The sequence below is a fragment of the Enterobacter pseudoroggenkampii genome, assembly GCF_026420145.1.
In the GTDB taxonomy this organism is placed as follows: Bacteria; Pseudomonadota; Gammaproteobacteria; order Enterobacterales; family Enterobacteriaceae; genus Enterobacter; species Enterobacter pseudoroggenkampii.
The window spans coordinates 2,457,763-2,571,959 of sequence record NZ_JAPMLV010000001.1; the positions used below are offsets into that span (position 1 = coordinate 2,457,763).

111 protein-coding genes and 7 tRNA genes (2 of these 118 only partly in view) are annotated in these 114,197 nt (G+C 55.9%); 38 read left to right on the plus strand and 80 right to left on the minus strand.

The genetic code is table 11. The features are described 5' to 3' along the window. On the plus strand, positions 1 to 508 hold the 3' portion of the coding sequence (locus tag OTG14_RS11970; RefSeq protein ID WP_032646624.1) for a TIGR01777 family oxidoreductase. Its footprint begins 386 nt before the window's first position; 508 of the gene's 894 nt are visible here — the last part of the coding sequence; its start codon lies off the left edge, out of view; it ends in the stop codon at positions 506 to 508. Positions 509 to 552: 44 nt separating this feature from the next. Next, on the plus strand, positions 553 to 1,071 hold the full coding sequence (locus tag OTG14_RS11975; protein WP_267215119.1) for a GNAT family N-acetyltransferase: 519 nt from the start codon (positions 553 to 555) through the stop codon (positions 1,069 to 1,071). 97 nt (positions 1,072 to 1,168) lie between these two features. On the opposite strand, the gene hisP is transcribed toward OTG14_RS11975, so the two are convergent. The 15 genes from hisP to pdxB all read right to left on the minus strand — a co-directional run bounded on the left by hisP (position 1,169) and on the right by pdxB (position 15,260). After that, entirely contained in the window at positions 1,169 to 1,942 is a 774-nt protein-coding gene (gene hisP / locus OTG14_RS11980; protein ID WP_010433274.1) for a histidine ABC transporter ATP-binding protein HisP, read from the minus strand. A gap of 8 nt (positions 1,943 to 1,950) precedes the next feature. Next, positions 1,951 to 2,667 carry an ABC transporter permease gene (locus OTG14_RS11985; RefSeq protein ID WP_008502590.1) on the minus strand — a complete coding sequence of 239 codons (717 nt, stop codon included), beginning with the start codon at positions 2,665 to 2,667 and terminating at the stop codon, positions 1,951 to 1,953. Continuing rightward, positions 2,664 to 3,350: a histidine ABC transporter permease HisQ gene (locus OTG14_RS11990; protein WP_024908951.1), complete on the minus strand. Its 687-nt coding sequence runs from the start codon at positions 3,348 to 3,350 to the stop codon at positions 2,664 to 2,666. Before OTG14_RS11990 ends, OTG14_RS11985 begins: the two co-directional genes overlap by 4 nt. 88 nt (positions 3,351 to 3,438) lie before the next feature. Further along, a complete protein-coding gene (gene hisJ, locus OTG14_RS11995; RefSeq protein ID WP_024908950.1) occupies positions 3,439 to 4,221 on the minus strand; it encodes a histidine ABC transporter substrate-binding protein HisJ in 783 nt (260 codons plus the stop codon). Between the two features lie 226 nt (positions 4,222 to 4,447). After that, the gene (gene argT / locus OTG14_RS12000) at positions 4,448 to 5,230 is read right to left on the minus strand and encodes a lysine/arginine/ornithine ABC transporter substrate-binding protein ArgT (protein WP_023312560.1); all 783 of its coding nucleotides are present in this window, start codon (positions 5,228 to 5,230) and stop codon (positions 4,448 to 4,450) included. Positions 5,231 to 5,521: 291 nt separating this feature from the next. Continuing rightward, positions 5,522 to 6,091 carry a UbiX family flavin prenyltransferase gene (locus OTG14_RS12005; RefSeq protein ID WP_029740194.1) on the minus strand — a complete coding sequence of 190 codons (570 nt, stop codon included), beginning with the start codon at positions 6,089 to 6,091 and terminating at the stop codon, positions 5,522 to 5,524. Between the two features lie 89 nt (positions 6,092 to 6,180). Further along, positions 6,181 to 7,698 (minus strand): amidophosphoribosyltransferase, encoded by a 1,518-nt coding sequence (gene purF, locus OTG14_RS12010; protein WP_024908947.1) that lies wholly within the window; start codon positions 7,696 to 7,698, stop codon positions 6,181 to 6,183. A gap of 33 nt (positions 7,699 to 7,731) precedes the next feature. After that, positions 7,732 to 8,220 (minus strand): colicin V production protein, encoded by a 489-nt coding sequence (gene cvpA, locus OTG14_RS12015; protein WP_000262116.1) that lies wholly within the window; start codon positions 8,218 to 8,220, stop codon positions 7,732 to 7,734. 229 nt (positions 8,221 to 8,449) lie between these two features. Then, on the minus strand, positions 8,450 to 9,154 hold the full coding sequence (gene dedD / locus OTG14_RS12020) for a cell division protein DedD (protein ID WP_024908946.1): 705 nt from the start codon (positions 9,152 to 9,154) through the stop codon (positions 8,450 to 8,452). Next, entirely contained in the window at positions 9,144 to 10,412 is a 1,269-nt protein-coding gene (folC, locus tag OTG14_RS12025) for a bifunctional tetrahydrofolate synthase/dihydrofolate synthase (RefSeq protein ID WP_032646627.1), read from the minus strand. The genes dedD and folC overlap by 11 nt, the downstream gene beginning before the upstream one ends. A gap of 70 nt (positions 10,413 to 10,482) precedes the next feature. Beyond that, entirely contained in the window at positions 10,483 to 11,388 is a 906-nt protein-coding gene (gene accD / locus OTG14_RS12030) for an acetyl-CoA carboxylase, carboxyltransferase subunit beta (RefSeq protein WP_003861408.1), read from the minus strand. Between the two features lie 154 nt (positions 11,389 to 11,542). Beyond that, positions 11,543 to 12,202 carry a DedA family protein gene (locus tag OTG14_RS12035; RefSeq protein WP_008502599.1) on the minus strand — a complete coding sequence of 220 codons (660 nt, stop codon included), beginning with the start codon at positions 12,200 to 12,202 and terminating at the stop codon, positions 11,543 to 11,545. Positions 12,203 to 12,230: 28 nt separating this feature from the next. Continuing rightward, positions 12,231 to 13,043 carry a tRNA pseudouridine(38-40) synthase TruA gene (gene truA, locus OTG14_RS12040; protein WP_193525428.1) on the minus strand — a complete coding sequence of 271 codons (813 nt, stop codon included), beginning with the start codon at positions 13,041 to 13,043 and terminating at the stop codon, positions 12,231 to 12,233. Next, positions 13,043 to 14,056 carry an aspartate-semialdehyde dehydrogenase gene (locus tag OTG14_RS12045; protein ID WP_032646629.1) on the minus strand — a complete coding sequence of 338 codons (1,014 nt, stop codon included), beginning with the start codon at positions 14,054 to 14,056 and terminating at the stop codon, positions 13,043 to 13,045. The genes truA and OTG14_RS12045 overlap by 1 nt, the downstream gene beginning before the upstream one ends. Before the next feature lie 67 nt (positions 14,057 to 14,123). Then, the gene (gene pdxB, locus OTG14_RS12050; protein WP_267215120.1) at positions 14,124 to 15,260 is read right to left on the minus strand and encodes a 4-phosphoerythronate dehydrogenase PdxB; all 1,137 of its coding nucleotides are present in this window, start codon (positions 15,258 to 15,260) and stop codon (positions 14,124 to 14,126) included. Positions 15,261 to 15,373: 113 nt separating this feature from the next. Here pdxB and flk point away from each other — a divergent pair, with 113 nt between their 5' ends. Beyond that, entirely contained in the window at positions 15,374 to 16,378 is a 1,005-nt protein-coding gene (gene flk / locus OTG14_RS12055; RefSeq protein WP_032646631.1) for a flagella biosynthesis regulator Flk, read from the plus strand. Positions 16,379 to 16,468: 90 nt separating this feature from the next. Here flk and OTG14_RS12060 read toward each other — a convergent pair whose 3' ends face one another. Together OTG14_RS12060 and fabB are read right to left on the minus strand one after the other, a co-directional pair. Continuing rightward, positions 16,469 to 17,647, minus strand: coding sequence for an MFS transporter (locus tag OTG14_RS12060; protein ID WP_267215121.1), 1,179 nt, complete (start codon positions 17,645 to 17,647; stop codon positions 16,469 to 16,471). Positions 17,648 to 17,854: 207 nt separating this feature from the next. Continuing rightward, complete coding sequence (gene fabB, locus OTG14_RS12065; RefSeq protein WP_014832795.1) at positions 17,855 to 19,072, minus strand: beta-ketoacyl-ACP synthase I; 1,218 nt, start codon at positions 19,070 to 19,072, stop codon at positions 17,855 to 17,857. A gap of 158 nt (positions 19,073 to 19,230) precedes the next feature. Between fabB and mnmC the strand changes: the two genes are divergently transcribed. Then, entirely contained in the window at positions 19,231 to 21,228 is a 1,998-nt protein-coding gene (mnmC, locus tag OTG14_RS12070; protein WP_267215122.1) for a bifunctional tRNA (5-methylaminomethyl-2-thiouridine)(34)-methyltransferase MnmC2/FAD-dependent 5-carboxymethylaminomethyl-2-thiouridine(34) oxidoreductase MnmC1, read from the plus strand. A gap of 57 nt (positions 21,229 to 21,285) precedes the next feature. Here mnmC and OTG14_RS12075 read toward each other — a convergent pair whose 3' ends face one another. Genes OTG14_RS12075 through prmB form a run of 6 tightly spaced genes read right to left on the minus strand, consistent with a single transcriptional unit; the run spans position 21,286 to position 25,837 of the window. Continuing rightward, positions 21,286 to 21,564, minus strand: a complete 279-nt coding sequence (locus OTG14_RS12075) for a YfcL family protein (protein ID WP_024908938.1) — start codon at positions 21,562 to 21,564, stop codon at positions 21,286 to 21,288. Between the two features lie 13 nt (positions 21,565 to 21,577). Beyond that, complete coding sequence (locus tag OTG14_RS12080) at positions 21,578 to 22,123, minus strand: elongation factor P hydroxylase (protein WP_048992652.1); 546 nt, start codon at positions 22,121 to 22,123, stop codon at positions 21,578 to 21,580. After that, positions 22,123 to 22,932, minus strand: coding sequence for a sulfite exporter TauE/SafE family protein (locus tag OTG14_RS12085; protein ID WP_024908936.1), 810 nt, complete (start codon positions 22,930 to 22,932; stop codon positions 22,123 to 22,125). The genes OTG14_RS12080 and OTG14_RS12085 overlap by 1 nt, the downstream gene beginning before the upstream one ends. After that, positions 22,932 to 23,756, minus strand: a complete 825-nt coding sequence (gene mepA / locus OTG14_RS12090; protein ID WP_024908935.1) for a penicillin-insensitive murein endopeptidase — start codon at positions 23,754 to 23,756, stop codon at positions 22,932 to 22,934. Before mepA ends, OTG14_RS12085 begins: the two co-directional genes overlap by 1 nt. 2 nt (positions 23,757 to 23,758) lie before the next feature. Beyond that, on the minus strand, positions 23,759 to 24,844 hold the full coding sequence (gene aroC / locus OTG14_RS12095; protein ID WP_024908934.1) for a chorismate synthase: 1,086 nt from the start codon (positions 24,842 to 24,844) through the stop codon (positions 23,759 to 23,761). Positions 24,845 to 24,904: 60 nt separating this feature from the next. Continuing rightward, positions 24,905 to 25,837, minus strand: coding sequence for a 50S ribosomal protein L3 N(5)-glutamine methyltransferase (gene prmB / locus OTG14_RS12100; protein WP_025757143.1), 933 nt, complete (start codon positions 25,835 to 25,837; stop codon positions 24,905 to 24,907). A gap of 145 nt (positions 25,838 to 25,982) precedes the next feature. Between prmB and smrB the strand changes: the two genes are divergently transcribed. Next, complete coding sequence (gene smrB, locus OTG14_RS12105) at positions 25,983 to 26,534, plus strand: endonuclease SmrB (protein WP_008502613.1); 552 nt, start codon at positions 25,983 to 25,985, stop codon at positions 26,532 to 26,534. Positions 26,535 to 26,580: 46 nt separating this feature from the next. Here smrB and sixA read toward each other — a convergent pair whose 3' ends face one another. The 4 genes from sixA to OTG14_RS12125 form a co-directional block, all read right to left on the minus strand. Beyond that, positions 26,581 to 27,066, minus strand: a complete 486-nt coding sequence (sixA, locus tag OTG14_RS12110; RefSeq protein WP_024907662.1) for a phosphohistidine phosphatase SixA — start codon at positions 27,064 to 27,066, stop codon at positions 26,581 to 26,583. A 209-nt stretch (positions 27,067 to 27,275) separates the two neighbouring features. Next, entirely contained in the window at positions 27,276 to 29,423 is a 2,148-nt protein-coding gene (gene fadJ / locus OTG14_RS12115; RefSeq protein WP_267215123.1) for a fatty acid oxidation complex subunit alpha FadJ, read from the minus strand. After that, complete coding sequence (gene fadI / locus OTG14_RS12120) at positions 29,423 to 30,733, minus strand: acetyl-CoA C-acyltransferase FadI (protein ID WP_021241580.1); 1,311 nt, start codon at positions 30,731 to 30,733, stop codon at positions 29,423 to 29,425. The genes fadJ and fadI overlap by 1 nt, the downstream gene beginning before the upstream one ends. Before the next feature lie 277 nt (positions 30,734 to 31,010). Next, positions 31,011 to 31,295, minus strand: coding sequence for a YfcZ/YiiS family protein (locus OTG14_RS12125; protein ID WP_024907659.1), 285 nt, complete (start codon positions 31,293 to 31,295; stop codon positions 31,011 to 31,013). Positions 31,296 to 31,667: 372 nt separating this feature from the next. Here OTG14_RS12125 and fadL point away from each other — a divergent pair, with 372 nt between their 5' ends. Beyond that, positions 31,668 to 32,951: a long-chain fatty acid transporter FadL gene (gene fadL / locus OTG14_RS12130; RefSeq protein WP_024907658.1), complete on the plus strand. Its 1,284-nt coding sequence runs from the start codon at positions 31,668 to 31,670 to the stop codon at positions 32,949 to 32,951. Positions 32,952 to 32,995: 44 nt separating this feature from the next. Here the strand turns inward: fadL and mlaA are convergent, their stop codons facing one another. Continuing rightward, on the minus strand, positions 32,996 to 33,748 hold the full coding sequence (gene mlaA / locus OTG14_RS12135) for a phospholipid-binding lipoprotein MlaA (protein WP_024907657.1): 753 nt from the start codon (positions 33,746 to 33,748) through the stop codon (positions 32,996 to 32,998). A 316-nt stretch (positions 33,749 to 34,064) separates the two neighbouring features. Here mlaA and OTG14_RS12140 point away from each other — a divergent pair, with 316 nt between their 5' ends. After that, a complete protein-coding gene (locus tag OTG14_RS12140; RefSeq protein ID WP_048992644.1) occupies positions 34,065 to 34,994 on the plus strand; it encodes a formate/nitrite transporter family protein in 930 nt (309 codons plus the stop codon). 75 nt (positions 34,995 to 35,069) lie between these two features. After that, a tRNA-Arg gene (locus OTG14_RS12145) sits at positions 35,070 to 35,141 on the plus strand. A gap of 50 nt (positions 35,142 to 35,191) precedes the next feature. Here OTG14_RS12145 and OTG14_RS12150 read toward each other — a convergent pair. The 8 genes from OTG14_RS12150 to OTG14_RS12185 form a co-directional block, all read right to left on the minus strand. After that, entirely contained in the window at positions 35,192 to 36,523 is a 1,332-nt protein-coding gene (locus OTG14_RS12150; protein ID WP_248165288.1) for a VasL domain-containing protein, read from the minus strand. Between the two features lie 91 nt (positions 36,524 to 36,614). Further along, on the minus strand, positions 36,615 to 37,085 hold the full coding sequence (locus OTG14_RS12155; protein ID WP_024907654.1) for a hypothetical protein: 471 nt from the start codon (positions 37,083 to 37,085) through the stop codon (positions 36,615 to 36,617). Positions 37,086 to 37,099: 14 nt separating this feature from the next. Beyond that, a complete protein-coding gene (gene tssE, locus OTG14_RS12160) occupies positions 37,100 to 37,552 on the minus strand; it encodes a type VI secretion system baseplate subunit TssE (protein ID WP_267215124.1) in 453 nt (150 codons plus the stop codon). Next, positions 37,545 to 38,081: a type VI secretion system lipoprotein TssJ gene (gene tssJ / locus OTG14_RS12165; protein WP_267215214.1), complete on the minus strand. Its 537-nt coding sequence runs from the start codon at positions 38,079 to 38,081 to the stop codon at positions 37,545 to 37,547. The genes tssE and tssJ overlap by 8 nt, the downstream gene beginning before the upstream one ends. A gap of 182 nt (positions 38,082 to 38,263) precedes the next feature. Then, positions 38,264 to 39,601 carry a type VI secretion system baseplate subunit TssK gene (tssK, locus tag OTG14_RS12170; protein ID WP_090420035.1) on the minus strand — a complete coding sequence of 446 codons (1,338 nt, stop codon included), beginning with the start codon at positions 39,599 to 39,601 and terminating at the stop codon, positions 38,264 to 38,266. Between the two features lie 18 nt (positions 39,602 to 39,619). After that, positions 39,620 to 41,164 (minus strand): type VI secretion system contractile sheath large subunit, encoded by a 1,545-nt coding sequence (gene tssC, locus OTG14_RS12175; protein ID WP_032646678.1) that lies wholly within the window; start codon positions 41,162 to 41,164, stop codon positions 39,620 to 39,622. Positions 41,165 to 41,196: 32 nt separating this feature from the next. Then, on the minus strand, positions 41,197 to 41,694 hold the full coding sequence (gene tssB / locus OTG14_RS12180; RefSeq protein WP_090420038.1) for a type VI secretion system contractile sheath small subunit: 498 nt from the start codon (positions 41,692 to 41,694) through the stop codon (positions 41,197 to 41,199). A 642-nt stretch (positions 41,695 to 42,336) separates the two neighbouring features. Continuing rightward, entirely contained in the window at positions 42,337 to 42,474 is a 138-nt protein-coding gene (locus tag OTG14_RS12185) for a hypothetical protein (RefSeq protein WP_159427010.1), read from the minus strand. A 12-nt stretch (positions 42,475 to 42,486) separates the two neighbouring features. Here OTG14_RS12185 and lpxP point away from each other — a divergent pair, with 12 nt between their 5' ends. Continuing rightward, complete coding sequence (lpxP, locus tag OTG14_RS12190) at positions 42,487 to 43,407, plus strand: kdo(2)-lipid IV(A) palmitoleoyltransferase (RefSeq protein ID WP_024907634.1); 921 nt, start codon at positions 42,487 to 42,489, stop codon at positions 43,405 to 43,407. Between the two features lie 358 nt (positions 43,408 to 43,765). Continuing rightward, positions 43,766 to 43,837, plus strand: a complete 72-nt coding sequence (gene ypdK, locus OTG14_RS23745; protein ID WP_099458937.1) for a membrane protein YpdK — start codon at positions 43,766 to 43,768, stop codon at positions 43,835 to 43,837. A gap of 52 nt (positions 43,838 to 43,889) precedes the next feature. Here the strand turns inward: ypdK and alaC are convergent, their stop codons facing one another. Further along, entirely contained in the window at positions 43,890 to 45,128 is a 1,239-nt protein-coding gene (alaC, locus tag OTG14_RS12200; RefSeq protein WP_045909388.1) for an alanine transaminase, read from the minus strand. A gap of 385 nt (positions 45,129 to 45,513) precedes the next feature. On the opposite strand from alaC, the gene OTG14_RS12205 reads away from it, so the two are divergent. Both OTG14_RS12205 and OTG14_RS12210 read left to right on the plus strand, forming a co-directional pair. After that, the gene (locus tag OTG14_RS12205) at positions 45,514 to 47,220 is read left to right on the plus strand and encodes a LytS/YhcK type 5TM receptor domain-containing protein (RefSeq protein ID WP_267215125.1); all 1,707 of its coding nucleotides are present in this window, start codon (positions 45,514 to 45,516) and stop codon (positions 47,218 to 47,220) included. Between the two features lie 3 nt (positions 47,221 to 47,223). Further along, positions 47,224 to 47,955, plus strand: coding sequence for a LytR/AlgR family response regulator transcription factor (locus OTG14_RS12210; protein WP_024907632.1), 732 nt, complete (start codon positions 47,224 to 47,226; stop codon positions 47,953 to 47,955). Positions 47,956 to 47,990: 35 nt separating this feature from the next. On the opposite strand, the gene glk is transcribed toward OTG14_RS12210, so the two are convergent. After that, the gene (gene glk / locus OTG14_RS12215) at positions 47,991 to 48,956 is read right to left on the minus strand and encodes a glucokinase (protein ID WP_048029635.1); all 966 of its coding nucleotides are present in this window, start codon (positions 48,954 to 48,956) and stop codon (positions 47,991 to 47,993) included. A gap of 205 nt (positions 48,957 to 49,161) precedes the next feature. On the opposite strand from glk, the gene OTG14_RS12220 reads away from it, so the two are divergent. Further along, the gene (locus OTG14_RS12220) at positions 49,162 to 50,397 is read left to right on the plus strand and encodes an ion channel protein (protein WP_024907630.1); all 1,236 of its coding nucleotides are present in this window, start codon (positions 49,162 to 49,164) and stop codon (positions 50,395 to 50,397) included. On the opposite strand, the gene ipdC is transcribed toward OTG14_RS12220, so the two are convergent. Beyond that, positions 50,398 to 52,056, minus strand: coding sequence for an indolepyruvate decarboxylase (gene ipdC, locus OTG14_RS12225; protein WP_267215126.1), 1,659 nt, complete (start codon positions 52,054 to 52,056; stop codon positions 50,398 to 50,400). It abuts the gene before it with no gap. Between the two features lie 187 nt (positions 52,057 to 52,243). Between ipdC and mgrA the strand changes: the two genes are divergently transcribed. Both mgrA and OTG14_RS12235 read left to right on the plus strand, forming a co-directional pair. Further along, the gene (gene mgrA, locus OTG14_RS12230; protein ID WP_267215127.1) at positions 52,244 to 53,242 is read left to right on the plus strand and encodes an L-glyceraldehyde 3-phosphate reductase; all 999 of its coding nucleotides are present in this window, start codon (positions 52,244 to 52,246) and stop codon (positions 53,240 to 53,242) included. 127 nt (positions 53,243 to 53,369) lie between these two features. Then, positions 53,370 to 53,720 carry a DUF2502 domain-containing protein gene (locus OTG14_RS12235; protein WP_024907627.1) on the plus strand — a complete coding sequence of 117 codons (351 nt, stop codon included), beginning with the start codon at positions 53,370 to 53,372 and terminating at the stop codon, positions 53,718 to 53,720. Between the two features lie 33 nt (positions 53,721 to 53,753). On the opposite strand, the gene OTG14_RS12240 is transcribed toward OTG14_RS12235, so the two are convergent. After that, the gene (locus OTG14_RS12240) at positions 53,754 to 54,992 is read right to left on the minus strand and encodes an Nramp family divalent metal transporter (protein ID WP_024907626.1); all 1,239 of its coding nucleotides are present in this window, start codon (positions 54,990 to 54,992) and stop codon (positions 53,754 to 53,756) included. Between the two features lie 348 nt (positions 54,993 to 55,340). On the opposite strand from OTG14_RS12240, the gene OTG14_RS12245 reads away from it, so the two are divergent. Next, a complete protein-coding gene (locus OTG14_RS12245; protein ID WP_024907625.1) occupies positions 55,341 to 56,528 on the plus strand; it encodes a NupC/NupG family nucleoside CNT transporter in 1,188 nt (395 codons plus the stop codon). Positions 56,529 to 56,573: 45 nt separating this feature from the next. Here the strand turns inward: OTG14_RS12245 and OTG14_RS12250 are convergent, their stop codons facing one another. The 3 genes from OTG14_RS12250 to OTG14_RS12260 all read right to left on the minus strand — a co-directional run bounded on the left by OTG14_RS12250 (position 56,574) and on the right by OTG14_RS12260 (position 59,171). Beyond that, positions 56,574 to 58,763: a sensor domain-containing phosphodiesterase gene (locus OTG14_RS12250; protein ID WP_267215128.1), complete on the minus strand. Its 2,190-nt coding sequence runs from the start codon at positions 58,761 to 58,763 to the stop codon at positions 56,574 to 56,576. Between the two features lie 215 nt (positions 58,764 to 58,978). Next, positions 58,979 to 59,054: transfer RNA gene (locus OTG14_RS12255), tRNA-Ala, on the minus strand. 41 nt (positions 59,055 to 59,095) lie between these two features. Next, positions 59,096 to 59,171 (minus strand) — tRNA-Ala (locus OTG14_RS12260). Between the two features lie 217 nt (positions 59,172 to 59,388). Here OTG14_RS12260 and OTG14_RS12265 point away from each other — a divergent pair. Together OTG14_RS12265 and OTG14_RS12270 are read left to right on the plus strand one after the other, a co-directional pair. Beyond that, complete coding sequence (locus tag OTG14_RS12265; RefSeq protein WP_048992413.1) at positions 59,389 to 59,751, plus strand: YfeC-like transcriptional regulator; 363 nt, start codon at positions 59,389 to 59,391, stop codon at positions 59,749 to 59,751. Between the two features lies 1 nt (position 59,752). Next, positions 59,753 to 60,145, plus strand: a complete 393-nt coding sequence (locus tag OTG14_RS12270) for a YfeC-like transcriptional regulator (protein ID WP_032645222.1) — start codon at positions 59,753 to 59,755, stop codon at positions 60,143 to 60,145. A 38-nt stretch (positions 60,146 to 60,183) separates the two neighbouring features. Here the strand turns inward: OTG14_RS12270 and gltX are convergent, their stop codons facing one another. Further along, positions 60,184 to 61,599 carry a glutamate--tRNA ligase gene (gltX, locus tag OTG14_RS12275; protein WP_024907621.1) on the minus strand — a complete coding sequence of 472 codons (1,416 nt, stop codon included), beginning with the start codon at positions 61,597 to 61,599 and terminating at the stop codon, positions 60,184 to 60,186. A gap of 258 nt (positions 61,600 to 61,857) precedes the next feature. Here gltX and OTG14_RS12280 point away from each other — a divergent pair. From OTG14_RS12280 to OTG14_RS12295, 4 genes are all read left to right on the plus strand, one after another. Continuing rightward, positions 61,858 to 61,933: transfer RNA gene (locus tag OTG14_RS12280), tRNA-Val, on the plus strand. Positions 61,934 to 61,974: 41 nt separating this feature from the next. Beyond that, positions 61,975 to 62,050: transfer RNA gene (locus OTG14_RS12285), tRNA-Val, on the plus strand. A 29-nt stretch (positions 62,051 to 62,079) separates the two neighbouring features. Continuing rightward, positions 62,080 to 62,155 (plus strand) — tRNA-Val (locus OTG14_RS12290). Between the two features lie 4 nt (positions 62,156 to 62,159). After that, positions 62,160 to 62,235 (plus strand) — tRNA-Lys (locus OTG14_RS12295). A gap of 47 nt (positions 62,236 to 62,282) precedes the next feature. Here the strand turns inward: OTG14_RS12295 and OTG14_RS12300 are convergent. From OTG14_RS12300 to xapA, 3 genes are all read right to left on the minus strand, one after another. Beyond that, positions 62,283 to 63,173 (minus strand): LysR family transcriptional regulator, encoded by an 891-nt coding sequence (locus OTG14_RS12300; RefSeq protein ID WP_061714688.1) that lies wholly within the window; start codon positions 63,171 to 63,173, stop codon positions 62,283 to 62,285. Between the two features lie 67 nt (positions 63,174 to 63,240). Continuing rightward, complete coding sequence (locus OTG14_RS12305) at positions 63,241 to 64,497, minus strand: nucleoside permease (RefSeq protein ID WP_267215129.1); 1,257 nt, start codon at positions 64,495 to 64,497, stop codon at positions 63,241 to 63,243. A gap of 51 nt (positions 64,498 to 64,548) precedes the next feature. After that, positions 64,549 to 65,373, minus strand: a complete 825-nt coding sequence (xapA, locus tag OTG14_RS12310) for a xanthosine phosphorylase (protein ID WP_248273300.1) — start codon at positions 65,371 to 65,373, stop codon at positions 64,549 to 64,551. A gap of 207 nt (positions 65,374 to 65,580) precedes the next feature. Here xapA and OTG14_RS12315 point away from each other — a divergent pair, with 207 nt between their 5' ends. Next, positions 65,581 to 65,919 carry a FlxA-like family protein gene (locus tag OTG14_RS12315; protein WP_024907617.1) on the plus strand — a complete coding sequence of 113 codons (339 nt, stop codon included), beginning with the start codon at positions 65,581 to 65,583 and terminating at the stop codon, positions 65,917 to 65,919. Here the strand turns inward: OTG14_RS12315 and OTG14_RS12320 are convergent. Further along, a complete protein-coding gene (locus OTG14_RS12320) occupies positions 65,916 to 66,851 on the minus strand; it encodes a LysR family transcriptional regulator (protein WP_024907616.1) in 936 nt (311 codons plus the stop codon). The genes OTG14_RS12315 and OTG14_RS12320 overlap by 4 nt on opposite strands. Before the next feature lie 89 nt (positions 66,852 to 66,940). Between OTG14_RS12320 and OTG14_RS12325 the strand changes: the two genes are divergently transcribed. Then, a complete protein-coding gene (locus tag OTG14_RS12325) occupies positions 66,941 to 67,936 on the plus strand; it encodes a bile acid:sodium symporter family protein (RefSeq protein WP_248273299.1) in 996 nt (331 codons plus the stop codon). On the opposite strand, the gene OTG14_RS12330 is transcribed toward OTG14_RS12325, so the two are convergent. The 3 genes from OTG14_RS12330 to zipA form a co-directional block, all read right to left on the minus strand. Continuing rightward, a complete protein-coding gene (locus OTG14_RS12330; RefSeq protein ID WP_003861328.1) occupies positions 67,933 to 68,148 on the minus strand; it encodes a DUF3820 family protein in 216 nt (71 codons plus the stop codon). The genes OTG14_RS12325 and OTG14_RS12330 overlap by 4 nt on opposite strands. A 1-nt stretch (position 68,149) precedes the next feature. Next, positions 68,150 to 70,165 (minus strand): NAD-dependent DNA ligase LigA, encoded by a 2,016-nt coding sequence (gene ligA, locus OTG14_RS12335; protein WP_248273297.1) that lies wholly within the window; start codon positions 70,163 to 70,165, stop codon positions 68,150 to 68,152. Between the two features lie 69 nt (positions 70,166 to 70,234). Next, a complete protein-coding gene (gene zipA / locus OTG14_RS12340; RefSeq protein WP_032646698.1) occupies positions 70,235 to 71,212 on the minus strand; it encodes a cell division protein ZipA in 978 nt (325 codons plus the stop codon). 230 nt (positions 71,213 to 71,442) lie between these two features. On the opposite strand from zipA, the gene cysZ reads away from it, so the two are divergent. The 5 genes from cysZ (at position 71,443) to crr (ending at position 76,236) form a co-directional block, all read left to right on the plus strand. Continuing rightward, positions 71,443 to 72,204 carry a sulfate transporter CysZ gene (gene cysZ / locus OTG14_RS12345; RefSeq protein WP_024907612.1) on the plus strand — a complete coding sequence of 254 codons (762 nt, stop codon included), beginning with the start codon at positions 71,443 to 71,445 and terminating at the stop codon, positions 72,202 to 72,204. A gap of 163 nt (positions 72,205 to 72,367) precedes the next feature. Continuing rightward, on the plus strand, positions 72,368 to 73,339 hold the full coding sequence (gene cysK / locus OTG14_RS12350; RefSeq protein ID WP_014884739.1) for a cysteine synthase A: 972 nt from the start codon (positions 72,368 to 72,370) through the stop codon (positions 73,337 to 73,339). A gap of 317 nt (positions 73,340 to 73,656) precedes the next feature. Then, positions 73,657 to 73,914: a phosphocarrier protein Hpr gene (gene ptsH / locus OTG14_RS12355; protein ID WP_000487600.1), complete on the plus strand. Its 258-nt coding sequence runs from the start codon at positions 73,657 to 73,659 to the stop codon at positions 73,912 to 73,914. A gap of 44 nt (positions 73,915 to 73,958) precedes the next feature. Then, the gene (gene ptsI / locus OTG14_RS12360; RefSeq protein ID WP_032646702.1) at positions 73,959 to 75,686 is read left to right on the plus strand and encodes a phosphoenolpyruvate-protein phosphotransferase PtsI; all 1,728 of its coding nucleotides are present in this window, start codon (positions 73,959 to 73,961) and stop codon (positions 75,684 to 75,686) included. Between the two features lie 40 nt (positions 75,687 to 75,726). Continuing rightward, positions 75,727 to 76,236, plus strand: coding sequence for a PTS glucose transporter subunit IIA (gene crr / locus OTG14_RS12365; protein ID WP_003861316.1), 510 nt, complete (start codon positions 75,727 to 75,729; stop codon positions 76,234 to 76,236). 44 nt (positions 76,237 to 76,280) lie between these two features. On the opposite strand, the gene pdxK is transcribed toward crr, so the two are convergent. The 10 genes from pdxK to OTG14_RS12415 all read right to left on the minus strand — a co-directional run bounded on the left by pdxK (position 76,281) and on the right by OTG14_RS12415 (position 84,623). After that, the gene (gene pdxK / locus OTG14_RS12370) at positions 76,281 to 77,117 is read right to left on the minus strand and encodes a pyridoxine/pyridoxal/pyridoxamine kinase (RefSeq protein WP_267215130.1); all 837 of its coding nucleotides are present in this window, start codon (positions 77,115 to 77,117) and stop codon (positions 76,281 to 76,283) included. 5 nt (positions 77,118 to 77,122) lie between these two features. Further along, positions 77,123 to 78,034 carry a cysteine synthase CysM gene (gene cysM, locus OTG14_RS12375; RefSeq protein ID WP_032646706.1) on the minus strand — a complete coding sequence of 304 codons (912 nt, stop codon included), beginning with the start codon at positions 78,032 to 78,034 and terminating at the stop codon, positions 77,123 to 77,125. A 117-nt stretch (positions 78,035 to 78,151) separates the two neighbouring features. After that, the gene (gene cysA, locus OTG14_RS12380; protein ID WP_008501607.1) at positions 78,152 to 79,246 is read right to left on the minus strand and encodes a sulfate/thiosulfate ABC transporter ATP-binding protein CysA; all 1,095 of its coding nucleotides are present in this window, start codon (positions 79,244 to 79,246) and stop codon (positions 78,152 to 78,154) included. Next, entirely contained in the window at positions 79,236 to 80,111 is an 876-nt protein-coding gene (gene cysW, locus OTG14_RS12385; RefSeq protein WP_032646707.1) for a sulfate/thiosulfate ABC transporter permease CysW, read from the minus strand. The genes cysA and cysW overlap by 11 nt, the downstream gene beginning before the upstream one ends. Beyond that, entirely contained in the window at positions 80,111 to 80,944 is an 834-nt protein-coding gene (gene cysT / locus OTG14_RS12390; protein ID WP_004123378.1) for a sulfate/thiosulfate ABC transporter permease CysT, read from the minus strand. The genes cysW and cysT overlap by 1 nt, the downstream gene beginning before the upstream one ends. After that, a complete protein-coding gene (locus tag OTG14_RS12395; protein ID WP_032646709.1) occupies positions 80,944 to 81,957 on the minus strand; it encodes a sulfate ABC transporter substrate-binding protein in 1,014 nt (337 codons plus the stop codon). Before OTG14_RS12395 ends, cysT begins: the two co-directional genes overlap by 1 nt. A 173-nt stretch (positions 81,958 to 82,130) precedes the next feature. Next, a complete protein-coding gene (locus OTG14_RS12400) occupies positions 82,131 to 83,030 on the minus strand; it encodes a Dyp-type peroxidase (RefSeq protein ID WP_267215131.1) in 900 nt (299 codons plus the stop codon). Positions 83,031 to 83,122: 92 nt separating this feature from the next. Further along, positions 83,123 to 83,698 carry an RpoE-regulated lipoprotein gene (locus tag OTG14_RS12405; protein WP_267215132.1) on the minus strand — a complete coding sequence of 192 codons (576 nt, stop codon included), beginning with the start codon at positions 83,696 to 83,698 and terminating at the stop codon, positions 83,123 to 83,125. 63 nt (positions 83,699 to 83,761) lie between these two features. Further along, entirely contained in the window at positions 83,762 to 84,211 is a 450-nt protein-coding gene (locus OTG14_RS12410; RefSeq protein ID WP_267215133.1) for a DUF2919 domain-containing protein, read from the minus strand. Then, a complete protein-coding gene (locus tag OTG14_RS12415) occupies positions 84,198 to 84,623 on the minus strand; it encodes a GNAT family acetyltransferase (protein ID WP_024907604.1) in 426 nt (141 codons plus the stop codon). Before OTG14_RS12415 ends, OTG14_RS12410 begins: the two co-directional genes overlap by 14 nt. 212 nt (positions 84,624 to 84,835) lie before the next feature. Here OTG14_RS12415 and amiA point away from each other — a divergent pair, with 212 nt between their 5' ends. Both amiA and hemF read left to right on the plus strand, forming a co-directional pair. Further along, complete coding sequence (gene amiA / locus OTG14_RS12420; protein WP_024907603.1) at positions 84,836 to 85,711, plus strand: N-acetylmuramoyl-L-alanine amidase AmiA; 876 nt, start codon at positions 84,836 to 84,838, stop codon at positions 85,709 to 85,711. Then, the gene (hemF, locus tag OTG14_RS12425) at positions 85,711 to 86,610 is read left to right on the plus strand and encodes an oxygen-dependent coproporphyrinogen oxidase (RefSeq protein ID WP_032646715.1); all 900 of its coding nucleotides are present in this window, start codon (positions 85,711 to 85,713) and stop codon (positions 86,608 to 86,610) included. The genes amiA and hemF overlap by 1 nt, the downstream gene beginning before the upstream one ends. A 108-nt stretch (positions 86,611 to 86,718) precedes the next feature. Here hemF and eutR read toward each other — a convergent pair whose 3' ends face one another. The 18 genes from eutR to maeB form a co-directional block, all read right to left on the minus strand. Further along, positions 86,719 to 87,771, minus strand: coding sequence for an HTH-type transcriptional regulator EutR (eutR, locus tag OTG14_RS12430; protein WP_090420076.1), 1,053 nt, complete (start codon positions 87,769 to 87,771; stop codon positions 86,719 to 86,721). 48 nt (positions 87,772 to 87,819) lie between these two features. Next, positions 87,820 to 88,350: an ethanolamine utilization microcompartment protein EutK gene (gene eutK, locus OTG14_RS12435; RefSeq protein ID WP_090420079.1), complete on the minus strand. Its 531-nt coding sequence runs from the start codon at positions 88,348 to 88,350 to the stop codon at positions 87,820 to 87,822. A gap of 11 nt (positions 88,351 to 88,361) precedes the next feature. Next, the gene (gene eutL, locus OTG14_RS12440) at positions 88,362 to 89,021 is read right to left on the minus strand and encodes an ethanolamine utilization microcompartment protein EutL (protein ID WP_024907599.1); all 660 of its coding nucleotides are present in this window, start codon (positions 89,019 to 89,021) and stop codon (positions 88,362 to 88,364) included. Positions 89,022 to 89,030: 9 nt separating this feature from the next. Next, a complete protein-coding gene (eutC, locus tag OTG14_RS12445) occupies positions 89,031 to 89,927 on the minus strand; it encodes an ethanolamine ammonia-lyase subunit EutC (RefSeq protein WP_267215134.1) in 897 nt (298 codons plus the stop codon). 20 nt (positions 89,928 to 89,947) lie between these two features. Further along, positions 89,948 to 91,309, minus strand: a complete 1,362-nt coding sequence (eutB, locus tag OTG14_RS12450; RefSeq protein ID WP_267215135.1) for an ethanolamine ammonia-lyase subunit alpha — start codon at positions 91,307 to 91,309, stop codon at positions 89,948 to 89,950. An 11-nt stretch (positions 91,310 to 91,320) separates the two neighbouring features. Continuing rightward, positions 91,321 to 92,724 (minus strand): ethanolamine ammonia-lyase reactivating factor EutA, encoded by a 1,404-nt coding sequence (gene eutA, locus OTG14_RS12455; RefSeq protein WP_267215136.1) that lies wholly within the window; start codon positions 92,722 to 92,724, stop codon positions 91,321 to 91,323. Then, a complete protein-coding gene (gene eutH / locus OTG14_RS12460; protein WP_248165326.1) occupies positions 92,721 to 93,953 on the minus strand; it encodes an ethanolamine utilization protein EutH in 1,233 nt (410 codons plus the stop codon). The genes eutA and eutH overlap by 4 nt, the downstream gene beginning before the upstream one ends. Positions 93,954 to 93,980: 27 nt before the next feature. Continuing rightward, positions 93,981 to 95,168: an ethanolamine utilization ethanol dehydrogenase EutG gene (eutG, locus tag OTG14_RS12465; RefSeq protein ID WP_267215137.1), complete on the minus strand. Its 1,188-nt coding sequence runs from the start codon at positions 95,166 to 95,168 to the stop codon at positions 93,981 to 93,983. After that, the gene (gene eutJ, locus OTG14_RS12470; protein WP_267215138.1) at positions 95,158 to 95,997 is read right to left on the minus strand and encodes an ethanolamine utilization protein EutJ; all 840 of its coding nucleotides are present in this window, start codon (positions 95,995 to 95,997) and stop codon (positions 95,158 to 95,160) included. Before eutJ ends, eutG begins: the two co-directional genes overlap by 11 nt. A gap of 12 nt (positions 95,998 to 96,009) precedes the next feature. Beyond that, positions 96,010 to 97,413: an aldehyde dehydrogenase family protein gene (locus tag OTG14_RS12475; protein WP_267215139.1), complete on the minus strand. Its 1,404-nt coding sequence runs from the start codon at positions 97,411 to 97,413 to the stop codon at positions 96,010 to 96,012. A gap of 11 nt (positions 97,414 to 97,424) precedes the next feature. Next, positions 97,425 to 97,712 carry an ethanolamine utilization microcompartment protein EutN gene (gene eutN, locus OTG14_RS12480; protein WP_024907592.1) on the minus strand — a complete coding sequence of 96 codons (288 nt, stop codon included), beginning with the start codon at positions 97,710 to 97,712 and terminating at the stop codon, positions 97,425 to 97,427. A 114-nt stretch (positions 97,713 to 97,826) separates the two neighbouring features. Beyond that, entirely contained in the window at positions 97,827 to 98,120 is a 294-nt protein-coding gene (eutM, locus tag OTG14_RS12485; protein WP_003835054.1) for an ethanolamine utilization microcompartment protein EutM, read from the minus strand. 40 nt (positions 98,121 to 98,160) lie between these two features. Continuing rightward, positions 98,161 to 99,177 carry a phosphate acetyltransferase gene (gene pta, locus OTG14_RS12490; protein WP_024907591.1) on the minus strand — a complete coding sequence of 339 codons (1,017 nt, stop codon included), beginning with the start codon at positions 99,175 to 99,177 and terminating at the stop codon, positions 98,161 to 98,163. Next, positions 99,174 to 99,977, minus strand: a complete 804-nt coding sequence (gene eutT, locus OTG14_RS12495; RefSeq protein ID WP_267215140.1) for an ethanolamine utilization cob(I)yrinic acid a,c-diamide adenosyltransferase EutT — start codon at positions 99,975 to 99,977, stop codon at positions 99,174 to 99,176. Before eutT ends, pta begins: the two co-directional genes overlap by 4 nt. 9 nt (positions 99,978 to 99,986) lie before the next feature. Next, positions 99,987 to 100,691, minus strand: coding sequence for an ethanolamine utilization acetate kinase EutQ (gene eutQ, locus OTG14_RS12500; protein ID WP_024907589.1), 705 nt, complete (start codon positions 100,689 to 100,691; stop codon positions 99,987 to 99,989). After that, positions 100,669 to 101,148, minus strand: coding sequence for an ethanolamine utilization acetate kinase EutP (gene eutP / locus OTG14_RS12505; RefSeq protein ID WP_032646741.1), 480 nt, complete (start codon positions 101,146 to 101,148; stop codon positions 100,669 to 100,671). Before eutP ends, eutQ begins: the two co-directional genes overlap by 23 nt. 12 nt (positions 101,149 to 101,160) lie before the next feature. Beyond that, the gene (gene eutS / locus OTG14_RS12510) at positions 101,161 to 101,496 is read right to left on the minus strand and encodes an ethanolamine utilization microcompartment protein EutS (RefSeq protein ID WP_024907587.1); all 336 of its coding nucleotides are present in this window, start codon (positions 101,494 to 101,496) and stop codon (positions 101,161 to 101,163) included. A gap of 160 nt (positions 101,497 to 101,656) precedes the next feature. After that, on the minus strand, positions 101,657 to 103,936 hold the full coding sequence (gene maeB, locus OTG14_RS12515; protein ID WP_267215141.1) for an NADP-dependent oxaloacetate-decarboxylating malate dehydrogenase: 2,280 nt from the start codon (positions 103,934 to 103,936) through the stop codon (positions 101,657 to 101,659). Positions 103,937 to 104,182: 246 nt separating this feature from the next. Between maeB and tal the strand changes: the two genes are divergently transcribed. Further along, complete coding sequence (gene tal / locus OTG14_RS12520; protein WP_024907585.1) at positions 104,183 to 105,133, plus strand: transaldolase; 951 nt, start codon at positions 104,183 to 104,185, stop codon at positions 105,131 to 105,133. 19 nt (positions 105,134 to 105,152) lie between these two features. Beyond that, positions 105,153 to 107,141, plus strand: a complete 1,989-nt coding sequence (tkt, locus tag OTG14_RS12525; RefSeq protein WP_032646746.1) for a transketolase — start codon at positions 105,153 to 105,155, stop codon at positions 107,139 to 107,141. Between the two features lie 72 nt (positions 107,142 to 107,213). On the opposite strand, the gene OTG14_RS12530 is transcribed toward tkt, so the two are convergent. Beyond that, a complete protein-coding gene (locus OTG14_RS12530; RefSeq protein ID WP_024907583.1) occupies positions 107,214 to 107,546 on the minus strand; it encodes a tRNA-binding protein in 333 nt (110 codons plus the stop codon). 138 nt (positions 107,547 to 107,684) lie between these two features. Between OTG14_RS12530 and ebgR the strand changes: the two genes are divergently transcribed. The 5 genes from ebgR to ygjJ form a co-directional block, all read left to right on the plus strand. Further along, a complete protein-coding gene (gene ebgR, locus OTG14_RS12535; protein ID WP_267215142.1) occupies positions 107,685 to 108,668 on the plus strand; it encodes a transcriptional regulator EbgR in 984 nt (327 codons plus the stop codon). Between the two features lie 146 nt (positions 108,669 to 108,814). Next, entirely contained in the window at positions 108,815 to 111,898 is a 3,084-nt protein-coding gene (gene ebgA, locus OTG14_RS12540; protein ID WP_267215143.1) for a beta-galactosidase subunit alpha, read from the plus strand. Then, positions 111,895 to 112,344 (plus strand): beta-galactosidase subunit beta, encoded by a 450-nt coding sequence (locus OTG14_RS12545; protein ID WP_024907580.1) that lies wholly within the window; start codon positions 111,895 to 111,897, stop codon positions 112,342 to 112,344. Before ebgA ends, OTG14_RS12545 begins: the two co-directional genes overlap by 4 nt. A gap of 56 nt (positions 112,345 to 112,400) precedes the next feature. Beyond that, positions 112,401 to 113,837 carry an amino acid permease gene (locus OTG14_RS12550; protein ID WP_024907579.1) on the plus strand — a complete coding sequence of 479 codons (1,437 nt, stop codon included), beginning with the start codon at positions 112,401 to 112,403 and terminating at the stop codon, positions 113,835 to 113,837. Between the two features lie 38 nt (positions 113,838 to 113,875). Then, positions 113,876 to 114,197 carry the beginning of a protein YgjJ gene (gene ygjJ / locus OTG14_RS12555; RefSeq protein ID WP_048989336.1) on the plus strand. 737 nt of this gene lie beyond the right edge of the window, so the window shows 322 of its 1,059 coding nt (coding positions 1–322); it begins with the start codon at positions 113,876 to 113,878; its stop codon lies beyond the right edge, outside the window.

Sequence of the window (114,197 nt, forward strand, 5' to 3'; positions counted from 1 at the left end):
AGAGCCGCCCCATAACGAGTTTACCCATAAACTTTGCGCCCAGTGGGAGCGTATCGCCTGTGCGGCGCAAAGCGATCGTACCCGCGTCTGCCTGCTGCGGACCGGGGTCGTCCTCGCGCCGAAAGGCGGCATCCTGGCGAAGATGCTTCCCCCTTTCAGGCTCGGACTCGGCGGTCCCATCGGTAATGGCCGTCAATATATGGCGTGGATCCATATCGACGATATGGTCAACGGTATTCTCTGGCTGCTGGATAACGATCTGCGCGGACCGTTTAACATGGTTGCGCCGTATCCAGTGCGTAATGAACAGTTTGCCCACGCGCTGGGGCATGCCCTGCACCGTCCGGCGATACTGCGCGTGCCTGCCACGGTCATTCGTCTGCTGATGGGAGAAGCGTCTGTACTGGTATTAGGCGGGCAGCGGGCGCTGCCAAAACGGCTGGAAGCGGCCGGCTTTGCGTTCCGCTGGTATGAATTAGAAGAGGCGCTGGGGGATGTGGTGCGGTGAATATGTTACAGTGACAGGCCATGTTCCGAAAATATGGCGTCACAATGGCAACGATCACCACTCCCCGGCTTTACCTCACCCCTTTCGAACCCACTGACTGGGCCTTCTTCCGCTCGCTGCGTGAAGATCGCCGCATCATGCGCTACATGGCCGCCATCGCGCCAGAAAAAGAGACCCGACGCGTGTTTGCCGCGCGACTCGCTGCTGCTCATGTGTTTGTCATTCGCGCCCGGGATGATGATACGCCGCTTGGCGATATTGGCCTGCAAATCAGCCCTGAGAATCGTGAGGAGGCCGATATCGGCTATACGGTTGTACCTGCCGCGCAAGGGAAAGGTATCGCCAGCGAGGCGCTGCGCGCGGTGTGTGATTATGCGTTCAACCAGACCAGCGTGAAGGCGATTAACGCGTACGTGCTGGCGGACAACGGCGGATCGGTGCGCGTGCTGGAGAAAGCCGGGTTTGTGCGTACGCAGGTGCTGGAAAAGGCGTATGAAATTGACGGCGTGCGCTATGACGATTGGGTCTATCGGCTGGAGTATGCCGGCCAGCAACAGAATTAGTAGGCCCGGTAAGCGAAGCGCCACCGGGCGATTGGGCTGTACTGCGGCCTGATGCCCTCACCTCGCCCCTCTCCCACAGGGAGAGGGAGAAGCAAACCTACTTCAACGACCCCTTCAGGAACTGCTGCAAACGTGGGCTTTGCGGGTTCGCCAGCACCTCGTCCGGATGCCCCTGCTCTTCAATTTTCCCCTGGTGCAGGAAGATAACGTGGTTGGAGACGTTACGGGCGAAGCCCATCTCGTGCGTCACCACCACCATCGTTTTGCCCTCTTCGGCCAGCTTCTGCATGATGCGCAGCACTTCGCCAACGAGTTCCGGGTCGAGCGCGGAGGTTGGTTCGTCGAACAGCAGCACCTCCGGTTCCATCGCCAGCGCGCGCGCGATGGAGACACGCTGCTGCTGACCGCCGGAGAGATGCACGGGGTATTTCATCTGCTGGCGCTCGTCGATACCCACTTTCGCCAGGTATTTCACCGCACGCTCGCGGGCTTCCTGCTTGCTCAGCCCCAGTACCTGAACCGGCGCTTCCATCACGTTCTCCAGCACCGTCATGTGGCTCCAGAGGTTAAAATGCTGGAACACCATCGTCAGGCGCGTACGCAGCAGGCGCAGCTGGTGTTTATCCGCCACCTTCAGCTGGCCGTCTTTGTCACGCACCAGGTTGATGTTCTGCCCGCTCACCACGATCGAGCCTTCGCTCGGCTTTTCGAGGAAGTTAATGCAGCGCAGGAAAGTACTTTTACCCGAGCCGGATGAACCGATGATACTGATTACATCGCCTGCGTTAGCCTGCAGCGACACCCCTTTCAGCACTTCATGTTCGCCGTAGCGTTTGTGCAAATCAATAACGTTTAATTTGTTCTCAGCCATCATCTTTCTCAGTGCGTCGAAGAAGGTTTTATATGCTGCAACCAGCGTTTTTCAGCCTTACGGAACAGGCTAATCAAAACATAAGAGATAATTAAATAGAGCACCGCCGCAATGCCAAACGCGGTAAACGGCTGATAGGTCGCGGAGTTAATATCGCGCGCGATTTTGAGCAGATCCGGCACCGTCGCGGTAAAGGCAAGCGCGGTGGAGTGCAGCATCAAAATCACTTCGTTACTGTACGCCGGTAACGCGATACGCAATGCCGACGGCAGAATAATGCAGCGATAAAGTTTCACTGAGGAAAAGCCGTACGCGCGCGCCGCCTCAATTTCACCGTACGGAACCGAACGAATGGCTCCCGCGAAAATCTCGGTGGTATAGGCGCAGGTGTTGAGCGTCAACGCCAGCACCGTACAGTTCAGACCGCTGCGGAAGAACGCATTCAGCATCTCAGTGCCTTTTACGATCTCAAGCGTATACATCCCCGAATAGAACACCAGCAGCTGTACGTACAGCGGCGTACCGCGAAACACGTAGGTAAACAGCCAGATCGGGAACTGGATAAATTTATTGTTCGACACGCGGCCAATGGCAAGAAACACCGCCAGAATGCCACCCATCACCACGGAGGAGATCAGCAGCCAGAGCGTAATCGCCACGCCGGTAAAGCGGTAGCCATCTGTCCACAGCAGCGATTTCCAGTATTCCTGAATAATCTCAATCACAGGTCAGCCCTCTTCACACCCACGGAGTAGCGACGCTCGAGCAGAAGCAGCACACCATTGGAGACGGTCGTAAAGACCAGATAAATCACGCCGCAGACCACCGCAAAGTAAAACGGCTCCCAGGTGCTCTTGCCCGCCAGCTGAGTCGCTTTCACGACGTCTTCCAGACCGAGCAGCGAGACCAGCGCTGTCGCTTTGAGGATAACCTGCCAGTTGTTGCCGATGCCCGGCAGCGCGTAACGCATCATGGCCGGGAACATAATCCGACGAAACGTTTGTGAAGAGGTAAAACCAAATGCGGTTGCCGCCTCAATGTGCCCCTTCGGCACGGCCATGTAAGCACCACGGAAGGTTTCGGTGAAGTAGGCACCGTAGATAAAACCGAGGGTAATAATACCGGCCACCATCGGGTCGATATCAATTTGTCCCATGCCCATCGCGTCCGTTACGCTGTTCAGCGCAATCTGCAGACCGTAAAAGATAAGCAGCATCAGCACCAGATCGGGAACGCCGCGAATAAGCGTGGTGTAGCCTTCAAAAATTAGCGCCAGCGGTTTGTTAGCCGAAAGCTTCGCCCCTGCGCCTGCCAGACCTATCAGCACCGCCAGCACCACGGAGCTGATAGCCAGCTCTAGGGTGACAAGCGCGCCATGTAAAATAACGCCAGAAAATCCGTACAGCATACCGCGAGCCCTGTCGTATCGTGAGTGGTGGAACCGTGTCTTTCCCCCTCCCACGGAGGGAGGGGCCGCACGTTATTTGACGGGGCGATTAGCCGCCGTAAACATTAAAATCAAAGTACTTTTTCGCCAGCTTGTCGTAGGTGCCGTCAGCGCGCATTTCAGCAAACGCTTTGTTCAGCGCCTCACGCAGCTCGTTGTCTTCTTTGCGCAGGCCCATACCGGTGCCCACACCAAACAGCTTCACGTCCTTAATGGACGGGCCGCCAAACTTGTAATCTTTACCGACCGGCGTTTTCAGGAAGCCTTCGCTTGCCGCGACTTCATCCTGGAATGCCGCATCAATTCGGCCTGCCGTCAGGTCAGCGTAGATATTTTCCTGGCCCTGATAGGAGACGATTTCAATCCCCTTCGGCGCCCAGTGTTCGTTACCGTAGGTTTCCTGGGTAGTGCCCTGCAGCACGCCGACACGTTTACCTTTCAGGGACTCCAGCGTTGGCTGAACGTCAGACGATTTAGCCACCACCAGACGAGAATCGGCCGCGTAAAGTTTGTCTGTGAAGGCAATCTCCTGCTGGCGTTTTTCAGTGATGGAGAGCGAGGACATGATCACGTCGATTTTTTTCGCTTTCAGGGACGGGATCAGCGCATCCAGCGGGTTCTCAACGTAGGTACACTGTGCTTTGATGCGTTTGCACAGCTCATTGGCCAGATCGATGTCAAAACCAACCAGTTCACCCTTTGAATTCTTCGATTCGAACGGCGCATAGGTGGGATCGGTACCGATCCGAATTTTCTGCGGAATGGCTGCGAATGCCGCGGTAGCGCTGGAAAAGGCCAGCACCAGAGATAGTGACAACACGAGTTTTTTCATATTTGTCCTCAACAAACTGTCTTCATACGGGATTTTTACGACGACGGGGTGGTGCTAATGTGCCATTAATTCCCTCTGACAGGCAAAGACTAATGCCCTTCAGGCGGGAATTTTTGCATTATAAATGCGTAAGTATGCACAAAGCGATCCAATACGGTGCAACGAGCGCACCGTATTGGGTCAACCGTTCCCGTAACGCACCTTTCCGGTGCGTTAGCGCCAGGTATTATTCACCGTATACGTTGAAGTCGAAGTATTTCTTCGCCAGTTTGTCGTAAGTACCGTCTTTACGCAGCTCTGCAAAGGCTTTGTCGAAGGCGGCTTTCAGCTCGGTATCATCCTTACGCAGGCCAATACCGGTGCCGTCACCAAAGTATTTTTTGTCTTTCACCGACGGGCCCGCAAACGCATAGTCTTTACCCGCAGGCTGTTTCAGGAAGCCTTCGCTCGCGGCGACTTCATCCTGGAATGCGGCATCCAGACGGCCTGCGGCCAGGTCAGAGTAAATCAGATCCTGGTTCTGATAGGCCACCACGTCTACACCCTTCTCACGCCAGGTAGCATTGGCATAACCTTCCTGGGTCGATCCCTGAAGCACGCCAACATGCTTGCCTTTCAGCGAGTCGATGGTTGGCTTAATCGGGGAGCCTTTTGGCGCAATCAGGCGAGAATCCGCGGCGTAGAGCTTGTCAGAGAAGGCAATCTCCTGCTGGCGTTTTTCGGTGATGGAGAGAGAAGAGATAATGGCGTCGATTTTCTTGGCTTTCAGCGACGGGATTAACGCGTCAAAGTCGCTGCCCACCCATGTGCATTTCACCGCAATGCGCTTGCACATTTCATTTCCCAGATCGATATCAAACCCCACGAAATCGCCTTTCGCATCCTTGGAAGAGAATGGCGCGTAGGTTGCGTCTGTACCGATACGAACCGTCTGTGGAAGCGCTGCGTAGCTACCTGCTGCCGCACTTAACCCCACGAGCAAAGACAGAGCCAGAACCGTCTTCTTCATACATTTACCCTCAAGTACCGTGATTTTATTATGTATTGTGTTGTGTGTTGTGTTGCAGGCTTCATCTTGCAGGTCTTATGCCACATTGCCGTCTGGTCAAAACTTCGACGTTAAATATGTTAATAAAACGTTGCGATACTGCCTTAATGGTGAAAGATAGCAGGTCTGCCGAACGAACCGGAGAGAGAAAAAGGGAAAAAACGAATTAAATGTCGAGGATATGATCGCCGTTGCATAATTGCCCTGAAACAGGGCAACTTGTCTTTTCATGCACCTGGTTTGTGCACAGATTCAGGCACCCTGCCAGCGGGTGAAGAGATCTTCAGGCAGGTCGATGTCAAACTGATCCAGCACGCGGTTAACGGTCTGATTAATCACGTCATCCAGCGAGGTCGGGCGATGATAAAATGCCGGTACCGGCGGCATGATGATGGCTCCCAGCTCCGCGGCCTGGGTCATCAAACGCAGGTGGCCAAGGTGCAGCGGCGTTTCCCGCACGCAGAGCACCAGAGGACGACGCTCCTTCAGCACCACATCCGCCGCGCGCGTTACCAGGGTATCGGTATAGCTGTTCACAATGCCGGAGAGGGTTTTAATGGAACAGGGCAGGATAACCATGCCAGCCGTTTTAAACGAGCCTGAGGAGATGCTGGCGGCGATATCACGGGCATCGTGAACCACGTCCGCCAGTGCCTGAACATCGCGCAGGGAGAGATCGGTTTCCAGAGAGAGGGTCTGCCGCGCCGCCTGGCTCATCACCAGATGGGTCTCGACTTCCGCCACGTTACGCAGAACCTGTAACAGACGTACGCCGTAAATCGCGCCGCTGGCGCCGCTGAGCCCAACAATGAGTCGTTTCATGATTTTCGCCCTTACTGATTTCAGGGCAGACTGTGCAGGATTTTGCGGGGAGTTGCAAGTGAGGGCATTCGCCCTCACCTGCCGGAGCATCAACCTTCGTTGTGCATCTCTAAACTTTCGAGATCGTTCTGCATCTGGACGGCTTTCGCATCGTCGTTGCGCAGCGAATCAAGATAGTCGAGGTACTGCTGGTCAACGTCTTTGGTCACGTAAATACCGTTGAACACGGAGCATTCAAACTGCTGAATTTCCGGGTTCTCGGCACGCACCGCGTCGATGAGATCGTTCAGATCCTGGAAAATCAGGCCGTCGGCACCGATAATCTGACGAATTTCATCCACTTCACGGCCGTGAGCGATCAGCTCGTTGGCGGTTGGCATATCGATGCCGTACACGTTCGGGAAGCGAATCTCCGGCGCAGCAGAGGCCAGATAGACTTTCTTCGCACCCGCTTCGCGCGCCATCTCGATAATCTGCTCAGAGGTGGTGCCGCGAACAATGGAGTCATCCACCAGCAGAACGTTCTTGTCGCGGAATTCCGCGCGGTTGGCGTTCAGCTTGCGGCGCACGGACTTACGACGCAGGTGCTGCCCCGGCATGATAAAGGTGCGGCCAACGTAGCGGTTCTTCACGAAGCCCTGACGGTATGGCTTGTCCAGAATGCGGGCGATCTCCAGCGCGATATCGCAGGAGGTCTCCGGGATAGGAATCACCACGTCGATGTCGAGATCGTCCCACTCGCGGGCAATCTTCTCGCCCAGCTTGGTGCCCATGTTGACGCGCGCGCTGTAGACGGAAATCTTGTCGATGAAGGAATCCGGACGGGCAAAGTAAACGTATTCAAACAGGCACGGGTTGCTGACCGGGTTGTCGGCACACTGGCGGGTAAACAGCTGGCCCTTCTCGGTGATGTAGACCGCTTCGCCCGGCGCAACGTCGCGCAGGAATTCGAAGCCCAGGGTATCCAGCGCCACGCTCTCAGAGGCAACCATATATTCAGTACGGCCATCGCCGAGGTCGCGCTTACCGAGCACCAGCGGACGAATGCCGTTAGGATCGCGGAAGGCGACCATACCGTGACCGATGATCATCGCAACGCAGGCGTACGCGCCGCGGATCTGACGGTTTGTCGCGGCAATCGCGGCAAAAATGTTGTCTGCTTCCAGCGGATAGTGACGGAAGTTATCCAGCTCGCTGGCGAACACATTGAGCAGGATTTCAGAATCAGAGGTGGTGTTAATGTGGCGACGTTTCTCTTCGAACAGCTTTTTACGCAGCTCATGCGCGTTGGTCAGGTTTCCGTTATGAGCAAGGGTAATGCCATACGGTGAGTTGACGTAGAAAGGCTGTGCCTCAGAGGCGCTGGAACTGCCAGCAGTAGGATAACGAACGTGACCGATCCCCATATTACCTTGCAGACGCTGCATATGGCGGGCTTCAAACACATCGTTTACCAGGCCATTCGCCTTGCGTAAACGGAAGCAGTTGTTTGCATCAATGGTGATGATACCCGCAGCATCCTGCCCACGGTGCTGAAGCACCGTTAACGCGTCATAAATCGACTGGTTTACCGGCATGAAACCGGCGATACCGACAATACCGCACATTCGTCTTTTCCTCGTTAAGCCACATCTCAGGGTTTATGCCCTGGGCAAAAAACTTGACGAGCTTTGCAGATAGTCAAAGAACCATCTGATGATGAAGCTGAACTCTGGAATGAGCTGCGATTTTTGCCAGTCTTCGCTTTTGGAGAACCCGGTGAAGGTATCCAGGAAGAACAGGATCGCGGCCACAATCAGCACGCCTCGTAATGCCCCGAAACAGATCCCGAGCACCCTGTCCGTTCCTGACAGACCGGTTTTCTCGACCAGCTGACCTATCACGTAATTCACGATAGCGCCGACAATCAGCGTTGCGATAAACAGCACCGCGATAGCGATTCCATTTCGGACCAGTTCATCTTCAAAGCCCGTGAACCAGACAGACAGGTAAGTGTAGTAATGACTGGCAACAAAGAAAGCACAACCCCATGTCACCAGCGATAACGCTTCACGAACAAAGCCACGGATCAGGCTAACCAGACAGGAAAAACCAATCACCGCAATGATGGCGTAATCAATCCAGACCATATGTGTCCCACGATTTAACGCCCTGTCATCCAGTTCGGGGCGAATTCTAACAGAAAAAGAAAACGTTTGCGTAGGGATTTCCTTCCCGCGCGTAAATAAAAAAGGCGCTGAAAAAATGTTCAACGCCACGGTCCATTTGACGTCTCTGTGGACGTCTGCTCCCCCCTCACCCCAACCCTCTCCCTCAAGGGAGAGGGAGCAAACCATTCCGGGAATGGGTAAGATCTTATCAGTTCGCGCTGTAGCCCATCACCACACCGCTCAGGCCGGAGATCTGCTTCAGCTCACCGAGCGAACCTTTAAGCTTATCTTTGGACGCTTCTGGCCCCACGAGGATACGGGTAATTTTACCCTGCACCGGCGTGGAAGGTGAAGTGTAAACACGATATCCCGCACTGCGCAGTTTGCTCACGACCTCGTTGACCTTATCGGCGTTTTTCAGCGCACCAAGCTGCACCACGTAGGCTTTACCCGTTGGGGCAGCGGCATCCTGCTGCGCCGGTTTTGCTGGCGGAGGTGTCTCTGACGCCGCGGCTAGCTGTTCTGCGGCTTTATCCCGCTGCGGTTTCGGCTGCGGCTGCGGCTTCTCAACCGGCTTCGGTTTTTCAACCGGTTTAGGCTGCTCGACCGGCACCGGATCGATATCGCTGTTGCTCGCTGCCGCCAGGCGAGACGGATCGAGCGATGGTGCGGCGGCATCGCCTGCACGCACCTCTTCCGCCGCCCCTTCCGGCGGCTGAGCAGGCAGCGCCTGCGTCGCCGCAGGCAGCATATCCGGCTCATCGCGGTCACCCGGCTTCGGCACCAGCGGAATAGCGGCAAACTCATCCTGATAATGCTTTTTCTGCCCGTCGAGCAGACCCGGGAGAATAATCACCCCGAGCGCGACCAGCACAATGGTTCCTGTTAAACGGTTCTGAAACTTACTCGCCACCGGTTCTCCCCGCGTCCATCACTTCCATGACATGTGCCACCGTGTGGAATGACCCACACACCAGCACGGTATCTTCTGGTTTAGCATCCGCCATCGCGGCATGCCAGGCCTGAGCCACGCTACTGTAGATTGCGCCTTTACCGAGATGTTCCATCAACTGCTCAGCCGTCGCGCCGCGCGGCCCCTCCAGAGGAGCACAATACCAGCTATCGACCACACTCTCCATGCAGGCCAGCGTCCCGCCGATATCTTTATCATGAAGCATACCGATAACCGCCAGCACGCGCCCGGTTTTTGGTAACGAATTGAGACGTCCCGCGAGATACGCCGCCGCATGGGGGTTATGCGCCACATCCAGAATCAGGCGCGGTGACTCGCTGACGATCTGGAAACGCCCGGGCAACAGCGCATTCTTAATGCCGTCGCGGATCGCCTGCTCGCTGACCGTGAGGCCACTGGCGCGCAGTGCCGCCAGCGCGGTTGCCGCGTTCGGCTGCGGTACCTGCGGCAGCGGCAGGTTGTCGAGCGCGCCCTGCGCGTCGCTAAAGCGCCAGCCGTTATCCTGGACCTCGTACTGCCAGTCAACGTCGCGGCGCAGCAGACGCGCGCCCTTCTCGTTCGCCACGTCAGCAATGGTATGCGGCATATCCGGCTCGCCAACCACCGCGGGCTTATTTGCGCGGAAAATACCGGCCTTCTCGCGGCCAATGCTTTCACGATCCGGTCCCAGCCAGTCGATATGGTCCAGCGCGATGCTGGTGACCACCGCCACGTCCGCATCCACCATATTGGTCGCATCAAGCCGTCCGCCGAGGCCAACCTCAAGAATCACCACATCCAGCTGCGCCTGTTTGAACAGCCACAGCGCCGACAGGGTACCGTATTCAAAATAGGTTAATGAGATCTCACCGCGTGCGGCTTCAATTTCCGCGAACGACGCCGTATGCGCCGATTCCGGCAGTTCGCGGTTCTGCACACGAACGCGCTCGGTGTAGCGGACCAGGTGTGGCGAGCTGTACACGCCAACTTTGTAACCTGCGGCCATCAGGACAGATTCCAGCGTGCGGCAGGTCGTACCTTTACCGTTGGTCCCCGCGACGGTGAACACGAAAGGTGCCGGTTTGAGCACATCAAGACGCGCGGCGACCTGGCTTACGCGCTCAAGCCCCATATCGATGGTTTTACTGTGCAGGTTTTCCAGATAAGAAAGCCACGCGGCCAGGGGCGACGTGGCTTGGGGAATGCTTTTATTTTCCATAATGCCCGGTTGTCATTAACAGATTAGAAAGCAAAAGGGCAGCGCCAACCGGCCCTGCCCTTTTCAGTTATCAGGCCTCGGGTTCCTGATCCGGTACCACCACGCCTTCGCGCGGCTCATCCGGGTTCGGCGCTGGCAGATTCATCAGCTTCGCCAGGATGCTCGCCAGCTTCAGGCGCATTTCCGGACGGCGGACGATCATGTCGATGGCGCCTTTCTCGATGAGGAACTCACTGCGCTGGAAGCCCGGCGGCAGTTTTTCACGAACGGTCTGCTCGATAACGCGAGGACCCGCAAAGCCGATCAGCGCTTTTGGCTCAGCGATGTTCAGATCGCCCAGCATTGCGAAGCTCGCGGAGACGCCGCCCATGGTTGGGTCGGTCAGCACGGAGATATACGGCAGACCGCGCTCCTGCATCTTCGCCAGCGCAGCAGAGGTTTTCGCCATCTGCATCAGTGACATCAGCGCTTCCTGCATACGCGCACCGCCGGAGGCAGAGAAGCAGATCAGCGGACAGTTGTCTTCCAGCGCCTGCTCAACGGCACGCACGAAGCGCGCACCGACCACAGAGCCCATTGAGCCGCCCATAAAGGAGAACTCAAACGCAGCGGCAACAACCGGCATCTCATGCAGGGTGCCTTTCATGACGATCAGCGCGTCTTTCTCGCCAGTCTCTTTTTGTGCAGAGGCCAGACGATCTTTGTATTTTTTGGAATCGCGGAACTTCAGCACGTCTTTTGGCTCGAGTTCGCTACCCAGCTCTACCAGAGAGCCTTCGTCCAGCAGGCTATGCAGGCGGTTGCGCGCCGACATACGCATATGGTGGTCACACTTCGGACACACCTCAAGGTTGCGCTCCAGCTCTGCGCGATACAGAACCTGACCGCAGCTATCACACTTCGTCCATACCCCTTCAGGAATGCTCGCTTTACGCGTTGGGGTAATGTTACTTTTAATTCGTTCAATCCAGCTCATTGATAACCTTTCTGCCTGAACCTGGTCGTTTGCCAGTTTTGCTATAAGAGGCGAATAATGCCATTTTTGCCTCCAACAGACCATGAATGTTGCACATTAAAACATAACAGCCCGAAACTTTGGATAAAAAAGTGGTCGAACCGCCAGCGTGCATTTACTTCGCTTGTTTTGCCGCCGCACGTTTATGACGAATAATTTCGATAACGCCCGGCAGTACGGAAAGCACAATAATCGCTACAATCAGTAACTTAAGATTTTCCTGAACCACCGGGAGATCGCCAAACAGGTAGCCTGCATAGGTAAACAGCAGTACCCACAGCAGCGCCCCCACGACGTTATACATGGCAAAATGACGATAGGACATATGTCCCATTCCCGCCACAAACGGTGCAAATGTGCGCACAATAGGCACAAAGCGCGCAAGGATAATGGTTTTTCCGCCATGGCGTTCATAAAACGCATGGGTTTTGTCTAAATAGCTGCGACGGAAAATTTTCGAATCCGGATTGCTGAACAGCCGCTCACCGAATACGCGTCCAATCGTGTAGTTGACCGCATCACCGACAATAGCGGCAATCACCATCAGCACCACCATAAGATGCACGTTCAGATCGTTAGTGGGTAACGCCGATAGCGCGCCGGCAACGAACAGCAGGGAATCCCCTGGCAGGAATGGGGTAACGACCAGACCGGTTTCACAAAACAGAATGAGGAACAGAATAGCGTAAACCCAGACGCCATACTGCGCGACCAGCTCCGCCAGGTGAACATCAATATGCAGGATGAAATCAATCAAAAAACGAATTACGTCCATATTGTCTAAGCCCTAATTGCACCTTTGTTTAGTCCGCTAAAAAAAGCGGGCCCATTGGCGGTTTCGGCAGGTCAAACCGATCCGGATAGTCTACCGAGACCAGATACAACCCTTCCGCTTTCGCCGTAGCTGCCGCAAGCGTTCTGTCCTTCGCTGCCAGCAGATCTGCAATCCAGCTCTCCGGCTGGTGTCCGGCGCCCACTTCCATCAGGCTGCCCACAATATTCCGAACCATATGATGTACAAAGGCATTGGCTTTGATATCCACCACCACATACGCGCCAAAACGGCTGACGTTTATGTGCATGACGTTTCGCCACGGCGTGCGGGACTGACACTGCACCGCACGAAACGACGTAAAGTCATTTTCACCAATCAGACACTGCGCCGCGCGATGCATACGTTCAGCATCAAGCGGTTCATAAAAATGCGTCACGCCCTGGCTTAACACCGCCGGACGCAGGCGCTGGTTGTAGATGACATAACGGTAGCGACGCGCCGTGGCGCTAAAGCGCGCGTGAAAATCATCCGGCACAGCTTTTACCCAACGCACCGCAATGTCACCAGGCAAATTCGCATTTACACCCAGGGTCCAGGCGGCATCCTTACGCACGGCGGTGGTTTCAAAGTGCACGACCTGACCCGTACCGTGAACACCCGCATCCGTACGTCCTGCGCACAGGACGTTAATCGGCTCGTTTGCCACCTGAGAGAGCGCTTTTTCCAGCTTCTCCTGGACGCTGCGCACCTCGTTCTGACGCTGCCAGCCATAATACTTACTGCCGTCGTACTCAATGCCGAGGGCAATTCTATGGACCGACTTTTGTTCCACGTCTGACATCAGTACAGGTACTCCTGCACCAGTTTTTCAGCGATTTTGACCGCCATCAGCGCGCCGCCAAAGCGAACGTTGTCCGCAACGGACCAGAACTGAACCTGTTCCGGCATGCCGTAATCGTTACGCACGCAGCCAACGGAAAGATGCGCGCTGCCGGTGGCATCGCCCACCTGGGTCGGGAACTCGCTCTCTTCAGAGAGCACGATGTCTTCACCGCGGCCAAACGCATCGCGCGCCTCTTCTGCCGCCAGCGGACGCAGCGCTTCAAAGCCGACCATCTGCGCGTGGCCGTAAAAGACCGGGGACTGCACGACACTTGCGGAGATCATCAGGCCATCGTCCTGCAGAATTTTACGCACCTCATCGACGATACGACGCTCTTCGCGCACGGAACCCTCGCGGTCCGGCAGCAGCGGCAGCATGTTGAACGCCAGCTGGCGGCCAAAGAAATCATCTTCATCAATCGGGATACCGTTCAGCAGCTTCGCGCTCTGCCCGGCCAGCGCGTCAACGGCCTTTTTACCGTTCGCGGACGCGGAGAGCAGGCTGGTGACGGTAATGCGCGACAGGCCGCCGTCGTCGATCAGCGGTTTCAGGGCAGTCAGCAGCTGGCTGGTCAGGCTGTTCGGCACCGCAATGACGTTACGGTTGCGGTAGTCAGCCAGCACAAACGGGTTCACGTCCGGCACCACCAGCGGCACATCCGGCTCCATCGAGAACAGGCCGCTCAGGTCGATCACCAGGCAGCCTGCGTTGGTCGCCTCTTCAACGTACGCAGCAGTGGCTTCAGCGCCCGCAGCGAAAAACGCCAGCTGCGCCTGGGTCCAGTCGAATGCTGCCGCGTCCTGGACCATCACGGATTTACTGTTAAAACGCAGATGCTCACCTGCACTGTCGGTACGCGCCAGCGCATAGATATCGCCCACCGGGAACTGACGCTCAGCAAGGGTTTCGAGCAGGGCTTCGCCCACGGCACCCGTGGCACCTAAAATGGCAATGTTCCAGCCTTCAGACATGGTGGTTTACTCCAGAAATAAAAAAGCGTCCCTGTCAGAGTATCCGACAGGGAGCATTAAGAAGACATTAACGTGCCGGATGATGAACGGCGTTAAACCCCAACTTATGCAGCAGCGTCGCCGCCGACGCGTCGTCGCACATCACATACAGGGAAGACCACTCGCGGCGCTCAACATAGTTCTTGCGCAGCTTATCAAACTCACCCGGGATCTCCGCCACTTTACGCAGCAGCGCATCATCGCGGCGCACATCATACACCAAATGCACCAGCCTTTTCAGTGTTGCCTGATCGAGCGGACCGTGCAGGGTAATGCGGCCAAATTCAGGCGCGGGGAGTAAGGTATCCAGCGCCACCTGCTGCGGATGGCCGATAAAAGCGCTGTAGGCCTCGAAGACCTGCGTCGTGCCGCGCGCTTTCCCCTCGAGGGTATAACCGGCGATATGCGCTGTGCCCACGTCCACCTTGTTAAGCAACTCAACGTTGAGATCCGGCTCCGGCTCCCAGACGTCCAGCACCACGCTGAGGTCTTGTCCTTCATTCAGACATGTCAGCAGCGCAGCGTTATCTACAACCGGACCACGGCAGGCATTTATCAGAATAGTGCCAGCCTTCAGACGACGGATCAGCGCCTCGTCAGCAAGATGCAGCGACTTATACGGCCCCTCTTTAAACAGCGGCGTGTGGAAAGTCAGCACGTCGCATAGTTCGACCAGCTCGTCCAGCGAGCGGAAATCCCCGTCATCTCCGTTGTCTTTGCGCGGCGGATCGCACAGCAGCGTGCGGATCCCTAACGCTTCAAGACGCTTTTGCAGGCGTCCGCCGACGTTACCCACGCCAACAATCCCCACGGTGCGGTCCTTCAGCGCAAACCCGTCGCGCTCGGCCAGCATCAGCAGCGAGGAGAAAACGTATTCCACAACGGCAATGGCGTTACAGCCCGGCGCGGCGGAAAAACCGATTCCAGCCTGCTTCAGCCACTTATCATCCACATGATCGGTCCCTGCCGTTGCGGTTCCGACAAACTTAATCGCTTTACCGGCGAGCAACGCCTCATTTACTTTGGTCACCGAGCGCACCATCAGCGCGTCTGCGTCATCCAGTTCGTTGACCGGGATCGGGCGACCAGGGACAGCCTTAACGTTACCCAGGCGGCTAAACAGCTCACGGGCATAAGGCATATTTTCATCAACGAGGATTTTCACGTCTGAGTACCTGTTTGAGAGGAAGAAAACCTGCCAAGTGTGCCATAATCTGGCCGCCAGGCATATACGTATACCTGGTTTACGCTGAGTTTTGACTTTAAGGATTTTTGACGATGCAGCCCATTTCAGGTACGCCACCACGCCCTCCGGGTGAAGGCCCCGTCACGCCAAACGTTGCCGGTGAACAACCGCTATCCACGCAACAGCGCACCGTGCTGGAGCGACTGATCACGCGCCTGATTGCGCTGACTTCACAGCAAAATGCGGAAGTCTGGGCCGGGGTAAAGCATGATTTAGGCGTGAGGAACGACGCACCGCTGCAGTCGCGTCATTTCCCTGCTGCCGAGCAAAATCTGAACCAGCGTATTACGACCGCGCAGCAGAACCACACCACGCGCCAGATTGTTGCTCAGCTGACGGAGCTGCTGGGCCAGGGTAATAACCGCCAGGCGGTGAGTGATTTTATTCGCCAGCAGTATGGTCAGACCGCGCTGGGGCAGCTGACGCCGGACCAGCTTAAAACCGTGCTGACCCTGCTGCAGAACAACGAGCTGTCTATTCCGCAGCCTCAGGTGCGCCCGTCGACCGAGCGTCCGCTGCTGCCCGCCGAGCACAACACGCTCAAGCAGATGGTGACAAAGCTGGCTGCGGCCACTGGCGAACCGACGAAGCTTATCTGGCAATCCATGCTGGAGCTGTCCGGCGTGAAGGCGGGTGAACTGATCCCGGCCAAACAGTTTACTCATCTGGTGACCTGGCTACAGGCGCGCCAGACGCTCAGCACCCAGAATGCCCCTACCCTGCATACTGTCCAGGCCGCGCTGAAACAGCCGCTTGAGCCGCACGAGTTCGACGTGATTCGGGATTACGCCCAGCAAAACTGGCAGGCCACGCCGCAGACGGTGCTGACCACCGCGCAGGTGCAGGATCTGCTCAATCAAATCTTCGTTCGTCGCGCCGAACGTGAAGGCGGCGTGCCGGAGGTGAGAAACGTTCAGCCGATCTACAGCCCGCTGTTTGCGCCGGTCGTCGAGACATTCAGAACGCTCTCTGCACGTCCGGGGCTGATGTTTATTGCACTGCTGATTGCCCTGGCGATTTTCTGGCTGGTTGCCTGAGGTTTTTCCCGGTGGCGCTGCGCTTACCGGGCCTACAACGGCTCGAATCGTAGGCCGGGTAAGGCACAGCCGTCACCCGGCAACAACGGCTCAACGCCTGCGAAACGCCACCAGCGTCACCACGATCCCCACCACCGCAGAAACCGCACCGGCCAGAAAGACGGACGGATAGCCAAACGAGGTCGCTAACACCCCGGCCAGCGGTCTGGTAACGCCGTATGAGATATCCTGAAACGCCGCATAGCCGCCGAGCGCCGTCCCGCGCACCTGCGGGGCCACGCGCTTCACCACTTCAACGCCCAGCGCCGGGAAGATCAGAGAACAGCCGCAGCCGGTCAGCGCAGCACCCAGCAGGGCCACGGATGCCACGGGAGCATTCCACAACAGCAGAAGACCGATAGCTTCAATGACCAGCGATGCCACCGCCACCTTCACGCCGCCAAAGCGATCCGGCATCCAGCCAAAAAGCACGCGCATCAGCACAAACGCGCCGCCAAAGGCAGTAAGCGTAAAACCGGCCATCGCCCAGCCGCGGCTCATAAAATAGAGCGATACAAACGTCCCTATTACCGCAAACCCCACGCCCTGCAGCGCCAGGCCCAGGCCCGGCTGCCAGATTTGGCCGACCACGCTCCACAGGGAAGGACGCTCGCCTTTGTGCGCAGGTACCTTACGCACCGAGCCGTTAAACGCCCATGCCACCAGCGGCAGCGCCATGGTCGTTGCAGCCAGCGCCGCAAACCCGAACTGGCTGTTGATCAGCAGGCCAAGCGGTGCACCGGCGGCCAGCGCGCCGTAGATGGCCATGCCGTTCCAGGACATCACCTTGCCGGAACGTGCTGGCCCCACCAGCCCCATTCCCCAGGTCAGGGTGCCGGTCAGCAGCTGGCTTTCACCGAAGCCAAGAATTAAACGGCCTAGCACCAGCAGCGCAAATTTATACGCGGCGTCTACCGGCAGCAGAGCCGCCAGCAGCCAGGCGCCGCCCGCCAGCCCGCAGGCAAACATCCCCTGCAGCGCCGAGCGTTTAGCACCGTGCTGATCCGCCAGCCGTCCGGCGTAACCGCGGGTTAATACCGTGGCTAAAAACTGAATGCCCACGGCAATGCCGACCATGGTGTTGCCATAGCCCAGCTCCTGATGAACGAACAGCGGGATCACCGGCAGCGGCAGGCCAACGGTCATATAGGTCAGGAATACCGCAAAGGCGATACGGAACAGTGAGACGTTCGCTGAAGGGGTTGTTTCTGTTTGAGTTACTGCAGTCATGCTTTACTCCGAAATGAAGAGTAAGGCGGGGAAATGCCACGCCCCCTCTACCTGATAATCAGGATTAAGGTGCGTTGGTTGACGTTAAACGCTTACGCATTATCGTGAGGATAATGTTGAGGGGTGAAGTTTGCCTGTGAGATCAGCTGCTTGTCAATGCATAAAAAAGGGAGCCTTATGGCTCCCCTTCTGAATCAAACATAAAACTTATGCTTTCAGCTTACGCATGACCAGCGTGGCGTTGGTACCGCCGAAACCGAAGCTGTTGGACATGACGGTAGTCAGCGTCGCTTCCGTTGGTTTGGTCACGATGTTCAGGCCAGCAGCCTGCTCGTCCATCTCTTCGATATTGATACTTGGGGCGATAAAGCCGTTTTCCAGCATCAGCAGCGAGTAGATCGCTTCCTGAACGCCAGCCGCCCCCAGAGAGTGACCAGTCATGGCTTTGGTCGCGGAGATCGCCGGGCTGTTGTCGCCGAAGACTTCACGGATCGCACCCAGCTCTTTTACGTCGCCTACCGGCGTAGAGGTACCGTGAGAGTTCAGGTAGTCGATTGGGGTGTCAACGCCGTGCATCGCCATCTTCATGCAGCGCACCGCGCCTTCGCCGGATGGCGCAACCATGTCGGCGCCGTCAGACGTTGCACCGTAGCCCACGATTTCAGCGTAGATGTGCGCGCCACGCGCCAGGGCATGCTCCAGCTCTTCAACCACAACCATACCGCCGCCGCCCGCGATAACGAAACCGTCACGGTGCGCATCATAGGTACGGGAGGCTTTGTCCGGGGTCTCATTGTACTTGGTAGACAATGCGCCCATCGCGTCGAATTCACAGGCCATTTCCCAGCCCAGCTCTTCGCCGCCGCCAGCAAATACGATGTCCTGTTTACCCAGCTGGATCTGCTCAACAGCGTTACCGATGCAGTGCGCGGAAGTCGCACACGCGGAGCTGATGGAGTAGTTCACACCGTGGATTTTGAATGGGGTCGCCAGGCACGCGGAAACCGCAGAACCCATGGCTTTGGTAACCACGTACGGACCTACCGCTTTCAGACCACGCGGGCTACGCATTGCGTCAGCACCGAATACCTGCGCTTTAGATGAACCGCCGGAACCGGCGATCAGACCCACGCGCGGGTTGTTCTGATAAACCTCTTCGCTCAGGCCAGAATCTTTGATCGCTTCCTGCATGGAGAGATAAGCATAAATAGAGGCATCGTTCATGAAACGAACCACTTTGCGGTCAATCAAACCGGTGGTGTCCAGTTTGACGTTACCCCATACGTGGCTACGCATACCTGAATCTTTAAACTCTTCAGAGAAAGTGATCCCGGAGCGTCCTTCACGCAGAGATGCCAGGACTTCCTGCTGGTTATTACCGATGCTGGAAACAATGCCCAGGCCAGTAATCACTGCACGTTTCATTCAATACCTCTGTAAGTCGCACTATAGTAAGTTTCGAGTCGCACAATAGCGTACACTTGTACGCCGAACAAGTCCGATCAGACATTTTCTGCGGAAATTTGCACCGATGGACTCACATCGTTAAGATCGTGCCACTGCCTGTCAGACGAGTAACTTACGTGAAACAAAACGCTATACAACCCGCCAACCTCGAATTCAACGCTGAGGGTACACCTGTTTCCCGAGATTTTGATGACGTCTATTTTTCTAATGATAACGGGCTCGAAGAAACTCGCTATGTTTTCCTCGACGGAAACCAGCTCAGCACCCGCTTCCCGGTGCATCCGCGGAGCCTGTTTGTGGTCGCGGAAAGTGGGTTCGGTACCGGGCTGAATTTTTTAACCCTCTGGCAGGCGTTTAACCAGTTTCACGCTGCACACCCTGAGGCTACGCTACAAAGATTACATTTCATCAGTTTCGAAAAATTCCCGCTCACCGCGCACGATCTGCGGCTCGCTCATCAGCGCTGGCCAGAGCTTGCCACCTGGGCGGAACAGCTTCAGGCACAGTGGCCGCCTCACATCGGCGGCTGCCACCGTCTGATTCTGGACGGCGGACGCGTGACGCTGGATTTATGGCTTGGCGACATCAATGACCTGACCGATACGCTCGATGATTCGATGAATCAGACGGTGGACGCGTGGTTCCTGGACGGCTTTGCCCCCGCCAAAAACCCGGACATGTGGAGCCAGCACCTGTTTAGCGCGATGGCGCGGCTGGCGCGCCCTGGCGCAACGCTTGCCACCTTCACCTCGGCGGGCTTTGTCCGCCGCGGGCTGCAGGAGGCGGGCTTTACCATGCAGAAGACCAAAGGCTTTGGCCGCAAGCGCGACATGCTGGTCGGCAGGATGGATCAGACGCTGGACATTCCCGCTCAGGCGCCCTGGTTTGCACGCCGCGCCAGCGCATCACGTGAGGTGGCGATAGTCGGCGGGGGGATCGCCAGCGCCCTGCTGTCTCTCGCGCTTCTCCACCGTGGCTGGCAGGTCACGCTCTACTGTGCTGACGATGTGCCAGCTAGCGGCGCGTCCGGCAACCGCCAGGGGGCGCTCTATCCGCTTTTAAGCGCGCACGACCCGGCCCTGTTCCGGTTTTTCCCGGCGGCGTTTACCTTTGCTCGTCGCCTCTACGACGCCCTGCCTGTGGCGTTCGATCATGACTGGTGCGGCGTGACGCAGCTCGGCTGGGATGAAAAGAGCCAGCAAAAAATCACGCAGATGCTGTCGCTGGGCCTGCCTGGCGAGATTGCCCGCGCGGTAAGCGCGCAGGAGATGGCAGCCACCGCTGGCGTGGAAACCGGCTGTGGGGGCATTCAGTATCCGCTCGGCGGCTGGCTGTGCCCGGCTGAACTGACCGCGGCGGTCATTTCCCTGGCGCAGTCGCGCGGGCTGACGGCGCATTATGCTCACACCGTTGAATCGCTGAGCCGAAGCGAGCGCTGGAATCTGCGTTTTGCGGATGGCAAAGCGGTAAGCCATGCCAGCGTTGTGCTGGCAAACGGGCATAACATCAATCAGTTTATCCAGACAGAAACGTTGCCGGTTTATCCGGTCGGCGGCCAGGTGAGCCATATTCCTTCCGCACCCGAACTGAGCAAACTGCATCAGGTGCTGTGCTATGACGGCTACCTGACGCCACAAAATCCGTCTAACGGCCATCACTGCATCGGGGCCAGCTATCATCGTGGCGAAACGGATATGCGCTACAGCGACGCGGATCAGGCGCAAAACCGCCAGCGCCTGATTGACTGTTTCCCGGATGCGGCATGGGCGCAAGAGGTTGACGTCAGCGAGGGGGAAGCGCGCTGCGGCGTTCGCTGTGCCACCCGCGATCATCTGCCGATGGCGGGAAATGTGCCGGACTACGACGCGACGCTTGAGGCCTATCAGGATCTTGCTGATAACCGGGATAAAGCGGTTAGCGCGCCGGTTTATCCGGAGCTGTATATGCTGGGTGGATTAGGGTCTCGCGGGTTGTGCTCTGCCCCGCTGCTGGCAGAAGTGTTGGCCGCGCAAATGAGCGACGAGCCGGTTCCGCTGGACAGTGTTACGCTTGCGGGGCTGAATCCGAATCGCTTGTGGGTACGGAAACTGCTGAAGGGGAAGAAGGTTAAGTAGGGGGCGGCCTGGTGCCCTCACCCGTCCCTCTCCCACAGGGAGAGGGTGGTGAAACACTTACTTCGCTTTCGCCTGCTGGAACAAATTGTCCCACATACCCAGCACCAGTGACTGGTCGCGCGGAGAGAGCTCCCCGGCCAGAATGGCTTTTTCCAGGCTGCGGGTGACTTCAGCGTGAACGGCGTCGGCAGAGTGATCGTCACCCGCTTCCAGCTCGGCTACCGCGAGCGTCAGGTGACCACGCAGATAACCGCTGGCGAACAGCTCATCATCACTGGCGTGTTCCACCATGTCATCAATTAACGCCAGAATGCGTGATTCAAATTCTGCGATCATCTTCTTTCCTCTGTTAAAGATCTTCCGGCCAAGGGAAGCATTCCGCCGCTATCGCCGGCGTGTGGTAATAATTCTGTAAGGCCTCGATCAGGCGCGCCGGACGTTCCGGGATGCCTTTCTCAAGATATTCCATCACCTGCGCATGAACGCGGCGCTGGAAGACGATACGGTCTGGCTCGAAGTCGCCTTCAAGGTTGTCACAGCTCACGTTGAACGGGAAACCCGCCGCGACGCAGAATAGCCATTCCAGCGCCTGCGGCTTCACTTCCACATCCTCAAACTGCCCCTGGGTGGCGGCATCACGTCCGTCCGGGCAGTACCAGTAACCGAAGTCCACCAGCTCGCGCCGCGCTTTCCCCGCAATGCACCAGTGTGAAATCTCGTGAAGACCGCTGGCGTAAAAGCCGTGCGCAAACACGATACGGTTATACGGAACCTCTGCATCAGCAGGAAGATAGATCGGTTCGTCGTCGCCTTTAATCAGACGGGTATTAAAATCGTCAGCAAAACAGCCGTCGAAAATCGCAATCAGCTGTTCGTAGTGATGCGTACTGTTCATTAATTCATCCCCAACCAGGTGAGGATCTCCTGTCCATGGCTGTCATAAAGAAGTTTGGCGCTCATTACGGCCGAGACGATGACAATCATCGGGCGAATAAGTTTTTGTCCTTTGCTTAACACCAGACGCGAACCCGCGCGTGCGCCCAGGAACTGCCCTGCCATCATGACGAATCCGGTTGCCCAGATGACCTTGCCGCCAATGATAAACAGCAGCAGACCGCCGAGGTTCGAGGTCGCGTTGAGCACTTTGGCATGAGCGGTCGATTTGGCGAGGTTAAACCCGGCCAGCGTCACGAACGCCAGCGCATAAAACGAGCCTGCCCCCGGGCCGAAGAATCCGTCGTAAAAGCCGACGCAGCCCCCGGCAATCAGGGCAAACGGCAGGCCGTGCAGACGACGCTGGCGGTCTTCCTCGCCGAGCTTTGGCATCAGCAGGAAGTAGAGACCGATGCAGATGACCAGAACCGGCAGGATCTGGCGCAAAATATCCGACTGCACGTGCTGAACCAGCAGCGCGCCCGACGTGGAGCCGATAAAGGTCATCAGGATATTGAGCTTCTGGTCGGCCAGGCTCACCACCTTGCGGCGGATAAAATAGAGCGACGCCGAGAGCGAGCCGCCGCAGGCCTGCAGCTTGTTGGTGGCAAGCGCCTGCGCCGGGCTCATGCCCGCCGCCAGCAGCGCGGGTACGGTTAATAACCCGCCACCGCCCGCAAGGGCATCAATAAAACCGGCCAGCATGGCCACGAAGAACAGCACCACCAGCAGCAGCGGTGACACCATAAACAGATCGACGAAATTATCCATTAAAGTACATGCTCATCCAGTAGCGCCTGGCAGGAAGGCGGCAACGGAGGCGGTGTCTTCTTCTCAGGCTTTGAGGTTCCAGGTTTTGCCGGTTCAAACCAGCTTTGCAGTTCCGCACCGCAGCCATCGCCTGGCGGAGGTAGCGGCTGATCTTCACATTCCAGGCTATTCGCCGGACAGCGCAGACGAACGTGCATGTGCGCACGATGCTGGAACCACGGGCGCACTTTGCGCAGCCAGTCGCGATCGGTTCCGGCATCCAGACAAAGCTGCTGCTTGATGGCCGGGTTAACGAAAATCCGCGTGACGTCGTTATCTTCCGCGGCCAGCTTGATCATGCTGGATACGTCCCGCGTCCACAGGGATGGCACAACGCGCTTGCCGTCGCTCGCCACCAGATCCAGCGCCTGCGGCTTCAGCAACTGGGCGGAGGTCCAGCGGGTTTTCGGCAGCTGCAGGAAGATATCGACATCCAGTCCGGTCTGGTGACTGGCGTGTCCACCGTTAAAGCGCCCCCCGGCAGGCATCCCCATATCGCCAATCAGCATCGTGCCCAGCCCCAGGTTATGCACCTGATTTCCCAGACGCTGGATGAACAGCACCAGATCCGGGTGGCCGAAATAACGCCGCTGATCGGTGCGCATCACCTGATAGGTATCAGACTGGAGAGGAAGCTCCTGGGCACCGACGATACAGCCGTTGGAAAAGGCGCCAATGGACTGCGCGCTCCCCGCCACCGGGTGGGTGATTTTTTGCCATGGCGTTGCGGCCAGACTGGCTCCACTGGCCAGCAGCGCCAGCAGAGCAATTGCGGTTTTTTTCATGTTTACCAGCGTGGAATGGTGGTCGTCACGTCCGCATTCTGCGCGCGCTGGCGCAGGAAGTGATCCATCAGCACGATCGCCAGCATCGCTTCTGCGATCGGCACCGCGCGGATCCCCACGCACGGATCGTGACGTCCTTTGGTGATCATCTCAACTTCTTCGCCATCGCGGTTAATCGTGTGGCCCGGCACGGTAATGCTGGAGGTTGGCTTCAGCGCGATGTTGGCAATAATCTGCTGCCCGCTGCTGATACCGCCCAGAATGCCGCCCGCGTGGTTGCTCTGGAAGCCCGCCTTCGTGATCTCGTCACGGTTCTGGCTGCCGCGCAGGGATACCACGTCAAAACCGTCGCCAATCTCAACGCCCTTCACCGCGTTGATACTCATCAGCGCGTGGGCGATGTCGGCGTCGAGACGGTCAAATACCGGCTCGCCCCAGCCTGGTGGGACGCCGTCGGCCACGACGGTCACTTTCGCCCCAATGGAGTCGCCCTCTTTTTTCAGGCCGCGCATCAGTTCGTCCAGCGCGTCCAGCTTGTCGGCATCGGCACAGAAGAACGGGTTTTGCTCGACCAGATCCCAGTCTTTGATCGCCAGCGGAATGTCGCCCATCTGGGTCAGACAGCCGCGGATAACGATACCAAATTTCTGCTGCAGGTATTTTTTGGCAATGGCGCCAGCCGCCACGCGCATCGCGGTTTCACGCGCGGAAGAGCGCCCGCCGCCGCGATAGTCGCGGAAACCGTACTTTTGTTCGTAGGTATAGTCGGCATGGCCCGGACGGAACACGTCTTTGATGGCGCCGTAGTCCTGGGAGCGCTGATCGGTGTTTTCAATCAGCAGACCAATGCTGGTGCCTGTAGTGCGGCCTTCAAAGACGCCAGAGAGAATTTTTACCTGGTCCGGCTCGCGACGCTGAGTGGTGTAGCGAGAGGTGCCCGGACGACGACGGTCGAGGTCGTGCTGCAAATCGGCTTCGGTCAGTTCGATGCCTGGCGGTACGCCATCAACGATACAGCCCAGCGCCAGCCCGTGCGACTCGCCAAAGGTGGTCACGCGGAATAACTGTCCAATACTGTTTCCTGCCATCACGGCTCCGATGTTGTTGTTTGTGTTTGAGCGTTGTGAAACGGGCCGAAGCCCGCTGGATTAATCTTTATAGATGCTGAAGTGTTCGCGCGCGTCGAGCAGCTGCGCTTTGGTCAGCATAAAGACGCCGTCACCGCCGTTGTCGAACTCAAGCCAGGTGAACGGCACATCCGGGTACTGCTCTATCAGATGTACCATGCTGTTGCCCACTTCACAAATCAGAACGCCGTCGTCGGTCAGATAATCCGGCGCGCAGGCCAGAATGCGGCGGGTCAGCTTCAGGCCGTCAGATCCTGATGCCAGACCCAACTCCGGCTCGTGACGGTATTCGCTCGGCAGATCGGACATGTCTTCCGCATCGACGTACGGCGGGTTAGTGACGATCAGATCGTACTGCAGCGTTGGGAGATCGCGGAACAGGTCAGAGCGAATTGGCGTAACGTGATGGATCAGCCCATGCTCTTCGATGTTGTGCTCGGTCACGGCCAGCGCGTCGGTGGAGATATCAACGGCGTCTACTTCCGCTTCCGGGAAGGCGTAAGCGCAGGCGATGGCGATGCAGCCGCTGCCGGTACACATGTCCAGAATGTGCTGCGGCTGATGGCCAATCAGGCCTTCAAAGTGGTTGTTGATCAGCTCACCAATCGGCGAGCGCGGCACCAGCACGCGTTCATCGACATAGAACTCGTGGCCGCAGAACCAGGCTTTGTTGGTCAGATAGGCGACCGGAATACGTTCGTTCACGCGGCGGATCACGCGCTCTACGATGCGGTGTTTTTCGCTGGAGGTCAGGCGCGCGGTGCGCATGTCTTCCGGGATATCCAGCGGCAGGTAGAGGGACGGCAGCACCAGCTGCACGGCTTCATCCCACGGGTTATCGGTACCATGACCGTACCAGATATTGGCGGCGCTGAAGCGGCTAACCGACCAGCGCAACATGTCCTGTATGGTATGCAGCTCGTTTACTGCTTCATCGACAAAAATTTTATCCACTCTTTCCTCCAGGGCATGCTCGCATAATTTTCGGCGGCTAGTTTGCCATGAAGACGGCGATAAATCAGCAATGACGCGTCTCGCTTGAGGTTAAAAAATGCGTTTAGTCGGGTACACTGTCGGAAATACGAGATGAGAATGACGAATGAAAAAGAAAACATCGCTCAGCGAGGAGGATCAGGCGCTCTTCCGGCAGCTAATGACCGGGACGCGTAAAATCGCGCAGGACACCATTGTCCATCGCCCGCAGCGTAAAAAAATCAGCGAAGTACCGGTCAAACGTCTGCTGCAGGAGCAGGCGGATAACAGCCACTATTTTTCAGATGAATTTCAGCCGCTGCTCAATACTCAGGGTGCGGTGAAATACGTACGCGAAGACGTCAGCCATTTTGAGCTGAAAAAGTTACGTCGCGGAGATTATTCGCCGGAGCTGTTTCTCGATCTGCACGGTTTAACGCAGATGCAGGCGAAACAGGAGCTGGGGGCATTGATCGCCGCCTGTCGTCGTGAACATGTTTTCTGCGCCTGCGTGATGCACGGCCACGGTAAGCATATCCTCAAGCAGCAGACGCCGCTGTGGCTGGCTCAGCATCCACACGTGATGGCGTTTCATCAGGCACCAAAAGAGTACGGCGGAGATGCCGCATTGCTGGTGTTGATTGAAGTGGAAGAGTGGCAGCCGCCAGAGTTGCCCTGACTGAATGGCGGGAAGCACATTGCACCCCGCCATATCGCACGTCACGTCAGATGGCTTTTGCCATCTTCAGGTTGCACGGACTCATTTGCCAGTTGAAGACACCTTTGCCCGTTTCGTCGAGAGAAACATTGGCAATGGCGGATGTCGTGAACATCGGCGGGGTCTCGCCAGGGCACAGCTCAGATACCAGATAGCCAACCAGTGGCAGGTGGGAAATGACCAGCGCGGAAGCGACACCTTCATTGCACAGCGCCTGAAGATAAGCGCTGACAAGACCGACATCGCCACACGGGGTGAGTTCAGGGAGAACATCCACACTGGATGGCAGGTTCATACACTCCCCTACCACGTCCAGCGTCTGTTCTGCACGCAGGAACGGACTCACCAGAACGCGTTCGATGTCCACTTTTTGACCGTTAAGCCAGTTCGCCATCAGACGAGATTCGTCGCAGCCACAGACGGTCAAAGGACGTACTGAGTCACTGGCGGCATCGAGTGCCGCGTCGCCGTGACGCATGATAAAAACTTGCATATTGCACCGCTTTTGTTAACCAGAATCACCGGCGTTAACTACCCGCGATAAATGCTGCGAGGTAGAAAACCCGATGGTCGGGCATTGTGCCTGATCCATTCGGTGAATGAAACGCTGTTTTTTACCTCAATGGCGTAAGTATAGTCAATCTCTGTTTACAAAATCGCCAGAACAGGTTCATTCACTTCAGGATTTACCCTTCTTTGACCTCAGCTTACGAGGACAGTTTCCCTTGCAGGCCAAAATGTCTGGCCCCGTTCCGCCATCTGCAATAACTCGTCACACGGTGTAAACCGTGGACCATATTGCGAAGCCAGACGTTGCAGGATAGCAACCACTTCACCCGCGCCGAGCGTATCCATGTAACGGAACGGGCCGCCAAGGAACGGCGGGAAACCAATGCCAAATACCGCGCCGATGTCGCCATCGCGCGCGCTCTTGATCACCTGTTCACCAAAGCAGCGCGCCGCTTCATTGAGCATCATCATCACGCAGCGTTCAGCGCACTGAACGGCGGACAGTTTTCCCTGACCGGTGGTCGAAATAAGCCCATAAACCGAAGGGTCGACCTGTTTCTTGCTTTTACGCCCTTTCGCGCCGTAAAGATAGAAACCGCGTTCATTTTTTCTGCCTTTGCGATCGTCCTTCAAAATTGCAGAAACAATGTTTGCAGGCGGGCTAAAACGATCGCCATAAGCCGCCTCCAGTACAGGTATAATTTTAGTGCCGGTGTCTATTCCCACCTCATCCAAAAGTTGGATTGGGCCAACGGGGAAACCAAACTTTACCAGCGCCTCGTCGACATGTTCGATCTTCTCGCCTTCCGTCAGCAGCCGCATGGCTTCATTAATGTAGGGCGCCAGAATGCGGTTGACGTAGAAGCCGGCTTTGTCTGCGACCACGATCGGCGTTTTACCCTGCTTCTTCGCCAGCTTGACTACCGTGGCGATGGTTTGCGGACTGGTGGTTGCGTGTGGAATAACTTCCACCAGCGGCATTTTTTCCACCGGACTAAAGAAGTGCAGCCCGATCACCTGCTCCGGACGCGTGGCTTTCGCCGCGATATCGCCAATCGGTAATGACGACGTATTGGAGGCAAAAATGGTATGCGCGGCGCAATGCTGTTCAACGTCTGCCACCATCTGCTGCTTAAGCGCCAGATCCTCAAACACGGCTTCAATCACCAGATCGCGGTGCGCAAAACCGCTGTAATCCGTTGTGCCGGAGATCATCGCCAGGGTTTTATCACGCTCGCTTGCCTTGATATGGCGGCGCTTGACCTTTTGATCAAGGTTCTGCCAGCTGTACTGCAGCGCGTGGTTGATCCCCTTAGGATTAATGTCTTTGATGCGTACAGGCAATTTGCCTTTGCTGGCGGTAACAAAAGCGATACCGCCGCCCATGAGTCCTCCACCCAGTACGCCAATGGCACGCAGCGGCGCAGGCGATGCCTCGCTGCCCGGGTCTTTTTTCACGTCCGTGCTGGCGAAGAAGATGCTGCGCAGCGCCTGTGACTGCGGCGTCATCGCCAGTTCGCCAAAGGCTTTGGCCTCCGCGGCATAGCCGCTACTGCTGCCCTGCGACAGCCCGGTTTCGATCACGTCCAGGATCCGCTTTGCCGCCGGATAATTGCCTTTGGTCTTTTGTTCGGTCTTTTTGCCCACCATGTTGAACAGGAGCGTTCTGCCCAGTGGCCCTGCCAGCACGCGCTCGCGAACCGGCAGAGGACGTCTTGCCTGACGCCCTTTCAGCGCAAGCTCAACGGCGGCCTCCAACAAAATGGACTGCGGCACGACGTCATCGACCAGACCGGCCTTCAGCGCCTGACGAGCTCGCAGCTGTTTACCGGTTAAGATCATCTCCAGCGCCGTGCTGACGCCCACCAGGCGCGGCAGTCGTTGCGTTCCGCCGGAGCCTGGCAGCAAGCCCAGCTGCACTTCCGGCAGACCCAGAATGGTTTTCGGATCGTCGGTACATATACGGCTGTGGCACGCCAGCGCAAGCTCCAGCCCGCCGCCCAGACAGGCACCGTGGATCGCGGCGATAACCGGGATCGGCAGGCCGTTTATCTCCGCCATGACCTGCTGGCCCTGACGCGCCAGCTCTTCGGCTTCCAGCGCGCTTTGCGCCCGGGCGATCATGTTGATATCCGCCCCGGCTATAAAGTTGTCGGGTTTGGCAGAGATAAACACCAGGCCGCGAATGGCTTTGTTCTCGCGGATCTGCTTTAGCATCGCGCGCACCTGAACACCAAATTCGGCCTTCAGGGTATTCATCTTTTCATCCGGCACATCAATAGTGATAACGGCCACGTTATCGAGGCGAACCGTCAGATTAAATGCAGATGGCATATCCATTATTCAGCCTCCAGAACCATTGCTGCACCAAGGCCGCCCGCCGCACAGGCGGTAACAAGGCCAAACCCGCCGCCACGGCGACGAAGTTCATGTAATGTTTGCGTGATCATTCGCGCGCCGGTGGCAGCAAACGGATGACCATAAGCGATAGAGCCGCCCAGCACGTTGAATTTGCTCTGATCCACTTCACCCGTGGCATGGGCGCGGCCCAGCACATCGCGGGCGAAACGCTCGCTTGCCAGCAGCTGGACGTTGGCCAGGGTTTGCGCGGCAAACGCTTCGTGCATATCAATCAGGGTTAAATCGGCCAGCGTCAGCCCCGCGCGATCCAGCGCCAGCGGCGTGGACCACGCCGGACCTAACAGCATGTCCTGCCAGACATCAATGGCGGTGAAGGCATAGCTGCGTAAATAGCCCAGGGGAGTAATGCCCAGCTCCTTCGCACGGGATTCGGTCATCAGGATCACGGCGGCGGCCCCGTCCGTCAGCGGCGTACTGTTCGCCGCCGTCACCGTGCCGTGCTTGCGATCAAACGCCGGGCGCAGTTTGGCGTAATCTGCCAGCGTCGAGGTGCCGCGAATATTGTTATCTTCCGCAAGCGGTTCGCGATAGGGTGGAATGTAGGCGGTCATGACCTCGTCGGTCAGCTTGCCTTCCGACCAGGCTTTTGCCGCAAGCTGATGCGAGCGATGCGCCAGCGCATCCTGCTGTTCACGGGTAATGCCGTAGGTTTTCGCCATCTGCTCGGCGGTATCGCCCATGCGCAGACCGGTGGAATATTCCGCTACGGCAGGTGGCACGGGCATCAGATCGCGCAGACGTAAACGCGAGAAGAGTTTGAGTTTCTGACCCGTCGTACGGGCTTTGTTAGCATCGACCAGGATACGCGCCAGCTTTTTACTGACCCCAATCGGCAGTACCGAAGAGGAGTCCGCCCCGCCCGCAATCCCGGCGCGGATAGTCCCCGCCATCAGGCTTTCGGCGACGTTCGCCACGGCCTGGAAACTGGTCGCACAGGCGCGACTGACGCTGTAGGCATCGGTGTGCACGTTCATCCCGGTACCAAGGACGATTTCCCGCGCAATGTTGGGGGCTTCAGGCATCTGCACAACCTGGCCGAAAACCAGCTGTTCGATGACCTCAGGCGGAATTTCGCTGCGAGCCAGCATCTCCCCCACTACCATTTTCCCCAGGTCGACGGCCGGTATGCCATGAAACGCCGTTGCCTGACGCGCAAATGGCGTGCGCAATCCACTGACTATGGCAATGCGATCGCCCTGACGGGTAATAAGCGGTAATGCCTGACTCATAACACTCCCCTGTAAAAAATTTTTGCAAACTCAAAGTGGTCTGACCTGATAATAGTCTTAACCATTTTTTTACATTCAGCCAATCGGGGAAACGAAAAAGTGCGAGCTAAAACACAGAGAAGAAAAAGAAAATGCCCCTGCATGGCAGGGGCATTTGTGCGGTATGTTGCCGGGTGCGCAAGGTAAAAGCAAAACGGTAACCCGTAGGTTACCGTTTTTAATGTTTGCGCCCTCTCCCGTGGGAGAGGGTCGGGGTGAGGGCATCAGGCCGCAGAAATTAACGCAGACCCAGCTGGAAAATCAGCGTTTCTGCTTCGCAGGCGAAGACAAAGTCGATGTCCAGCTTCACGCCGCCTTCCACTTCGGTAAAGGTAGACTTGATTTCACAAGGATCGGATTCAACGTCACGCGCACGCTTGCTCAGCGCAGTAAGGGTCTCTTCCGCTTCGGCACGGTTGGTGAATACGCGGCTGTAAGAGGCGGTGCAATCGGTGTTGTCCATGATGGTTCCAACATCCATACAGCAGCAAACCGGGGTTTCATCAGCACTGCATTTACTCATAGCTCAATTTCCTCTGTATTCGCGCAGCGCGCGAGATAAACACGATGCTGCTATTTTACGCCCCGGCGCGGGCTCTCTCCAGCCGTTAATGGCGCAAAATCGGATAAGTGACCAATATCACACTAAAAAATGATCTAAAACAAAAACCACCCTTTTGGGTGAGTCTCGATGGTCACAATTTTGCCAACCAGATCTCGTTTCACGAAACATGTTTGAAAATATTAATAAACAAACTTGCAACATTCCGGCTGGTCAGACCTATACTCTGGCCACTGGTCTGATTTGTCTGTCATACCTCAGACCCTACACTTCGCGCTCCTGTTACGGTATGTAACAATTATTGAATAAAAATAACTCAATGAGGTTATGGTCATGAGCCAGAAAACCCTGTTCAACAAGACTGCGCTGGCAGTCGCAGTGGCACTCGTCTCCACTTCCGCATGGTCAGCGGGCTTTCAGTTAAACGAATTTTCTTCCTCTGGCCTTGGCCGCGCATATTCCGGGGAAGGCGCTATTGCTGATGATGCAGGTAACGCGAGTCGTAACCCTGCATTGATCATGATGTTTGATCGTCCGACCTTCTCTGCTGGTGCGGTTTATATCGATCCTGATGTAAACATTTCCGGTAAGTCGCCTTATACGGGTGCGAGTCTTAAAGCGGACAATATTGCCCCAACAGCATGGATCCCTAACCTGCACTTCGTTGCGCCTATCAATGAACAGTTTGGCTGGGGTGCATCCGTAACGTCTAACTACGGCCTTGCTACCGAGTTCAATAACAACTACCCGGCAGGTGAATACGGCGGTAAAACAGACCTTACCACGCTGAACCTCAACCTGAGCGGTGCGTATCGCCTGAACGATAACTGGAGTTTTGGCCTGGGCTTTGATGCCGTCTACGCCGATGCCAAAATCGAACGTTATTCCGGGGAACAGACTGCTCGCCTGCCAAAAAACAGCAATAAAATTGCCAGCCTTGAAGGTGATGAGTGGGGCTATGGCTGGAACGCCGGTATCCTGTACGAACTGGATAAAAACAACCGCTGGGGTCTGACCTATCGTTCCGAAGTGAAAATTGACTTCGACGGCGATTACAAGAGCGGCATCCTGAAGCCTGTGAACAACCTGGTTCCCGGTGCAGGTACCACCATTCCTTGGGGAACGTCAAACCAGACCGTTCCAGGTTCACTGTCGCTGCATTTGCCAGAAATGTGGGAAGTGTCCGGTTACAACCGCGTTGCACCACAATGGGCTATTCACTATAGCCTGGCCTATACCAGCTGGAGCCAGTTCCAGGAGCTGAAAGCGACCGGAACCAATGGTCAAACGCTGTTCTATAAGGACGAAAGCTTCCACGACGCCTATCGTATTGCGCTGGGTACCACCTACTACTACGATAAAAACTGGACTTTCCGCTCCGGTATCGCATTTGACGACAGCCCGGTTCCGGCAGACAAGCGTTCTATTTCGATTCCGGATCAGGACCGCTTCTGGTTAAGTGCAGGCGCGACATATGCGTTCAACGAGAATGCATCCATCGATGCGGGCGTTTCTTATATGCACGGTCAGAAAGTGACGTTCCAGGAAGGCCCTTACGAGTTTACCTCTGAAGGTAAAGCCTGGCTGTTCGGTACGAACTTCAACTACGCGTTCTAATCGTACTGGAATCAAAAAAGGTGAGCATTGCTCACCTTTTTTATTTACTGTGAATCGATATCTTTTAGTTCGTTTTCGATAGCCTTCGCGTTTGGATTCTCTTCCGGCTTCAGCTTACCGCCGTTGGCGATAAAGTCATGATTCTGGAAGTACGCTTCACGCACCATAATGTACGGGTCAGAAGACTGGCGCAGCAGACCATCAGAGTCGAGCAGTTGCGCACGGGTTTCAATCCCTTCCACCGTCCATTTACCCACAGAAAGCGGCCAGGTCAGCCACGACAGAACCGGATACAGCGTATCGACCATATCGCCGCCGTCATCACGCACGGTGAAGCTGCCATAGAACGGCAGATGAACGTAAGGGCCGTAACCGACGCCATAATGCCCCAGCGTACTACCAAAACGGTGCGGCTGTTCACGCTGCAGTTTCGGGTTCGCCATACCTGCGACATCAATAAAGCCGCCCATCCCCAGAATGGAGTTCAGGAAGAAGCGAGTAAAGTGCACCATCCCCTGATACGGATCGCCCTGCAGGAAATAGTTCACCATTACCGCAGGCTCTTCGAGGTTGCTGGTAAAGTTACTTAATCCGTTACGCGCGGGCTGTGGAACATAATCGCGCCATGCTACTGCCACCGGGCGAACCACATACGGGTCCAGCACGTTGTAGTTGAAGCTATACATTGAGCGGTTAAATCCTTCGAGAGGATCGGAGCGTCCCGTTTGCTCACCGGAGCTGGCGCAGCCCACAAGCATAGTCGCGCCCAGCGCAAGCGCCGACAGCCGAAGTTTCATAAATATCTCCCTGTTCAGTATGGCTATCGTTGATTGCCATCCGTAACGGAGCCGTTGACGCTCCGTCTGTAAACGTGCAAGCGATTGTAACAGCACGTTTACCGATGTCTATGAGCACAATTACGGGCAGTAACCACCGTGACTCTGATCTCAGCATAGCCTGGCTTTTGGAATTCGTTTCGCTGGCAATTTTATAATGTCTTTTGAAAGAGATGTATCACCTTTGTTGCCATTGCCGCTAATTTAAGAGCATCCCCACAGGCATTCCGATAAAAGCCGCTACGCTTAACAAAAAGATCAACCTCCGGGAGCAAATATGAAAGACGTGGGCGAAGAAAAAATTGGCGAGAACAGTGAGGAACTTGAAATTGAAAGCGAGGAGAAAGCGCGGGGCGAGAAGATAGAAATTGATGAAGATCGCCTCCCCTCCCGCGCGATGGCCATCCACGAACATATCCGCCAGGACGGTGAAAAGGAGATGGAGCGCGACGCGATGGCCCTCTTCTGGTCAGCCATCGCTGCCGGACTCTCAATGGGCGCATCTCTGCTTGCGAAAGGGATATTTCATGTGCAGCTGGAGGGTGTACCCGGCGGATTTTTACTCGAGAATCTCGGCTATACCTTCGGCTTTATTATTGTCATCATGGCCCGACAGCAGTTGTTTACCGAGAACACGGTAACCGCCGTTCTGCCGGTGATGCAAAACCCCACCCTCGGCAACTTCGGTTTATTGATGCGTCTGTGGAGCGTCGTCCTGCTGGGTAATATCATCGGCACGGGCATCGCGGCCTGGGCGTTCGAATATATGCCGATCTTTGATGAACCCACCCGGGACGCGTTTGTGAAAATCGGCATGGATGTGATGAAAAACACGCCGGTGGAGATGTTCTCGAATGCCATCATCTCCGGCTGGATCATTGCCACAATGGTCTGGATGTTTCCTTCAGCAGGAAGCGCCAAAATTGTGGTGATTATATTGATGACCTGGCTGATTGCACTGGCTGATACCACACATATTGTGGTCGGTACCGTTGAAATACTGTATCTGGTCTTCAACGGTACGCTTCACTGGAGCGATTTTTTCTGGCCGTTCGCCCTTCCGACGCTGGCGGGTAACATCTGCGGCGGAACGTTTATCTTCGCGCTGTTAAGCCATGCTCAAATCCGTAACGACATGTCGAACAAACGCAAAGCCGAGCTTAAGGCACGGGAAAATGATGATAAATCGACAAAAAAACCGACCTGAATGGTGACTCTTTGAGCAGTCAGGCGGCGATGCGCTTAACGCACAGTGTAAATAAGGCTATACTCGTGCCGCCTCGTCCCCTTAGTTAAATGGATATAACGAGCCCCTCCTAAGGGCTAGTTGCAGGTTCGATTCCTGCAGGGGACACTTTGACCTCCACGCTTTTTCAAGCACATTCACCTGTCCACCGCCAGAATTCACTGCGAAGAAGAATCCCGTTTTATTTGAGCGTAACGCGTTGCCAGCTGTTTAAGACGCAACTCCAGCTGGGTCTTTTCGGCTTCAGGAAGCACACCTCCTGTTGGATGCTGTGACAGGCGTCTGAGTTGTTCTTCAGCCGGTATTGTTTGGTTAAATGACTGTATAGTCGAAAAAACCACCGATTTAAGCTCACTCACAGTGATATATTTTCCCTTTTGCTCATCCAGACTACTCAGCCGATGGCTCAGTTGCTGAAGCTTCATCATTCCCTGATACCAGCTGTTCATGGCATCAACAGGCAACGCTGCCGCGCTAAATTTTAGCTGCCACTGCACGGCGAGCGGCTTCGCTTCCTCCGGCTGCAATGTCTGGAGTTGTGCTAACAGCTGAAGGCTGTAGGAAATATTCCAGTCAGGAGGCAGCTTCTCCAGTCGGGCAAGCTGCTGCTGCGTTTCTGTAATAAACGTGGGCGGTAAAGTGCCTCGCTGTGCTAACGCCTCTTGCTGAACAGGGGTAAGCACTTCTGGTAACGATGCCAGCGAGGCAATAGCCTGCGTCGTTAAGGGATCGGGTCTGGACAGAAAGCCCCTTCCCCACGCTACGGCGACGCAGACCACCAGCATAGAACACATCCCGGCGACAAAGGGCTTCCATGGTCTGACCGCCCCGTGCGCTGTCGTAAGCCCGTCTGCATCAGGCTGATTCTCCGGCTGCACAACATAGACCCATTTCACTTCGTCAACCGGCGCTGCCCTTTCCTGAGGTATTTCGCAACCGGGCATCATGCGTGCATTCTGATCTGATGCGTCATTACTGCTTTCCAGCCGTTCAGCATTCGAACGTATCATTGTTCGTAACGTATCGAACTGGCTTAGGTGTTTCAGTTCAAGGCGCTGGAGTACCGCACTCAGCCGGGTAAGCAACGCTTCAGCACGATAAAGCTCACTAAGATGGCTGTTGTTGAGTGGAAGCATACGCATGCGCTGCTGCAGTCGCTGGCTCAGGCCGGTAAGGATCTCCAGACGAGTATGTAACGTCTTCGGCCAGAAAACGTCCCACTGATGGCTAATCAGGGCTTCCAGAATCGCCAGCCCTTCGTTCAGACCAGTCAATCCAGACAGGTGAGTCCGGGCAAGGGTGTACCAGGCCGCAGTCTGCAACTCCACACCGTTTTGTTCAAACAGAGAGAGGCAGCGTTTTTCGACATATTGCCAGTTCACATCCGGGCGAGCAGGATGCGTCAGCTTGCTGAGCTCATCGCGGAGGGCGGCGTAATCTGGCAGCGTGCGCGGGTCACCGCCGGTTTTTAACGTTATATGTGTGGTCATCCTGGAGGGCCTGCATATCCGTGTGGTTAATTTCGTCAGTTGATGTGAGGGGCTATTTTGCGTTTAAAAGTGCAATGACTCATAAATATCGCTATGGCAGCAGCGCTAAAATCAGACCGAAAAATACACCTTCATCAAATAGTTGTCCGGACCGGGATGAGGTATCAGGGGGAGTAAAGATCCAGCCATTTGCGTTCCCCACCCTCATGAACAGGCGTCCTTGAGAAATCACCTTGTCCCCGGAACAGAAAGTTATCTCGACACAACCTGCGACGCCCAGCCCATACAGAAAGATCGGCATAAATTTGACCGCCCGGCTGTCATAGCGCAAAACGATACCGGAAATCTCAAAAGCCCCGCCCTCCACCAGCAGATCCGGAACGGATACTGTCAGTGGCTCCACATTCAGTCCCGTATCCGTCAGCCACGCGTCCATTTGCTCCTGAAGCTGGGCCATTCGCTGGCGAAACTCTGCAATATCAGCCTGACTCTTGCTGATGGCAGGAACAGGTGCAGGTTGGCGTGCCTGCAACTTCTTCAGGAACTGTAATTTTACAGACATGATGTTATCGGACCTTATATACGAAGAGTGGCGTCGAGATACTGCTGTTGTCTGAGATGCCTTAACAGGACCCGTCCTTCGGGCATAAATTCAGTCCCGTAGCGCACCAGGCCACTCCCTTTAAGTTCAGCGTCAATGGCATAGCGCAGTTCACCGGGGACGTTCTGTTCCAGCAGGACAACGGTTATTTTTTTCAGGCGTGGTTCATATTTGAGCAGGACGGCAGACAATGTGCCCATCAGCTCATGGGCCGTTCCCGGCATGCCCTGCAGGATTTTGGTCATATCCGGCAGGCCGTAGTCAGGCAAATGCGCCAGCGTGCCGGCACGACAGTTGAGGATACGCTGCATGTTATCGAGCACGGACAAAATGACCTGGTTCTGCTCGCTGACCTGATGCAGGTCGAGGCCGCCGGTGAAGTTGCCATAAAGTGTTTCATACAGTGAAGGACGGGATGACTCACTCATCTTTCAGCGCCTGCAGAGTCAGTCGATTGCTGCCCGCATCAATCACCCGGGCCTTCTCCGGATCAAGCTCATCGCGGCTCAATACTACACGCCAGCTGTTGTTCTCCTGGTCAGGTGACATAAACATCCCGGCCACTGCCACGTACTGCGCATCTTTTTCCATTGGCATATCAACCGTTACCGCCCCCCCCGGCTGCAGCCTTATATCTTTCTCCGCCACGAGGTCTGCCTTGACGGCCTGGCTGTCGTCTTTAAACAATGACGGGTAATCCGTGCTGTCAAAGGTTTTGCGGTCTTTAAGCTGATAAATACGCACCACCGTCGACAGAGCGACACCTCCAGCATTGCTGTTCACGGCTTCACGGGCACGAATATCGAGATGCAGGATCTTCACCTGCTTATAAAAAATCGATTTAGTCACGGCGACAGTGCCGTCCGTAACACTCTGAGTAAGTCCACAGCCAGCCAGCATCAGCGTAATGCCTACAGCCAGCGTAACCAGAGGAAATTTACCAGCGGTATACACCATATGGTCACGGCTGATGTCGCTGTAACCAGCCTCAGTGAGCGCCGCTTTCGCCTCTTGCACCAGACGGCAGGCCCTCCGGTATAGCCCTTCCCCGTCACGGACTTCCTGACCGCCCCGTATCTGGCTGGCCATCAGCCAGCCCGGGTAGAAAATACGTTCTATCTGGCTGAGTTCAGATTTATTCATGTACGCAGCACCGCAAAGAGTTCGAGATCAACATCCCCCAGCGAGCGCGGGGTATAGAAGGTGCAACAGCCCATCTCAAGCATGGCGCGAGCCGCCTCACTGCTCAGATCCAGCGAGAAATACTGATTCTCAAGGCGCAACGGGATAGCGGCCGGAACATGCGTCAAAGGCTTAATCAGCATCCCACTCAGCGCTACATTCACCACATCCGAAACATCATCAAAGCTGCCCGCTTTACACAACTGCGGGAATTTTGTCTGAAGCTCATGGTTCGGCATGGAAGAACGTACTGAGAGGTAGAAGTCCGCCCCTTCGCGCAGACGCGCGTCGTGCAGGGCACCTTTCCAGATCTGGTCCTGATGCTCGAGGTGGATTCTTACGACCCGCGACGGCAGGCTCGCTTCAAAGAGCTTGTCCAGCAATGCCAGCAAAGGCGGGAATACCCGTTCCGGTGCATCGTGCTGATAAGCAGGAATGTCCCCGGCGTCATGTTCCAGGGAGAATGTCAGCAGGCTGCCGGCAAGACGAGTCAGTTCGCGGTACAGGAGTTCCGGGTGACGATCGGGCGTCTGCAGAAGTTCCGTTAACACCGGCTCGGCGCTGTTCAGCGCATTCAGCAGCCAGAACAGGGAGACATCCGCGACAGCAAAGTCTGCCATCCGCTCATTGCTTTCACGGCGCATAGCCATCAGGCGACGGCGGCGGGCCTGCAGACGAACCAGCAGGTCACCCAGTTCGGTGGCCAGCGACGGGCTTGCAGAAAGGGAAAGCATCGGCGGAATGAAAGCCGGGTCCCGGCTCCACTGCCCCTGAGCATTACGCACCAGGCGGGTCACCGGACAGGTCAGGTATGCCGTATTTTCCTGGCTGGACAAACGCAGGGTCAGCGCATGACGCAAAATGGCCAACTCCCCGCTTTCATGACCAGCCAGTTCCTGCACCACCACACGTTCGGCTTTCCAGCGACGCGGGCGTTCACTGTCCTGTCCGTTATCGAGGTTGCCACCACTGGCGCTCAGCAGTGGCAATGCGGCAACCACCTCAACAGCCTCTGAGCCGTTTGCGGCAGACAAATCACAGACCGGCGGAATATTATCCGCCAGATCCGTATCAACAATCGTGCCATCCTGGAAACTTACGACCAGACGGATGGCATTCAGACGCGAGAGCGCAAGTGCAGCATCATCAAATTCTGCCGCAACCACGCCCCAGGGATGAGAAATACCCATCCGGGCGACCATGCTGGCAACGTGCTCACTCCAGCGGACCTGCTGCTGGAACTGTTGCGGGGCCAGAGCGGCCCCATCCTCCCAAAGTGGGCGGTAAATTTTCATCCCTGATCACCCCTCGCCTTACGATTTCGCTTTCGGCATCTGGGAAACCAGCGACAGGTTTACGTCCATCCCTTCCACCTGGAAGTGCGGGATCGCATACAACTTCACGCGGAAGAAGCCCGGGTTATCCTCAATATCTTCCACCACCACTTTTGCATCACGCAGCGGATGAGATGCCTGCAGTTCGTCGCCCGGATCGGTCATTTCGGTCACCAGACTGCGGACCCAGGTGTTCAGCTCCAGCTCCAGAAGTCGGCGATCCTTGGTGGTACCGATGTTCTCGCGCTGAATCAGCTTCAGGTAGTGGGCGATACGCGACAGCAGGAAGATGTACGGCAGGCGGGCGTTGATGCGGCTGTTGGCCGTTGCATCTGCGGTATCATACAGCGCCGGTTTCTGGGCGGAGTTGGCTGAGAAGAAGCAGGCGTAGTCGCGGTTTTTATAGTAGGACAAAGGAATAAAGCCCAGATTCGCGAACTCGAACTCACGCGTTTCAGGGATCATGACCTCAGACGGGATTTTTACCTGATTGCCGGTACCCAGGTCATAAAGATGGATAGGCAGATCCTGAACCGCACCGCCGGCCTGTGGGCCACGGATTTGTACGCACCAGCCATTATTGATAAAGCTACGCACCATGTTGGACGCGAAGGCAAACGACGCATTCGTCCACAGGTATTTGTCGTGATCCGGACCTTTGACTTCTTCAACATAGTTGAAGCTGCGAACCGGAACGGTATCCGGGCCATACGGTAAACGACCCAGTACGCGGGGCATCACCAGACCGATGTAGCGAGCGTCGTCCGTATCGCGGAACGATTTCCACTTGATGTACTCTGCGCGGTCAAAATAGTTACCAATATCTTTAATCGCCGCGACGTCTTCCATTGACTCCTTGAGGAAGAATTTTGGGCCTGCCGAGCCGATAAACGGCATATGTGCAGCCGCGGATACTTTAGAGATGTTGCGCAGCAGAGCGACATCCTGAGCTGAAGCATCGAACTCATAAGCGGAAATCAGCGCCGCAATCGGCTCGCCGCCCGGGGTATCATATTCATCAATGTAGGCGTGTTTATACAGACCACTCTGGATGATTTCCGGGCTGTCTTCAAAGTCCTGGCGCAGGTCTTCTTTAGACATGCTCAACAGCTCAATTTTCACGTTCTGGCGAAAATCCGTTTTATCAACCAGCGACTTCACGCCGCGCCACAGGCTCTCAACCGCCTGAAACTCTTCATGGTGCATAACGGCGTCGAGCTGGCGGCTTATCTGGTAATCGAGCTCAGCGATGTGGTGATCGATCAGGCTTTTATCCAGTTTTTCGACTTTCGAGCCTGCCTTGGTCAGGCATTCCAGAAAGACCTGCATACCTGCGGTGAGACGCTCGTCAGCGGTCGCATCCGACATCGCCTGCGCATCTTGCCAGATATCCAGCGCGCTCAGCTCGGAGACAGGGTTCAGATTGATTTTCTCAAACAGTGAGGCGTATACCCCACCCACACCAGGGCGTTCCAGCACCACGCTTTCCCCGCCAGCAGTATTATTTTGTACAGACATGAGCATTCCTTGATTAATCCGTTAAAACAGCATGATGGTTAAGGTTTTTTTGAAGCCAGTGCGGATAGTTCATTTCGCAACTCAGCACTAAGTGACTGGTCAAGAACGATTTTCTCCAGCTCTTTTCGGAAAGTCTGGTTATCCAGCAGGTTGGCTTTCAGATCGCGGAGCAAGTTGCGCATCGCCAGCATCGCCTTCAGCTGTGGAATTTGGGCTGCCACCTGCTCTGGCGTGAAATCTTTCATGCTCTGGAAAGTCAGCTGAATGTTGTCCTCACCACCATCGTCAGACAGCGTATTTTTAACGGCCAGATTAACTTTTGGGGAATATTCGGAAAGAACGCTATCGAAATTATTTTTCGTGATGTTAACTTTTTCACGCTCAGATATTGAAGAAGACTCCCGCCCATTACTGAAATCACCTGTAACCAGTAATTTCAATGGCAATTCCATTTTCTTGCTTGCCCCGCCAGTATGCAGATCAAGCTTCAGGTTAATACGTGCCTTAGGCACCTCATTCTGAAAACTGTCAGCCATCTCATCACCCCTTTTTGTTTTGGTATGCCAACTTCACGGTATCGTTCTTGATGCGCAATAATAGAATAATAATCGAATAAAAATCAAATACACAGATCTTTTATCTGAGATAAGAAATTTCTTAAGAATTTTCCACTAAAACATTATGGCGAATTACTCTGCCATCTCAGAAAAAGACACTGCTTTTGGTATGCAAACCGAATATTTGTATCGAAAAAGTGATCGCATACAGATAGACACCAGGAAAAATACGTTATATTGATTTGCATCAAAATGTTGAGACCAAAAATCATGAATTGAGGGCAATGTATTATTGCAGCGCAATAAAAACAGAATGCTTTTCAGTAATGGATACAAACTGAATTATTGGTTGCATAAATAATACATGAGAATTTTCACATGGAATTTTCCTATTCGCGAATGTTGAAGCGATAAATAAACTTCACAAGTGCGTAATCGGTCACGAATAAATACGCTGCTCTTTTATCCACACACCCTCATCAGAAGATGCTCTCTCTTCCCGGATAGGGCAGACGGCATACTCTTGCATGCGAGTGATTATAAAATCTGTAAAATCAATCACCTTCCGAACTGCCGCTTTTTTAATCAAAAACGAGTAATAGCACATATCGTATAACGGTGCTACATTACGCCGCCCGCCCAAATCAGCAGTGGCCAGGCAACGCCGTAAAGTTCGGTAAAGCCTGCAACCATCACCTTGAAGAACGGTCTTATCGGCACGTCGTATCGCAAACTCTGCGCTACCTTTACAGGCTTCACATAGGTTTCACTATTTTGTCTCAATCCAAATTTCAACGCGCGTTTTTACACCCGCGTTACTGGTTTACATGGTTTGGTCTTGGCGTTCTCTGGCTGCTGGTTCAACTTCCGTACCCTGTACTGCGTTTGCTGGGGTCGAAACTGGGCAGCGCTTCCCGCGTTTTCCTGAAACGTCGCGAATCCATCGCACGGAAAAATATTGAGCTTTGCTTTCCGCAGTACAATGCCGAAGAGCGCGAGAAGCTCATCGCTGAAAACTTTAAGTCTATCGGCATGGCGCTGCTTGAAACCGGCATGGCCTGGTTCTGGCCGGATGAGCGTGTCCGTAAGTGGTTTGATGTAGAAGGACTGGATAACCTTAAACGCGCGCAGATGCAAAAACGCGGCGTGATGGTCGTCGGCGTTCACTTTATGTCGCTGGAACTGGGTGGCCGCGTGATGGGCCTTTGCCAGCCAATGATGGCGACCTATCGACCCCACAACAGTGCGCTGATGGAGTGGGTCCAAACGCGTGGCCGCATGCGTTCCAATAAGGCGATGATCAGCCGTAATAACCTGCGCGGTATGGTCGGTGCTCTGAAGAAAGGTGAAGCCGTCTGGTTTGCACCCGATCAGGATTATGGACGTAAAGGCAGCAGCTTTGCGCCCTTCTTTGCGGTGAAAGACGTTGCGACGACTAACGGCACCTTTGTCATTTCGCGTCTGTCGGGCGCTTCCATGCTGACCGTAACGATGGTGAGAAAAGCAGATAAGTCAGGCTATCGTCTGCACATCTCCCCTGAAATGGCTAACTATCCGGAAAACGAGTGCGAAGCCGCAGCGTTTATCAATAAAGTCATCGAAACTGAAATCATGCGTGCGCCAGAGCAGTATCTGTGGATGCATCGCCGTTTCAAAACCCGCCCTCTTGGCGAAGCCTCTCTCTATATTTAAGTCTTTCAGGAAGGTTAGTTTCGCTAAGAAACTAACCTTTTCAATCACCTGTCATCCCGTTGAGAAGCCCTCTTTCGTTGCGTCGCCCAAAGTGAATTTATTGCGATGCGAAATCAAACTGTCGCCGTTCCACGACACTCGTAAGTGACGGAAATTATTTAAAAAAATGCCTCTTGTCACCCCTCATTTTTAGGCGTACATTAGCGCCGTCTGGCAACAGGAAAGCACAGAATTCTGAACTGGAGTTAACGGCGTAACGGGAAAATTCTCATTTCCGTTTTGACCGGATTTCAGTTCTCTATAATCAGGTGGACTCTGTTTTTAAATGCGTACCACAAGATACGCGGAGCGATGAAACGTGAAATATTTCTTTATGGGCATTTCGGTGATTGTTTTAGTCTGGGCCGGAACCTTTGCCCTGATGATCTAGTGAAGAACATGCAGTCAAAAAAACAGGAGCCATCGGCTCCTGTTTTTTTATGTCATGTCGACGCGGGATGTTCAGCCACGCTCTTCGACGAAAGAAGGCCGTCGGCCCGGAACATACTCTTGATGCCCCTCACCGCCTGACGGATACGATCGCTGTTTTCAATCAGTGCAAATCGCACGTGGGTGTCGCCGTAATCACCAAAGCCAATGCCCGGTGATACGCACACCTTCGCATCCTGCAGCAGTTTTTTGGCAAACTCCAGCGATCCCATCGCCGCGTACGGCTCCGGAATTTTTGCCCAGACGTACATAGACGCCTTCGGCATTTCCACCATCCAGCCCGCTTCATGCAAGCCCTTTACCAGCACGTCACGGCGGCGCTTATACTGGGCGGCAATCTCGTGAACGCACTGCTGGTCGCCTTCCAGGGCAGCGATAGCCGCGACCTGTAGCGGCGTGAAGGTACCATAGTCGTGGTAACTCTTAATGCGCGCCAGTGCGCTCACCAGCGTTTTGTTACCCACCATAAAGCCAATACGCCAGCCTGCCATGTTGTAGCTTTTTGACAGCGTAAAGAACTCGACCGCCACGTCACGCGCGCCCGGAACCTGCATGATGGAAGGCGCTTTCCAGCCGTCATAGACGATGTCAGCGTAGGCTAAATCATGAACCACCAGCACGTCATAACGTTTAGCCAGGGCGACGACTTTCTCGAAGAAATCGAGCTCCACGCACTGGGCCGTTGGGTTCGACGGGAAACCAAGGATCATCATCTTCGGTTTCGGGTAGCTTTCACGAATCGCACGTTCCAGTTCGTTAAAGAAATCGACACCTTCCACCAGCGGAACGGAACGAACCTGCGCCCCGGCAATCACCGCGCCGTAGATGTGGATCGGATAGCTTGGATTAGGCACCAGCACCGTATCGCCATGATCCAGCGTGGCCAGCATCAGGTGTGCCAGCCCCTCTTTCGAGCCGATGGTGACAATCGCTTCACTTTCCGGATCGATATCAACCTGATAGCGATCCTGATACCAGCGCGAGATCGCGCGACGTAATCTGGGAATACCACGAGACGTTGAGTAGCCGTGCGTATCCGGGCGCTGGGCAACCGTACAGAGCTTCTCAACAATATGCGGTGGCGTTGGGCCGTCAGGGTTACCCATGCTGAAATCAATAATATCTTCGCCGCGCCGACGCGCAGCCATTTTCAGTTCAGCAGTGATATTGAAAACATAAGGGGGGAGACGATCGATACGCGTAAAACGGCGTTCAGGACTGAATTCAGCCATAGATTCCTCAGATTAACGTTAGCGCCCGGACCGTCCGAGCGACGCTGCCACCGATGTGGCATGCTTAGAAAATAACCTGAAAAAAATCATGCTGTCGAGAGGGAAATGAAAAAAAAGCGATCGCCTGAAAACCGGAACCCGGCAGTGCCAAAAAGCGGAAGCCCCTGTTTCAGGGTTGGCTTTCTGATAGCCGTTATTTAACAGGATGATATCAAAACAGTTACCTGACGATGCGCTGGCTATAAAAAATCAGGCCGTGTCGTTACCGCCGGACAATCCCCTTTAAGAATCATGGTTTTTCCTCATTTGATAAACCTGACGGATAGCTGGTCAATACGCGCCAGGTTTTTTATCATGGTTCTTTCCCGTTTTCCCAGGTCTACTCGTGCACGAAATATTCACTATGCTGCTGGCGGTTTTTGACCGTGCGGCATTAATGCTGATTTGCCTGTTCTTCCTCATCCGCATTCGCCTGTTTCGCGAGCTGTTGCACAAATCCGCCCACTCGCCAAAAGAGCTGCTGGCCGTTACCGCCATCTTTTCGCTGTTCGCCCTGTTCAGCACCTGGTCAGGCGTGCCGGTAGAGGGCTCGCTTGTTAACGTGCGCATTATCGCCGTGATGTCCGGCGGAATTTTGTTTGGCCCGTGGGTGGGCGTTATCACCGGCGTGATTGCCGGAACCCATCGCTACCTGATTGATATCGGCGGCGTAACGGCGGTGCCCTGCTTTATTACCAGCATTATCGCCGGGATGCTCTCCGGCTGGATCAGCCGCAAAATCCCGAAAAAACAGCGCTGGCGCGCCGGGATCGTCGCAGGCATGGTGTGCGAAACGCTGACTATGATCCTGGTCGTCGTCTGGGCCCCCACCACCGCCCTAGGGCTGGATATCGTTTCGAAAATCGGGATTCCGATGATCCTGGGCAGCGTGTGCATCGGTTTTATCGTGCTGCTGGTGCAAAGCGTTGAAGGGGAAAAAGAGGCCAGCGCCGCCCGTCAGGCCAAGCTGGCGCTGGATATCGCCAACAAAACGCTGCCGCTTTTCCGCCACGTTAACGCGGAATCGTTGCGTCAGGTCTGCGAGATTATCCGCCACGACATCCACGCAGACGCCGTCGCCATCACCAATATTGACCACGTGCTGGCCTACGTTGGCGTCGGGGAACACAACTATCGCGATAATGATGACACCATCAGCCCGACCACCAGACAGGCGATCAATTACGGTAAAATCATTATTAAAAACAATGACGAAGCCCACAGAACGCCGGAAATCCACTCCATGCTGGTGATCCCGCTGTGGGAGAAAGGCGTCGTGACGGGCACGCTGAAAATTTATTACTGTCACGCGCATCAGATCACCTCCTCCCTGCAGGAGATGGCGATTGGCCTGTCGCAGATTATCTCCACTCAGCTGGAAGTCTCCCGTGCAGAACAGCTGCGTGAGATGGCAAATAAGGCAGAGCTGCGCGCGCTGCAGAGCAAAATCAATCCCCATTTCCTGTTTAACGCGCTGAACGCGATCTCCTCGTCCATTCGTCTTAATCCGGACACCGCGCGCCAGCTGATTTTTAACCTGTCCCGCTATCTGCGCTACAACATCGAGCTGAAAGATGACGAGCAGATCGACATCAAAAAAGAGCTGTATCAGATCAAGGACTACATCGCCATTGAACAGGCGCGCTTTGGTGACAAGCTCACGGTCATTTACGATATTGATGAAGAGGTCAACTGCGTGATTCCGAGCCTGCTTATCCAGCCGCTGGTCGAAAACGCGATTGTTCACGGCATTCAGCCCTGTAAAGGCAAAGGGGTGGTCACCATCAGCATCACCGAAAGCGGTAACCGGGTACGCATTGCCGTGCGCGATACCGGCCACGGGATTGACCCAAAAGTCATTGAGCGCGTGGAGTCTAACGAGATGCCCGGGAATAAAATCGGCCTGCTGAACGTGCACCACCGGGTCAAGCTGCTTTACGGCGACGGACTGCATATTCAGCGTCTTGAGCCGGGCACCGAAATTGCTTTTTACGTCCCGAATGAGCGTTCTCCCGTTCATTCGACAACATCACTGTTGCCCCAGGTGGAGTAACCCATGAAAGTTATCATCGTAGAAGATGAATTCCTGGCTCAACAGGAGCTCACCTGGCTTATCAACACCCACAGCCAGATGGAGATTGTGGGTACGTTTGATGATGGTCTGGACGTGCTGAAGTTTTTGCAGCATAACCGGGTCGACGCCATTTTTCTGGATATAAATATCCCGTCGCTGGATGGCGTATTGCTGGCGCAAAACATCAATCAGTTTGCCCATAAGCCGTTTATTGTTTTCGTTACCGCATGGAAAGAGCACGCCGTAGAGGCCTTCGAGCTGGAGGCGTTTGACTATATCCTTAAGCCTTACCAGGAGTCGCGGATTGTCAGCATGCTGCAAAAGCTGGAGGCCGCATGGCAGCAGCAGACCGCCCCCGCTAGCGCCACCCCAACGGTACGGGAAAACGACACCATTAATCTGGTCAAAGATGAGCGCATCATCGTGACGCCGGTCAATGATATCTACTATGCCGAAGCCCATGAAAAGATGACGTTTGTTTATACGCGGCGGGAATCTTACGTGATGGCGATGAACATCACCGAGTTTTGCAGCAAGCTGCCTGCGTCGCACTTTTTCCGTTGCCACCGGTCGTTCTGCGTGAATTTAAACAAGATCCGCGAAATCGAACCGTGGTTTAACAACACCTACATTTTGCGCCTGAAGGATCTGGATTTTCAGGTGCCGGTGAGCCGCAGCAAGGTGAAAGAGTTCCGCCAACTGATGCACCTGTAAAGAAAAAGCCCTCTCCCGCGGGAGAGGGCTCTACGTCACAGGATTTGACCGAGAACCTGACGCAGATGGGCACCCGACCCCAGCAGGCCTGGATTATCATGCACGATCAGATAAACCGGAATGTCCTGCACGTAGCTTCTGAAGCGCCCTTTATCCTCAAACCCGCCGCGGAAGCCGGAGGCTTTAAAGAAGTCGAGGAAGCGCGGCACAATTCCGCCCGCAATATAGACCCCACCGAAGGTGCCCAGCGTCAGCGCCAGGTTGCCGCCGAAGCGTCCCATAATCACGCAGAACAGCGACAGGGCACGACGGCAGTCAATGCAGCTGTCCGCCAGCGCGCGTTCGGTGACGTCTTTCGGCTGCAGGTTTTCCGGCAGACGACCGTCAGATTTCACAATCGCACGGTACAGGTTCACCAGCCCCGGACCCGAAAGGACGCGCTCGGCGGAGACGTGGCCGATCTCAGCGCGTAATTCTTCGAGGATAATGCCCTCTTCTTCGCTGTTTGGCGCAAAGTCTACGTGGCCGCCTTCACCCGGCAGGCTCACCCAGCGCTGAGCAACGTGCACCAGATGTGAAACGCCCAGGCCGGTACCGGCCCCGTAAACCGCAATTGGCTTACCTTCGACAGGTTCAGCGCCGCCAAACTGGATCAGATGCTCCGGCTTCAGCATCGGGATCGCCATGGACACCGCGGTGAAGTCATTGATGATTTCAAGATGCGCAAAGCCGAGGTTTTTTTTCATCTCGGCGATGGAGAATGCCCAGGTATGGTTGGTCATTGCGACCCAGTCGCCGGTTATCGGGCAGGCAATGGCGATGCAGCCATCTTCGACGCTAACCTGATGCTCGTCCAGATAGACGCGGACAACGGCCTCAAGGCTTGGATAATCCAGCCCTGAGTAGGTTTTCGCCCGGGAAATTTCACCGCTACTTACATCGCATAATGCGAGGCGCGCGTTCGTGCCGCCCACATCACCTACCAAAGCATACTTTGTCATTCTTCTACTGCTCCGCTAAAGTCAGAATAAATCTTTGGGACACTGTAAATTCAAGGCGTGATAACAACAACGGCCGTAAGGTGAATGCCCATGGATTATCGATCTTCGTCACAGAATAACTTTACCGTTTCAGCACCTTTTGCACTATTGCCATAAAGCTTAATGTGCAAAGTAACGTAATACCGTTTTGTACAAGGAAATCATCATGCTCCACCCGCGAGCCAGAACCATGCTGTTGCTGGCTATTCCGGCGCTAATCATTGGCGTGGTTTCAAGCCTGGTGCTCATTGTCGTGATGAAAGTCGCGTCGGTGCTGCAAACACTATTATGGAACGCGCTTCCTGCAGGACTGGGGGTCACCGCGGATTCTCCTGCCTGGATCGTTGTGATGCTAACGTTGACCGGTATTGCGGTGGGCCTGGTGATCCGTTTCAGTCCTGGCCATGCTGGACCAGACCCGGCACAGGAACCGCTGATTGGTGCCCCGGTTTCTCCTTCGGCACTGCCGGGGCTGATTATCGCGTTGATTCTCGGTCTGGCCGGTGGCGTCAGCCTGGGACCAGAGCATCCGATTATGGCGGTCAACATTGGCCTGGCGGTTTTCCTCGGTTCACGCATTTTGCCCCGCGTCGGCGCGCTGGACTGGACCATTCTCGCCTCCGCAGGCACCATCGGAGCGCTTTTCGGTACACCCGTCGCTGCCGCACTGATCTTTTCGCAGACGCTCAGCAGCAATAACGACGTCCCCCTGTGGGATAAACTCTTTGCGCCGCTGATGGCCGCCGCCGCCGGGGCGTTGACCACCAGCCTGTTTTTCCATCCTCATTTTTCACTCTCACTCCCCCACTACGGCCAGATGCAAATCGCCGATATTTTCAGCGGCGCCATCGTCGTCGCTATCGCCATTGCGCTGGGGATGGTGGCGGTATGGTGCCTTCCACGTCTGCACCGGCTAATGCATAGACTCAAACACCCGGTGTTAATTCTGGGGGCTGGCGGTTTGATCCTCGGTATTTTAGGGGCAATCGGTGGGACGGTGACGCTGTTTAAAGGTCTGGACGAGATGCAGCAGCTGGCCTTCAGCCAGGTATTTAGCGTCTCCGACTATCTGCTGTTTGCCGTAATCAAGCTGGCAGCGCTGGTGGTGGCGGCCGCCTGCGGTTTCCGCGGTGGACGCATCTTCCCGGCGGTCTTTGTCGGCGTCGCGCTGGGGCTGATGCTGCACGAACATGTCGATGCGGTGCCGGCGGCGATTACCGTCTCCTGCTCTATTCTGGGACTGGTTCTGGTGGTCACGCGCGACGCGTGGCTCAGCCTGTTCATGGCGGCGGTAGTCGTACCGGATTCGACGCTTTTCCCTCTGCTTTGTATCGTGATGTTGCCCGCCTGGCTCCTGCTGGCGGGCAAACCGATGATGATGGCCTGGCGAAACGACAAGTAGTCAGGCGTTATTGCGCGCTTCCAGCGCTCTGGTAAGCGCCCCCAGCAGCGGTGGAATATCTGCTTTTGGCAGCATCACCTCAATCAGCGAGAGCCGCTCGTGGTGCGCCACTTTTTCAAGGACGTCCGCCAGCTGCTCCGCTTCACTGACCCGCCAGCACTGGGCCTGAGGATCAAGGCTCAGTGCCTGCGGGATTTGCGTCCAGTTCCATAGCGCAATGTCGTTATACCGCTGCTCCGGCCCGTGGATCGCCCTTTCTACCGTGTACCCTTCGTTGTTAAGGACCAGAATGATGGGGTGCTGTTTATCCCGCAGCATTGAGCCTAGCTCCTGAATGGTGAGCTGCGCCGCGCCATCCCCCGTCAGCACAATCACACGCCGGTTCGGGCAGGCCGTTTGTGCGCCAAATGCCGCCGCCAGCGTATAGCCAATCGATCCCCACAGCGGCTGGACGATAAAATTCACGTCAGCCGGCAGACGAAGGTCGATCGCGCCGAAGGCCGAGGTGCCCTGATCCGCAAGAATGATGTCCCCCGGGCGGATAAACGTCTGCAACGTTTGCCAGAAATTCGCCTGCGTCAGCGAGCCATCCGGCTGCGGGTAGGCCATCGCGCTTTGAGAGGCCGGTACCGGCGTATCGTGTACGTGCTGTTTACACAGCTCCACCAGCGTTTCGATTGCCTGGAGCATGGGGATGCCGGTAAACCAGATATCACCGACGCGTGAGGCGTGAGGCTGAACTTCTATCGTTTGAGCCGGGGTAAGCTGATGCGTGAAGCCGGCGGTCAGGGTATCGGTAAATCGCGTGCCGATGCACAGCACGGTATCCGCCCCTTCAATCGCCTCTTTTACCGCGCCGGCGCTCGCCGAACCGCTGTACGTGCCGTAAAAACCGGCGTGACGCTCGTCAAATATGCCTTTACCCATCAGCATAGTGGCGTGCGCCATCGGCACGTCCTTGACCCATTTCTGTAGCGCATGCTTCAGGCCATGGCGCAGGACAAGGAAATCGGCCAGCAGCGCAGTACGCTTGCTCCTGGCAAGCCTGTTTTCTGCGGCATCCCGGAACGCTTTCAGACAGGCGCTATCGGCATGCGCGTGCCGGAGCGTGAGAGCGTTTACAGGCGGTGTGGCGGCCTTTTTAGCCACATCGGCGGGCAGCATCAGATAGCCGGGACGACGTTCCCGGAGCATGGTCGTTAATACCCGGTCGATTTCATAACAGGCGTTTTGTTCGGTCAGGATCGCCTGTGCAGCGGTGATCGGTTCGCTCATATGGTAAAAATGACGAAACTCACCGTCGCCCAGCGTATGGTGCAGCAGCTCACCTCTTTGCTGTGACGCCGTACCCGGCGCACCCACAATATGCAAGACCGGAACGTGCTCGGCGTAGCTGCCCGCAATGCCGTTCATGGCGCTTAACTCTCCTACGCCAAATGTCGTCAGCAGCGCGGCGAAGCCCTTACATCGGGCATATCCATCAGCGGCGTAAGAGGCGTTTAACTCGTTGGCACAGCCCACCCAACAGATATCCGGGCTGTCTATCACATGGTCGAGAAACTGCAGGTTATAGTCGCCCGGCACGCCAAACAGATGATCGGCTCCACAATCTGTAAGACGGTCCAGCAGGTAATCGGCGACGCAGTATGGGGTACGCATAAACAGGTATCCTTCTAATGTTTTGACCTCACCTTGAGTATTAAATAAGCGTGATGGCTGTCCAGAATTGGCGATAAGAAGACCATGGAAAGAATGCTTTACAAAAAAGGCTGCGCTATGCTGCTTTTTTTCACGTAGATGTAAACGCATACACTGATTTTTTACTTCAGCGCCAGAGGTTAAGAAAATGGGTTATCAGCCGGATAAAAATCGTTACGGGACAATGGAGTATCGCCGCTGCGGGCAAAGCGGGCTCAGGTTGCCCGCCATCTCGCTTGGGCTGTGGCATAACTTTGGTGACGCCACCCTTATCGAAAACAGCCGTCAACTTTTACAGCGTGCGTTCGATCTGGGCATTACGCATTTCGACCTTGCCAACAACTATGGCCCGCCGCCCGGATCCGCGGAACGTAATTTCGGCCGTATTTTGCAGGAGGATTTCCTGCCCTGGCGCGATGAGCTGATCGTCTCCACCAAAGCGGGTTATACCATGTGGGAGGGGCCTTACGGCGACTGGGGATCACGCAAATATCTGCTGGCAAGCCTCGATCAAAGCCTGAAGCGCATGGGGCTGGAGTATGTGGATATCTTCTATCATCACCGGCCAGATCCGGAAACGCCGCTGCAGGAAACCATGAAAGCGCTTGACCATGTGGTGCGCCAGGGAAAAGCCCTGTATGTCGGGTTATCCAACTACCCGGCGGTTCTGGCTCGCCAGGCGATTGATATCCTTAATGACCTCGGTACGCCCTGCCTGATCCACCAGCCGAAATACTCCCTCTTTGAACGTGCGCCGGAAGCGGGACTGCTGAACGTGCTGCAGGAAAAAGGGGTTGGCTGTATTCCCTTCTCGCCCCTGGCCGGCGGGCAACTGACCAACCGCTATCTGAACGGCATTCCGGCAGACTCACGCGCGGCAAGCGGCAGTAAGTTCCTTAACCCTGACCAGATAACCGAAGAGAAGCTGGAGAAGGTTAGAAAGCTGAATGCCATGGCGGAAGAGCGCGGCCAGAAGCTGTCCCAGATGGCGCTGGCCTGGGTATTACGCCATGAGAATGTGACGTCAGTACTGATTGGGGCAAGTAAAGCGGCGCAGATTGATGACGCCGTGGGCATGCTGGCAAACCGCCATTTCTCTGCGGAAGAACTGTCCCGTATAGAAGGCATTCTGAACAGCTCAAAATAGAACCACTTTTAGCAAAAAGTGCTCTCCCTCAGGAATTCGGAGTTGAGGCGATGAAACGAGGCTTTACCAACTCGTAAAATTGCGTTAACAGGCCCCACAAAGGCCCCGATCGTGAAGGAGAAAGAGTATGTTCAGGTCACTGATTCTTGCAGCGGTATTACTGGCTTCAGCCCCGCTGATCGCCACTGCGGGCGAAATCACCCTGTTGCCATCAGTAAAATTACAAATTGGCGATCGTGATGACTACGGCAGATACTGGGACGGTGGCTACTGGCGCGACCGTGACTACTGGAACCGTCACTATGAGTGGCGCGGAGACCGCTGGTGGAAACATGATAACGGCAGACACCGCGGCTGGTATAAAGACAGCGCCTACGAGCGTGGCTACCGTGAAGGGTGGAACGATCGTGATGACCGTCGCGGCGGCTGGGGTCGCGGCAAAGGTCACGGACATGGCCACCACGGTCATGACGACTAACAGCAAAAAGGAGCCTCACGGCTCCTTTTTCTTTTAGAGTCCCAACGCTGTGCCAATCAGCAGCCACAGGTTCAGCGCCACCACCACCACCACGATGGCCCACCCGGTCCGTTTCACCAGCGTTGAGTTGACCAGTTCACCCATCAGGTTTTTGTCGCTGGTAAAGATCAGCAGCGGCACCAGCGCCAGCGCGATACCAAAGCTCAGCAGCACCTGGCTCATGACCAGAATTCGCGTGGGGTCGAGCCCCATCAGAATCACAACAAATGACGGCAGCATGGTGACGGAGCGACGCACCCACAGCGGAATATGGAACCGGACAAACCCCTGCATCACCACCTGGCCTGCCAGCGTGCCCACCACCGTGGAAGAAAGACCGGCAGCCACCAGGCTAAGACCAAATATCGTGGCGGCAGCATGGCTCAGCAGCGGCTCCAGCGTGAGATACGCCTGGTCGAGATCGGCAATACCGGTGTGACCGTTAAAGTGGAAAGCGGCAGCTGCGGTAGCCATCATCGCCAGATTGACAAACCCGGCGATGGTCATGGCGATCGCCACGTCCCATTTGGTGGCGGAGTAACGCTCTTTGCGCGTCCCACCGTGGAGATGCTGCGTCAGCGAGGAGTGCAGGTAAATCACATGCGGCATGATGGTCGCCCCCAATACCCCGGCGGCCAGGAACACCGCTTCCGAGGTTGGCAGGCTTGGGATCGCCATCCCTTTAGCGAGCTGCGCCAGATTCGGCTGTGAGAAAATCAGCTCGACGATATAGGCCGCCGCGACAAACAGCAGCAGACCGCCAATGACCTTCTCCAGCGGCTTTTGACCCCGACGCTGTAGCATCAGGATCAGGAACGTGGCAATCCCGGTGAGTACCGCCCCCTGCAACAGCGACACGCCCAGAATCAGCTTAAAGCCGATCGCTGCGCCGATAAACTCAGCGAGGTCAGTGGCCATAGCGATGATTTCCGCCTGGATCCAGTAGAGCCAGACGGCCGGACGCGGATAATGGTCGCGAATTTGCTCCGCCAGGTTTTTGCCCGTGGCAATCCCCAGCTTTGCAGAGAGCATCTGAATCAGCATCGCCATCAGGTTAGCCCAGACGACCACCCACAGCAGCTTATAGCCGAAGCTGGCCCCGGCCTGAATATTGGTCGCAAAGTTACCTGGATCGATATAGCCAATGGCAGCGATGAACGCAGGTCCCATTAATGCGAACCGCAACTTGCGCGCGGCTCTGCCACTGCTACCCTCTACGCGACTGTTTGTCATTTCTGCCTCTGAAATATAGCCTTTGCTATGTTTAATGCTATCAAAATGAGAATGATTATCAAGTTCATTTGTGAAGTTTACAGTGATTTCTCTGATAGCTTTGAACGATAGACGGGCGGGTAAGTGGGGCGATCTAACAGAAACTGAAATCGCGCGCGCTTTTGTGAAGACTAGCACACAAACTTAACTTTTCACTCATTTACCTAACATAACAAAAATGTATTGTGGATCACTATTTTTGAGACTCGTCACAGGATGTAACTATAGTGTGTCCTCGATCTCGTTTTCTTTTCGCTTGTTACATAGAATGTGCACGAAAATTAAACCTGCCTCATATTTGGAGCAAATATGGACCGCGTCCTTCATTTTGTCCTGGCACTTGTTGTCGTTACTGCACTTGCATTGCTGGTCAGCACAGACCGCAAAAAAATTCGTATCCGTTATGTTGTCCAGCTGCTGGTCATTGAAGTTTTACTTGCGTGGTTCTTCCTGAACTCCAACGTAGGCCTCGGCTTCGTAAAAGGCTTCTCCGAAATGTTCGAAAAACTGCTCGGATTCGCCAATGAAGGGACCAACTTTGTCTTCGGTAAAATGAACGACGAAGGTCTGGCGTTCTTCTTCCTGAAGGTTCTCTGCCCAATCGTCTTCATCTCCGCACTGATCGGTATTCTGCAGCACATCCGCGTTCTGCCGTTCATTATTCGTGGAATTGGCTTCCTGTTATCCAAAGTGAACGGCATGGGCAAGCTGGAATCCTTTAACGCCGTCAGTTCCCTGATCCTCGGTCAGTCTGAGAACTTCATCGCGTATAAAGATATTCTCGGCAAAATGTCCCGCAACCGCATGTACACCATGGCAGCAACCGCAATGTCTACCGTTTCCATGTCTATCGTGGGCGCGTATATGACCATGCTGGAGCCAAAGTATGTTGTTGCGGCGTTGGTTCTGAACATGTTCAGCACCTTTATCGTTCTGTCGCTGATCAACCCGTACCGCGTTGACGCCAGCGAAGAGAACATCCAGATGTCAAACCTGCACGAAGGCCAGAGCTTCTTCGAAATGCTGGGTGAGTACATTCTGGCCGGTTTCAAAGTGGCGATTATCGTTGCCGCCATGCTGATCGGCTTCATTGCGCTGATTTCTGGCCTGAACGCCCTGTTCGCCGCGGTGCTGGGTATCTCCTTCCAGGGGATTCTGGGCTACATCTTCTACCCTGTTGCATGGGTGATGGGTGTTCCGGCTCACGAAGCGCTGCAGGTGGGCAGTATCATGGCAACCAAGCTGGTTTCTAACGAATTCGTTGCGATGATGGATCTGCAGAAAATTGCCAGCACGCTTTCTCCGCGCGCGGAGGGCATTCTGTCCGTGTTCCTGGTCTCCTTCGCTAACTTCTCGTCCATCGGGATTATCGCGGGTGCGATTAAAGGTCTGAACGAAGAACAGGGTAACGTGGTTTCTCGCTTTGGCCTGAAGCTGGTTTACGGCTCTACGCTGGTGAGCGTCCTGTCTGCTTCCATCGCGGCACTGGTACTGTAACGTTTACCGTTAAACAAAAAACCGGGAGCCTGGCTCCCGGTTTTTTTATGCCCGCAACTCTTCCAGCGGTTTGGGTTTACCTATCAGGTAGCCCTGCAGGTAATCCACGCCGAAGCGAAGCAGCATCTCCCGCTGCTCAGGTGTTTCTACATATTCCGCCACAACGCACAGCGATTTCGTCTTCGCCAGATTACACATCGACTGGACGATCATCGCATCCATATCGTCGGTACAAATGTCTTTAACAAAACAGCCGTCAATTTTAATGATATCTGCCTGCAGGCGTCTGAGACGCTCGTAGTTGGCGTAGCCAGTACCAAAATCATCAATGGCAATCCGGAAACCGTAATCCCGCAGCTGCTGAATATTGTGGATGCTGCAGCCAGAGTTTGAGAAGGCCTGCTCTTCGGTGATCTCAATCACGACGGCCTGCGGCGCAACGCCGTAGCGTTCAAAGAGCGCGCAAATCTCGTTCGCCACCTCTTTTTGCATCAGCGTGAGCGGCATCAGATTGACGGAAAAACGGGCGCCAGCCTGCGTTGCAGGGTGATCGCGCAGCCACACCAGTAATTTTTCCATGACGCACATATCAAACCGATGGCTGAGGTTGAACTGGGCAATCAGCGGAATAAAGCGGTCAGGGGTGAAGATCTCGCCCTCGCTCTCCATACGCGCCAGGATTTCGTAATACCCGCTCCCGTCCGCCTTCTGGATCGGTTGCGCGTATAAATGGAACTGCCCCGCCTCAAGGGCATGCTTAATTCGCGCCAGCATCAGGACACGCTCTGTCGTTTGGCCTGATGCCGCCTCAAGGCTATTCGTGAGCGCGAGAACGTTTTGCTCTCCGCAGGCCTGCTCTGCCAGCCAGCTCAGCTGTCCCAGCGTGTGATGCAGCTTTTCGCCGTTTTCGACCATTCCCCAGGACGCGCCAAATTCAATATCCAGCCCGGTGTTGTTCCAGAAAATCTTACGGCTGTTCAGCCGATCGACCATGTGCTGGAGACGCTCGGCGGTTCCCGGCCCCAGTAATACCAGCACCAGTTCGCTTCCCGGAAGCTGGAAGAGCGTCTCATCTTTCTGCAAAAGCGGCTGTAGCGACGTGGCGATCGTACGTTTGCAGTGGACCCGCATGATAATCCCGTAGTGGCGGCTCAAAAACTCCAGGTTATCCATACGCAGAATGCACACTTTGGCATCCGGATGAATCTCGAGGTAATCCTCCAGCGCACGAATATTGGGCAAACCGGTCAGCGGATCGGTCAGCGCCCTGCCCTGCCAGCCCCGTTTCAGCCACTCGCTGCGCTGGTAAATTCGTGACATGTAAAGCAGACAGATAGCAAAAGAGATAAGCACGGACAGGATAAAAGAGAGCGAATGGCCCGATTCCACTCCGTTAAGGAAGTTGTAGTTGTAGGTCAACAGCAGGAGCGCGGATGCCGCCCACAGCAGAGAGATAAGCGCATAGGTCAGGCGGCTTATCGCTAAGGTAAAAAGAATAAAAATCAGCGGCATCAAGTAGCCCGCAATGACCGGTGATTCAAAAGGACCACATAAAATGACGAGAATGAAGCCTAAAAGCGTCAGCCAGACAAAAATAAATAATAGATTCTTGTGATTAAACACGGGCTTCACGCTTCGCCGCCAGAAGGTCATGGCATAACGAGGATTAATTATCATTCTTAATGGGTAATAGAACATCATGGTAAAAATCAATGCCGCACATATCAGGCTTTGTATATCCACAACGTTATAAATTACCGTTCCTTCGCCGAAAAAGGTGGAAATAGTCACCGGAAAATCAAACAAATAGCCTGCCATATACATCGACAGTTTAATACCTAATGGCACAATAAAACCGAGCCAGAATATACGTAGCCCGATGTTCTTGTTAGGGATGCTGTGACGCCAGCGCTTGCCCAGCATGAGGCGCAGCAGGCCGCACGCCGCGAACAGCGCAAAGGTCTGACAGAACAGTAAAACTGAATATTGTAGCGGTGCTAAATTAACATAAAATAAATTAGTGACAGTAAAACCTAACACAATGGGAAGAATTGCCCTGCGCCCAAATAGCAGAATTACTGCCAGCATCACGCTTAGCGGTAGCCATGCTAAATAAACGTCGTGACCATTAACCATTGCGCGGGGGGAGAGATAACGGGAGACAGGTACCGCAATCAGACAAAGTGTCAGGGCAATTATAAATATCTTTACATTATTGTACGTTTTTCTATTCATTAAGCTGATGAGTATATTATCCGTTCGAATCATTGACCGGGTGGATAATAGGTTTATTAATTGCACGAATCAAGTTCAAGTCTATTTATAGACTGCTTTATTGATGTCGATTGAGGTGAGGTACGAGAATACCTTCTTTTTGATAACAAAATACGGGAGAGTGTGTTACAAACACATAAAAAAAACCCTCGTCTTTTGACGAGGGTTTACAATTTTGGTGGAGCTAAGCGGGATCGAACCGCTGACCTCTTGCATGCCATGCAAGCGCTCTCCCAGCTGAGCTATAGCCCCACATGTTACTTTACTAACCGCACTCTGTTGGGTTCAGAGTTTGGTGGAGCTAAGCGGGATCGAACCGCTGACCTCTTGCATGCCATGCAAGCGCTCTCCCAGCTGAGCTATAGCCCCATCGTAAAGCTGTCATGTTGACGGGCGGCATAATATGAATTCCGCTGCGGAGTGTCAACGGCAAAATCAATTCAAGCCATTCAATCGCCGAAAAATCATGCAAATGAATCACTTTGCGAGCCTGCTCGCAGTCAGGAGTTAAGCCTGTCACGTTTTCACGTAAAACGGTGCTATAAAATGAGCCGTTAATTAACCCCACAGATATTCAGGAAATTGCATGATCAAGGAACGAATGACGCCAGAAGAGTTAGCCCTCCTCACTGGCTATAGCCGCCAGACCATCAATAAATGGGTACGCAAAGAGGGTTGGATTACATCACCAAAGCCAGGCGTCCAGGGCGGGAAAGCGCGCCTGGTGCATGTGAACGAAAAAGTCCGTGACTTTATCCGCAGCGCACGTCGGGCAAGTGAAACGTCCGAACTGCCGGAAGGCACCAGCCATGACGGTTCGCTTCACACCCTACTCCTGACGCTGGCCAATGAAATGACGCCGGAAGAGCAGAAGCAGATGACATCACTGCTAATGCGGGAAGGGATTACCGGATTGTTGCAACGTTTAGGGATTCGCGATCAGAACTGATATGAAAAAATTACGTAGCAAAATGACCACGGAAGAGCTGGCGGAGTGTTTAGGCGTTGCCAGACAAACGGTTAATCGCTGGATACGCCAGCAGGGGTGGAAAACGGAAGGACTCAACGGCGTAAAGGGGGGTCGGGCTCGGCTCATTCATGTTGATGCGCGCGTGAAGGAACATATTATAAGCCTTCCAGCGATCCGTAACCGTCAGGCGGTTTACCATCTCGCTGAGGCCACGTCTGCCTATAATGGACCCTCTTCAAACCTGTCTCCGGGCATTATTGAGACGCTGGAGAGTATGACTCCGTCAGAGCAGAAGCGTCTGGACGCTTTATTGAAACGCGAGGGTATACACGGTTTTCTTACACGTCTGGGTATCGCGGAAAAAGAGGCATAAAAAAACGGCAGGTTACCCTGCCGTTTTTGTAGACGTGATTACTGCTGATTTTCACGTTCAGCGATGAAGTCCAGCGCCTTGTTAATGCGCGCCACGCTGCGCGACTTGCCGATGGCATGAACCGTTACGTCCAGCGCCGGAGACTGACCCGCACCGGTCACCGCGACACGCAGTGGCATACCGACTTTACCCATGCCGACTTCCAGCTCGTCTGCCGTCGCCTGAATGGCGTGATGCACATTCTCAGCGGTCCACTCGGTGAGGGCAGCCAGCTTATCACGCACCACTTCCAGCGGCTGACGCGCAACCGGACGGAGGTGTTTCTTAGCGGCGTCCGCGTCGAACGCATCAAACTCTTCATAGAAGTAGCGGCAGCTTTCGGCAATCTCTTTCAGGGTTTTGCAGCGCTCGCCGAGCAGTTTCACCAGATCCGCCAGCTCAGGGCCAGTGCGGGTATCAATATTTGCCTGCTCAATGTGCCACTGCAGATACGTCGCCACATATTCTGGCGGCATGGTATTGATGTAGTGATGGTTCAGCCACAGGAGCTTGTCGGTATTAAATGCGCTCGCTGATTTGCTCACAGAGCTCAGAGAGAACAGTTCGATCATCTCTTCGCGGCTGAAGATCTCCTGATCACCGTGGGCCCAGCCCAGGCGCACCAGATAGTTCAGCAGCGCTTCCGGCAGATAACCGTCGTCACGATACTGCATGACGCTCACCGCACCGTGACGTTTAGACAGTTTTTTGCCGTCATCACCGTTGATCATGGAGACGTGCGCATAAACAGGCACCGGCGCGTTCAGCGCCTTCAGGATGTTGATCTGACGTGGCGTGTTGTTGATGTGGTCTTCACCGCGCACAACGTGGGTAATTTCCATATCCCAGTCGTCAACCACAACACAGAAGTTGTAGGTTGGGGAACCATCGGTGCGACGGATGATCAGATCGTCCAGCTCCTGGTTGCTGAATTCGATCGGGCCACGGATCTGGTCGTCAAAGATCACCGAGCCATCCTGCGGGTTAGCAAAACGCACGACGCAAGGCTCATCAGCAGCATGCTCGCTGTGGTCGTGGCGGCAGCGGCCGTCATAACGCGGCTTCTCACCGTTCGCCATCTGCTCTTCGCGCAGCGCATCCAGACGCTCTTTTGAGCAGTAGCACTTATACGCCGTGCCCGCGACCAGCATCTCATCAATGACGGCGTTATAACGGTCAAAGCGTTTGGTCTGGAAATACGGGCCTTCGTCCCATTCCAGATTCAGCCAGTTCATCCCATCCATAATGGCTTCAATTGCTTCCGGCGTGGAGCGCTCAAGATCGGTGTCTTCAATACGCAGCACGAACTCACCTTTGTTGTGGCGTGCGAAAAGCCAGGAATAGAGAGCGGTACGTGCACCACCGACGTGCAGATAGCCTGTCGGGCTCGGCGCGAAGCGAGTTTTGATTTTCATGAAATGGCCTTACGTTATAAAGATGCCGGCAATCGGCAAATCCTGGGGAAAAAACGATGGGCAATATTCTATCACTGTGGGGGGAATCCTCAATGTTGATCCCTTTATCATGACCGGGTTTGCGATTTTTGTTTAGAAATCATGCGCCACAGCCCGTTTCGCGATCGTTTTGTTTAATTTTACGACGAACGAATAAAAACTTTAGAAAATGCGTTGACTCATTTTCAACTCTCCCTATAATGCGACTCCACACAGCGGGGGTGATTAGCTCAGTTGGTAGAGCATCTCCTTTACACGGAGGGGGTCGGCGGTTCGAGCCCGTCATCACCCACCATCTACTTCGGTAGACTCGCAGTGTAGATAAGAATTGAGATTGGGCGATTAGCTCAGTTGGTAGAGCATCTCCTTTACACGGAGGGGGTCGGCGGTTCGAGCCCGTCATCGCCCACCATTCTCACCTTATCGCAGCAGTTCCGAAATGGGCGATTAGCTCAGTTGGTAGAGCATCTCCTTTACACGGAGGGGGTCGGCGGTTCGAGCCCGTCATCGCCCACCATTTCGGGTCGTTAGCTCAGTTGGTAGAGCAGTTGACTTTTAATCAATTGGTCGCAGGTTCGAATCCTGCACGACCCACCAATGTAAAAAAGCGCCCTAAAGGCGCTTTTTTGCTATCTGCTATTTGTCTACTTCCCAGCCGTCAACGTCGCAATTAACGTCTTCACCGCTGGCGTCGCCTGCTTCTCGTCATACACCACATATAAATCTGCCGGTATCCGCTCTTTCAGCGGACGGAACACCACGCCCGGCCACTGCATTTGCGCGTAGCTGTCTGCGGCGAGCGTAATTCCCATGCCCATGCTGATCATCGCCAGCACCGTTTGCGGTTCAACGGCTTCGCGCACAATCATCGGCGAAAAACCGGCCTGCTGGCAGACACGATGTAAAAATGCCCAGTCAGAATGGGCCGACGGCATCGTGACAAAATACTCGTCCTGCAATTCTGCGAGCGCAATGGAAGGTTCCCTGACCAGCCGGTGATCTTCCGGCATCGCCACCAGAAAAGCCGCCTCACGTAACCGCACGCTGGTAAACCCCGCGGTAGGTTCCGTTGCCATTCGCCAGATCCCGACATCCAGCTCCCGGCGCTCAAGCAGCGCCATCTGCATGACCGGGGATTTCTCGCGAAAAACGACATCAACATTCGGATGCTCTTTCAAAAAAGCGCGCATGACCGTGCGCACCTCGCTCCACATGGCGGTGCCCACAATCCCCAGCTCAATGCGCCCCGCTTCCCCCCGGCCAATTTGCTCGACGCGAGCCAGGGCCTGGTTTGCGCTGGCCAGCAGCCGTCGTGACTCTTCCATCAGCACTTTACCGGCATGCGTCAACGCGACGCTCCGCGAGTGGCGAATAAACAGTAACGTGCCCAGCTGGCTTTCCAGCTCTTTAATATGCAGGCTCAACGGCGGCTGAGACATATTGAGACGGGCCGCAGCCCGTCCAAAATGCAGTTCCTCCGCCACGGCCAGAAAATAGCGCAGCAGCTTGAGATCGGTCCGATAGACGCGTTCCATCAAAACATATCCTGGCGATAACACTTATGCGCCTACCTTAAAGCCTTTCCGCGTCCGGAGGGGAAATTTAGTGCGCAACTGTGCGCATCCCGCTGTTTTTACAGGTGTGGTGGTAGTTAAAGCTGAAGTAAAAGACCACCGCGAGCACCAGGGCATAGGCCGCAAACACCAGCCAGATCGTCTGCCAGTCCTTCACCCCGTCCACCGAGAAATAATCAACGGCCATACCGCTCAATACCGAACCGAAATACGCCCCGATACCGTTAACGGTCGTCATAAACAACCCTTGCGCGCTGGCGCGGATATCGGCGCTGACCTCCTGTTCAACAAATACCGAGCCGGAAATATTGAAGAAGTCGAACGCGCAGCCGTAGACAATCATTGAGAGCATGAGCAGCACGAAGCCCGTCGCGGACGGATCGCCAAAGGCAAATAGACCGAACCGCAGCATCCAGGCCACCATGCTCATCAGCATGACGGCTTTAATGCCAAAGCGTCCGAGGAAGTACGGAATGGTCAGAATGAAGAACACCTCAGACATTTGCGAAACGGAGAGCAGGATGGACGGATAGTTGACGATAAAGCTATCGGCATACGCCGGATTACGCGCAAAATCATGCAGGAAGGGGCTGCCAAACGTGTTGGTTATCTGCAGCATGGCGCCCAGCAGCATCGCGAATAAAAAGAACACCGCCATGCGGGGGTGTTTAAACAGGATAAACGCATTGAGGCCCAGCTTGCTTGCCAGCGACTGAGAGGTTTTCGCCTGTGCAACTGGAATGGCTGGCAATGTCAGAGAATAGAGCGCCAGCAGCAGAGACGCGGCAGCCGCAATATAGAGCTGCACGTTGCTCAGCTCCGCCCCCATCAGGCTTATGGCCCACATCGCGGCAATAAAGCCCACGGTGCCATACACCCGTACTCGCGGAAAATGGCTCACCGTATCCAGCCCTGCCTGTTCAAGACAGGAGTAAGAAATCGTATTCGACAGCGCAATCGTGGGCATGAAGGCCATCGCATTCACCAGCATGACCCAGAACATCAGGCCGGGCTCATTGACCTGTGCGGCATAGCAGAGCGCGACGGCGCAGACGAGGTGGCAAATCACGTAAGCACGGTCTGCCCGCAGCCATTTGTCGGCAATAATGCCCACCAGCGAGGGCATAACAATCGCGGCAAGTCCTTTGGAGCTGTACACCATGCCCACGTCGGAGCCGGTAAAGTGTAGGGTGTTAATCATGTAAGCGCCGAGGGTTACCAGCCAGCTCCCCCAGATAAAATATTGCATAAAGGACATCAGCTTTAAGCGAGTCGTGATGTTCATAACCCATTCCTTATAGCAGTGTGGCCCTGGCGGGCCACTTTATTGTTTTACTCAGGCAATATGGCGAAGAAAACCGCAGATAAGATTGATAAAGTTCTGGCGGGAGAGCTCGGCGGCAGCGAGGGTTTGTTCATGCGAGAGTTTGACCTCCCCCAGCCCTTCGGCGAGATTGGTAATTGCAGAAACGGCCACGACCTTCAGGCCGCAGTGACGGGCGGAAATCACTTCCGGCACCACGGACATGCCCACCACATCGCCGCCGATAATTTGCATCATGCGGATCTCGGCCGCCGTCTCAAAGTTCGGGCCGGGATAAGAGACAAACACCCCTTCATGCAGCGGGAAGCCTTCTTTCGTTGCCACAGTTTGCAGAACGGCACGGTAATCCGCGTCGTAAGCATTGGCCAGAGAGAAGAAACGATCGCCAAAGCGCTCATCGTTCTGCCCCACCATCGGCGTGCCCGGCATGGTGTTGATATGGTCGCTCAGGGCAACCAGGCTTCCTGGCTGAACCTCCGGGCGCAGCGAACCCGCCGCATTGGTGCTAAACAGCAGCTCGCACCCCAGCAGCGTAAAGGTGCGGATCACATCGGTCATGATGGTCATCCCGCGCCCTTCATAGAAATGGCCGCGCCCCTTCATGCAGGCAACCGGCACCCCGGCCAGATGCCCGAGCACCAGCTCGCCGGCATGGCCATGCACGGTGCTCACCGGGAAGCCCGGCAGCTTTTCGTAGCTCAGGGAAACGGCATCATCAATCTGGTCGGCAAGTGCGCCCAGGCCAGAGCCGAGAATAAACGCCACGCGAGGCGTGAAGTTCGGCTTAGCGGCGCGAATGATATCGGCGCAGTACCACGGGTTATTCGAGAGGGTCATAGAGGCTCCTTAAGGATGAAAATCGCGATAGCGGGGATCGCATGACTTACGTCTTATATCCGCAGCCTGCCGGTGACCTCCAATACACTTTCACCGCACCATCAATACTGATTGTGTATCGATGCAACTCCCTGCCAGATATGGCAGTTTTGCTCAAGCTAATCCCGCCGGTGCCGATACCTCTGTTTTAAAACGCGAGGAAAAAGTATGACGACCATTCAGGCTTCAACCCAACAGATTCAAACCAGCGGCGCGAGTGGCACTTCGAGCAGTAACGATATCTCTGCGCAAATCACCCGCATTCTCGACAAGATCAAAAAGCTGACCCAGCAGTTAAAAGAGCTGGCGAACAGCCCCGTCAGCACGGATGAGAAGAAGAAGCAGCAGGAACTTATTCAGACCCAGATCAAAGTGCTGCAGGCGCAGCTCGCCGCACTGCAGCGCCAGCAGGCTGAAGAGGCCCAGAAGAAGCAGGATCAAAAGCTGGGCAAAGTGGAAGGAGTGAACAGCCCGTCAGACAAAAATCAGATCGATATCTACATCTAATCTTCTGATGCGTTAAACAGTGGGTCGCGTATGCGGGCTTCGGTTAATCGTTGTGCCTGAATACGCACCACTTCCCAGATAGCCTGGGCCGCCCCCGAGAGTGAACGATTTTTTCGCCGCACCAGCATCAGCTTTCGCTCGACAACGGGCGTTAATCGCTTGACGGCCAACCGGCTTCCCTGCGGCAGGGGAAGCGCCAGGGCTGGCAACACGCTGATGCCAATCCCGGCTTCCACCATCGGAAACAGCGTCGCCGGGTGACCAATCTCCTGGACAATCGTTGCCTTTACGCCCTGATTCACCAGCGCGGAATCAATCAGCGGACGGCTGCCCGAGGCATAATCCTGTAAAACCAGGTTCGCGCCCTGCAGGGACTGCCAGCTGACTTCCGGCAATGTGGCCAGCGGATCGTCGTCACGACAGAGCAGCAAAAAGGGCTCCGAAAGTATGCTTTCGCACGCCAGATCGCTCACCTGACCGGGATCGATAACAATACCAAAATCCACATCTCCCTGACGGATGCTCTCCAGCACCCACTGTTGCGGCCTGTCATGCAGGACAAAATCAATGTCCGGGTAGCGATGACTGCCCTCGGCTATACACTGCGGAATAAGGTGCGCAGAGATCGTCTGGCTGGCCGCGACCCGCACGGTACCCGAAAGCTGCTGCCCCAGCCTCCCCACGTCTCTGAGCGTGCTGTTCAGCTCATCCAGCAGCCGCTCGAGGCGCAGGGCCAGCTGCTGACCTGCTTCGGTCAACACCACTTCGCGCGTGGTGCGGTCAAGCAACTTCACCCCGGTCTGATTCTCCAGCTCTTTCACGCTGTGGCTGACCGCCGACTGGCTCAGGCCAATCATCTCCCCTGCCCGGCTAAAACTACGAGCCTGCGCCACGGTGACAAAAACACGAAGCTGACGTAATGAATAATTCATCTATTTAATTCATGAATGGATGCAATAAATCAATTTTATTTCTCAAACGGAAGAAAGCACAATAGCGACATCTGTTTTCAGGAGAGATTATGAAACTTTTTCGTATCCTTGATCCGTTCACGCTTACCCTGGTGGTTACCGTTTTACTGGCCTCGTTCTTTCCCGCTCGCGGCGGGTTCGTCCCGTTCTTTGAAGGGTTGACGACGGCCGCCATCGCGCTGCTGTTCTTTATGCACGGCGCAAAACTCTCCCGTGAAGCCATTATCGCGGGCGGTAGCCACTGGCGACTGCACCTCTGGGTGATGTGCAGCACGTTTATTCTGTTCCCGATCCTCGGGGTGCTGTTTGCCTGGTGGGCGCCGGTTAACGTCGACCCGGCGCTCTACACCGGCTTCCTGTATCTCTGTATTCTTCCGGCCACGGTGCAGTCCGCCATTGCCTTTACCTCTCTCGCGGGAGGGAACGTGGCGGCCGCGGTCTGCTCGGCATCAGCCTCCAGCCTGCTGGGGATTTTCGTCTCGCCGCTGCTGGTGGGCCTGCTGATGAACATGCACGGTGCGGAAGGTAACCTTGAGCAGGTGGGCAAAATCTGTCTGCAGCTGCTGCTGCCGTTTGTCCTGGGCCATCTCTCCCGTCCGTGGACCGGCGCATTTGTGGCGAAGCATAAAAAGTGGATCTCAAAAACCGACCAGACCTCGATTCTGCTGGTGGTTTACTCCGCCTTCAGCGAAGCGGTCGTGAACGGGATCTGGCACAAGGTGGGGGCAGGCTCGCTGCTGTTTATCGTGGTGGTCAGCATTGTCCTGCTGGCGATTGTAATAGCGGTAAACGTCTTTGTGGCACGCAAGTGCGGCTTCAACAAAGCGGATGAAATTACGATTGTGTTCTGCGGTTCGAAGAAGAGTCTGGCTAACGGTATCCCGATGGCCAACATTCTGTTCCCGACCTCGGTGATTGGAATGATGGTGCTGCCGCTGATGATTTTCCATCAGATCCAGCTGATGGTCTGCGCGGTGCTGGCGCGTCGCTACAAACGCCAGACCGAAAAGCTGGCGCAGGAAGAGACCCGCGCCGCGAAGGCTTAAGGACGTTTCAGGGGCTGCACCAGCTGGGTCAGCCCCTCGGTTTTGATCAGTAACGTGATAGCCATCAGCTCGCCCAGTCGCCCTGCCGGGAATTCATCCTTGCGGGCAAACCACAGCAGATACTCCTCCGGCAAATCGATCAGCCTGCGGCCCTTGTATTTACCGAACGGCATCTCGGTATTGGCGATCTCAACGAGCTGCTCTTTCTCCACGTTACTCTCCTAACAGACGCATCATTTCCGCTTCGTCGATAACCTCAATGCCGAGCTCCTGGGCTTTCGCCAGCTTCGAACCCGCCGCTTCCCCGGCGATCACCAGGTCGGTTTTCTTCGACACGCTACCCGCCACTTTTGCCCCCAGCGCCACCAGACGCGCTTTTGCATCGTCGCGTGAAAGCTGGCTCAGGCTGCCGGTCAGCACCACCGTTTTACCGGCGAACGGGCTGTCGATCTCTTCGGCGTTGACCACTACCGGTGCAGGCCACCTGATGCCCTCTTCCAGCAGTTTGCCGATGACTTCACGGTTGCTCTCTTCGGCGAAGAAGTTAAAGACGTGCGTGGCGACAACGATGCCGACATCCGGAACTTTCTGCAGCTCCTCGATGCTCGCCTTTTCCAGCGCCTCCAGCGTACCAAAGTATGCTGCCAGACCTGCTGCGGTTGCTTCACCCACTTCACGAATGCCCAGCGCGTACAGGAAACGGGCGAAGGTGGTCTCTTTGGCGGCTTCCAGCGCGTTAACCACGTTCTGGGCTGACTTTGGCCCCATGCGGTCCAGACCGGTCAGTTTGCCCGCCGTCAGTTTGAAGAGATCCGCTGGCGTGTGGACATACTCTTTCTCAACCAGCTGATCGATAATTTTATCGCCCATGCCGTCGACGTCCATAGCCCGACGGGAGACGAAGTGCTTCAGTGACTCTTTACGCTGTGCGCCGCAGATTAAGCCACCCGTACAGCGCGCCACTGCTTCACCTTCCACACGCTCTACGTCAGATCCGCACACCGGGCAATGGGTCGGGAAGACAATTTCGCGCGTATCATCAGGACGTTCTGACTCCACAACGTTAACCACCTGCGGGATCACGTCCCCCGCGCGGCGAATCACCACTTTGTCACCAATGCGCAGGCCCAGGCGGTCGATTTCATCGGCGTTATGCAGCGTGGCGTTACTCACCAGCACGCCCGCAACCTGCACAGGCTCCAGACGGGCAACCGGGGTAATGGCGCCCGTACGGCCGACCTGGAACTCTACGTCGCGAACGAAGGTCATCTGCTCCTGAGCCGGGAACTTAAACGCCACCGCCCAGCGCGGCGCGCGCGCCACAAAGCCCAGCTGCTCCTGCAGCGCCAATGAGTTCACCTTGATGACCACGCCATCAATATCAAACCCGAGCGTCGGACGGTCCTCTTCCACTTTGTGGTAGAACGCCAGTACCGCTTCCGGCGAGTCGCAGAGCTGAACGCGGTTGCTCACCGGGAGGCCCCACGCTTTAAACTGCAGCAGACGCCCGAGATGGGTATCCGGCAGCTCGCCGCCCTCCAGAATACCGACGCCGTAGCAGAAGAAAGTAAGCGGTCGCTTCGCGGTGATACGCGGGTCAAGCTGGCGCAGAGAGCCCGCCGCCGCATTACGCGGGTTAGCAAACACCTTCCCACCGGTGCGACGCGCCTCTTCGTTAATTTTCTCGAAGCCCGCCTGGGGCAGGAACACCTCGCCGCGCACTTCCAGACGCGCAGGAATGTTGTCGCCCTGCAGCTTCAGCGGGATCGCTCGGATGGTACGCACGTTGGTGGTGATGTCTTCACCCGTCGTGCCGTCGCCACGCGTCGCGGCACGCACCAGCACGCCGTTTTCGTAGAGAAGGCTGACTGCCAGGCCATCCAGCTTCAGCTCGCAGCACCAGGTGAGGGAGTCGCTGCTTTTCAGGCGATCCTGCACGCGCTTGTTAAACGCGAGGAAGCTCTCTTCATCGAAGACGTTATCCAGCGACAGCATCGGCACTTCATGACGCACCTGGCTAAAAGCCCCCAGCGGCTCAGCGCCGACGCGCTGGGTGGGAGAATCCGGTGTGATGAGGTCAGGATGCTGCGCCTCTAATTCGCGCAGCTCGCGCATCAGGCGGTCATACTCCGCATCCGGAACTTCCGGTGCGTCCATAACATGATAGAGGTATTCATGATGGCGAAGCGTGGTTCGCAGTTCAGTGAGTTGTTGTTCGATTGAGTCCATATCGCACCATCAATGAGAAAAAACCCCCGACAGGCGGGGGTTGAGGAGGAGTTGAAGTCAACGCGGCGATTACGCGTTGGCTTCCTTAACTTCGCGGATGCGGTCCTGATACTCGCGCAGTTTCTGCGGGGTCATCATTCGACGCTGATCGTCGAGCACCACACCGCCGACTTCGTCAGCGATATGCTGGGCAGACTGCAGCATCAGCTTAAAGTTTTGCAGTTCGTCGCCGTAGGACGGCACCTGCATAAAGATAGTCACACCCGGGGTCACAAAATCACCGGTCATTTCCGGATCAAAGGTGCCAGGGTTAACCATGTTGGCCAGGCTGAACAGCGCCGGACCGCTACCGTCAGGACTCAGGTGGCGATGGAAAATGTTCATATCGCCAAACTTGAAGCCTGCCTGTTGAATACTGTTAAGCAGCACGTCACCGTTAAGATGGCTACCGTGATGCGCGGCCACGTTCATAATGATCACCGCTTCTTTACGCTGCGGTTTTTCAACAACCGGCTCTGGCTCTACAACGGGCTCAGGCTCAACGTGCGGTGCCGGAGCGGGTTGAGGCGCAGGCTGGACATGAACAGGCTGCTGCGGTTGTTGTACCGGCTGAGCAGGCTGTTGTTGCACGGGCTGCTGCACCGGTTGCTGTTGAACCGGCTGGGCAGGCTGCTGATAGACAGGCTGTTGCGGCGGCTGGCGCACCGGCTCTTCCACAGGCTGCTGCGCTGGCTGGCGCGGCTGTGCGGAAGCATACGGCGGTTGATACTGGTGCTGCGAAGGACGAGGTGCTTCTTGCTCCCCATGGCCTGCGCCGGGCGCAGTATTGACCCGATGAACACGAACTTCACCCACGCCGTCGTCGTCGCTGCCGTCGATGTCATCTTCACTGTCATCGTCATCACGACTGGACTTCATGCGCTTCAGTGGGCGATCGCGAAACATCGAGGAACGCTCTTTACGGCTGGTCCAGAAACCATGTACCAGTAAAGCGATTATGGCGATCGCGCCAACAATGATTAATATCAGACGCAAATCCTGCATCATTATATTCTCTGTTGTTCTAACACCTTGCCACCACGGCAAACATTTACTCACTAAGAGTATTTGCCGTTTACGTCAAGTGCAAGTGTGTGCAGAGCATTCACAGCATAAAGATGAAGGAAATCGTGCTTTTTGCTGGTTTTTCGAACATTTCCGAACTGGTCATTGCTCCGTAAGTGGATAATATAGGCGGGCAATTCCACTGGTTGTGTAAAAAGGAGTACAGCCTGGCTATGGTTTCAACATCTTCTTCTCCCCCGCGCAGCGGCGTCTGGTATTTTTCTCAGGGCTGGAAACTGGTCTCCCTGCCGGGGATTCGACGCTTCGTCATTCTCCCACTGTTGATCAATATTATTCTGATGGGCGGCGCGTTCTGGTGGCTGTTCACCAAGCTGGAGAGCTGGATCCCGTCGCTGATGAGCCATGTGCCGGACTGGCTGCAGTGGCTGAACTACCTGCTCTGGCCGGTGGCGGTGATTTCCGTGCTGCTGGTGTTTGGCTATTTCTTCTCGACGATTGCGAACTGGATAGCCGCACCGTTTAACGGTCTGCTGGCGGAACAGCTGGAAGCGCGGCTTACCGGCGCGACGCCGCCGGACACGGGCATATGGGGGATCATGAAAGACCTCCCTCGCATTATGAAGCGTGAATGGCAGAAGTTTGCCTGGTACCTGCCCCGCGCGGTTGTGCTGCTTATCCTCTACTTTGTGCCAGGCATTGGCCAGACGGTGGCACCCGTGCTGTGGTTCCTGTTCAGCGCCTGGATGCTGGCCATCCAGTACTGTGATTATCCGTTCGATAACCACAAGGTGCCGTTTAAAACGATGCGCACCGCCCTGCGCAGCCAGAAGGTCGCCAATATGCAGTTTGGCGCGCTGACCAGCCTGTTCACCATGATTCCCTTCCTGAATCTGTTCATCATGCCCGTCGCCGTCTGCGGCGCGACGGCGATGTGGGTCGACTGCTACCGTGCTAAGCACGCGTTATGGAAATAATGCAAAAATGTGTAAAGCAGGGGTGGCTTATGCCGCCCCTTATTCCATACTGATCCCCATTATTTCCTTGCAGTATATAGATATGCGAATTCCTTACTTCCCCCTACCTGCTCAACAGGTATGCTGGGTCGGTATCCCAATTTCATACAGTTAAGGACAGGCCATGAGTAAGATTTATGAAGACAACTCGCTGACTATCGGTCATACGCCCCTGGTTCGACTGAACCGTATCGGTAATGGACGCATTCTGGCGAAGGTCGAATCACGTAACCCGAGCTTCAGCGTAAAATGCCGTATCGGTGCAAACATGATTTGGGATGCTGAAAAACGTGGCGTACTGAAGCCAGGCGTTGAGCTGGTGGAACCGACCAGCGGCAATACCGGTATCGCTCTGGCCTATGTGGCTGCCGCGCGCGGCTACAAGCTGACGCTGACCATGCCAGAAACCATGAGCATCGAGCGTCGTAAGCTGCTCAAAGCGCTGGGCGCGAACCTGGTGCTGACCGAAGGCGCGAAGGGCATGAAGGGCGCCATTCAGAAAGCCGAAGAGATTGTGGCCAGCGATCCGGCTAAATATCTCCTGCTGCAGCAGTTCAGCAACCCGGCTAACCCGGAAATTCACGAGAAGACCACCGGTCCGGAAATCTGGGAAGATACCGACGGCCAGGTTGACGTCTTTATCTCCGGCGTGGGTACCGGCGGTACGCTGACCGGCGTGTCGCGCTATATTAAAGGCACAAAGGGTAAAAAAGACCTGATCACCGTTGCCGTTGAGCCAACCGACTCACCGGTTATCACCCAGGCACTGGCGGGTGAAGAGCTCAAACCCGGCCCACACAAAATTCAGGGTATTGGCGCAGGCTTCATTCCGGGCAACCTGGATCTGAAGCTGATCGATAAAGTGGTTACCATCACTAACGAAGAAGCCATCTCTACCGCGCGTCGCCTGATGGATGAAGAAGGCATTCTGGCGGGTATCTCTTCCGGTGCGGCCGTTGCGGCAGCGCTCAAGCTTCAGGAAGATGAAGCCTTTACCAATAAGAATATTGTGGTTATCCTTCCGTCCTCGGGTGAGCGTTACTTGAGCACCGCACTGTTTGCCGATCTGTTTACCGAAAAAGAACTGCAACAGTAGTGCCAGCATGTTAATAACGCGTAAAAAAGCACCTTTTCAGGTGCTTTTTTGTGGCCTGCTTCAAACTTTTACCCCTCCTGGCATTGCTTCACCCCGAAGGGTCTGGTATTTAAACCAGCAATTATTTTGATGCGTGAAATTAATCGGCAAACGAAATAGCCTTGCTGAATCGATTTTATGATTTGGTTCAAGTCTTGCTTTCGCTGCATAATGTTTAATGACGATCGAAACGTCAGCGCTAACAATACAGGCTAAAGTTCAGTCGCCAGGCTAGACTTTAGTTCCACAACACTAAACCTATAAGTTGGGGAAATACAATGTTCCAGCAAGAAGTTACCATTACCGCTCCGAACGGTCTGCACACCCGCCCTGCTGCTCAGTTTGTTAAAGAAGCAAAAGGCTTCACTTCTGAAATCACTGTGACTTCCAACGGCAAAAGCGCGAGCGCAAAAAGCCTGTTCAAACTGCAGACTCTGGGCCTGACTCAGGGCACCGTTGTCACCATCTCTGCAGAAGGTGAAGACGAGCAGAAAGCAGTTGAGCATCTGGTTAAACTGATGGCTGAGCTCGAGTAAGTTTCCGGGTTCTTTTAAATATCAGTCACAAGTAAGGTAGGGTTATGATTTCAGGCATTTTAGCATCCCCGGGTATCGCTTTCGGCAAGGCACTGCTGCTGAAAGAAGACGAGATCGTCATCGACCGGAAAAAAATTTCTGCCGACAAGGTTGATCAGGAAGTTGAACGTTTTCTGAGCGGTCGTGCCAAGGCATCTGCGCAACTGGAAGCAATCAAAACTAAAGCTGGCGAAACTTTCGGTGAAGAAAAAGAAGCCATCTTCGAAGGGCACATCATGCTGCTCGAAGATGAGGAGCTGGAGCAGGAAATCATAGCCCTGATTAAAGATAAAGGCATGACGGCCGACGCGGCTGCGCATGAAGTTATCGAAGGTCAGGCAACTGCCCTGGAAGAACTGGATGATGAATACCTGAAAGAGCGTGCGGCTGACGTACGTGACATCGGTAAGCGCCTGCTGCGCAACATCCTGGGCCTGGCCATCATCGACCTGAGCGCGATTCAGGATGAAGTGATCCTGGTTGCCGCTGACCTCACCCCGTCTGAAACCGCACAGCTGAACCTGAAAAAGGTCCTCGGTTTCATCACCGACGCGGGCGGCCGTACCTCCCACACCTCTATCATGGCTCGTTCTCTGGAACTGCCTGCCATCGTGGGTACCGGTAGCGTCACCTCTCAGGTGAAAAATGGCGACTATCTGATTCTGGATGCCGTAAACAATCTGGTTTACGTCAACCCAACCAATGAAGAGATCGATAAACTGCGCGCGGTTCAGGAGCAGGTTGCGACTGAAAAAGCGGAACTCGCTAAGCTGAAAGACCTGCCAGCCATCACCCTGGACGGCCATCAGGTTGAAGTGTGCGCAAACATCGGTACCGTCCGCGACGTTGATGGCGCTGAGCGCAACGGTGCGGAAGGTGTCGGTCTCTATCGTACAGAATTCCTGTTCATGGACCGCGACGCGCTGCCAACGGAAGAAGAGCAGTTTGCTGCTTACAAAGCCGTGGCTGAAGCGTGTGGCTCTCAGGCGGTTATCGTCCGTACCATGGACATCGGTGGCGACAAAGAGCTGCCGTACATGAACTTCCCGAAAGAAGAGAACCCGTTCCTGGGCTGGCGTGCCGTGCGTATCGCGATGGATCGTAAAGAGATCCTGCGTGACCAGGTTCGTGCGATCCTGCGTGCCTCTGCTTTCGGTAAACTGCGCATCATGTTCCCGATGATCATCTCTGTTGAAGAAGTGCGTGCACTGAAGAAAGAGATCGAAATCTACAAACAGGAACTGCGTGACGAAGGTAAAGCGTTTGACGAGTCAATCGAGATCGGCGTGATGGTGGAAACACCGGCGGCGGCGACCATTGCGCGTCATTTAGCCAAAGAAGTTGATTTCTTTAGTATCGGTACCAATGATTTAACGCAGTACACCCTGGCAGTTGACCGTGGTAATGATATGATTTCACATCTCTACCAGCCAATGTCACCGTCCGTACTGAACTTGATCAAGCAAGTTATTGATGCTTCTCATGCAGAAGGTAAATGGACTGGCATGTGTGGTGAGCTTGCAGGCGACGAACGTGCTACACTTCTGTTGCTGGGTATGGGTCTGGACGAATTCTCTATGAGCGCCATTTCCATCCCGCGCATTAAGAAGATTATCCGTAACACGAACTTCGAAGATGCGAAGGTATTAGCAGAGCAGGCTCTTGCTCAACCGACAACGGACGAGTTAATGACGCTGGTTAACAAGTTCATTGAAGAAAAAACAATCTGCTAATCCACGAGATGCGGCCCAATTTACTGCTTAGGAGAAGATCATGGGTTTGTTCGATAAACTGAAATCTCTGGTTTCTGATGATAAAAAAGACTCCGGAACTATTGAGATTGTTGCTCCGCTCTCCGGCGAGATCGTCAACATCGAAGACGTGCCGGATGTAGTGTTTGCTGAGAAAATCGTTGGTGATGGCATCGCTATCAAACCAACTGGCAACAAAATGGTTGCTCCAGTTGACGGCACCATCGGTAAAATTTTTGAAACCAACCATGCGTTCTCTATCGAATCTGATAGCGGTATCGAACTGTTCGTTCACTTCGGTATCGACACCGTTGAACTGAAAGGCGAAGGCTTCAAACGTATCGCGGAAGAAGGCCAGCGTGTGAAAGTTGGCGACCCGGTGATTGAATTCGATCTGCCACTGCTGGAAGAAAAAGCCAAGTCTACCCTGACGCCGGTTGTTATCTCCAACATGGACGAAATCAAAGAACTGATCAAACTGTCTGGCAGCGTCACCGTGGGTGAAACCCCGGTTATCCGCATCAAGAAGTAATTCTTGCCGCACAGAAAAATGGCGCCTTCGGGCGCCATTTTTGTTTATGCGGGAAGAATGAGCTCGTCGTAGCCTTTCGACTGGGTATAAAGCATCACGTCCGTCACCCGATCGCCGGCCATGCGAATGGCATCGGCAACGGTTTTCCCCTCAACAATGCCGCTCACCAGCTCTGAACAGAACAGGTCTCCCGTCCCTTTCAGATTGGTTTCTACCCGCGGATGCGCGCTGACGGTCACGCCTTCATTCGTCACCAGCACCACGTGGATGTTTTGCGGGTCGTCAGCGACCGGCGCGCTGGTGATCGCCACCCACTTCAGGCTGTCAGAGAGCAGTCCCTGTGCCGCCGCGATGGCGCTTTCCGGCGTGCGGCACGGTTTGCCGCTTAACACTTCCAGTTCATAGACGTTTGGCGTAATCCCCTGCGCCAGCGGCAGCAGGTGCTCCCGATACGCTTCGGGGATCTCGGGCTTCACGTACATTCCGCTGTCGATATCGCCGATAACCGGGTCGACAAGCACCAGCAGGTCGGGATGCTGCGCTTTGACCGCCTTCAGCCACTGCGCCAGCAGAACGATCTGGCTGGCACTGCCCATATAGCCGGTGGTGACCGCTTTAAGCTCGCGCAGGATCTCGCGCTCTTCCAGCGCCTTAAGGTAGCCGCTGAACCACTCGTCGGGGATCACTCCACCATAAAATGTGTCGTAGTGCGGCGTGTTGCTAAACAGTACCGTCGGCACGGCGGTAACGTTCAGCCTGTGGGTACGAATATTCGGTACCGCAATGCTGTTCCCCACGCTGCCGTAAACCACCTGCGACTGCACGGCGACAATATCGGTTTGCTGCGCCCGGGTATTATCCCGGAATAGAATCATCTCCATGACGCTTAAATCCCCGCCCCCTGCGAATAACTCTCTTCACCAAAGACGCCGGTAGACAGATAGCGATCGCCGCGATCGCAAATAATCGCCACCACCACCGCGCCCGGATTTGCCTTTGCTACCCGAATCGCACCCGCTACCGCGCCGCCCGAGCTGACGCCGCAGAAGATGCCTTCGCGCACGGCCAGCTCACGCATGGTATTTTCCGCCTCGCGCTGGTGAAGATCCAGCACCTGGTCCACAAGCTGCGCATTAAAGATGCCGGGCATATACTCCGCCGGCCAGCGGCGAATGCCCGGAATGCTGCTCCCCTCTTCCGGCTGCAGGCCGACAATGGTGACGGCTTTATCCTGCTCGCGCAGAAAACGCGATACCCCGGTAATGGTGCCGGTAGTGCCCATGCTGGAGACAAAATGGGTGATACGCCCGTCGGTTTGCTGCCAGATTTCCGGGCCGGTGGTGGTGTAGTGCGCGTACGGGTTGTCCGGGTTATTAAACTGATCGAGCAGTTTACCTTCGCCGCGCTCGGCCATTTCTAACGCCAGGTCGCGCGCGCCTTCCATCCCCTGCTCTTTGGTCACCAGAATCAGCTCGGCTCCGTAGGCACGCATCGCGGCGCGGCGCTCCTGACTCATGTTGTCCGGCATCAGCAGCTTCATGCGATAGCCTTTCAGCGCCGCAATCATCGCCAGCGCGATACCCGTGTTCCCGCTGGTGGCTTCAATCAGCACGTCGCCCGGCTTAATCTCGCCGCGCTTTTCGGCCTGGACAATCATCGACAGCGCCGCGCGGTCTTTCACCGACCCCGCCGGGTTATTGCCTTCGAGTTTGACCCAGATTTCGCTGCCGTTGTCTGGCCCCATGCGCTGAAGCTTGACCAGAGGCGTGTTGCCGATGGTGTTTTCGAGTGTATTCACGTTTTTTACTCAATAAAAAAGCCGGGCGCGCGCAGCGATCCCGGCCTACAAGACGCAGTGATAACTGTAGGCCCGGTAAGCACAGCGCCACCGGGCGATAAACATCCTAATAACCTATCAGGCTGACTCCGCCAGAGCAATATCCTCGCGCGTCTCGATGCGCTCCTTGCCGTGATAGATACGGGCATGCTGCAGTCCGACAAACAGGCGCTCTCCCCGGTGCGGCGGTACGTCGTCGCGCATGACCACGGTCAGCGGCTCGGTATACCAGCCCAGGGGCTGTACCACCAATTGGGTGTAGTGACCTTTAGGGCTAGCTTCCAGCACCTGCACCGGCAGCGGTGAATCCAGGCTGGTTCGGCGGCTCACGTCCACTTCCCACGGACGCAGGAACAGATCGACCGGTCCCTGATGCGCGGAGGTATAGCCCAGCGGCCAGCGGTGCGCGCCCACGTGGAACTGCCCACCGCGAATAGTACCCTGAAGACGGTTTACCTCGCCCATAAACTCCAGCACGAAGCGGGTCGCCGGTTCGCGCCAGAGCTGTTCAGGCTCGTCAACCTGCTCAATGTTGCCCTGGCTCATGACCACCACGCGATCCGCGACTTCCATCGCCTCTTCCTGGTCATGGGTTACGAAGACGCTGGTGAATTTCAGCTCTTCATGGAGCTGACGCAGCCAGCGGCGCAGCTCTTTACGCACCTGTGCATCCAGCGCGCCGAAAGGTTCATCCAGCAGCAGAATTTGCGGCTCAACGGCCAGCGCACGCGCCAGCGCCACACGCTGTTTCTGCCCGCCGGACAGCTGGGCCGGGAAACGATCCGCCAGATGAGCCAGCTGCACCATCTCCAGCAGTTTGGTCACCTTCGCCTTAATGGTTGCCGCATCCGGGCGCTCGCGACGCGGCAGCACGGTCAGGCCAAACGCGATGTTGTCGAACACGGTCATGTGGCGGAACAGCGCGTAATGCTGGAACACAAAACCTACTTTACGATCGCGGGCATGCAGGCGGCTCACGTCGGTGCCGTGAAAGCGGATATGCCCGCTGGTCTGATGCTCAAGCCCGGCGATAATACGCAGCAGCGTAGTTTTACCCGAGCCAGACGGCCCCAGCAGCGCCACCATTTGTCCGGAAGGGATATCCAGCGAGATATCATTCAGCACCTGGGTGCGACCAAAAGACTTCTTAATATTGGCAATCTCAATGCTCATGATTTCCCTCCTGATGCTGACGTTTTTCCTGATTTTCTAAACGCCACTGCACCACACTCTTCAAAAACAGGGTCAAAATGGCCATCAGCGTCAGCAACGCTGCGGCAGTAAACGCGCCGATGGTGTTGTAGTCCTGCTGCAGCAATTCAATCTGTAGCGGCAGCGACAGGGTTTCACCGCGAATGGAACCGGAAACAACGGAAACGGCCCCGAACTCCCCAATCGCGCGGGCGTTGGTCAGCACCACGCCGTAAAGCAGCGCCCAGCGAATATTCGGCAGCGTCACGCGGCGGAACATCTGCCAGCCCGAAGCCCCCAGCAGCACCGCCGCTTCGTCTTCGTTGCTCCCCTGGCTTAACATCACCGGCACCAGCTCACGCACCACAAATGGACAGGTCACGAAGATGGTAACCAGCACCATACCCGGCCAGGCGAACATGATCTGCAGGTTATGCGCATCCAGCCAGCCGCCAAGCGGACCGTTGGAGCCGTAAAAGAGCAGGTACACCAGACCCGCCACCACCGGCGATACGGCGAAAGGAATATCCAGCAGGGTCAGCAGCAGCTGACGTCCCGGGAAGTTAAAGCGCGTCACCAGCCAGGCCAGCAGAGTCCCGAACACGAGGTTCACCGGCACGGTGATCAACGCAATCATTACGGTCAACCAGATAGCATGCAGCATATCCGGGTCTGCCAGGTTTTCCAGCGCGGGCATCAGGCCCTTGCTGAACGCCTGAACGAAGATATAAACCGTCGGCACGACGAGAATGAGGGCGGAAACCAGCACGCCCGCCCCAATCAGAAACCATTTACCCCAGTTGATGCGGGGTGCATCGTATCGCTTCAATTGCGTAACTTCCGCCATCAGTGACCTACCACACGTCGACCAAAGCGACTTTGCAGAGTGTTAATTGAGTACAGCAGCAGCAGCGAGGCCGCCAGGATCACCGAGGCAATTGCGCTCGCCGCCGGATAATCAAACTCCTGCAAACGGATGAAAATCATCAGCGAGGTCACTTCCGTTTTCCAGGCGATGTTCCCGGCGATAAAAATCACGGCGCCGAACTCACCAAGGCTGCGGGTAAACGACAGCGCGACGCCCGCCATCAGCGCCGGAGAGAGCTCCGGCAGCACCACCTTGCGGAAGCTCTGCCAGCGCGTGGCGCCCAGCGTTTCCGCCGCTTCTTCGTATTCCGGACCCAGCTCTTCCAGCACCGGCTGCACGGTACGGACCACAAACGGGATGCTGGTAAAGGCCATCGCCACCGCGATACCGAGCCAGGTATAGGTCACCTTGATGTCAAATTTCGCCAGCCACTCGCCGTACAGCCCGTTCACGGAGAAGAGCGACGCGAGGGTTAAGCCCGCCACCGCCGTCGGCAGCGCAAACGGCAGATCCATCAGGGCGTCAAGCAGCGTACGGCCCGGGAAGCGATAGCGGGTTAAAATCCACGCCATCAGCAGGCCAAACACGCCGTTAAAAATGGAGGCGACAAACGCCGACAGCAGCGTCACCTTATAGGCCGCCACCACCTGCGGGTTGGTGACCACGTCCCAGTACTGCGCCCAGCTCATCTGCGCAAGCTGCATCACCAGCGCGCTGAGCGGCAACAGCAGGATCAGGCAGACGAACAGCAGGCTGGTCCCGAGGCTTAAGGTAAAGCCCGGCAGCACGCGTTTTGTCGATACTGCAAACATTACTTATGCCCCGCCGCCAGCAGTTTGTCTAACTCACCGCCGCTGGCAAAATGCGTTTTCATCACGTCTGGCCAGGAGCCAAAATGATCTTCCACGCGGAACAGCGCGGTCTGCGGGAATTTATCTTTCAGTTTGTTCATTACGTCCGGGTTGTTCACGCGGTAGTAGTAATCGGTAATGATGGTCTGCGCCTGCGGGCTGTACAGGTAGTTGAGATAGGCTTTTGCCGCTTTCTCGGTACCGTTTGCCTGCACGTTTTTATCCACCCATGCGACCGGGAATTCGGCCAGAATGTTGGTTTTCGGGATAACCACCTCGAAGCCCTGCGCTTCGTACTGTTTGCGGATGTTATTCACTTCCGATTCAAAGCTGATCAGCACATCGCCGAGACCGCGTTCTGCGAAGGTCGTGGTCGCCCCGCGGCCGCCGGTATCAAACACTTCGACGTTTTTCAGGAACTGGGTCATGAACTGCTCGGTTTTGGCTTTATCGTTACCGTCAGCCTTGTCCGCCGCGCCCCACGCGGCTAAATAGGTATAACGCGCGTTACCGGAGGTTTTTGGGTTTGGGAAAATCAGCTTCACGTCGGAACGGACCAGGTCGCTCCAGTCGTGGATATTCTTCGGGTTGCCCTTACGCACCAGGAAGCCCATGGTGGAGTAGAACGGCGAGCTGTTGTTCGGCAGACGGCTCTGCCAGTCGGCCGGAAGCAGCTTGCCTTTGTCGTGCAGAATCTGCACGTCAGTGACCTGGTTGTAGGTCACCACATCCGCTTTCAGGCCCTGCAAAATCGCCAGCGCCTGCTTGGACGACCCGGCGTGGGACTGCTTGATGGTCAGCTTATCGCCGTTATTGTCTTTCGCCCACTGCTGTTCGAACGGTGGGTTAAGGGCGGCAAACAGCTCGCGGGAGACGTCATACGAACTGTTTAACAGTTCAGTCGCCTGCGCCTGTGCCACCAGCAGTAAACCTGCCAGCGCCAGAGTTCCTTTTTTTAGTACAGTAACGGCCATTGCGCACCCTTATAAATGTGATGACTATCTTATAGTCATAATATTTATAACGGGGATGAAAGGAGTAACGGTTTTATATACCGTTTGGTGATTTAGAAGCAGAAAAGGGAATAAGGGGCGCGGCCTGATGCCCTCACCCCAGCCCTCTCCCACAGGGAGAGGGAGAAAGGCTATTAAAGCGCCAGCAGACGCTCAACGGACGGCGCAAAGTAGTAGCCGCCGGTCACCGGTTTGGTGAAGCGCAGCATGGCGTCGCGCTTGCCGTCGGTATCGCCGAACATGCTCAGTAGCTGCTGCTCAATGTTATACAGGCGCGCGCAGTAGGCGCAGAAGTAGAGGCCGTGCGTGCCGCTTGCGGTACCGTACGGCAGGCTCTGACGAACAATCTTCAGCCCTTTGCCGTCTTCTTTGAGGTCAACGCGGGTCAGGTGCGAGGTAACGGGACGGTCATCGCCGTCGATCTCTTCGTTGGCTTCTTTAGTACGACCAATCATCATCTCCTGGTCGTGCACGCTCATGCGGTTAAGCTGCTTGAGGTTGTGCTCCCAGCGCTGCACGAACACGTAGCTGCCGCCCGCGTCCACGCCGTCTTTAATCACCGCCACGTCGCGACGAACCTCTTCACCCGCCGGGTTTTCCGTCCCGTCGACGAAGCCGCTCAGATCGCGCTCTTCCACCCAGCGGAAGCCGTGAACCTCTTCCTGCACTTCAATGCTGTCGCCAAAGGCCGCCACCGCCGCCTGGGCAACGGAGAAGTTCACGTCGTGACGCAGAGAAAGAATGTGGATCAGCACGTCGTACTGGGTCGCCGGAGCCAGGCCTTTGCCGTAAGGGATGAAGTCCTTCAGCTCTTCCGCCCCTTCGCCGCCGCTCAGCTGACGCCAGACGTTATTGCCAAACGCAACAACGGCGCCGAGGTGGGCTTCCGGGAATTTGGCCTGGAAGGTCGCCAGTTTATCAATAAACGCTTTGCTGGCCGCACGCAGGGCATCCACGTCCCCTTTGACATTGGCTTCAATCCAAATCGCCGCGCGGCAATGTTCTGGCAAAATGCCACTCTGAACCTGAGACATCGCTCCTCCTGAAATAAAGATGCCACGTCAGCGTGGCATTGATGGCGGCTATTATACCCGGATTTCAGCGAGGCGGTTTGTTCAGACGCAAATTACTGCTTCCAGAGTATTTTGCTCACTTTCCAGCTCTTCAGCGTGTCGTCAGACGGCATCAACCCTTCCGGGCCGCTCCAGGTGCCGGTAAAAATATAGCTGATGTGCTGGCTGCCTTCCGCCTTACACTCCACCGCCACTTCATCGTCGGATGGCGCGCTGGAGCAGTTGCCAAAGGCCTGCTTATAAAGATCGCTAAACGGGGTCCCGACTTTCACGCCGCTGGCGGTCGGAATATCTTCATCCATGACGGCAATTCGGTTTACCGTGCCTTTGTCACCGTTGATCACCAGCGCCAGCTTGTCGCCCTTCAGCGCTTCGTAATAGCGAACAATATTGCCATTCTCCGTTTTCATGCCGCTGCGCAGACGGTAATCGCTGCTGAGCGCATCCTGAATAGCATTCTGATCCAGCGCCGTCGCGGCGGTAATTTTCCCCACGCCCTGCTCGGTCACTTCCGTTGATGAGCCAAACCAGTTCCACGGATACGCGGCGGACCAGTTAATGGAGGAGAGCGTCGAACAGCCGGTCAACGCCAGCGGGAGAGCGCATAAAAGTAAACGCAGCGATTTCATTGAAACGTCCTTTCTAATTAAATCAACGCTTGTTGGAGTGCGACATCGGCAAAAAGTGCCGGATTAATCATCCTGAGGCGCAAAACAGGCGCGAAGACGCGGATTCGTCAGCAGCCACAGCAGCGCCACAATATCGGCAACCACCAGCGCAATACCGATGCCCGTTAGCGGTTCACCGTACCACCAGAGTACCGGCTGCCAGAAGAGCAGCGCAATCTGGGCAAGGATCAGCAGCCCGCGAAGCGCGCGCCACAAACGCGGGATCGCCTGCCGCCGGCCGCTGCACAAAAACGCCACCACCGCCGGTACGCCCGGCAGTAGTCCGAGCCAGAAGGCGTCGTGATCGGGGTAAAAGAGATTCAACAGCGTGTCGCCCTGCCCGCGCGACGCGGCGGCCATCACAAACAGCACCCAGGTCCGGGCCTGGAGCAGCAGAACGCACCAGAATAAAAAGGGCAGCCTGACGCGGCCCTGCGCGTCAAAGTCAGCCGGATGGATCTCAGTACTCTTCATCTTCGATCAGACGCTTGCCCAAAGTCAGCACGTCAGCATGTTCATAGCCCAGACGCTCATACATGCCCAGCACGACGTCGTTATCTTCCCGCACCATGATCTGGATTTTTGGGCAGCCGCGGGCGATCAGCTTCTTCTCAAGTCGGTTCAGCAGCGCATTGGCAATGCCGCGGCCACGGTATTCCGGGTGAACGCCCAGATAATAGGCCGAGCCGCGGTGGCCGTCGTAACCGCCCATTACCGTCCCCACAACCTCGCCATTAACTTCCGCGACCAGAAATAGACTGACGTCGTGATTCACCTTACGTTCGATATCCATTTCCGGATCGTTCCACGGACGCAGCAGATCGCAGCGCTCCCAAAGGGTGATCACCTCTTCGAAATCTTCCTGGCGAAAAACGCGTATCTCCATGGTATTAACCGCCTTTTCGGGTTTAAAAACAGTGATTATGGCGCGAAGCACGCCTTTAGCCAATAACCGGGGAAAATCTCGCCAAAATTTGGCATAATGTCACTTTGTCACGTATTGAAATGAAAAGTAAAACAATTCTCAATATGGACTGTCGTAACGGGAAACACGATACGATATAACACCAGGACCCCATTTTTTAGTATTCAGGCCGCATGAGCACATTCAAACCATTAAAAGCACTCACATCGCGTCGTCAGGTTCTCAAAGCGGGGCTGGCGGCCTTAACGTTAACGGGCATCGCAAAGCAGGCTCAGGCGAAAGACGAGAGCACGCTCAAAACCAGTAACGGACACAGCAAACCGAAAGCCAAAAAGCCGGGCGCGAAGCGTCTGGTGATGCTCGACCCAGGGCACGGCGGCATTGATACCGGCGCCATCGGCAAAAACGGGTCGAAAGAAAAACACGTCGTGCTGGCAATTGCAAAAAATGTGCGCGCAATTTTACGCAGTAACGGCATTGACGCCCGTCTGACGCGCTCTGGCGATACCTTTATTCCGCTGTATGACCGCGTAGAGATCGCCCACCAGCACGGGGCGGATCTGTTTATGTCGATCCACGCCGACGGCTTTACCAACCCTTCTGCGGCCGGTGCCTCGGTGTTTGCGCTTTCCAACCGTGGCGCCAGTAGCGCCATGGCGAAATACCTCTCCGACCGCGAAAACCGGGCGGATGAAGTCGCCGGGAAGAAAGCCACCGACAAAGACCACCTGCTACAGCAGGTGCTGTTCGACCTTGTGCAGACGGATACGATCAAAAACAGCCTGACGCTCGGCTCGCATATTCTGAAGAAGATTAAGCCAGTGCACCGTCTGCACAGTAAAGGCACCGAGCAGGCAGCGTTCGTGGTGCTGAAATCACCGTCCATCCCGTCCGTGCTGGTGGAAACCTCCTTCATTACCAACCCGGAAGAGGAGCGACTCCTCGGCACCACGGCGTTTCGTCAGAAGATCGCCAACGCCATCGCCTCCGGCATTATCAGTTACTTCAACTGGTTCGATAACCAAAAAGCGCACTCCAGGAAACGTTAATGAAACCCGATGCTCAACTGGTCAAAACCTTCCTGCTGCAGCTGCAGGATGAAATCTGCCAGAAACTGGCCGCCGCAGACGGCGGTGAATTTCAGGAAGATACCTGGCAGCGCGAGGCCGGAGGCGGCGGGCGCAGCCGCGTGCTGCGAAACGGCGGCATCTTCGAACAGGCGGGCGTGAATTTTTCCCACGTTCACGGCGACGCCATGCCTGCGTCTGCGACGGCACATCGTCCCGAGCTCGCAGGCCGCAGCTTCGAGGCGATGGGCGTCTCGCTGGTGGTGCATCCGCACAACCCGTTTGTGCCGACCAGCCACGCCAACGTGCGCTTTTTCATTGCGGAAAAACCGGGCGCCGACCCGGTCTGGTGGTTCGGCGGCGGTTTCGACTTAACGCCCTATTACGGCTTCGAAGAGGATGCCGTGCACTGGCACACCACCGCGCGGGATCTTTGCCTGCCGTTTGGCGAAGACGTCTATCCGAAATTTAAAAAGTGGTGCGACGACTACTTTTACCTGAAGCACCGCGACGAGCAGCGCGGCATCGGCGGGCTGTTCTTTGACGATCTCAACACGCCGGATTTTGATACCGCGTTCAGCTTTATGCGCGCGGTGGGTGAAGGCTATACCGACGCGTACCTGCCGATTGTCGAACGCCGTAAAAACACCAACTATGGCGTGCGCGAACGTGAGTTCCAGCTCTACCGTCGGGGGCGCTACGTGGAATTTAATCTGGTGTGGGATCGTGGGACGCTGTTCGGCCTGCAGACCGGCGGGCGCACGGAGTCGATTTTAATGTCGATGCCGCCGCTGGTGCGCTGGGAATATGACTGGCAGCCGGAAGCGAACAGCCCGGAAGCTGCCCTTAGCGAGTTTATTCAGATCCGCGACTGGGTGTAGTTTACCTGACCTGATGACGGCTAGCGCCTTATCAGGCCTGCAACGACTGAGGCACCGCCCCGCAGGCTGGATAAGGCGCAAATCGTCGTATCCGGCACAATAATGTCATCACGCCCACTGGCGCATACGCTGATGCAGCGTCAACGACGGTTTCTCCGCAAACAATTGCTGATAGTCAGTGGCAAACTGCCCCAGATGCCAGAATCCCCACTGCATGGCGGCGTCTTTTACCGTCACGCTTTGCGACCACGGGCTTATCAGCTCGCGACGCACGGCGTTCAGACGAATACGTTTTAACCAGGCATTCGGACCAATTCCGAGTATCGTATGAAAGGCGTTTTGCAGCGTCCGACGGCTGACGTGCAACTGATTACACAGGTCAAGTACGGTCAGCGGCTCTGACATATTTTCCAGCACATATTCGCGCGCACGCGACAGCAGGCGACGATAGCTCTGATGGCTGATACTCTCGGCCGTGATTATCGGCTGCGCTTCTTCCAGCATTGTGCCCATCGCCAGCAGCAGGTTATCGCCCAGCACTTTGCGTACCGCAGGTTGATGGAGGTTTACCGGATTCTCGCTAAATGTCGCCAGCGCCTGCTGCACAAAGCCCCATAGAGCAGCTTTGTGTTGTTCTTTCACTTCCAGCGCCGACTGGTTACGCAGCATATGCATCACCCTTTCCGGGTTATGCAGGAAGTTGGCCTGACGGGCAATCGCCTCTTCCGAAATAACGACGCCCAGAATGGTGTAATCATCTGGCGTACTCAGTTCAAACTCCGTCCCGCCCGGGCGGGTGGCAATTTCAGCGTTACCCAGACACTGGGTGCCGATAAATCCCTGTTCGCCGCGCGTGGCCGGAATACCAAACCAGAACGAGTTCGGCCAGACAAGACATGACTGACGCAGCGCCAGTCCGGTGTATTCACGGAAAACCTGAATATCGTCGAGCAGGATTTCCGTGAACTCGCCATGAAATTTTCCCGGATGCAGCTGGTCGTAGATTTGCTGCCAGGCGGTAATCGTCAGCGCATGCTCATACACATCCGTTGTGCGCCGCTGATGAACGTTGTCCACCTCCACTTTCGGCGTAAGTTTAACGTCTTCGGGTAATGCTTCATGATAAAGATGGTGCAGGTTTGCAGTTCGGGTCTTTTTCATGATCTTTTAAGCCGGAAGCCTCCACGAAGCCCCCGGCCCTCCGACAGGTTAATTTTTTAAGCGATAGCGACTACTGCGTTTACGCAACGCTCCGTGAGAAAAGAGCTGTTCCAGCGCCTTTCTGGCTTCATCCAGTGACCAGCCAAAGTGGGCAGCCACTTCCCCTGCCGTCATTCCTTGACGGACCGATGCCAACAGCGTCAGAAGTTGCTCAGAGGATTCAGACGTCAACGGGGCATCCTGCGTCTTCTGCGGATTTACCTCTGTTTTCACTTCTGGCTTCTGTTCTGGTTTCTTCGGCTGGCGCGTAAAACCGCCGATCAGCCACTGGGTGTCATCGTCCGGCCGGCCTATTTCCTTACGGCTGATAACACGGCCTGTACGCGCTGCGGCAGCGCTGCCTGCATCCAGCGCTGCGCGGCACGCAGCCAGATCGCCTTCCACCACCAGCGTCAGCCGGCCAGGATCGAGCACTTCGTGGCTCAGCAGACGCACGTTAGCGGCTTTCAACATGGCATCTGCCGCGTCGACGGCAGCCACCATGCCATCCACTTCCAGTAATCCCAGTGCATTGATCATCACTACCTCTCTTACGCGCGCTGGACTGGATTACGGGCAATATCCAGCACGGCATCGGCAAAGGCGTTACAGGCGGCTTTACAGGCAGCCTGGCTACCGGTCAAAAACGCGGCCGAATAGTTGGTTTCTGACGGTGGCGGCACATAGGTGACAATCTGCACATCAGCAGATTTCAGCGCAGCATCAATACCCAACGTCGCCTCCAGCGGCGGCGCCACCAGATACGCCATCGGATCGCCAGGTCGGCATCCTGCGGTCGCCGAGAGATACGACCCGGTACGCGAAACCACATGCGCCAGGAAAGCGGTATCTTCTGCGTCATTTGCCCACTGGAACGCCGCACCGCTTTCAATATTGGCCACCATCGCGTCCAGACCTGCGCGAACTTCGGCCGGGTTTGGCCCTCCGAGCATAATCAGCACTTCGCCCGAGGTTGGAGAGGGGCTGTGCGCCGCGCCGGCATACAGCGAGCGGCCATAAACCACTTCGACCATTGCCTGTTTTGTCGCTTCGTCTGCGGCAATATACGCCACGTCATCAGAATCTGCTGTGATGAGTCCAAGGCTACGTATATGTGGCGGTAATTTAAGTTCACGGGCAAAACCGTCATTTACCGAGGCAATCACGCGCATTGCGGTGACTGAAGGTCTAATCAAATCTAATGCTGGCATGATGCCTCCTTAACGGGTCATATTGATGCCGGATGCTTTTTGCTCCAGCATGCGCCTGGCCAAATCCACAATCACCGACGCCGCTTCAACCGGTGGCGTACCGCCCTGATGAATATTCGAGATACAGGTACGGTCAGCTTCAACGGTCGTCGCCACGCGCGGCGAATAGACGGCATAGCAGGAAAGGCTTTCAGACTGGCCAAGGCCCGGACGTTCCCCAACCAGCAGGATCACCGCTTTCGAACCAAGCAGTTCGCCGATCTGATCTTCGATTTTCACGCGACCATAGCGAACAAAGAACGGCGTCCCAACCTTCAATCCGGCCTGTTTTAAGCCCGACAACAGCGGCGGCAGGATCTCTTCGTAGTTGGCGGTGATGGCGTCGGTAGACAGGCCATCAGAGATAATCACCTGCACATCCGGGTTCATTACACACTGTGATTTCAGCGCTTCAATGGCTTCCGCACTCAGACGACGCCCCAGATCCGGGCGCGTCAGGTACAGGTTTTTGTCACTGATTTCCGAGCGTACTTCCAGCAGCCCCTGGGCTTTTACCCACTCTTCGGGCACTTCTTTCAACACCGTGTCTTTTGAACGCGAGTGATCGGCCAGGAAACGCAGCAGCGCCTGAGTGCGCGGGCGTGGACCGGCACGGCCGGTACATACACGCGCGGCGGTGCTGCGGCGCAGCTCGATCAACACCTCTGCGCGGTGCGGGTTCTCAACGCCAATCCACGCTTTGGCCTCGGCTGAGCCTAAATCCATTGCACAGCTTTCACCCGTTGGTGCAGCACACTGCGCAGTGCTACATTTCTCTTCAGGTGACGACGCTTGCGCCTGCGGCTGCGACTCTCCCATTGACGCCATAACGCTGCGTACAATTTCTTCAATCTGTTTTTGATCCATCGTGTGTCATCCCCGCGTCATCAGAAGAACAGTGACGGATCGCCCGCCCGTTTGGTCAGGCGACCGTTTGCCATAATGCCCATGGTTTCCAGCCAGCTTTCAAACTCCGGCGACGGCCGTAAATTCAGCAACTGACGGACGGTGGCGGTATCGTGAAAGGCGGTGGTCTGATAGTTGAGCATGATGTCGTCACCGAGCGGCATGCCCATGATGTAGTTGCAGCCAGCGGTGGCGAGCAGAATCATCAGGTTTTCGTTGAGGTTCTGGTCAGCATCAGCATGGTTGGTGTAGCAGCAGTCGCAGCCCATTGAGATGCCACTCAGCTTGCCCATAAAGTGATCTTCCAGACCCGCGCGAATAATCTGACGATCGTTGTACAGATACTCCGGCCCGATAAAGCCCACCACGGTGTTCACCAGAAACGGATCGTAGTGACGCGCCAGCCCGTAGTTACGCGCTTCCATCGTCACCTGATCGGCACCGAAGTTAGCGCCTGCGGAGAGCGCAGACCCTTGTCCGGTTTCGAAGTACAGGCAGTTTTCACCGGCGATGCGGTTGAACTCCGCGCCCACTGCACGTGCTTCATCCAGCATAGCCAGCTCAACGCCGAACTCTTTTAAGCCTTTCTCGCTGCCGCAGATACTCTGGAAAATCAGCCCGCCCGGCGCGCCGCGACGAATCGCTTCGATCTGGGTGGTAACGTGTGCCAGTACGCAGCCCTGGGTCGGGATGTTGAACTTATCGATAACGCCGTACACGGTATCCAGTACGCGGCTTAAGTTTTCCACATCATCCGTTACCGGGTTTACGCCAATTACCGCATCGCCCGCACCGAAGGAGAGTCCCTCGTAGATTTGTGCCGCAATACTCTGCACGTCATCACGGGTGTCGTTCGGCTGTAAACGGCAGCTGAAAGTGCCAGGAAGACCAATAGTGGTGTTGGCCTTTTTGATCACCGGCATTTTCTTACCGCCGTAGATCAGGTCCGCGTTAGAGCAGATTTTTGCTACCGCGGCGACCACTTCCGACGTTAACCCTTTACGCGTAAACGCAATGTCATCAACGGAGGTTTCATCGCTCAGCACGTACTCGCGCAGTTCGCTGATGCTCCAGTTTTTGATGCGGTTATAGGCCGTTTCGTTGACGTCATCCTGAATCAGACGCGTGACGCAGTCCTCTTCATAGGAAATCACCGGGTTATTGCGGATATCCGCCACCGTCATTTCTGACAGCACCTGCTTGGCCGCCACGCGCTCCTGCGAACTGGTTGCAGCTACCCCTGCCAGCACATCCCCCGAACGCAGTTCGTTGGCTTTTGCCAGCACCTCTTTCACATCCTTAAACTGATAAACATTGCCGAACAATGTGGTCTTTAGTTTCATAAGTCGTTCCCTCAGGAAGGAAATGCGAGTGATTTCACCGTCACCGGCACAACCGATCCGCCAAAAAGAGGCGTACCAATGTCGATATAGTCCCCCGCCCGGACAACCACCTCATCGATGACCGCCAGCGGGTGTTGCTGTAACTGTGGGCGTAACAGCATGCCCAGGGCTTTACCAAAATCCTGCTCGGCTACCACCAGCAGGGGATGCGGATTCGGATAGCGCGCGACGAAGGCCAGCAGCGCATCAATCACCGTTAATAGCGCGGCGTAGCGCACCGGCAGCGAACCGGGTAGCGCCAGCACGTAGGCGTCCGTTTGCGGATCCAGATCGAGTTGCATCAGCGCTTGCTGCCAGGCGGCAACCAGATCAGCCTCATCAACCGGAATCGCCACCGGCAGATTGCGCAGCGGAAGCGTCACGCCTTCCAGCCAGATAGTGCTGCCCGAAAGCGACAGCGTATGCGCACCGGCACCAATCACCGTGGCACGCACGGTCTGCGCCGGGAACTGCACGTTCATCTCACGCAGACGCGGATGTTCATGCAGCGCCGTGGCGAGGAGCGGCCCGATATCGGAAAAACAGAACGGATCGGCAGGTTGGTTGCGGTAGCATTCGCCCACTCCCCCTGAAAGCGTAATCACATCCGGTTTCACACCCGCAGGCAGTAAACCGGTTTGCATCATCGCCTGCGCCAGCGGTGAAAGCGTGCCGTCAATCACCTCCACAATCAGCGCCGCCATCCGTCGGGCCACCTGAACAAGCTGCGCCGCATTGAGGGCTCGGGCGTCAAAGCCCGGACCAAATACGTCATCAACAATCATCTGTCCCGGTTGATGCGCATGCACCACTCGCCCCTGACCGTCCGTTTCCAGAAGCCTTCCACCAACGTTCAGGCAGGCCGAACCGCTGACCTTTCCGGCATCGAACAGGACGTAGTTCGACGTCCCGCCGCCGATGTCGATATTCAGTACCCGGCACATTTTTTGCTCGGACAGGGTTTGCACTCCCGCGCCTTGACCGGCAATCACCGATTCCAGATGCGGGCCGGCGCTGGCAACCACAAAGTCCCCCAGCGACTGGGAGAGCGCCATCACTGCGGGTCGTGCGTTGCGGGTTTTGGCGCTTTCTCCGGTAATGATGATCGCACCGGAATCGACGGCCTCAGGCTTGATGCCCGCCGCCTGATACTGGGCGAGGATCAGCGCCTTAAGTTCGGCCTCTTTCAACCCGCCCTGCTTATCAACCGGGGTAAAAAACACCGGGCTTTGCCAGCTAATTTCGCGTTTGATGAATTCGTAGCGCGGCACCTGCGACACTGCCGCACGGTTGACCAGCTCAAGGCGCGAGAAGATCACCTGAGTGGTGGTGGTGCCGATATCGATACCGACGCTGAGTAGCTGGCGAATATTCACGATTGCGCCTCCGGATGAGTGTCTGCTGTTGCCGGAACATCTTCGTCTTTCGGTACTAACAGCATAGCCACGCCAATCGCCGTCACACCGCCGATCAACTTGCCGACAATCATTGGGAAGATCATCGCGTTCATGTTGGCAGCGGCGAAGCCTAAGTGGTCCCCCAGAGCAAAGGCCGCGGAGACCGCAAAGGCACAGTTGATCACTTTGCCGCGGGTATCCATATTCTTCATCATGCCGAACATCGGGATGTTGTTCGCCAGCGTCGCGACCATCCCCGCAGCCGCAATGTTATTAACGTTTAACAGGTTGCCGACGCTCATCAGCGGTTTTTCAAACCAGCGGGTCAACAGCAGCACCATCGGGTAGGCGCCCAGCAGCACACAGGAGATAGAACCGATAACTTCGATGGCGCGCATCACTTCACCCGGCCTGTCTCCCGGTGCCATGAAGATAGGATCAAGACCCGGAATCAGCTCCCAGCCGAGCAGGAATTTGATCACCGCAGCCGCCAGACCGAGGGTGATCAGCGCCACGAGGAATTTCGCGAAGATCTGGAAGCCGTTGATCATTTTTTCCGGGATGAATTTCAATCCCAGCGCCACCAGCACGGCCACGATCAGCACCGGGATCATGTTCATCAGGATCAGCGCAAAGGTGAACTCCACCGGCTGACCATTGATTTCGACGCCGGAGTACATCGCGACCAAACCACCCGCAATACAGCCAACTGGAATGGTGACAATACCGGCCAGCACGCCCAGCGCCAGATAACGACGATCGGACGGTTCAATAATTCCCAGCGCAACCGGAATGGAGAAGACCAGCGTCGGCCCCATCATCGCTCCGAGGATCAGGCCAGAGTACAGCCACGCCGCAACGTCGCCGCCCGCCAGTTCTTTCGCCAGGAAGAAGCCGCCCATATCGCACGCCAGCAGCGTTCCGGCAAACATCGACGGGTTTGCGCCCAGCATTTCGTACAGCGGAATAATCACCGGCCCAAGCACATGCGCCAGTACGGGTGCCAGCGCGGTCATACCGACCATTGCCAGGCCCAGCGCGCCCATCGCCATGAAACCTTCTTCAAACTGGCCGCCCGAACCCTCAATACTCTTACCGAACTTACCGAGGAAGCGCGCCGAACCACCGAACTGCGACAGGATCCTGTCCACGGCGGCAATCAGCATAAAGAACATCATGATGTACATGATGATTTCGTTAATTCCCATAACCTTCACTCCCTGTCATATGTGTATTTATTGTGCCGTCGCATACAACGCGATAATGTCGGCCTGCGTGGCGGTGCGTGGGTTACTGCGAATACAAATATCCTCCAGCGCGGCATGCGCCCATGCGCTGTAATGCTCGGGCTTTGCCCCAACGTCAGAGAGTCGTTTTGTCTGGCCCACTTCACTAATCAACTCGCTGACGGCGTCGATGGCATCGCGATCGTCCGACCTCTTGTTAGTTAACGCCCGTCCGATATGACTGAAGCGCTCACGACACACCATGCGGTTGAACCCCATTACCGTGGGCAGCAGCATGGCGTTAGCCTGTCCGTGCGGGATATGCAGCGCAGCGCCCGGCTGGTGCGCCATCGCATGACACAAGCCCAGTCCCGCGCTGGAAAACGCCATTCCCGCCATGCAGGACGCCAGCAGCATGCTTTCCCGCGCCGCCAGATCCTGACCGTAGCCGACGGCCTTCGGCAGCGATTTACCGATCATCGCAATCGCGCCAATCGCCAGGCTGTCGGTAAACGGCGTCGCGTTCAGCGCGCTATATGCTTCAACGGCGTGCGTCAGCGCATCGATCCCGGTCATCGCCGTGACGTGTGCGGGCACACCTTCCGTCAGCGCGGCGTCAAGGATCGCCACATCCGGCATCAGCAGTGCGTGGGCCAGCACTTGTTTAAGTCCTGTCGCGGCGTCGATAATCACCGTGACGTTAGTGGTTTCTGAGCCTGTTCCGGCGGTAGTTGGCACCGCAATCAGCGGCAGACGCGCACGCAACACGCTGTGCTCCGTCATGTCAGCCAGCGTCTGCGTGGGGTTGGTCACCAGCAACGCGACTGCCTTTGCGGCATCCAGTACGGAACCGCCGCCGAAGGCCACAACGCTATCGCACTTCGATTCACGCAATTGCGCGACCGCCGCGCAGACGTCCGTAATGCACGGTTCGCCCGCCGGACATGGCCACAGCGTCATCGCCACGCCTTTCATCGCCAGGCTGCGCTCCAGTGCAGCGGTCATCCCCGCCTGATGCAGGAAACGATCAACCATGACGAACATATGCGTCAGTCCGCGCGCTTTTGCTTCCTGCCCACAGGTACTCAGCGCTCCCAGTCCACATAACGTAACCGGTGGAACGCTAAACGTTTTTACGCGTTGCAGATTCAGGGTATCGAATGCCTGAAAGAGCGCGGTCTGCAATTCAGCTTGCATAGATTCCTTCCGCTTTTTCTTTTCCGCTATTTGCAATCGCCAGCGGAGTCATAAACAGGCTGTGCTGGGGTAAATGCACCTGCAGCTTCGGGAAACGCTTACGGAACAGTTCATCAACGCCCGGCTGCATACAGGAGCCACCGGCCAGCCACAAGTCAGCGACGCCCTGTCCGGCTATATGGTGAGCCACGATTTCCGCCATCTTTTCGTAGACCGGCTTAACCACTGACCAGATTTCTTTGCCATTGCTGCGCTTGTACTGCTCGGCTTCCTCCAACTGGATGCGACGGTTCCCGGCGAGCGTCAGGGAAATATGGTGCCCGCCGGTCGCTTCATCGGCGGAATAGATCACTTTGCCCTGTTTAACAATGGCAATCCCGGTGGTACCGCCCCCGATATCCACCACGCCAGCGTTATCGAGCTGCAACAGGTCCGCCACCGCGGTCGGTTCGTCAAGCACATGACTCACTTCAAGTCCGGCAGACTCCAGCACGTTGATCGAAATGCGCCGGTCCGTTCCCGGTGGAAACGAGGTTGCCGCATGGGTAAAGCGGCAACCCAGCTGTTGTTCGAGCGTATCGAGATGGCGACGAACGAGGGTCACCGCGCCGAAGAAATCCCAGACGATGCCATCGCGCACGACATCGGCCCAGTCCAGGCAAACCGCAACCGGCTGTCCGTCACTGTCGACAACCATCGACACCACATCACAGGTTCCCAAATCAACGCCCAGCCACAGCGGCGAATCGCTCGCAGCAGGCGTCTGGTTACATAGCGCTGCCGCTTTTAGCAGCCTGGGTGTCAGCCAACGCTGTTCGTCGTGCGCCATCCCTTTTACTCCTTATACAATTCTGAAGGCGTCCACCAACACACAGCGACGCAGACGCACAAACGTGCGCGCGCTGGTCACCCCTTCCCCGGTTGGTGTGGTAATGGTCATCGTGGTCCAGCCTTCGCCGCCGAGCCCAAGCCCCGCAATACACGGTCCGTTCTTGACGAAAATGCTGGTATCAATGGCGTTTGCCATGCGGTTCATGTTGTCGATATTGCGCGAATGCATCGCCGCCGTATGGTGACAGCCGCCTTCAAGCTTGACCGCCAGTTCAATGGCCTCATCGACGCTGGCGACCCGCACGACAGGCAACACCGGCATCATCAATTCGGTGACGGCAAACGGATGCGTCGCTGAGGTTTCGACGAATAACAGCCGCGTTTGCTCTGGTACGGTCAGACCAATCGTCGCCGCGATTTTTCCTGCATCGCGACCTACCCAGTCACGACTGACCGTGCCTTTACCGCGCTCATCGATATTTTTCAGCAGCACAGGTTGCAGCTGTTCGGCCTGAGCCACAGTCAGTTTCACCGCATGCTGGCTTTCCATCAGGCGCATCAGTTCGTCGGCAACGCTATCCACGACGATCAGGACTTTTTCATCGGCGCAGATGATGTTGTTATCAAACGATGCGCCTTTGACGATCGACTGCGCCGCGCGGGCCAGGTCGGCCGTTTCATCCACCACCACCGGCGGGTTACCCGCACCGGCGGCAATCAGACGCTTGTTGGTGTGCTTACGCGCAGCATCCACTACGGCTTCACCGCCGGTTACCACCAGCAGGCCGATGCCTGGGTACTTGAACAGGCGCTGGGCGGTTTCGATATCCGGATTGGCAACGGTCACCAGCAGGTTTGCCGGGCCGCCTGCGGCAACAATCGCCTGGTTAAGCAGCGTAATGGCGCGCTGAGAGACTTTTTTTGCCGCAGGATGCGGGGCGAAGACCACGCTGTTGCCAGCGGCAATCAGGCTGATGGCGTTGTTGATAACAGTTGCGGCAGGGTTGGTAGACGGCGTCACCGAGGCCACCACGCCCCACGGCGCATTTTCAATCAGCGTCAGACCGTTATCGCCGGTCAGGACCTGTGGAGACAGGCATTCCACCCCCGGCGTACCGCGTGCCTGCGCCACGTTTTTGGCAAATTTATCGTCAACGCGTCCCATGCCGGTTTCTGTGACGGCAAGTTCCGCTAATTCTCTGGCGTGCTTTTCGCCCGCCTCGCGAAGAGCCGCGATAGCCAACTGACGCATGGCGACGCTTTTCAACCCCTGCTGGGCCAGTTTTGCTGCCGTCACTGCGTCATCCAGGGAGGCAAAAACGCCCATTTCTTGAACGGCACTGACGGGCTGGCTGCTGTCTTTCATTTTCAGCAGCACCGCTTTCACGACCTGTTCAATATCCTGTTGATTCATGATTTTCTGCCTTATTTATGGAAGATCACCTGGCCACCAGCCACCACTTCATCGACGATGCCAATCACGCACAGATCGACAGGTGATGATTCGTGACGGTGCGCCTGACGGGCTGAGCTGCCGCTGACCAGCAGCACCCACTCCCCGGTTCCCGCTCCGATGCTGTCGATAGCAACAGCACACTGGCCGTCGGGATTACCCTGGGCATCAATCATTTCCACCATCAGCAACTTGTCGTGCGCGAGCCCCTGATGGCGTACGGTACAAACAATTTGTCCTGTGACGATTGCCAGTTTCATACGCGCCTCCGTGGCATATTTCAGGTAAAACCTCCCCCTACCCTCCGCAGAAGGTAATGTGAAAAGGAGAGAGGGTGACGCCAGCAATGAAATTTGTGGCGTCACATGGACGACTTACATGTCGTTGCTGTCGCCTTTAAAGCTAATCGGGAACACTTCTTCCAGATCGCCATGCGGGCGCGGGATCACGTGTACGGAAACCAGCTCGCCAATACGCTGTGCAGCCGCAGCACCTGCGTCTGTTGCCGCTTTACATGCCGCTACGTCGCCGCGGACCATAGCAGTGACCAGACCGCCACCGATCTGCTTCACGCCAACCAGTTTCACACGTGCCGCTTTAACCATTGCGTCAGAAGCCTCAATCAGTGCAACCAGGCCCCGGGTTTCAATCATTCCTAATGCTTCCATTTTGCTTTCCTCTTAAGTCAAAGGGGTCCAGAACGGGACCTTATACAACCAGTGTGTGCGAGGCGTTTTCACGACTCACGTCAGTCTGGCGCGGCACAGCGGCCACCAACGCCAGTTCGATAATTTCCTGTACGCTACAGCCGCGAGAGAGGTCGTGAAGCGGTGCGGCAAGTCCCTGAATCAAGGGTCCAACGGCGCGATACCCTCCCAAACGCTGGGCAATTTTGTAGCCAATATTGCCTGCCTCCAGCGACGGGAAAACCATCACGTTGGCATTGCCCTTTAACGGACTGGCAGGCGCTTTTTGCGCGGCGACTTCCGGAACAAAGGCGGCATCAAATTGCAGTTCGCCATCCACGATAAGCTGCGGGGCACGCTCACGAACAATCTCCGTCGCCTGCTGCACGTTAGCGACGTTGGGATGGCGAGCGCTGCCATTACTTGAAAACGACAGCATGGCCACGCGCGGCTCTTCCCCCGTGATCCCCTGCCATGTCTGCGCGCTGGCAATCGCAATATCCGCCAGCTGTGCGGCGGTGGGCTGCGGCACGACGCTGCAATCGGCAAATCCTAATGACGGCCCGAGATACTGTGGCAGCATCAGGAAAATTGACGACAGCGTTTTACAGCCTGGCTGTAGCCCAATAATGCGCAAACCGGCGCGCAGCACGTTGGCCGTCGACGATAGATTGCCCGCAATACAGACGTCAGCTTTACCCGCGCTGACCATTGCCGCGGCGAACATCAGCGGATCGTTGAGTTTTTCCCGGGCATCCGCAGGCGTTTTATCTCCCGCGCGGGCCAACCAGCGCAGCGCAAACTCTTCACGCATTGGCAGGTTGCTTTGCGGATCGATAACCTGAATGCCATCCATCGCCACCCGGTGGCTGAGAGCAAACTGGCGCAGCGCAAACGGACTGGCGACGAGAATGGGACGCGCCAGACGGTGCTGATGCAGATAATTTGCCGCCTTCAGTACCCGAACATCCAGCGCATCCGGAAACACCACCCGTGCAGGTGAGCGGTGGGAGAGTTGACGAGCACGTTCAATGATCACGGTTTCTCCTCCAGTCGCTGTTGAATTTGGCTAACCGTCAGCGGGTGCTTCGCAACGCTCAGAATCATCATGACGTAGACCGTACTGGAAAGGCGGTTGAGCGCCTGCATGATGTCCGGTCGCATGACTTCAAAACTACGGGTGATGAAAACCTGGGCCGCCACCGTCTCCGTTTCACGGACTTTGGTACGCAGCAGATTAAGCAGCGCGCAATCATGTCCGTGACTGGCTTCAGGCACCAGATGGTCGTGGTCCAGATAGCGCAGCGGCTGATGCGAAAGGCGGTGTAAATCGTCGTCACTTAAGCCGACGATAGCTTGTGCTCCCAGCAGCTCGTCCATCGCATCGGCGCGCATAATGTTGCCCAGGCGCGAACGGATATCCGAAAGCCACGGCTGCCACGGTTGCCCAAGCTCTATCTGCAACCACACGGCCAGCGCGATGGTGCTGTCCAGCGCGGCGCGAAATCCCAGGCGCGGATCACTTTTGGCAACCATCTTGTTCGCCGTCAGATGCGTCAGCGTGTCAGGTTTCTTCGCCACCGGTTGATGACACAGTTCGCAGCTGGCCTGTGGATGCGTATCGCTGCTGGTTAACCCATGCACCGGCTGCGGCTGCTGGTCTTCGTCAGCAATAAACAGGCTGCCCTGCTCGTCGATAAACTTAATGCGCAGATGTCGGCTTTCCAGTAATTCCCGGGCAGACGGCGTCAGGCGAGCGTCAGCGGGGAGATGAATTTCAGCCCCTTCGCTGAGCGTATGATTCGCTCTGAGCCATGCTTCGGTAATGAAATCCTTCATACATCCGCCTTAGCAGGACTGCCAGTTCGCAGGCCAGGCCACATACAGAAACTTCACCGTCGAGGGCGTACCAAATTCGATGCTGGAGCCTTTCGGGATAAACATCACGTCCCCGGCTTTAGCAATCATGGTTTCACCTTCGTGACGAACGTGCAGCTCACCTTCCAGAATCATGTCGATTTCGTCGTAGTTCAGCGTCCATGGGAAAAAGGCGTTATCCCACTGCATGAACCCGGCGGCCATACTGCTGCCGTCCTGGTCGGTCACCAGATCGGTTAACCCCACACAGTGCGGCTGTGCGCCGTCAAAACGACCAAACTTCACGCTACTGCCGTCGATGACTTTGACGCCGCCTTTGCCAGTCACCGAGTTAAAGCTCGGCTGCATTCCGCCCTGCTCCAGCGACTGTTTCTCCTTCATGACTTTGTCCATCAGTTGGGCAACCAGGCTTTCGGTAAACTGTCCTTCCGGTAACTGTGCAATGATGGTTTCGCGAATGCGTTGGTTTTCCGTTTTGCCATCAATCACCGCAGCCGGTTTAGCAGCGGCTGCGCATGGCGTGGATTCATCGCATTCGCTGATGGTGACGCCCAGCAGCTCCGCAACTTCGCGCGCCTCCGGGGTGATGATGCTGGCGCGCAGAACAACTGACATTTCCTGTTCACCGCGTGCGTGGGCCGCACGAATATCGTTAGCTGTGATGAGTTTTTTCACCTGCCCTTTCCTCCTTTTGGCTGAGCTCAGTCAGATAATCCACCAGATGCTGCACGCTGCGCGGGTCATGGCTATTGAGCTCAAAAATCGGCTCCTGAAACCCCATCCCGCAAAGAAGTTGTTGCGTTGCGGCGACGTCGGCATCCGGCAGGTCCGTTTTGCTGATAACGGCGATTTGTCGTTTACTTGCGCCAATATCCAGCAGCCCGGCAGGTAAGCGACTTTCTTTATCATTTGCCGCATGTATATAAATCAACGTATCGACATCCTGCAGCGTAGTAATTAAGGCGTGATACCAGCGAGGATGGCTAAAATATTCCCCTGGCGTATCGATATCGCCATTCTCATTAAACTCCACGGCCTGTGTTTTTCTGGCGAGGGAATAATTTCCCTGTAGCGCATTAAAGAGCGTCGTTTTCCCCGCCCCCACCGTACCGACAAACGCAATACGTTTCATCGCCGCCTCAGATTAACTTTTTGTCAGATTGCACAATGTGAAATTTAATAACCGGCCCAGACCACTTACCGTCTGTAATAACGCTTCTTCTACCGCGCCTACCGAGCCGTAGATAACCAGCGCACCGCTGAATCGATCGAGAAAACCGATATGTACATCTGCCGCCTTCAGGGCTAAGTCACCGGCAATCATCGCCGTTTCCCCTGGCGTCAGCGTCATGATGCCGATGGCACCGGCTTCGGGAACGCCGATCTTTTTCGCCAGTTCCTCTCCGGGGTGCGCAATGAGATGCGCCAGCGTGACCTGTTTCCCCGGCACAAATTCCTGGATAATGCGTTCTTTTTCCATTGCTCACCGCCTCCTCTAAAACTGCCCTCATCGTGGCAATTTTTTGTCAGAGCAAATAACAAAATTCGGCAACCAGGTTTAAAAGGTGAAGTGGATCACTAAGAAAGGGAAAATAAAAAGGCGCGGGAGAAACCCGCGCCGGAAATAAATTAAAGTGATATTACAGCGGCTGCGTCTGCGCCTCAACCACCGCCAGCGCCACCATGTTCACGATACGACGCACGGAGGCAATCGGCGTTAACACGTGCACCGGTTTCGCCACGCCCATCAGCACCGGTCCTACGGTCACCCCTTCAGAGCTGGAGACGCGCAGCAGGTTATAGCTGATACGCGCCGCTTCCACGTTCGGCATAATCAGGATGTTAGCCGATCCCTTCAGCGGGCTGTCCGGCATACGTTCGTTACGGATGCTCTCCACCAGCGCCGCATCGCCGTGCATTTCCCCGTCAATCATCAGCTCCGGCGCGCGCTCGCGCACCAGCGCCAGCGTCTCACGCATTTTGCAGGCCGCCGCGGATTTAGACGAACCAAAGTTAGAGTGCGACAGCAGAGCCACCTTCGGCTCGATACCAAAGCGACGCACGGTCTCGGCGGCCATCACGGTGATCTCCGCCAGCTCGTCCGGGGTGGGATCGTCGTTAACGTAGGTATCGGCAATAAAGGTGTTGCCGCTTGGCAGCAGCAGCGCGTTCATCGCCCCGGCGGTATGGACGCCGTCGCGATAGCCAAAGATCTCCTGCACCACGCTAAAGTGCTCGTGGTAATCGCCGATGGTGCCGCAGATCAGCGCATCCGCCTCGCCGCGATGGACCATGATCGCGCCGATCACCGTCGTGTTGCTGATCACCGCTTTCTGCGCCTGCTCCTGAGTGATCCCCCGCCGTTTCATGATCGCGTAGTATTCGCTCCAGTACTCTTTGAAGCGCGGATCGGATTCGTTGTTGACGATCTCGAAGTCGACACCCGCCTTAATCTGCAGGCCCAGCTTCTGGATACGCATCTCAATCACGCTCGGACGACCAATCAGGATCGGTTTCGCCAGGCCTAAGGTGATCAACTCCTGGGTGGCGTGCAGCACGCGCGCCTCTTCCCCTTCCGCCAGCACTACGCGCTTCGCGTCGGCGCGCGCCTGGGAGAAGATCGGCTTCATGAACAGGTTGGTTTTATAGACAAACTCGGTGAGCTTATCGACGTAAGCGTCGAAATCGTGAATCGGACGCGTCGCCACGCCGGAGTCCATCGCCGCTTTGGCCACCGCGGGAGCAATTTTGACAATCAGACGCGGGTCGAACGGTTTTGGAATGATGTAGTCCGGGCCAAAGCTCAGATCCTGATCGCCGTACGCAGACGCGACCACTTCGCTCTGCTCGGCGTGCGCCAGCTCCGCGATGGCGTGAACGGCGGCCAGCTTCATCTCTTCGTTGATCGCCGTTGCGCCGACGTCCAGCGCACCGCGGAAGATGAACGGGAAGCAGAGCACGTTGTTGACCTGGTTCGGGTAGTCAGAACGACCGGTACAGATAATGGCGTCTTCACGCACCGCTTTCGCCAGTGGCGGCAGAATTTCCGGCTCCGGGTTCGCCAGGGCCAGGATCATTGGCGCACGCGCCATCTTCTTCACCATCTCCTGGGTCAGCACCTTCGGACCCGAGCAGCCGAGGAAGATATCCGCGCCGTCGATCACGTCGTCCAGGGTGCGTTTACCGTCGTCTTCCACCGCATAGGCCGCTTTGGTTTCAGCCATGTTCGGCTCGCGGTCTTTATAGATAACGCCTTTGGAGTCGCAGACCACAATGTTGTGTTTCTGCATACCCAGCGCCACCAGCAGGTTCATACAGGCGATGGCCGCGGCGCCTGCGCCAGAAACCACCATGCGCACGTCGGAGAGATTTTTCTCTACCACGCGCAGGCCGTTCAGAATCGCGGCGGTGCTGATAATCGCGGTCCCGTGCTGGTCATCATGGAACACGGGAATGTTCATACGCTCGCGCAGCTTCTGCTCGATATAGAAACATTCCGGCGCTTTGATGTCTTCCAGGTTAATCCCGCCGAAGGTCGGCTCCAGCGCGGCCACCACGTTGATGAATTTGTCAGGGTCGAGCTCATCCACCTCGATATCGAACACGTCGATACCGGCGAATTTCTTGAACAGTACCCCCTTCCCTTCCATCACCGGTTTACCGGCCAGCGCACCGATGTTGCCCAGCCCCAGCACCGCCGTGCCGTTAGAGATCACGGCGACAAGGTTGCCACGCGCGGTGTATTTGTAGGCCGCCAGCGGGTCTTTTTCAATTTCCAGACACGGGGCAGCTACGCCCGGCGAATAGGCCAGCGCCAGATCGCGCTGGGTTGCCAGCGGCTTGGTTGGGGAGACCTGGATTTTCCCCGGGACAGGAAACTCGTGAAAATCGAGGGCACTCTGTTTTAACTGATCGTCCATCTTGTTATTCCTTTTACGTATCGGTCAGATAGTATCGCCGCAGGACAGCGCATAAACTTTGAAGGCTGCCAAACTCTCACCATCACACATTAAAAATTGTTATCAATTTATAACAGCCATGTTACCCGTCTCAAAAGCAATGCCTCCCCCGTCTGCTATGCTTTTTTGTTAAGTCCATCATGATTTTTCCAGAAGTGTGAACTAACGCACTCAGCTAACGCTTTTATTTCCAAGGAGTAATCATTTATGAACCAGCTAGACGGCATCAAAAAATTCACCACCGTGGTTGCAGACAGCGGCGATATCGAGTCGATTCGCCACTATCAGCCGGAGGATGCGACCACCAACCCTTCGCTGCTGCTCAAAGCGGCCGGGCTTGCCCATTTTAGCCATCTGATTGATGACGCCATTGCCTACGGTAAACAGCGCGGGAAAACGCAGGAGCAGCAGGTCGCCGAAGCCAGCGACAAGCTGGCGGTTAATTTTGGTGCAGAAATTCTGAAAAGCATTCCGGGACGCGTCTCGACCGAAGTCGATGCCCGCCTCTCATTTGATAAAGAAAAAAGCATTAATAAGGCACGTCGTCTGGTGGAGCTCTACCAGGATCAGGGCATCGATAAATCGCGCATTCTGATCAAGCTCGCCTCCACCTGGGAAGGCATCCGTGCGGCAGAGGTGCTGGAAAAAGAGGGTATCCACTGCAACCTGACGCTGCTGTTCTCGTTTGCCCAGGCGCGCGCCTGCGCGGAAGCGGGCGTGTTCCTCGTCTCGCCGTTTGTCGGGCGCATCTACGACTGGTATCAGGCAAAACAGCCGATGGATCCGTACGTGGTGGATGAGGATCCGGGCGTGAAATCGGTCCGTAACATCTACGACTACTACAAACAGCACCGCTACGAAACCATCGTGATGGGGGCCAGCTTCCGCCGTACCGAGCAGATCCTCGCCCTGGCAGGCTGTGACCGTCTGACCATCTCCCCTAACCTGCTCCAGGAGCTACAGGACAAAGAAGAGACGGTGATCCGTAAGCTGGTGCCCACCTCTACCGTTCTGCCAAAACCGAAAACCATGACCGAAGCGGAGTTCCGCTGGGAGCACAACCAGGACGCGATGGCTGTGGAAAAACTGGCGGAAGGTATCCGCCTGTTCGCCGTCGACCAGCGCAAACTTGAAGACCTTCTCGCCGCCAAACTTTAACCTTGCCACGGAGTGAACTATGTCCCGTAAAGAGCTCGCCAATGCCATCCGCGCCCTCAGCATGGATGCCGTGCAGAAAGCCAATTCCGGCCACCCCGGCGCACCGATGGGCATGGCCGATATTGCCGAAGTGCTGTGGAACGACTTCCTGAAGCACAACCCGAATGACCCCACCTGGTACGATCGCGACCGCTTTATTCTCTCCAACGGTCACGCCTCAATGCTGCTCTACAGCCTGCTGCACCTTTCCGGCTACGATCTGCCGCTTGAGGAGCTGAAAAACTTCCGTCAGCTGCACTCCAAAACCCCTGGGCACCCGGAGATTGGCTATACGCCGGGCGTGGAGACCACCACCGGGCCGCTCGGTCAGGGGCTGGCCAATGCGGTCGGGCTGGCGATTGCCGAGCGTACGCTGGCGGCACAGTTTAACCAGCCGGACCACGAGATTGTCGATCACTACACCTACGTGTTTATGGGTGACGGCTGCCTGATGGAGGGGATATCCCACGAGGTCTGCTCCCTGGCGGGCACGCTGGGGCTCGGCAAGCTGATCGGGTTCTACGATCACAACGGCATCTCCATCGACGGGGAGACCGAGGGCTGGTTTACCGACGACACGGCAAAACGCTTCGAGGCCTACCACTGGCACGTGGTGCATGAGATTGACGGTCACGACCCTGAGGCGGTGAAAAAAGCGATTCAGGAAGCGCAGAGCGTGAAGGACAAACCGTCCCTGATTATCTGCCGCACGGTCATCGGCTTCGGCTCGCCGAACAAGGCGGGCAAAGAGGAGGCGCACGGTGCGGCGCTGGGCGAGGAGGAAGTGGCGCTGACCCGGCAGAAGCTGGGCTGGAAATACCCGCCGTTTGAGATCCCAAAAGAGATCTACAGAGCCTGGGATGCCCGTGAAGACGGAGAGAAAGCCCAGCACGCCTGGAACGAGAAGTTTGCCGCTTATAAAAAAGCGCACCCGGAGCTGGCCGCCGAGTTCTCCCGCCGCATGAGCGGCGGTCTGCCGGAAGACTGGGACGATAAAACCCAGGCGCTGATTGAAAACCTGCAGTCCAACCCGGCGAAAATCGCCACCCGTAAGGCGTCGCAAAATACCCTGAACGCAATCGGCCCTATTCTGCCCGAACTGCTCGGCGGCTCGGCGGACCTGGCGCCAAGCAACCTGACGATCTGGTCCGGCTCGAAATCGCTGAAAGAGGACATTGCCGGGAACTATATCCACTACGGCGTGCGCGAGTTCGGGATGACCGCCATTGCCAACGGCATCGCCCATCACGGTGGGTTTGTGCCGTACACCGCCACCTTCCTGATGTTCGTCGAGTACGCCCGTAACGCGGCGCGCATGGCGGCGCTGATGAAGGCGCGGCAGATTATGGTCTATACCCACGACTCCATCGGTCTGGGAGAAGACGGCCCCACCCACCAGGCGGTTGAACAGCTGGCTAGCCTGCGCCTGACGCCAAACTTCAGCACCTGGCGTCCGTGCGATCAGGTCGAAGCGGCAGTGGGCTGGAAGCTGGCGGTAGAACGCCATAACGGCCCAACGGCATTAATTCTGTCCCGCCAGAATCTGGCGCAGATTGAACGCACGCCGGAACAGGTGAAAAACATCGCCCGCGGCGGCTACATTCTGAAGGACAGCGGCGGCAAGCCGGACGTGATCCTGATTGCGACCGGTTCCGAGGTGGAAATCACGGTGAAAGCGGCGGAAAAACTGACCGCCGAAGGCCACGCGGTGCGCGTGGTATCCCTGCCTTCTACGGATATTTTTGACGCTCAGGACGAGGCGTACCGGGAGTCGGTGCTGCCCTCTAACGTCGCGGCGCGCGTGGCGGTGGAGGCCGGTATCGCCGACTACTGGTACAAGTATGTCGGGCTCAAAGGGGCGATTGTGGGCATGCGGGGCTACGGTGAGTCCGCCCCTGCCGATAAGCTGTTCCCGTACTTCGGCTTTACCGTTGAGAACGTGGTGGAGAAGGCGCTGAGCGTGCTGTAGTGCGGTCTGCGTTGCCGGGTGGCGCTGTCGCTTACCCGGCCTGGAAAATCGGGTGGCATTGCCACCCTTTTTTTATACCACCCGGACACCCGCCGCCATCGCCCGCTCCGGCGTTAACAACACGCTTTCACTGGCGTCATCGGTTTCCGCGCAGAGCAGCATGCATTCAGACGTTTCGCCGCGCATCTTCGCTTTCGCCAGATTACACAGCACCACCACCGTTTTTCCCATAAGCTCTTCTTCCCGGTAATACGGCACCAGGCTGGTGACGGTTTGCAGCGTTTTTCCGCCCACATCAATCTGCGCGATATAGAGTTTGTCTGCGTTGGCGTGGCGCTTAACGTCCACAATCGTCCCCACGCGGATCTCCAGCTTTGCAAAGTCATCGTAAGCTATCGTGTCCATACTCTCTCCTTGGTAAAGTTTTACTAAATACTAGCACGCTATTTGCCGGAAGCAATGGGCAGGATATTTAGTAAAAACGGATGCATGTCCTGATTCATCCTTTACAATGGGTCATCACGTGGGGGAATAAGGACAAACATGGCTACGCTCAAAGACATCGCGACGGAGGCTGGCGTTTCGCTGGCGACGGTATCCCGGGTTTTAAACGATGACCCAACGTTGAACGTAAAAGAAGAGACCAAGCACCGCATTCTGGAGATTGCGGAAAAGCTGGAATACAAAAGCACAACGTCCCGCAAAATGCAGTCTGCCGCGGTGGGTCAGCAGCACATTCTGGCGCTCTACAGCTACCAGCAAGAGCTGGAGATTAACGACCCTTACTACCTTGCCATCCGCCACGGTATTGAGACACAGTGTGAAAAGCTGGGCGTCGAGCTGAGCAACTGTTACGCCAATGCCACCCTGCCAGAGAGTAAAAAACTTACCGGCGTACTGATTGTGGGCAAACCTTCTTCAGCAACTCGCCGTAGCGCAATGGCCCTGACGGACAACGTCTGCTTTATCGATTTTCACGAGCCCGGCAGCGCGTTCGATTCCGTCGACATTGACCTCTCGCGCATCAGCAAGCAGATCGTTGATTTCTTCATTGATCAGGGCGTTAAGCGCATTGGCTTTATCGGCGGGGAAGATGAGCCCGGCAAAGCCGATATCCGCGAAGCCGCTTTTGTCGAGTATGGTCGCCTGAAAGGGGTGGTGTCAGAACAGGATATCTGGCGCGGCGGTTTTTCCAGCTCATCCGGATACGAACTGGCAAAAACTATGCTGGCTCAGACAAGCTGGCCTACCGCCCTGTTTGTGGCCTCTGATTCGATAGCCATCGGCGTCTTGCGCGCTATCCATGAAAAAGGGCTGGCGATCCCGGAGGACATTTCGCTCATTAGCGTGAACGATATCCCAACCGCCCGCTTCACCTTCCCGCCGCTCTCTACCGTACGCATCCACTCGGAAATGATGGGCAGCCAGGGGGTTAATCTACTGCTGGAAAAATCCCGCGACGGCCGGACGCTGCCGCTTCAGGTTTTCGTGCCGAGCGTGCTGAAACTGCGCGGCACCACCCGCTAATTCCCCTCGTTTAACACACTGCCGGGCATGCCCGGCATTTTTTTATTTCGTGATCGAGTTAAAGCAAATCAATTTTACTGATTTTATTTAGTAAAATATTTACTAAAATCTCCAGCAATGATGTTTACCCCCTACAGGGAGATCGCATGAATCGCTGGGAAAATATTCAACTCACGCATGAGAACCGGCTTGCGCCGCGTGCATACTTCTTCTCTTACGACACCGTCGCGCAGGCTCGCACCTTTGCCCGCGAGGCCAGCAGCCGCTTTCTGTCTCTGAGCGGTAAGTGGAACTTTCGCTTTTTCACCCACCCCCTTCTGGTGCCGGAAAACTTTACCTCTGAGTATATGGCCGACTGGGGCGACATTACCGTACCCGCCATGTGGCAGATGGAAGGTCACGGCCAGCTGCAGTACACCGACGAAGGCTTCCCCTTCCCGGTCGACGTGCCGTGGGTGCCTACAGACAATCCGACCGGGGCGTATCAGCGCCACTTCACGCTATCGGACGGCTGGCAGGGGAAGCAGACCCTCATCAAGTTTGACGGCGTCGAAACCTATTTCGAAGTCTACGTGAATGGTCACTACATTGGCTTTAGCAAGGGCAGCCGGCTGACCGCCGAGTTTGATATCAGCCACGCAGTGCACGGTGGGCAAAACCTGCTGTGCGTGCGGGTGCTGCAGTGGGCGGATTCGACCTACATTGAGGATCAGGACATGTGGTGGACGGCCGGCATTTTCCGCGACGTCTATCTGATCGGCAAAAATCCCACTCACGTGCGCGACGTCACGATCAAAACCACCTTTGACGAGGCATGGAAAGACGCCACCCTTTTCTGTCAGCTTGAGCTGGAAAACCTGGCCCCGCACGCATCCGCCGTGTCGCTGGAGTATGCCCTGTATGATGGCGAAGCAGCGATCCATCAGGGCACTACCGACAGCCTGACCGTGACCCGCAGCGCGGAAACCGCCTTTAGCATTGAGGTCAAACAGCCTCAGCAGTGGTCTGCGGAATCGCCCTACCTCTACCATCTGGTCGTAACGCTCAAAGATGAACACGGACAGACGCTGGAGGTTATCCCTCAGCGCATTGGGTTCCGCGACATCAAGGTGCGAGACGGCCTGTTCTACGTGAACAACCGCTACCTGAAGCTGCACGGCGTAAACCGTCACGACAACGATCACCAGAAGGGCCGCGCCGTGGGCATGGATCGCGTCGAGCGCGACCTGATCCTGATGAAGCAGCACAACATCAATTCAGTGCGCACCGCCCACTACCCCAACGATCCGCGCTTCTACGAGCTGTGCGACCTCTACGGCCTGTTCGTCATGGCGGAGACGGATGTGGAATCCCACGGCTTTGCCAACGTCGGCGACCTGAGCCGCATCACGGACGATCCGGTGTGGGAACATGTCTACGTTGAGCGCATCAAGCGCCATATTCACGCCCAGAAAAACCACCCTTCCATCATCATCTGGTCGCTTGGAAACGAGTCCGGCTACGGCTGCAATATTCGCGCCATGGCCCGGGCTGCAAAGGCGCTGGACGACACGCGCCTGCTGCATTACGAAGAAGATCGCGACGCCGAGGTGGTGGATATCATCTCCACCATGTACACCCGCGTGCCGCTGATGAACCTGTTCGGCGAGTATCCCCACGCCAAACCGCGCGTTATCTGCGAATACGCCCACGCGATGGGCAACGGCCCCGGCGGTCTGAGCGAGTATCAAAACGTCTTCGATCGCCACGACTGCATTCAGGGCCACTACGTCTGGGAGTGGTGCGACCACGGTATTCAGGCGGCAGATGCCAGCGGCAATACGTATTACGCCTACGGCGGCGACTTTGGTGACTATCCGAATAACTACAACTTCTGCCTCGACGGGCTGATCTACTCCGATCAAACGCCGGGTCCGGGGCTGCGCGAATATAAGCAGGTGATTGCCCCGGTCAAACTGCGCTGGCAGAACGGCGAGCTGCACGTTGAAAACCGCTTCTGGTTCACCAGCCTGGACGATTACACCCTGCTCGTTGAGGTGCGTGCCGAAGGTGAAACCCTGCACAGCCAGCCGCTGACAATTACCGGGCTGGCCCCCAACAGCACCCGCAGCGTGAGCCTGAACCTGCCCGAACTCGACGAGCGCGAAACGTTCCTGACCGTGCGCATCAGCAAAAACAGCCGCACGCGCTACAGCGAAGCGGGGCACGAGATTGCGGTGTATCAGTTCCCGCTAAAAGCGTGCACGGCTCACGTCACGCCGTTTAGTAACGCCAACGCCACACCGCTGCGGCTGGCAGAAGACCGTCTGAACTGTACCGTGATCGGGCATAACTTCCGCGCACGCTTCTCAAAAGTGACGGGGAAACTCTGCTCCTGGCTGGTTAACGGTGAGGAAAACATCACCCGTGAACCGAAGATTAACTTTTTCAAACCGATGATCGATAACCACAAGCAGGAGTATGAGGGGCTGTGGCAACCCAACCATCTGCAGATTATGCAGGAGCACCTGCGCGGTTTTGAGGTCGAGCAGCAGGACGATGCGATCGTCATTACCACCCGCACGCTGATTGCCCCGCCGGTGTTTGATTTTGGTATGCGCTGCACCTATCGCTGGCGCATTGCCGCCGACGGGCAAATTAACGTTGAGCTGAGCGGTGAACGCTACGGTGATTATCCGCACATTATCCCGTGCATCGGATTTACCCTCGGCATCAACGGTGAATTCGACCAGGTGAGCTACTACGGACGCGGACCCGGTGAGAACTACCCGGACAGCCAGCAGGCCAGCACCATAGACCTGTGGCACACCACGGTGGACGAAATGTTCGAAAACTACCCGTTCCCGCAGAACAACGGCAACCGTCAGCAGGTGCGCTGGGCAACGCTCGCCAGCCGTCACGGCAGCGGCCTGCTGGTGATGCCTGAGCAGCCCATCCATTTCAGCGCCTGGCACTACACGGCAGAGAACATCCACGCCGCGCAGCACTGCAACGAACTGCGTCGCAGCGAGGACATCACCCTCAATCTCGACCATCAGGTACTGGGCTTAGGCTCTAACTCCTGGGGAAGCGAAGTGCTGGATACCTGGCGCGTCTGGTTCAGGCCGTTCCGCTACGGCTTCACCCTGCTCCCGCTGGAAGGCGGACACACCGCCGCGCAGGCACTGGCGCGCCATCGGTTCGGCAGCGGTTTCTTCTCCATGAATTCGCACAGCGAGGCAGAAAAATGATCGTTCTCGACAGCCTGGAACAGTTCCAGCAGCGTTATCGCACGGGCCGCAAATGGCAGCGCTGCACAGAGGCCATTAATAACATCGACCACATCCAGCCCGGCGTTGCCCACTCGATTGGCGACTCTCTGGCCTACCGCGTGACCAATGATGCCAGCACCGACGCGCTGTTCGTCGGCCATCGCCGCTATTTCGAGGTGCATTACTACCTGCAGGGCGCGCAGAAAATTGAGTACGCCGCAAAAGACGCCCTTCAGCTTGTGGAGTGCTACCGGGATGAAACCGACCGCGAATACCTGAAAGGCGTGGGCCATACCGAACAGGTGCGGGAGGGACAGATCGTGATATGTGAAAACCACGAGGCGTATCGCTTTATCAGCGAAACGCCAGCCAAAAAAGTCGTCCTCTATGTGACCATCGAAGACGGTTATTTCCATAACAAATAAAAAATCCAGCGGTGCCAATGAAGCACCGCTATCCTCCTCGTACCCGGAGATAGGTTATGTCTGAAACTACCAAGCGTAATACCATCGGCAAATTCGGCCTGCTGTCGCTGACGTTTGCCGCCGTATTCAGTTTTAACAACGTGATTAATAACAACATCGAGCTGGGGCTGGCCTCCGCGCCGATGTTCTTTTTAGCCACCCTGTTCTACTTTATTCCTTTCTGCTTAATCATCGCGGAGTTTGTCTCCCTGAATAAAAACTCCGAAGCGGGCGTGTACGCCTGGGTGAAAAGCTCGCTGGGCGGGCGCTGGGCGTTTATTACCGCCTACACCTACTGGTTCGTGAACCTGTTTTTCTTCACCTCGTTATTACCGCGCGTCATCGCCTACGCCTCTTACGCCTTTTTGGGCTATGAGTACATTCTTACGCCGTTTGCCACCACGGTACTGAGCATGGTGCTGTTCGCCTTCTCGACCTGGGTGTCCACCAACGGGGCGAAGATGCTGGGGCCGATCACGTCGGTGACCTCAACGCTCATGCTGCTGTTGACCCTCTCCTATATTCTTCTGGCCGGCGCGGCGCTGGTGGGCGGCGTGCAGCCAGCCGACCCGATTACCGTTGACGCGATGATCCCCAACTTCAACTGGGCCTTCCTCGGCATCACCACCTGGATATTTATGGCCGCCGGGGGCGCAGAGTCCGTTGCGGTATACGTTAACGACGTGAAGGGCGGCTCAAAATCCTTTGTCAGGGTGATCATTCTGGCGGGGATTTTCATCGGCGTGCTCTACTCCATCTCCTCGGTGCTGATTAACGTCTTTATCAGCAGCAAAGAGCTGAAATTCACCGGTGGTTCGGTACAGGTGTTCCACGGCCTGGCGGTATGGTTTGGCCTGCCGGAAGTGCTGATGAACCGCTTCGTCGGCCTGGTCTCCTTTACCGCGATGTTCGGCTCCCTGCTGATGTGGACGGCAACCCCGGTCAAAATCTTCTTTTCTGAAATCCCGAGCGGCATCTTTGGGCCAAAAACCGTGGCGCTGAACGAGAACGGCGTACCGGCGCGGGCGGCGTGGATCCAGTATCTGATCGTCATTCCGCTCATGATTATCCCAACTATGGGGTCGAATACCGCGCAGGAGCTGATGAATACCGTCATTAATATGACCGCCGCCGCGTCAATGTTACCGCCGCTGTTCATTATGCTGGCCTACCTGAACCTGCGCCGTAAGCTCGATCATCTCCCGCGCGACTTCAAAATGGGCTCACGCACCACGGGCATGGTAGTGGTGTCGATGCTGATTGTGATTTTTGCCATCGGCTTTGTGGCCTCAACTTTCCCCACCGGTGCCAATATTCTGACGATTATTTTCTATAACGTCGGGGGCATTGTGTTATTCCTCGGATTTGCCTGGTGGAAATACAGCAAATACGTCAAGGGATTATCAAAAGAACAACAACAAACAGAAGCGTCACCTGCCTCAAATCTTCACTAACGCTGAAGACATGGATATTTTTTCACTGGGATGAGTGCATGAAAATTAAAGAGAAAACAATTGGGGCACTCGCTGCCCTCTCTTTCTGCTGCCCGGCATTTGCCGCAGAAGAAGCCCGACCCGCTGAACATGACGATACCCGAACCCCGGAAATTACCTCTCCGTCGTTTCGTTTTTATGGCGAGCTGGGGGTTGGCGGATATATGGATTTAGAAGGTCAGAATAAACATAAATACAGTGACGGCACCTACATTGAGAGTGGTCTGGAAATGAAATACGGGCACTGGTTCGGCCTGATTTACGGCGAGGGCTGGACCGTACAGGCTGACCATCAGGGGAACGCCTGGGTGCCCGACCACA

Bases quoted from the DNA above. Each gene is read 5' to 3' on its own strand.
- OTG14_RS11975 (WP_267215119.1), top strand. From the start codon at position 553: ATGGCAACGATCACCACTCCCCGGCTTTACCTCACCCCTTTCGAACCC.
- hisP (WP_010433274.1), bottom strand. From the start codon at position 1,942: ATGGCTGAGAACAAATTAAACGTTATTGATTTGCACAAACGCTACGGC.
- OTG14_RS11990 (WP_024908951.1), bottom strand. From the start codon at position 3,350: ATGCTGTACGGATTTTCTGGCGTTATTTTACATGGCGCGCTTGTCACC.
- hisJ (WP_024908950.1), bottom strand. From the start codon at position 4,221: ATGAAAAAACTCGTGTTGTCACTATCTCTGGTGCTGGCCTTTTCCAGC.
- argT (WP_023312560.1), bottom strand. From the start codon at position 5,230: ATGAAGAAGACGGTTCTGGCTCTGTCTTTGCTCGTGGGGTTAAGTGCG.
- OTG14_RS12005 (WP_029740194.1), bottom strand. From the start codon at position 6,091: ATGAAACGACTCATTGTTGGGCTCAGCGGCGCCAGCGGCGCGATTTAC.
- purF (WP_024908947.1), bottom strand. From the start codon at position 7,698: ATGTGCGGTATTGTCGGTATCGCCGGTTTCATGCCGGTAAACCAGTCG.
- cvpA (WP_000262116.1), bottom strand. From the start codon at position 8,220: ATGGTCTGGATTGATTACGCCATCATTGCGGTGATTGGTTTTTCCTGT.
- folC (WP_032646627.1), bottom strand. From the start codon at position 10,412: ATGGAAAATAAAAGCATTCCCCAAGCCACGTCGCCCCTGGCCGCGTGG.
- accD (WP_003861408.1), bottom strand. From the start codon at position 11,388: ATGAGCTGGATTGAACGAATTAAAAGTAACATTACCCCAACGCGTAAA.
- OTG14_RS12035 (WP_008502599.1), bottom strand. From the start codon at position 12,202: ATGGACGTAATTCGTTTTTTGATTGATTTCATCCTGCATATTGATGTT.
- truA (WP_193525428.1), bottom strand. From the start codon at position 13,043: ATGTCAGACGTGGAACAAAAGTCGGTCCATAGAATTGCCCTCGGCATT.
- OTG14_RS12045 (WP_032646629.1), bottom strand. From the start codon at position 14,056: ATGTCTGAAGGCTGGAACATTGCCATTTTAGGTGCCACGGGTGCCGTG.
- flk (WP_032646631.1), top strand. From the start codon at position 15,374: ATGCAGCCCATTTCAGGTACGCCACCACGCCCTCCGGGTGAAGGCCCC.
- OTG14_RS12060 (WP_267215121.1), bottom strand. From the start codon at position 17,647: ATGACTGCAGTAACTCAAACAGAAACAACCCCTTCAGCGAACGTCTCA.
- fabB (WP_014832795.1), bottom strand. From the start codon at position 19,072: ATGAAACGTGCAGTGATTACTGGCCTGGGCATTGTTTCCAGCATCGGT.
- OTG14_RS12075 (WP_024908938.1), bottom strand. From the start codon at position 21,564: ATGATCGCAGAATTTGAATCACGCATTCTGGCGTTAATTGATGACATG.
- OTG14_RS12080 (WP_048992652.1), bottom strand. From the start codon at position 22,123: ATGAACAGTACGCATCACTACGAACAGCTGATTGCGATTTTCGACGGC.
- OTG14_RS12085 (WP_024908936.1), bottom strand. From the start codon at position 22,932: ATGGATAATTTCGTCGATCTGTTTATGGTGTCACCGCTGCTGCTGGTG.
- mepA (WP_024908935.1), bottom strand. From the start codon at position 23,756: ATGAAAAAAACCGCAATTGCTCTGCTGGCGCTGCTGGCCAGTGGAGCC.
- aroC (WP_024908934.1), bottom strand. From the start codon at position 24,844: ATGGCAGGAAACAGTATTGGACAGTTATTCCGCGTGACCACCTTTGGC.
- smrB (WP_008502613.1), top strand. From the start codon at position 25,983: ATGAAAAAGAAAACATCGCTCAGCGAGGAGGATCAGGCGCTCTTCCGG.
- sixA (WP_024907662.1), bottom strand. From the start codon at position 27,066: ATGCAAGTTTTTATCATGCGTCACGGCGACGCGGCACTCGATGCCGCC.
- fadJ (WP_267215123.1), bottom strand. From the start codon at position 29,423: ATGGATATGCCATCTGCATTTAATCTGACGGTTCGCCTCGATAACGTG.
- fadI (WP_021241580.1), bottom strand. From the start codon at position 30,733: ATGAGTCAGGCATTACCGCTTATTACCCGTCAGGGCGATCGCATTGCC.
- OTG14_RS12125 (WP_024907659.1), bottom strand. From the start codon at position 31,295: ATGAGTAAATGCAGTGCTGATGAAACCCCGGTTTGCTGCTGTATGGAT.
- fadL (WP_024907658.1), top strand. From the start codon at position 31,668: ATGAGCCAGAAAACCCTGTTCAACAAGACTGCGCTGGCAGTCGCAGTG.
- mlaA (WP_024907657.1), bottom strand. From the start codon at position 33,748: ATGAAACTTCGGCTGTCGGCGCTTGCGCTGGGCGCGACTATGCTTGTG.
- OTG14_RS12140 (WP_048992644.1), top strand. From the start codon at position 34,065: ATGAAAGACGTGGGCGAAGAAAAAATTGGCGAGAACAGTGAGGAACTT.
- OTG14_RS12150 (WP_248165288.1), bottom strand. From the start codon at position 36,523: ATGACCACACATATAACGTTAAAAACCGGCGGTGACCCGCGCACGCTG.
- OTG14_RS12155 (WP_024907654.1), bottom strand. From the start codon at position 37,085: ATGTCTGTAAAATTACAGTTCCTGAAGAAGTTGCAGGCACGCCAACCT.
- tssE (WP_267215124.1), bottom strand. From the start codon at position 37,552: ATGAGTGAGTCATCCCGTCCTTCACTGTATGAAACACTTTATGGCAAC.
- tssJ (WP_267215214.1), bottom strand. From the start codon at position 38,081: ATGGTGTATACCGCTGGTAAATTTCCTCTGGTTACGCTGGCTGTAGGC.
- tssK (WP_090420035.1), bottom strand. From the start codon at position 39,601: ATGAAAATTTACCGCCCACTTTGGGAGGATGGGGCCGCTCTGGCCCCG.
- tssC (WP_032646678.1), bottom strand. From the start codon at position 41,164: ATGCTCATGTCTGTACAAAATAATACTGCTGGCGGGGAAAGCGTGGTG.
- tssB (WP_090420038.1), bottom strand. From the start codon at position 41,694: ATGGCTGACAGTTTTCAGAATGAGGTGCCTAAGGCACGTATTAACCTG.
- alaC (WP_045909388.1), bottom strand. From the start codon at position 45,128: ATGGCTGAATTCAGTCCTGAACGCCGTTTTACGCGTATCGATCGTCTC.
- OTG14_RS12210 (WP_024907632.1), top strand. From the start codon at position 47,224: ATGAAAGTTATCATCGTAGAAGATGAATTCCTGGCTCAACAGGAGCTC.
- glk (WP_048029635.1), bottom strand. From the start codon at position 48,956: ATGACAAAGTATGCTTTGGTAGGTGATGTGGGCGGCACGAACGCGCGC.
- OTG14_RS12220 (WP_024907630.1), top strand. From the start codon at position 49,162: ATGCTCCACCCGCGAGCCAGAACCATGCTGTTGCTGGCTATTCCGGCG.
- ipdC (WP_267215126.1), bottom strand. From the start codon at position 52,056: ATGCGTACCCCATACTGCGTCGCCGATTACCTGCTGGACCGTCTTACA.
- mgrA (WP_267215127.1), top strand. From the start codon at position 52,244: ATGGGTTATCAGCCGGATAAAAATCGTTACGGGACAATGGAGTATCGC.
- OTG14_RS12235 (WP_024907627.1), top strand. From the start codon at position 53,370: ATGTTCAGGTCACTGATTCTTGCAGCGGTATTACTGGCTTCAGCCCCG.
- OTG14_RS12240 (WP_024907626.1), bottom strand. From the start codon at position 54,992: ATGACAAACAGTCGCGTAGAGGGTAGCAGTGGCAGAGCCGCGCGCAAG.
- OTG14_RS12245 (WP_024907625.1), top strand. From the start codon at position 55,341: ATGGACCGCGTCCTTCATTTTGTCCTGGCACTTGTTGTCGTTACTGCA.
- OTG14_RS12250 (WP_267215128.1), bottom strand. From the start codon at position 58,763: ATGAATAGAAAAACGTACAATAATGTAAAGATATTTATAATTGCCCTG.
- OTG14_RS12265 (WP_048992413.1), top strand. From the start codon at position 59,389: ATGATCAAGGAACGAATGACGCCAGAAGAGTTAGCCCTCCTCACTGGC.
- OTG14_RS12270 (WP_032645222.1), top strand. From the start codon at position 59,753: ATGAAAAAATTACGTAGCAAAATGACCACGGAAGAGCTGGCGGAGTGT.
- gltX (WP_024907621.1), bottom strand. From the start codon at position 61,599: ATGAAAATCAAAACTCGCTTCGCGCCGAGCCCGACAGGCTATCTGCAC.
- OTG14_RS12300 (WP_061714688.1), bottom strand. From the start codon at position 63,173: ATGGAACGCGTCTATCGGACCGATCTCAAGCTGCTGCGCTATTTTCTG.
- OTG14_RS12305 (WP_267215129.1), bottom strand. From the start codon at position 64,497: ATGAACATCACGACTCGCTTAAAGCTGATGTCCTTTATGCAATATTTT.
- xapA (WP_248273300.1), bottom strand. From the start codon at position 65,373: ATGACCCTCTCGAATAACCCGTGGTACTGCGCCGATATCATTCGCGCC.
- OTG14_RS12315 (WP_024907617.1), top strand. From the start codon at position 65,581: ATGACGACCATTCAGGCTTCAACCCAACAGATTCAAACCAGCGGCGCG.
- OTG14_RS12320 (WP_024907616.1), bottom strand. From the start codon at position 66,851: ATGAATTATTCATTACGTCAGCTTCGTGTTTTTGTCACCGTGGCGCAG.
- OTG14_RS12325 (WP_248273299.1), top strand. From the start codon at position 66,941: ATGAAACTTTTTCGTATCCTTGATCCGTTCACGCTTACCCTGGTGGTT.
- ligA (WP_248273297.1), bottom strand. From the start codon at position 70,165: ATGGACTCAATCGAACAACAACTCACTGAACTGCGAACCACGCTTCGC.
- zipA (WP_032646698.1), bottom strand. From the start codon at position 71,212: ATGATGCAGGATTTGCGTCTGATATTAATCATTGTTGGCGCGATCGCC.
- cysZ (WP_024907612.1), top strand. From the start codon at position 71,443: ATGGTTTCAACATCTTCTTCTCCCCCGCGCAGCGGCGTCTGGTATTTT.
- cysK (WP_014884739.1), top strand. From the start codon at position 72,368: ATGAGTAAGATTTATGAAGACAACTCGCTGACTATCGGTCATACGCCC.
- ptsH (WP_000487600.1), top strand. From the start codon at position 73,657: ATGTTCCAGCAAGAAGTTACCATTACCGCTCCGAACGGTCTGCACACC.
- ptsI (WP_032646702.1), top strand. From the start codon at position 73,959: ATGATTTCAGGCATTTTAGCATCCCCGGGTATCGCTTTCGGCAAGGCA.
- crr (WP_003861316.1), top strand. From the start codon at position 75,727: ATGGGTTTGTTCGATAAACTGAAATCTCTGGTTTCTGATGATAAAAAA.
- pdxK (WP_267215130.1), bottom strand. From the start codon at position 77,117: ATGGAGATGATTCTATTCCGGGATAATACCCGGGCGCAGCAAACCGAT.
- cysA (WP_008501607.1), bottom strand. From the start codon at position 79,246: ATGAGCATTGAGATTGCCAATATTAAGAAGTCTTTTGGTCGCACCCAG.
- cysW (WP_032646707.1), bottom strand. From the start codon at position 80,111: ATGGCGGAAGTTACGCAATTGAAGCGATACGATGCACCCCGCATCAAC.
- cysT (WP_004123378.1), bottom strand. From the start codon at position 80,944: ATGTTTGCAGTATCGACAAAACGCGTGCTGCCGGGCTTTACCTTAAGC.
- OTG14_RS12395 (WP_032646709.1), bottom strand. From the start codon at position 81,957: ATGGCCGTTACTGTACTAAAAAAAGGAACTCTGGCGCTGGCAGGTTTA.
- OTG14_RS12400 (WP_267215131.1), bottom strand. From the start codon at position 83,030: ATGTCTCAGGTTCAGAGTGGCATTTTGCCAGAACATTGCCGCGCGGCG.
- OTG14_RS12405 (WP_267215132.1), bottom strand. From the start codon at position 83,698: ATGAAATCGCTGCGTTTACTTTTATGCGCTCTCCCGCTGGCGTTGACC.
- OTG14_RS12410 (WP_267215133.1), bottom strand. From the start codon at position 84,211: ATGAAGAGTACTGAGATCCATCCGGCTGACTTTGACGCGCAGGGCCGC.
- OTG14_RS12415 (WP_024907604.1), bottom strand. From the start codon at position 84,623: ATGGAGATACGCGTTTTTCGCCAGGAAGATTTCGAAGAGGTGATCACC.
- amiA (WP_024907603.1), top strand. From the start codon at position 84,836: ATGAGCACATTCAAACCATTAAAAGCACTCACATCGCGTCGTCAGGTT.
- hemF (WP_032646715.1), top strand. From the start codon at position 85,711: ATGAAACCCGATGCTCAACTGGTCAAAACCTTCCTGCTGCAGCTGCAG.
- eutR (WP_090420076.1), bottom strand. From the start codon at position 87,771: ATGAAAAAGACCCGAACTGCAAACCTGCACCATCTTTATCATGAAGCA.
- eutK (WP_090420079.1), bottom strand. From the start codon at position 88,350: ATGATCAATGCACTGGGATTACTGGAAGTGGATGGCATGGTGGCTGCC.
- eutL (WP_024907599.1), bottom strand. From the start codon at position 89,021: ATGCCAGCATTAGATTTGATTAGACCTTCAGTCACCGCAATGCGCGTG.
- eutC (WP_267215134.1), bottom strand. From the start codon at position 89,927: ATGGATCAAAAACAGATTGAAGAAATTGTACGCAGCGTTATGGCGTCA.
- eutB (WP_267215135.1), bottom strand. From the start codon at position 91,309: ATGAAACTAAAGACCACATTGTTCGGCAATGTTTATCAGTTTAAGGAT.
- eutH (WP_248165326.1), bottom strand. From the start codon at position 93,953: ATGGGAATTAACGAAATCATCATGTACATCATGATGTTCTTTATGCTG.
- eutG (WP_267215137.1), bottom strand. From the start codon at position 95,168: ATGCAAGCTGAATTGCAGACCGCGCTCTTTCAGGCATTCGATACCCTG.
- eutJ (WP_267215138.1), bottom strand. From the start codon at position 95,997: ATGGCGCACGACGAACAGCGTTGGCTGACACCCAGGCTGCTAAAAGCG.
- OTG14_RS12475 (WP_267215139.1), bottom strand. From the start codon at position 97,413: ATGAATCAACAGGATATTGAACAGGTCGTGAAAGCGGTGCTGCTGAAA.
- eutN (WP_024907592.1), bottom strand. From the start codon at position 97,712: ATGAAACTGGCAATCGTCACAGGACAAATTGTTTGTACCGTACGCCAT.
- eutM (WP_003835054.1), bottom strand. From the start codon at position 98,120: ATGGAAGCATTAGGAATGATTGAAACCCGGGGCCTGGTTGCACTGATT.
- eutT (WP_267215140.1), bottom strand. From the start codon at position 99,977: ATGAAGGATTTCATTACCGAAGCATGGCTCAGAGCGAATCATACGCTC.
- eutP (WP_032646741.1), bottom strand. From the start codon at position 101,148: ATGAAACGTATTGCGTTTGTCGGTACGGTGGGGGCGGGGAAAACGACG.
- eutS (WP_024907587.1), bottom strand. From the start codon at position 101,496: ATGGAAAAAGAACGCATTATCCAGGAATTTGTGCCGGGGAAACAGGTC.
- maeB (WP_267215141.1), bottom strand. From the start codon at position 103,936: ATGGACGATCAGTTAAAACAGAGTGCCCTCGATTTTCACGAGTTTCCT.
- tal (WP_024907585.1), top strand. From the start codon at position 104,183: ATGAACCAGCTAGACGGCATCAAAAAATTCACCACCGTGGTTGCAGAC.
- tkt (WP_032646746.1), top strand. From the start codon at position 105,153: ATGTCCCGTAAAGAGCTCGCCAATGCCATCCGCGCCCTCAGCATGGAT.
- OTG14_RS12530 (WP_024907583.1), bottom strand. From the start codon at position 107,546: ATGGACACGATAGCTTACGATGACTTTGCAAAGCTGGAGATCCGCGTG.
- ebgR (WP_267215142.1), top strand. From the start codon at position 107,685: ATGGCTACGCTCAAAGACATCGCGACGGAGGCTGGCGTTTCGCTGGCG.
- ebgA (WP_267215143.1), top strand. From the start codon at position 108,815: ATGAATCGCTGGGAAAATATTCAACTCACGCATGAGAACCGGCTTGCG.
- OTG14_RS12545 (WP_024907580.1), top strand. From the start codon at position 111,895: ATGATCGTTCTCGACAGCCTGGAACAGTTCCAGCAGCGTTATCGCACG.
- OTG14_RS12550 (WP_024907579.1), top strand. From the start codon at position 112,401: ATGTCTGAAACTACCAAGCGTAATACCATCGGCAAATTCGGCCTGCTG.